Source organism: Pseudomonas sp. PvP100, from assembly GCF_017833055.1.
GTDB classification, from domain to species: domain Bacteria; phylum Pseudomonadota; class Gammaproteobacteria; order Pseudomonadales; family Pseudomonadaceae; genus Aquipseudomonas; species Aquipseudomonas syringae.
The window spans coordinates 3,925,001-4,039,493 of the sequence record NZ_JAFIBO010000001.1 but is presented as its reverse complement, the minus strand read 5'-3'; the positions used below and the strand labels follow the sequence as shown (position 1 = coordinate 4,039,493).

General features: G+C 58.5%; 106 protein-coding genes, 1 tRNA gene and 1 pseudogene (2 of these 108 cut by a window edge). 59 read left to right on the top strand and 49 right to left on the bottom strand.

The window, feature by feature from the left end; translation table 11 throughout:
* The 9 genes from bioF to JOE39_RS17320 all read left to right on the top strand — a co-directional run.
* Positions 1-662, top strand: partial view of an 8-amino-7-oxononanoate synthase gene (gene bioF, locus JOE39_RS17360; RefSeq protein WP_210078542.1) — the 3' portion only. 529 nt of this gene lie to the left of the window's left edge; only the last 662 of its 1,191 coding nucleotides appear in the window; the start codon falls outside the window, past its left edge; it ends in the stop codon at positions 660-662.
* Complete coding sequence (locus JOE39_RS17355; protein WP_210078543.1) at positions 655-1,386, top strand: alpha/beta fold hydrolase; 732 nt, start codon at positions 655-657, stop codon at positions 1,384-1,386. The genes bioF and JOE39_RS17355 overlap by 8 nt, the downstream gene beginning before the upstream one ends.
* The gene (gene bioC, locus JOE39_RS17350) at positions 1,379-2,188 is read left to right on the top strand and encodes a malonyl-ACP O-methyltransferase BioC (RefSeq protein WP_210078544.1); all 810 of its coding nucleotides are present in this window, start codon (positions 1,379-1,381) and stop codon (positions 2,186-2,188) included. Before JOE39_RS17355 ends, bioC begins: the two co-directional genes overlap by 8 nt.
* A gap of 25 nt (positions 2,189-2,213) precedes the next feature.
* Positions 2,214-2,894, top strand: a complete 681-nt coding sequence (gene bioD / locus JOE39_RS17345; protein WP_003341245.1) for a dethiobiotin synthase — start codon at positions 2,214-2,216, stop codon at positions 2,892-2,894.
* A 152-nt stretch (positions 2,895-3,046) separates the two neighbouring features.
* Positions 3,047-3,343, top strand: a complete 297-nt coding sequence (locus tag JOE39_RS17340) for a hypothetical protein (protein WP_003316196.1) — start codon at positions 3,047-3,049, stop codon at positions 3,341-3,343.
* 332 nt (positions 3,344-3,675) lie between these two features.
* A complete protein-coding gene (locus JOE39_RS17335) occupies positions 3,676-5,481 on the top strand; it encodes a phenylacyl-CoA dehydrogenase (RefSeq protein ID WP_046266863.1) in 1,806 nt (601 codons plus the stop codon).
* Between the two features lie 584 nt (positions 5,482-6,065).
* The gene (locus tag JOE39_RS17330) at positions 6,066-7,364 is read left to right on the top strand and encodes a GGDEF domain-containing protein (RefSeq protein WP_003422647.1); all 1,299 of its coding nucleotides are present in this window, start codon (positions 6,066-6,068) and stop codon (positions 7,362-7,364) included.
* A 169-nt stretch (positions 7,365-7,533) separates the two neighbouring features.
* Positions 7,534-9,312, top strand: coding sequence for an acyl-CoA dehydrogenase C-terminal domain-containing protein (locus JOE39_RS17325; RefSeq protein WP_004415706.1), 1,779 nt, complete (start codon positions 7,534-7,536; stop codon positions 9,310-9,312).
* A 403-nt stretch (positions 9,313-9,715) separates the two neighbouring features.
* Positions 9,716-9,877 carry a YqaE/Pmp3 family membrane protein gene (locus tag JOE39_RS17320; RefSeq protein WP_002555565.1) on the top strand — a complete coding sequence of 54 codons (162 nt, stop codon included), beginning with the start codon at positions 9,716-9,718 and terminating at the stop codon, positions 9,875-9,877.
* 55 nt (positions 9,878-9,932) lie between these two features.
* Here the strand turns inward: JOE39_RS17320 and JOE39_RS17315 are convergent, their stop codons facing one another.
* The 11 genes from JOE39_RS17315 to JOE39_RS17265 all read right to left on the bottom strand — a co-directional run bounded on the left by JOE39_RS17315 (position 9,933) and on the right by JOE39_RS17265 (position 22,561).
* Positions 9,933-11,759: a S9 family peptidase gene (locus JOE39_RS17315; protein ID WP_046266862.1), complete on the bottom strand. Its 1,827-nt coding sequence runs from the start codon at positions 11,757-11,759 to the stop codon at positions 9,933-9,935.
* A complete protein-coding gene (gene pqqE, locus JOE39_RS17310; protein ID WP_003393569.1) occupies positions 11,722-12,891 on the bottom strand; it encodes a pyrroloquinoline quinone biosynthesis protein PqqE in 1,170 nt (389 codons plus the stop codon). The genes JOE39_RS17315 and pqqE overlap by 38 nt, the downstream gene beginning before the upstream one ends.
* On the bottom strand, positions 12,884-13,168 hold the full coding sequence (pqqD, locus tag JOE39_RS17305; protein WP_003393568.1) for a pyrroloquinoline quinone biosynthesis peptide chaperone PqqD: 285 nt from the start codon (positions 13,166-13,168) through the stop codon (positions 12,884-12,886). Before pqqD ends, pqqE begins: the two co-directional genes overlap by 8 nt.
* The gene (gene pqqC / locus JOE39_RS17300; RefSeq protein WP_003402120.1) at positions 13,165-13,920 is read right to left on the bottom strand and encodes a pyrroloquinoline-quinone synthase PqqC; all 756 of its coding nucleotides are present in this window, start codon (positions 13,918-13,920) and stop codon (positions 13,165-13,167) included. Before pqqC ends, pqqD begins: the two co-directional genes overlap by 4 nt.
* Positions 13,921-13,928: 8 nt before the next feature.
* Positions 13,929-14,840 carry a pyrroloquinoline quinone biosynthesis protein PqqB gene (gene pqqB, locus JOE39_RS17295; protein ID WP_003316206.1) on the bottom strand — a complete coding sequence of 304 codons (912 nt, stop codon included), beginning with the start codon at positions 14,838-14,840 and terminating at the stop codon, positions 13,929-13,931.
* 88 nt (positions 14,841-14,928) lie between these two features.
* Entirely contained in the window at positions 14,929-15,003 is a 75-nt protein-coding gene (pqqA, locus tag JOE39_RS17290) for a pyrroloquinoline quinone precursor peptide PqqA (protein ID WP_003422658.1), read from the bottom strand.
* 135 nt (positions 15,004-15,138) lie between these two features.
* Complete coding sequence (gene pqqF, locus JOE39_RS17285; protein WP_057444936.1) at positions 15,139-17,427, bottom strand: pyrroloquinoline quinone biosynthesis protein PqqF; 2,289 nt, start codon at positions 17,425-17,427, stop codon at positions 15,139-15,141.
* A gap of 935 nt (positions 17,428-18,362) precedes the next feature.
* The gene (locus JOE39_RS17280) at positions 18,363-19,157 is read right to left on the bottom strand and encodes a carbon-nitrogen hydrolase family protein (RefSeq protein WP_074909515.1); all 795 of its coding nucleotides are present in this window, start codon (positions 19,155-19,157) and stop codon (positions 18,363-18,365) included.
* A gap of 15 nt (positions 19,158-19,172) precedes the next feature.
* Positions 19,173-20,852 (bottom strand): NAD(P)/FAD-dependent oxidoreductase, encoded by a 1,680-nt coding sequence (locus JOE39_RS17275; RefSeq protein ID WP_209995550.1) that lies wholly within the window; start codon positions 20,850-20,852, stop codon positions 19,173-19,175.
* A 151-nt stretch (positions 20,853-21,003) separates the two neighbouring features.
* On the bottom strand, positions 21,004-21,465 hold the full coding sequence (locus JOE39_RS17270) for an Lrp/AsnC family transcriptional regulator (protein ID WP_003395085.1): 462 nt from the start codon (positions 21,463-21,465) through the stop codon (positions 21,004-21,006).
* A 10-nt stretch (positions 21,466-21,475) separates the two neighbouring features.
* The gene (locus JOE39_RS17265; RefSeq protein WP_003422666.1) at positions 21,476-22,561 is read right to left on the bottom strand and encodes an FUSC family protein; all 1,086 of its coding nucleotides are present in this window, start codon (positions 22,559-22,561) and stop codon (positions 21,476-21,478) included.
* Positions 22,562-22,871: 310 nt separating this feature from the next.
* Between JOE39_RS17265 and JOE39_RS17260 the strand changes: the two genes are divergently transcribed.
* Both JOE39_RS17260 and JOE39_RS17255 read left to right on the top strand, forming a co-directional pair.
* Complete coding sequence (locus tag JOE39_RS17260; RefSeq protein WP_003316216.1) at positions 22,872-23,195, top strand: helix-turn-helix transcriptional regulator; 324 nt, start codon at positions 22,872-22,874, stop codon at positions 23,193-23,195.
* On the top strand, positions 23,195-24,421 hold the full coding sequence (locus JOE39_RS17255) for a type II toxin-antitoxin system HipA family toxin (protein WP_161421595.1): 1,227 nt from the start codon (positions 23,195-23,197) through the stop codon (positions 24,419-24,421). The genes JOE39_RS17260 and JOE39_RS17255 overlap by 1 nt, the downstream gene beginning before the upstream one ends.
* A gap of 24 nt (positions 24,422-24,445) precedes the next feature.
* Here the strand turns inward: JOE39_RS17255 and JOE39_RS17250 are convergent, their stop codons facing one another.
* Entirely contained in the window at positions 24,446-25,576 is a 1,131-nt protein-coding gene (locus JOE39_RS17250) for a Fic family protein (protein ID WP_161421597.1), read from the bottom strand.
* Between the two features lie 545 nt (positions 25,577-26,121).
* On the opposite strand from JOE39_RS17250, the gene JOE39_RS17245 reads away from it, so the two are divergent.
* Positions 26,122-30,162, top strand: a complete 4,041-nt coding sequence (locus JOE39_RS17245; protein ID WP_209995553.1) for a Pls/PosA family non-ribosomal peptide synthetase — start codon at positions 26,122-26,124, stop codon at positions 30,160-30,162.
* On the top strand, positions 30,159-30,791 hold the full coding sequence (locus JOE39_RS17240; protein ID WP_210078545.1) for a 4'-phosphopantetheinyl transferase superfamily protein: 633 nt from the start codon (positions 30,159-30,161) through the stop codon (positions 30,789-30,791). Before JOE39_RS17245 ends, JOE39_RS17240 begins: the two co-directional genes overlap by 4 nt.
* Before the next feature lie 147 nt (positions 30,792-30,938).
* On the opposite strand, the gene JOE39_RS17235 is transcribed toward JOE39_RS17240, so the two are convergent.
* The gene (locus JOE39_RS17235) at positions 30,939-31,754 is read right to left on the bottom strand and encodes a formate/nitrite transporter family protein (RefSeq protein WP_016569150.1); all 816 of its coding nucleotides are present in this window, start codon (positions 31,752-31,754) and stop codon (positions 30,939-30,941) included.
* Positions 31,755-32,194: 440 nt separating this feature from the next.
* Between JOE39_RS17235 and msrA the strand changes: the two genes are divergently transcribed.
* Both msrA and JOE39_RS17225 read left to right on the top strand, forming a co-directional pair.
* Positions 32,195-32,701: a peptide-methionine (S)-S-oxide reductase MsrA gene (gene msrA / locus JOE39_RS17230; RefSeq protein WP_099266135.1), complete on the top strand. Its 507-nt coding sequence runs from the start codon at positions 32,195-32,197 to the stop codon at positions 32,699-32,701.
* 154 nt (positions 32,702-32,855) lie between these two features.
* Positions 32,856-33,263: pseudogene (locus JOE39_RS17225) on the top strand (transposase); the annotation flags it as partial.
* 210 nt (positions 33,264-33,473) lie between these two features.
* Here JOE39_RS17225 and JOE39_RS17220 read toward each other — a convergent pair.
* The 10 genes from JOE39_RS17220 to rpsU form a co-directional block, all read right to left on the bottom strand.
* Positions 33,474-34,370, bottom strand: coding sequence for an HNH endonuclease signature motif containing protein (locus tag JOE39_RS17220; RefSeq protein WP_210078546.1), 897 nt, complete (start codon positions 34,368-34,370; stop codon positions 33,474-33,476).
* A complete protein-coding gene (locus JOE39_RS17215; RefSeq protein WP_210078547.1) occupies positions 34,367-35,935 on the bottom strand; it encodes an AAA family ATPase in 1,569 nt (522 codons plus the stop codon). Before JOE39_RS17215 ends, JOE39_RS17220 begins: the two co-directional genes overlap by 4 nt.
* Before the next feature lie 115 nt (positions 35,936-36,050).
* Positions 36,051-37,814, bottom strand: a complete 1,764-nt coding sequence (locus tag JOE39_RS17210) for an ATP-binding protein (RefSeq protein ID WP_210078548.1) — start codon at positions 37,812-37,814, stop codon at positions 36,051-36,053.
* 2 nt (positions 37,815-37,816) lie between these two features.
* On the bottom strand, positions 37,817-38,935 hold the full coding sequence (locus JOE39_RS17205; RefSeq protein WP_245227488.1) for a DUF4297 domain-containing protein: 1,119 nt from the start codon (positions 38,933-38,935) through the stop codon (positions 37,817-37,819).
* Positions 38,936-39,451: 516 nt separating this feature from the next.
* Positions 39,452-39,982, bottom strand: a complete 531-nt coding sequence (locus JOE39_RS17200; RefSeq protein ID WP_198714012.1) for a hypothetical protein — start codon at positions 39,980-39,982, stop codon at positions 39,452-39,454.
* 386 nt (positions 39,983-40,368) lie between these two features.
* A tRNA-Ile gene (locus tag JOE39_RS17195) sits at positions 40,369-40,445 on the bottom strand.
* Positions 40,446-40,460: 15 nt separating this feature from the next.
* Positions 40,461-42,947, bottom strand: a complete 2,487-nt coding sequence (locus tag JOE39_RS17190; RefSeq protein ID WP_210078549.1) for a bifunctional diguanylate cyclase/phosphodiesterase — start codon at positions 42,945-42,947, stop codon at positions 40,461-40,463.
* A gap of 269 nt (positions 42,948-43,216) precedes the next feature.
* Positions 43,217-45,067 carry an RNA polymerase sigma factor RpoD gene (gene rpoD / locus JOE39_RS17185; protein WP_003316235.1) on the bottom strand — a complete coding sequence of 617 codons (1,851 nt, stop codon included), beginning with the start codon at positions 45,065-45,067 and terminating at the stop codon, positions 43,217-43,219.
* 67 nt (positions 45,068-45,134) lie between these two features.
* Complete coding sequence (gene dnaG, locus JOE39_RS17180; RefSeq protein ID WP_003411786.1) at positions 45,135-47,090, bottom strand: DNA primase; 1,956 nt, start codon at positions 47,088-47,090, stop codon at positions 45,135-45,137.
* Between the two features lie 479 nt (positions 47,091-47,569).
* Positions 47,570-47,785, bottom strand: a complete 216-nt coding sequence (gene rpsU / locus JOE39_RS17175) for a 30S ribosomal protein S21 (RefSeq protein WP_002551877.1) — start codon at positions 47,783-47,785, stop codon at positions 47,570-47,572.
* Between the two features lie 198 nt (positions 47,786-47,983).
* Here rpsU and tsaD point away from each other — a divergent pair, with 198 nt between their 5' ends.
* A complete protein-coding gene (gene tsaD / locus JOE39_RS17170; RefSeq protein ID WP_024665384.1) occupies positions 47,984-49,009 on the top strand; it encodes a tRNA (adenosine(37)-N6)-threonylcarbamoyltransferase complex transferase subunit TsaD in 1,026 nt (341 codons plus the stop codon).
* A 23-nt stretch (positions 49,010-49,032) separates the two neighbouring features.
* Here tsaD and plsY read toward each other — a convergent pair whose 3' ends face one another.
* Positions 49,033-49,602 (bottom strand): glycerol-3-phosphate 1-O-acyltransferase PlsY, encoded by a 570-nt coding sequence (gene plsY, locus JOE39_RS17165; RefSeq protein WP_003394968.1) that lies wholly within the window; start codon positions 49,600-49,602, stop codon positions 49,033-49,035.
* 74 nt (positions 49,603-49,676) lie between these two features.
* On the opposite strand from plsY, the gene folB reads away from it, so the two are divergent.
* Positions 49,677-50,030: a dihydroneopterin aldolase gene (gene folB / locus JOE39_RS17160; RefSeq protein WP_003316242.1), complete on the top strand. Its 354-nt coding sequence runs from the start codon at positions 49,677-49,679 to the stop codon at positions 50,028-50,030.
* On the top strand, positions 50,021-50,545 hold the full coding sequence (folK, locus tag JOE39_RS17155) for a 2-amino-4-hydroxy-6-hydroxymethyldihydropteridine diphosphokinase (RefSeq protein ID WP_209995584.1): 525 nt from the start codon (positions 50,021-50,023) through the stop codon (positions 50,543-50,545). Before folB ends, folK begins: the two co-directional genes overlap by 10 nt.
* A gap of 119 nt (positions 50,546-50,664) precedes the next feature.
* Here folK and JOE39_RS17150 read toward each other — a convergent pair whose 3' ends face one another.
* The 11 genes from JOE39_RS17150 to JOE39_RS17100 form a co-directional block, all read right to left on the bottom strand.
* Positions 50,665-51,894 carry a multifunctional CCA addition/repair protein gene (locus JOE39_RS17150; RefSeq protein WP_024683319.1) on the bottom strand — a complete coding sequence of 410 codons (1,230 nt, stop codon included), beginning with the start codon at positions 51,892-51,894 and terminating at the stop codon, positions 50,665-50,667.
* Between the two features lie 97 nt (positions 51,895-51,991).
* The gene (locus JOE39_RS17145) at positions 51,992-53,554 is read right to left on the bottom strand and encodes a SpoVR family protein (RefSeq protein ID WP_003419771.1); all 1,563 of its coding nucleotides are present in this window, start codon (positions 53,552-53,554) and stop codon (positions 51,992-51,994) included.
* The gene (locus tag JOE39_RS17140; protein ID WP_003316246.1) at positions 53,551-54,822 is read right to left on the bottom strand and encodes a YeaH/YhbH family protein; all 1,272 of its coding nucleotides are present in this window, start codon (positions 54,820-54,822) and stop codon (positions 53,551-53,553) included. The genes JOE39_RS17145 and JOE39_RS17140 overlap by 4 nt, the downstream gene beginning before the upstream one ends.
* A gap of 121 nt (positions 54,823-54,943) precedes the next feature.
* A complete protein-coding gene (locus tag JOE39_RS17135) occupies positions 54,944-56,866 on the bottom strand; it encodes a PrkA family serine protein kinase (protein ID WP_003341169.1) in 1,923 nt (640 codons plus the stop codon).
* A gap of 284 nt (positions 56,867-57,150) precedes the next feature.
* A complete protein-coding gene (gene glpE, locus JOE39_RS17130) occupies positions 57,151-57,471 on the bottom strand; it encodes a thiosulfate sulfurtransferase GlpE (protein ID WP_003341167.1) in 321 nt (106 codons plus the stop codon).
* A gap of 23 nt (positions 57,472-57,494) precedes the next feature.
* Positions 57,495-58,370, bottom strand: coding sequence for a symmetrical bis(5'-nucleosyl)-tetraphosphatase (locus JOE39_RS17125; RefSeq protein ID WP_057445874.1), 876 nt, complete (start codon positions 58,368-58,370; stop codon positions 57,495-57,497).
* Positions 58,370-58,750: a Co2+/Mg2+ efflux protein ApaG gene (gene apaG / locus JOE39_RS17120; protein WP_003316251.1), complete on the bottom strand. Its 381-nt coding sequence runs from the start codon at positions 58,748-58,750 to the stop codon at positions 58,370-58,372. Before apaG ends, JOE39_RS17125 begins: the two co-directional genes overlap by 1 nt.
* A gap of 116 nt (positions 58,751-58,866) precedes the next feature.
* Complete coding sequence (gene rsmA / locus JOE39_RS17115) at positions 58,867-59,673, bottom strand: 16S rRNA (adenine(1518)-N(6)/adenine(1519)-N(6))-dimethyltransferase RsmA (RefSeq protein ID WP_209995586.1); 807 nt, start codon at positions 59,671-59,673, stop codon at positions 58,867-58,869.
* Complete coding sequence (pdxA, locus tag JOE39_RS17110; RefSeq protein ID WP_209995588.1) at positions 59,670-60,659, bottom strand: 4-hydroxythreonine-4-phosphate dehydrogenase PdxA; 990 nt, start codon at positions 60,657-60,659, stop codon at positions 59,670-59,672. Before pdxA ends, rsmA begins: the two co-directional genes overlap by 4 nt.
* Positions 60,656-61,978 carry a peptidylprolyl isomerase gene (locus tag JOE39_RS17105; RefSeq protein WP_003341160.1) on the bottom strand — a complete coding sequence of 441 codons (1,323 nt, stop codon included), beginning with the start codon at positions 61,976-61,978 and terminating at the stop codon, positions 60,656-60,658. Before JOE39_RS17105 ends, pdxA begins: the two co-directional genes overlap by 4 nt.
* Entirely contained in the window at positions 61,959-64,739 is a 2,781-nt protein-coding gene (locus JOE39_RS17100; RefSeq protein WP_032662888.1) for an LPS-assembly protein LptD, read from the bottom strand. The genes JOE39_RS17105 and JOE39_RS17100 overlap by 20 nt, the downstream gene beginning before the upstream one ends.
* A 129-nt stretch (positions 64,740-64,868) precedes the next feature.
* Here JOE39_RS17100 and JOE39_RS17095 point away from each other — a divergent pair, with 129 nt between their 5' ends.
* From JOE39_RS17095 to JOE39_RS17085, 3 genes are all read left to right on the top strand, one after another.
* A complete protein-coding gene (locus JOE39_RS17095) occupies positions 64,869-65,891 on the top strand; it encodes a phosphotransferase (protein WP_003394946.1) in 1,023 nt (340 codons plus the stop codon).
* A 101-nt stretch (positions 65,892-65,992) separates the two neighbouring features.
* A complete protein-coding gene (gene murU / locus JOE39_RS17090; RefSeq protein WP_003394944.1) occupies positions 65,993-66,664 on the top strand; it encodes an N-acetylmuramate alpha-1-phosphate uridylyltransferase MurU in 672 nt (223 codons plus the stop codon).
* On the top strand, positions 66,665-67,435 hold the full coding sequence (locus tag JOE39_RS17085; RefSeq protein ID WP_003394942.1) for a TerB family tellurite resistance protein: 771 nt from the start codon (positions 66,665-66,667) through the stop codon (positions 67,433-67,435).
* A 21-nt stretch (positions 67,436-67,456) separates the two neighbouring features.
* Here JOE39_RS17085 and JOE39_RS17080 read toward each other — a convergent pair whose 3' ends face one another.
* A complete protein-coding gene (locus tag JOE39_RS17080) occupies positions 67,457-68,461 on the bottom strand; it encodes an alpha/beta hydrolase family protein (protein ID WP_074909568.1) in 1,005 nt (334 codons plus the stop codon).
* A gap of 114 nt (positions 68,462-68,575) precedes the next feature.
* On the opposite strand from JOE39_RS17080, the gene JOE39_RS17075 reads away from it, so the two are divergent.
* Together JOE39_RS17075 and JOE39_RS17070 are read left to right on the top strand one after the other, a co-directional pair.
* The gene (locus tag JOE39_RS17075; RefSeq protein WP_209995591.1) at positions 68,576-70,588 is read left to right on the top strand and encodes a transporter substrate-binding domain-containing protein; all 2,013 of its coding nucleotides are present in this window, start codon (positions 68,576-68,578) and stop codon (positions 70,586-70,588) included.
* Positions 70,585-71,214: a response regulator transcription factor gene (locus JOE39_RS17070; RefSeq protein ID WP_003341145.1), complete on the top strand. Its 630-nt coding sequence runs from the start codon at positions 70,585-70,587 to the stop codon at positions 71,212-71,214. The genes JOE39_RS17075 and JOE39_RS17070 overlap by 4 nt, the downstream gene beginning before the upstream one ends.
* Before the next feature lie 150 nt (positions 71,215-71,364).
* Here the strand turns inward: JOE39_RS17070 and JOE39_RS17065 are convergent, their stop codons facing one another.
* Entirely contained in the window at positions 71,365-72,312 is a 948-nt protein-coding gene (locus JOE39_RS17065) for an IS110 family transposase (RefSeq protein ID WP_209995143.1), read from the bottom strand.
* 542 nt (positions 72,313-72,854) lie between these two features.
* Here JOE39_RS17065 and JOE39_RS17060 point away from each other — a divergent pair.
* The 7 genes from JOE39_RS17060 to trpE all read left to right on the top strand — a co-directional run bounded on the left by JOE39_RS17060 (position 72,855) and on the right by trpE (position 80,499).
* Complete coding sequence (locus JOE39_RS17060) at positions 72,855-73,979, top strand: ABC transporter ATP-binding protein (RefSeq protein ID WP_003394921.1); 1,125 nt, start codon at positions 72,855-72,857, stop codon at positions 73,977-73,979.
* A gap of 82 nt (positions 73,980-74,061) precedes the next feature.
* Positions 74,062-75,096, top strand: a complete 1,035-nt coding sequence (locus tag JOE39_RS17055) for an ABC transporter substrate-binding protein (RefSeq protein WP_003394920.1) — start codon at positions 74,062-74,064, stop codon at positions 75,094-75,096.
* 77 nt (positions 75,097-75,173) lie between these two features.
* A complete protein-coding gene (locus JOE39_RS17050) occupies positions 75,174-76,421 on the top strand; it encodes an ABC transporter permease (protein ID WP_210078550.1) in 1,248 nt (415 codons plus the stop codon).
* Positions 76,422-76,432: 11 nt separating this feature from the next.
* On the top strand, positions 76,433-77,254 hold the full coding sequence (locus JOE39_RS17045) for an ABC transporter permease (protein ID WP_003394916.1): 822 nt from the start codon (positions 76,433-76,435) through the stop codon (positions 77,252-77,254).
* Between the two features lie 203 nt (positions 77,255-77,457).
* Entirely contained in the window at positions 77,458-78,132 is a 675-nt protein-coding gene (gene rpe, locus JOE39_RS17040) for a ribulose-phosphate 3-epimerase (RefSeq protein WP_003394912.1), read from the top strand.
* On the top strand, positions 78,129-78,947 hold the full coding sequence (locus JOE39_RS17035) for a phosphoglycolate phosphatase (protein WP_209995593.1): 819 nt from the start codon (positions 78,129-78,131) through the stop codon (positions 78,945-78,947). The genes rpe and JOE39_RS17035 overlap by 4 nt, the downstream gene beginning before the upstream one ends.
* 70 nt (positions 78,948-79,017) lie before the next feature.
* Positions 79,018-80,499 carry an anthranilate synthase component I gene (gene trpE / locus JOE39_RS17030; protein ID WP_003422740.1) on the top strand — a complete coding sequence of 494 codons (1,482 nt, stop codon included), beginning with the start codon at positions 79,018-79,020 and terminating at the stop codon, positions 80,497-80,499.
* 71 nt (positions 80,500-80,570) lie between these two features.
* On the opposite strand, the gene estP is transcribed toward trpE, so the two are convergent.
* The 4 genes from estP to JOE39_RS17010 all read right to left on the bottom strand — a co-directional run bounded on the left by estP (position 80,571) and on the right by JOE39_RS17010 (position 83,975).
* Positions 80,571-82,493 (bottom strand): esterase EstP, encoded by a 1,923-nt coding sequence (estP, locus tag JOE39_RS17025; RefSeq protein WP_210078551.1) that lies wholly within the window; start codon positions 82,491-82,493, stop codon positions 80,571-80,573.
* Between the two features lie 105 nt (positions 82,494-82,598).
* Entirely contained in the window at positions 82,599-82,841 is a 243-nt protein-coding gene (locus JOE39_RS17020) for a pyocin activator PrtN family protein (RefSeq protein ID WP_003316268.1), read from the bottom strand.
* Between the two features lie 121 nt (positions 82,842-82,962).
* Positions 82,963-83,211, bottom strand: coding sequence for a DUF1654 domain-containing protein (locus tag JOE39_RS17015; RefSeq protein ID WP_002551908.1), 249 nt, complete (start codon positions 83,209-83,211; stop codon positions 82,963-82,965).
* Between the two features lie 152 nt (positions 83,212-83,363).
* Positions 83,364-83,975 (bottom strand): LexA family transcriptional regulator, encoded by a 612-nt coding sequence (locus tag JOE39_RS17010; RefSeq protein ID WP_024639984.1) that lies wholly within the window; start codon positions 83,973-83,975, stop codon positions 83,364-83,366.
* Between the two features lie 189 nt (positions 83,976-84,164).
* Between JOE39_RS17010 and JOE39_RS17005 the strand changes: the two genes are divergently transcribed.
* From JOE39_RS17005 to JOE39_RS16890, 24 genes are all read left to right on the top strand, one after another.
* The gene (locus JOE39_RS17005) at positions 84,165-84,608 is read left to right on the top strand and encodes a hypothetical protein (protein WP_003341119.1); all 444 of its coding nucleotides are present in this window, start codon (positions 84,165-84,167) and stop codon (positions 84,606-84,608) included.
* Positions 84,609-84,967: 359 nt separating this feature from the next.
* Positions 84,968-85,357: a hypothetical protein gene (locus tag JOE39_RS17000; protein ID WP_003411734.1), complete on the top strand. Its 390-nt coding sequence runs from the start codon at positions 84,968-84,970 to the stop codon at positions 85,355-85,357.
* Positions 85,338-85,676 (top strand): hypothetical protein, encoded by a 339-nt coding sequence (locus tag JOE39_RS16995; protein WP_003394900.1) that lies wholly within the window; start codon positions 85,338-85,340, stop codon positions 85,674-85,676. Before JOE39_RS17000 ends, JOE39_RS16995 begins: the two co-directional genes overlap by 20 nt.
* Before the next feature lie 46 nt (positions 85,677-85,722).
* Positions 85,723-86,313 (top strand): hypothetical protein, encoded by a 591-nt coding sequence (locus tag JOE39_RS16990; RefSeq protein WP_003316276.1) that lies wholly within the window; start codon positions 85,723-85,725, stop codon positions 86,311-86,313.
* A complete protein-coding gene (locus JOE39_RS16985) occupies positions 86,310-86,498 on the top strand; it encodes a DUF2635 domain-containing protein (protein WP_003394899.1) in 189 nt (62 codons plus the stop codon). The genes JOE39_RS16990 and JOE39_RS16985 overlap by 4 nt, the downstream gene beginning before the upstream one ends.
* A gap of 18 nt (positions 86,499-86,516) precedes the next feature.
* A complete protein-coding gene (locus JOE39_RS16980; protein WP_003422754.1) occupies positions 86,517-88,013 on the top strand; it encodes a phage tail sheath subtilisin-like domain-containing protein in 1,497 nt (498 codons plus the stop codon).
* 60 nt (positions 88,014-88,073) lie between these two features.
* On the top strand, positions 88,074-88,421 hold the full coding sequence (locus JOE39_RS16975) for a phage tail tube protein (RefSeq protein ID WP_003316279.1): 348 nt from the start codon (positions 88,074-88,076) through the stop codon (positions 88,419-88,421).
* Positions 88,418-88,714 (top strand): phage tail assembly protein, encoded by a 297-nt coding sequence (locus JOE39_RS16970; protein WP_003316280.1) that lies wholly within the window; start codon positions 88,418-88,420, stop codon positions 88,712-88,714. The genes JOE39_RS16975 and JOE39_RS16970 overlap by 4 nt, the downstream gene beginning before the upstream one ends.
* Positions 88,639-88,845 carry a hypothetical protein gene (locus tag JOE39_RS16965; RefSeq protein WP_103689574.1) on the top strand — a complete coding sequence of 69 codons (207 nt, stop codon included), beginning with the start codon at positions 88,639-88,641 and terminating at the stop codon, positions 88,843-88,845. Before JOE39_RS16970 ends, JOE39_RS16965 begins: the two co-directional genes overlap by 76 nt.
* Positions 88,845-91,004: a phage tail tape measure protein gene (locus JOE39_RS16960; RefSeq protein ID WP_210078552.1), complete on the top strand. Its 2,160-nt coding sequence runs from the start codon at positions 88,845-88,847 to the stop codon at positions 91,002-91,004. Before JOE39_RS16965 ends, JOE39_RS16960 begins: the two co-directional genes overlap by 1 nt.
* Positions 91,001-92,425 carry a DNA circularization N-terminal domain-containing protein gene (locus tag JOE39_RS16955; protein ID WP_032662872.1) on the top strand — a complete coding sequence of 475 codons (1,425 nt, stop codon included), beginning with the start codon at positions 91,001-91,003 and terminating at the stop codon, positions 92,423-92,425. The genes JOE39_RS16960 and JOE39_RS16955 overlap by 4 nt, the downstream gene beginning before the upstream one ends.
* A gap of 3 nt (positions 92,426-92,428) precedes the next feature.
* Positions 92,429-93,556 (top strand): phage baseplate assembly protein, encoded by a 1,128-nt coding sequence (locus JOE39_RS16950; RefSeq protein ID WP_003394890.1) that lies wholly within the window; start codon positions 92,429-92,431, stop codon positions 93,554-93,556.
* Positions 93,553-94,065: a phage baseplate assembly protein V gene (locus JOE39_RS16945; protein ID WP_003341098.1), complete on the top strand. Its 513-nt coding sequence runs from the start codon at positions 93,553-93,555 to the stop codon at positions 94,063-94,065. Before JOE39_RS16950 ends, JOE39_RS16945 begins: the two co-directional genes overlap by 4 nt.
* Entirely contained in the window at positions 94,062-94,460 is a 399-nt protein-coding gene (locus JOE39_RS16940) for a phage GP46 family protein (protein WP_003394886.1), read from the top strand. Before JOE39_RS16945 ends, JOE39_RS16940 begins: the two co-directional genes overlap by 4 nt.
* A complete protein-coding gene (locus tag JOE39_RS16935; RefSeq protein WP_003372716.1) occupies positions 94,450-95,490 on the top strand; it encodes a baseplate J/gp47 family protein in 1,041 nt (346 codons plus the stop codon). Before JOE39_RS16940 ends, JOE39_RS16935 begins: the two co-directional genes overlap by 11 nt.
* Complete coding sequence (locus tag JOE39_RS16930; RefSeq protein WP_003394883.1) at positions 95,478-96,077, top strand: putative phage tail protein; 600 nt, start codon at positions 95,478-95,480, stop codon at positions 96,075-96,077. Before JOE39_RS16935 ends, JOE39_RS16930 begins: the two co-directional genes overlap by 13 nt.
* A gap of 10 nt (positions 96,078-96,087) precedes the next feature.
* Complete coding sequence (locus JOE39_RS16925; protein ID WP_003394881.1) at positions 96,088-97,620, top strand: hypothetical protein; 1,533 nt, start codon at positions 96,088-96,090, stop codon at positions 97,618-97,620.
* Positions 97,621-97,630: 10 nt separating this feature from the next.
* Entirely contained in the window at positions 97,631-98,176 is a 546-nt protein-coding gene (locus tag JOE39_RS16920) for a hypothetical protein (RefSeq protein ID WP_003394879.1), read from the top strand.
* A 111-nt stretch (positions 98,177-98,287) separates the two neighbouring features.
* Positions 98,288-98,833 (top strand): glycoside hydrolase family 19 protein, encoded by a 546-nt coding sequence (locus JOE39_RS16915; RefSeq protein ID WP_016569118.1) that lies wholly within the window; start codon positions 98,288-98,290, stop codon positions 98,831-98,833.
* Positions 98,830-99,342 (top strand): lysis system i-spanin subunit Rz, encoded by a 513-nt coding sequence (locus JOE39_RS16910; RefSeq protein WP_024665293.1) that lies wholly within the window; start codon positions 98,830-98,832, stop codon positions 99,340-99,342. Before JOE39_RS16915 ends, JOE39_RS16910 begins: the two co-directional genes overlap by 4 nt.
* A 412-nt stretch (positions 99,343-99,754) precedes the next feature.
* Positions 99,755-100,354: an aminodeoxychorismate/anthranilate synthase component II gene (locus tag JOE39_RS16905; RefSeq protein WP_003394873.1), complete on the top strand. Its 600-nt coding sequence runs from the start codon at positions 99,755-99,757 to the stop codon at positions 100,352-100,354.
* 21 nt (positions 100,355-100,375) lie between these two features.
* Entirely contained in the window at positions 100,376-101,425 is a 1,050-nt protein-coding gene (gene trpD / locus JOE39_RS16900; protein WP_024665292.1) for an anthranilate phosphoribosyltransferase, read from the top strand.
* Positions 101,422-102,258 carry an indole-3-glycerol phosphate synthase TrpC gene (gene trpC / locus JOE39_RS16895; RefSeq protein WP_003316298.1) on the top strand — a complete coding sequence of 279 codons (837 nt, stop codon included), beginning with the start codon at positions 101,422-101,424 and terminating at the stop codon, positions 102,256-102,258. Before trpD ends, trpC begins: the two co-directional genes overlap by 4 nt.
* Before the next feature lie 34 nt (positions 102,259-102,292).
* A complete protein-coding gene (locus JOE39_RS16890) occupies positions 102,293-102,988 on the top strand; it encodes a lipoate--protein ligase family protein (RefSeq protein WP_010419633.1) in 696 nt (231 codons plus the stop codon).
* 11 nt (positions 102,989-102,999) lie between these two features.
* Here JOE39_RS16890 and crp read toward each other — a convergent pair whose 3' ends face one another.
* Positions 103,000-103,644: a cAMP-activated global transcriptional regulator CRP gene (crp, locus tag JOE39_RS16885; RefSeq protein WP_003316301.1), complete on the bottom strand. Its 645-nt coding sequence runs from the start codon at positions 103,642-103,644 to the stop codon at positions 103,000-103,002.
* A 202-nt stretch (positions 103,645-103,846) separates the two neighbouring features.
* On the opposite strand from crp, the gene JOE39_RS16880 reads away from it, so the two are divergent.
* Positions 103,847-104,269, top strand: coding sequence for an OsmC family protein (locus tag JOE39_RS16880; protein ID WP_003372688.1), 423 nt, complete (start codon positions 103,847-103,849; stop codon positions 104,267-104,269).
* 242 nt (positions 104,270-104,511) lie between these two features.
* Positions 104,512-105,306, top strand: coding sequence for an adenosylmethionine decarboxylase (gene speD / locus JOE39_RS16875; RefSeq protein ID WP_003316303.1), 795 nt, complete (start codon positions 104,512-104,514; stop codon positions 105,304-105,306).
* Between the two features lie 69 nt (positions 105,307-105,375).
* Here the strand turns inward: speD and coq7 are convergent, their stop codons facing one another.
* From coq7 to hemJ, 5 genes are all read right to left on the bottom strand, one after another.
* Positions 105,376-106,023, bottom strand: a complete 648-nt coding sequence (gene coq7, locus JOE39_RS16870; protein ID WP_210078553.1) for a 2-polyprenyl-3-methyl-6-methoxy-1,4-benzoquinone monooxygenase — start codon at positions 106,021-106,023, stop codon at positions 105,376-105,378.
* Positions 106,024-106,144: 121 nt separating this feature from the next.
* Positions 106,145-106,483: a histidine triad nucleotide-binding protein gene (locus JOE39_RS16865; protein ID WP_003316306.1), complete on the bottom strand. Its 339-nt coding sequence runs from the start codon at positions 106,481-106,483 to the stop codon at positions 106,145-106,147.
* Between the two features lie 103 nt (positions 106,484-106,586).
* Complete coding sequence (locus tag JOE39_RS16860) at positions 106,587-107,363, bottom strand: SDR family oxidoreductase (protein WP_003341077.1); 777 nt, start codon at positions 107,361-107,363, stop codon at positions 106,587-106,589.
* A gap of 56 nt (positions 107,364-107,419) precedes the next feature.
* Positions 107,420-108,334, bottom strand: coding sequence for a DUF805 domain-containing protein (locus JOE39_RS16855; RefSeq protein WP_210078554.1), 915 nt, complete (start codon positions 108,332-108,334; stop codon positions 107,420-107,422).
* A 98-nt stretch (positions 108,335-108,432) separates the two neighbouring features.
* Complete coding sequence (gene hemJ / locus JOE39_RS16850; protein ID WP_003316309.1) at positions 108,433-108,861, bottom strand: protoporphyrinogen oxidase HemJ; 429 nt, start codon at positions 108,859-108,861, stop codon at positions 108,433-108,435.
* 133 nt (positions 108,862-108,994) lie between these two features.
* On the opposite strand from hemJ, the gene argC reads away from it, so the two are divergent.
* Together argC and erpA are read left to right on the top strand one after the other, a co-directional pair.
* Positions 108,995-110,029, top strand: a complete 1,035-nt coding sequence (gene argC / locus JOE39_RS16845; protein WP_003394860.1) for an N-acetyl-gamma-glutamyl-phosphate reductase — start codon at positions 108,995-108,997, stop codon at positions 110,027-110,029.
* A gap of 215 nt (positions 110,030-110,244) precedes the next feature.
* Positions 110,245-110,595 carry an iron-sulfur cluster insertion protein ErpA gene (gene erpA, locus JOE39_RS16840; RefSeq protein WP_002551953.1) on the top strand — a complete coding sequence of 117 codons (351 nt, stop codon included), beginning with the start codon at positions 110,245-110,247 and terminating at the stop codon, positions 110,593-110,595.
* A 61-nt stretch (positions 110,596-110,656) separates the two neighbouring features.
* Here erpA and JOE39_RS16835 read toward each other — a convergent pair whose 3' ends face one another.
* Entirely contained in the window at positions 110,657-111,751 is a 1,095-nt protein-coding gene (locus JOE39_RS16835) for an anhydro-N-acetylmuramic acid kinase (protein WP_017279833.1), read from the bottom strand.
* Positions 111,752-111,754: 3 nt separating this feature from the next.
* Positions 111,755-113,182, bottom strand: coding sequence for a peptidoglycan DD-metalloendopeptidase family protein (locus JOE39_RS16830; protein ID WP_024664336.1), 1,428 nt, complete (start codon positions 113,180-113,182; stop codon positions 111,755-111,757).
* A 201-nt stretch (positions 113,183-113,383) separates the two neighbouring features.
* Between JOE39_RS16830 and tyrS the strand changes: the two genes are divergently transcribed.
* Positions 113,384-114,493 carry the 5' portion of a tyrosine--tRNA ligase gene (tyrS, locus tag JOE39_RS16825; RefSeq protein WP_003316314.1) on the top strand. The gene runs 102 nt beyond the window's last position, so only the first 1,110 of its 1,212 coding nucleotides appear in the window; the start codon lies at positions 113,384-113,386; the stop codon falls past the right edge of the window.

The window sequence follows — 114,493 nt, the reverse complement described above, 5'->3', positions numbered from 1 at the left end:
TGGACGGCGACATCGCCGATCTGCCCGCGCTGGCCCGGGCGACCAGGGCCAAAGGGGCCTGGCTGATGGTGGATGATGCCCACGGCTTCGGCCCTTTGGGTGCCAACGGCGCCGGTATCATCGAGCATTTTGGCCTGAGCATGGATGACGTGCCCGTGCTGGTCGGCACCCTGGGCAAGTCGTTCGGCACTTCCGGGGCGTTCGTGGCCGGCAGTGAAGAACTGATCGAAACCCTGATCCAGTTCGCTCGGCCTTACATTTACACCACCAGCCAGCCGCCCGCACTGGCCTGCGCCACCTTGAAAAGCCTGCAGCTGCTGCGTACCGAGCATTGGCGTCGCGAGCATCTGACGCGGCTGATTCAGCAGTTTCGGCGCGGTGCCGAGCAGATCGGGCTGCAACTGATGGACAGCTTTACCCCGATCCAGCCGATCATGATCGGTGATGCCAGTCGGGCCTTGCGCCTCTCGCAATTGCTCCGTGAGCGCGGCCTGCTGGTCACCGCCATTCGCCCGCCCACCGTGCCTGCTGGCAGCGCGCGACTTCGTGTGACGTTGTCTGCCGCGCACAGCGAAGCCGACGTGCAGCTATTATTGAACACTCTGGAGCAGTGCTACCCGCTGCTGGATGCCAGCCACTCCTCGGAGCCTGTTCATGCGTGATCGTCTGATTCTGTTGCCAGGCTGGGGCCTTGGCGTTTCGCCGCTGGAGCCGCTTGCCGCTGCGTTGCGCGGGCTGGATGAGCACCTGCGGGTTGAAGTCGAGCCATTGCCGGATATCGACAGCTGCGATTTGCCAGACTGGCTCGACGAGCTGGACACCAACCTGCCAGACGACGCCTGGCTGGGCGGCTGGTCGTTGGGTGGCATGCTCGCGGCTGAACTGGCAGCGCGTCGCGGCGACCGTTGCTGCGGGTTGCTGACGCTGGCCAGCAACGCCTGCTTCGTCACCCAAGGGGCGTGGCCGAATGCGATGCGCGCGCAGGATTTCGAGGCGTTTCTGGCTGGCTGTGCCGATGACCCGGACCTGACCCTCAAGCGCTTCAGCCTGTTATGCACGCAAGGCGCAGAGGACCCGCGCGGTCTGGCGCGGCTGCTCAAGGCCGGCGCACCGCACCTGTCGAAAACGGCGTTGATCGACGGCCTGAAAATACTCCGGCAACTCGACACCCGCAGTGCGCTGCAAACCTATCGTGGCCCGCAACTGCACCTGTTCGCCGGGCTGGATGCCTTCGTGCCCGCCGAGGCCGCAGGTGATCTGCTGGCCTTGTTGCCGGATGTCGAAGTGGGTTTGATCGAGCAGGCCAGTCATGCATTCCTGCTGGAAAACCCTCATGGGGTAGCGGCCGCGATCCACGCCTTTCTGCACGAGCTGGGCGATGACTGATCTTTCAATCCCCAAACCACCTTCTGTTTTGCCTGACAAACGTCAGGTCGCCGCGTCGTTTTCCCGCGCGGCAGGCAGCTATGACAGCGTTGCCGAACTGCAGCGCAACGTCGGTAATGAGCTGCTGGCGCGTTTGCCTGCGCAATGCAAGCCGTCCCGCTGGCTGGATCTGGGCAGCGGCACCGGCTATTTCAGCCGGGCGCTGGCGCAGACGTTCACTGGCAGCGAAGGTATTGCACTGGATATCGCCGAAGGCATGTTGCGTCATGCCCGACCCTTGGGTGGCGCACAGCACTTCATTGCGGGTGACGCCGAGCACCTGCCGCTGCGTGACCAGAGCTGCGGGCTGATTTTCTCCAGCCTCGCGGTGCAGTGGTGCGCCGATTTCGCCTCCGTGCTCAGTGAAGTTCAGCGCGTATTGCAGCCAGGCGGCGTATTCGCCTTTGCCAGCCTTTGTGTCGGCACGTTGTACGAGCTGCGCGACAGTTGGCAGGCCGTGGACGGCCGGGTGCATGTGAACCGTTTTCGTCATGAGGATGACTATCGCCAGCTGTGCGCGGCGAGCGGTCTGCAAGTACGCAGCCTCGATGTTCGTCCGCAGGTTCTGCATTACCCGGATGTGCGCAGCCTGACGCACGAGTTGAAGGCGCTCGGTGCGCACAATCTCAACCCCGGACGGCCCAATGGCCTGACCGGGCGCGAGCGGATCATGGGCATGGTTAAGGCCTATGAAGGCTTCCGCCAGGACGCCGGACTGCCCGCCACCTATCAAGTGCTGTACGCGGTGCTTGAAAAAAACTGATGGACTGACAGGAAAGACTGCTGAGATGACTGCCGCCTACTTCATCACCGGAACCGATACCGACGCTGGCAAGACCACGGTGGCTGCCGGTTTGCTGCATGCCGCCCGTTCGTCCGGCCTGAGCACGGCGGCCGGCAAGCCCGTTGCGTCCGGTTGTTTTGTCACGCCACACGGGCTGCGCAACCCGGATGCCCTGGCGTTGCTGGCCGAGTGTTCTGTCGAGCTGGATTACGCTGAAGTCAATCCGCTGGCCTTCGAGCCGGCCATCGCTCCGCACTTGGCAGCACGCGAAGCTGGCGTCGCGTTGACGGTCGACTCGGTGCTGCAACCCATGCGGCATATGCTCGCCAGACAGGCCGACTTCACCCTGATCGAAGGGGCGGGCGGTTGGCGCGTGCCGCTGTCCGGACAGAGCACGCTGTCCGATCTGGCCATTGCTCTGGATCTGCCGGTGATTCTGGTGGTGGGCGTGCGCTTGGGCTGTATCAATCATGCGGTGCTGACTGCTGAAGCCATTGCCCGTGACGGTTTACGCCTGGCAGGCTGGGTGGCCAACATCGTGGATGCCGACACCTCGCGGCTTGAAGAAAACCTCGCCACGCTGGTGGAGCGTCTGCCTGCACCTTGTCTTGGGCAGGTGCCGCGCTTGAACGAGGCAAGTGCCGAAAATGTGGCGCAGTATCTCGATTTAAAAGTATTGAGCTGACAGCGCCGCTATGTCGCTGACCGGTAAGACAGTTTCGGATTTTCAAGAGTCAGTCTATCGTGCGGCCTAGTGCCATTAGTCTGTTTGTCGAGTATTTCCGGGCAAATGCTGCTTCAATGGGCGTGTTCGTTTTTTGAACTGAGGATCGGCTTATGCAAATCACCATGAACAACACCCTCTACCCAGGCCTTAGCGCAATGCAGGTCGGGCAAAGTCGTGTGGATCAGGCGGCCACCCAGATTGCCAGCTCCAATATCGAAGTGTCGGGCAGAAGCCAGTCTTCTGACTTTCAGCTCGAGAACCTGCGCTCTGTTGATCGCAGCCAGCGTTCCGACTTGCCGTCCAACATCGTCGAACTCGAGGCTGGAAAGGATCAGTTTGCAGCCGGACTGGCTGCGCAGAAAGCCAGCAATGAAATGCTCGGCACGCTGATCGATACCTACGCCTGATTTTCGAGTCAATTCCCGCCGTGCCATCCGCGCACGGCGTTGCTTCCTGAATTTCTCCGCATCATTGTCCTGTATCTCACCTGCACCCGCTTTCGCCCTCCACTAGACTTTTGCTTACGCTTCGCTCGCCCCGCACGACGTACGCCTGCGTGGCTTATGCATGGGCCGTGGACGAATGGTGCGTGCTTCGCTATTGACAAGGTTTGGGCGTAAACGTATGTTTCAAACACCTGTTTGACCGCGAGGCATACGAGATTGTCTGGCGCTTGAGGGTATCTCTCCAGCGACCGCCCGGTCATTCGTTCCAGGATTCATCAGCAGAGGTTATCGCTATGCCTGACTACAAGGCCCCCTTGCGTGATATTCGTTTTGTTCGTGATGAACTGCTCGGCTATGAAGCGCACTATCAGAGTCTGCCAGCCTGTCATGACGCCACTCCGGACATGGTCGACGCCATTCTGGAAGAGGGTGCCAAGTTCTGTGAGCAGGTGCTGGCTCCACTGAACCGCGTGGGCGATACCGAGGGTTGCACCTGGAGCGAGTCGGGCGTGAAGACGCCGACCGGCTTCAAACAGGCTTACAAACAGTTTGTCGAAGGCGGCTGGCCGAGTCTGGCACATGACGTCGCGCACGGCGGTCAGGGGCTGCCCGAGTCGCTGGGCCTGGCGGTCAGCGAGATGGTCGGCGAAGCCAACTGGTCGTGGGGCATGTACCCGGGCCTGTCGCACGGTGCGATGAACACGATCTCCGAGCACGGCACGCCCGAGCAGCAGGACGCGTACCTGACCAAGCTGGTATCCGGCGAATGGACCGGCACCATGTGCCTGACCGAGTCGCATTGCGGCACCGACCTGGGCATGCTGCGTACCCGCGCAGAGCCTCAGGCTGACGGGACCTATAAGGTTACCGGCACCAAGATCTTCATTTCTGCTGGCGAACACGACATGGCCGATAACATCGTCCACATCGTGCTGGCCCGCCTGCCGGACGCACCGGCTGGCACCAAAGGGATTTCGCTGTTCATCGTGCCCAAGTTCCTCTCGGCTGCCGATGGCGGCATCGGTGAGCGTAACGCGGTGAATTGTGGCTCCATCGAGCACAAGATGGGCATTCACGGCAATGCCACCTGTGTGATGAACTTCGACGGCGCTACCGGCTACCTGATCGGCCCGGCCAACAAGGGCCTGAACTGCATGTTCACGTTCATGAACACCGCGCGTCTGGGCACGGCACTGCAAGGTCTGGCGCACGCCGAAGTCGCCTTTCAGGGTGGTCTGCAATATGCCCGTGACCGTCTGCAAATGCGTTCGCTGACCGGTCCCAAGGCACCGGAAAAAGCCGCTGACCCGATCATCGTTCACCCTGATGTGCGTCGCATGCTGCTGACCATGAAGGCGTTCGCCGAAGGCACGCGTGCCATGGTGTACTTCACGGCCAAACAGGTCGACATCGTCAAGTACAGCGAAGACCCGGAGCAAAAGAAAGCCGCTGACGCATTGCTGGCGTTCATGACCCCGATCGCCAAGGCGTTCATGACGGAAGTGGGTTTCGAAGCTGCCAACCACGGCGTGCAGGTTTACGGCGGCCACGGCTTCATTGCCGAGTGGGGCATGGAGCAGAACGTTCGCGACAGCCGGATTTCGATGCTGTACGAAGGCACCACCGGTATTCAGGCGCTCGACCTGCTGGGCCGCAAGGTGCTGATGACCCAAGGCGAAGCGCTCAAGGGCTTCACCAAGATCGTGCACAAGTTCTGCCAGAGCAACGAAGGCAACGAAGTTGTGCAGGAGTTTGTGACGCCACTGGCTGCGCTGAACAAGGAGTGGGGCGACCTGACCCTAAAAGTGGGCATGGCGGCGATGAAGGATCGCGAAGAAGTGGGTGCTGCATCGGTGGATTACATCATGTTCTCCGGCTATGCCTGCCTGGCGTATTTCTGGGCCGACATGGCGCGTGTTGCGGCCGAGAAACTGGCGGCCGGTGCGTCGGACGAGGCGTTCTATCGCGCCAAGATCCAGACCGCGCGTTTTTACTTCCAGCGCATCCTGCCGCGTACTCGTACTCACGTGGCGACCATTCTGTCGGGTGCTGCCAACCTGATGGACATGAAAGAAGAAGACTTCGGCCTGGCTTACTAAGCTTCGCTGGCGTCATGAAAACCGCCTGATCGCTGATCAGGCGGTTTTTTTATGGGTGCGTTTTAGCGCATGGCTGTATTCGAATTCCCGGCGAGACCTGAGAAGGCGCTCAGGCCCCGTGCATAGTCACGATGTTCTCCAGGACACCTCTCGTTCCTCACGCACGCGTGGGAATGCAGTTCGTGACGCTCTGCGTCACACAGGGGTTTTCTTTGTCAGGTGGATTTGGGTTCGACTCAGGTCACCTTTTCGCCCCTCGGCGAGTCACTTTGATGGGGCCAAAGTGACCAAAGCCCCTGTCACTTACGTCGCGATCTGCGTCGTCAGTAACATCGCGATAAAAAAGCGCTTTTATGTGCAGTGATGACAGGCAAAGCATGACGTTGCGCTGCAGCACGACGCGGAGCGTTGCCCAATGCATGCCAACGCATGGGCGCTAGACGCCCGCAATAAACATTTCCCACTTCCTGCCGTTACAGAAATTAAGTTGTTTGTTGATCCTGCCGATGCATTGTTTGCTGGGGAGGGGCACAATGCCATCAGCCCAGCCAGTCATCCAGATGCCGGGTAGGAGATAACCCCTTTTGTTGCGTCCATCAGCTGCACGCTTGAGTCATTTTCTGCCTTCACTGGGTTTGCTGGTGGCGGGGCTCGCGGCTGCGTACGTAAAGGACCTGAACGTCTTCTTCACTTCGTTGTTCAATGTGCTTCCGACCCTGGTTCTGCTGTTGGGCGGGGCGTACTGCTTTGTTTATCGACGTCAGCGCGAGCTGTTTCTGATGCTCACGGTGTATATCGCCTACTACCTGCTGGACACTCAGACCGATTACTACCGTGACCATGGCAAGGTCCGCGAAGATGCGGCGGTGATCTTTCACTTGGTCTGCCTGCTGCTGCCGGTGCTGTTCGGGCTGTATGCGGCATGGGAGGAACGAACCCATCTGTTCCAGGACATGGTCGCGCGGCTCGCGGTGCTTGTAGCGCTGGGAGGTGTGGCGGTGGGACTGGAGCAAAGTTATCCGGTCGAGCTGCAAGTCTGGCTGGCGGACATCCGCTGGCCTGCCCTGCATGGCGCATGGATGAGCCTGATTCAGTTGTCTTATGCGATGTTTCTGGTGTCCTTCGCGGTGCTGATCTGGCAATACCTGGAAAAACCGCGACCGCTGCATGCGGCCCAGATTGTCGGCCTGCTGGGTTTGTTCTGGGCATTGCCGAAAACCTTTATCCTGCCGTTCACGCTGAACATCCTCTGCAGTCAGGTGATGCTGATGATTGCCGCTGCGGTCGCTCACGAGGCCTATCAGATGGCCTTCCGTGACGAGCTAACCGGGTTACCTGGGCGTCGGGCGCTCAATGAGCGCATGCAGCGTCTGGGTCGCAACTATGTGCTGGCGATGAGTGACGTGGATCACTTCAAGAAATTCAACGATACCCACGGCCACGATGTGGGCGATCAGGTGCTGCGTCTGGTGGCCAGCAAGCTGTCGAAAATCACCAATGGTGGCGGCAAGGCCTATCGCTACGGTGGTGAGGAGTTCGCCATCGTTTTCGCTGCCAAGAGTATCGATGAGTGCATGCCGCACCTGGAAGCTATCCGCGAGACCATCGCCAGCTACGAGATTCAGCTGCGCAACAAGAACGATCGTCCCCAGGACGATCAGCAAGGCCGGCAGCGTCGCAGTGGCGCGCAGGCAGGCAGCGTGTCGGTGACGGTGAGTATCGGCGTTGCCGAACGCCAGCCGGAGCATCGCACGCCTGAAGAAGTGCTCAAGAGCGCCGACCAGGCGCTGTATGCGGCCAAGGGTGCCGGGCGCAATTGTGTGGTGGCTTATGGGCAGTTGAACCGACGCGGCGCTGTGCGCACAACTGAAGCCGCAACCTGATCAAACCCTGGCACTTCCCGTGACCTGTTATGACTATTCAGTCATGACACGACCCTATGTCTCTGAAATGTTGTTCGGTTAGACTCGTGGAACTCGACTGCTGATCTGCGTCGCTGGATGTATCGATCGGCTTCCCAAAGCATTTCGATCCGTGTTCACGAGGTTTGCCATGGCTGACTATAAAGCGCCACTGCGCGATATGCGCTTCGTCCTCAATGAAGTCTTCGAGGTGTCCAAGCTCTGGGCTCAACTGCCCGAGCTGGCCGAAACCGTCGACGCTGAAACGGTCGAAGCCATTCTCGAAGAAGCCGGTAAAGTGACCAGCAAGACCATTGCGCCGCTGAGCCGCAACGGTGACGAGGAGGGCTGCCACTGGAAGGACACCGTCGTCACCACTCCTGCAGGTTTTCCCGAGGCCTATAAGATCTACGCAGAAGGCGGCTGGGTCGGTGTGGGCGGTAACCCCGAATTTGGCGGCATGGGCATGCCCAAGGTGGTGTCGGCTCAGGTCGAAGAGATGCTCAACTCTGCCAGCCTGGCGTTCGGTCTGTACGCGATGCTCACCTCCGGCGCCTGCGTGTCGATAGACACCCACGCGACCGAAGCGCTCAAGACCAAATTTCTGCCCAATATGTATTCAGGCGTCTGGGCCGGGTCGATGTGCCTTACCGAGGCTCACGCCGGTACGGATCTGGGCATCATTCGCACTCGCGCCGAACCCCAGGCGGACGGCGCTTACCAGATCACCGGCAGCAAGATTTTCATCACCGGTGGCGAACACGACCTGACCGAAAACATCATCCATCTGGTGCTGGCCAAGTTGCCGGATGCACCGCCCGGCCCGAAAGGCATCTCGTTGTTTCTGGTGCCCAAGTTCATGGTCGGTGACGACGGCAGCGTCGGCGAGCGCAACGCCGTCAGTTGTGGCTCGATCGAGCACAAGATGGGCATCCAGGCGTCTGCAACGTGCGTGATGAACTTCGATGCCGCCACCGGTTACCTGATCGGTGAGCCGAACAAGGGCCTGGCGGCGATGTTCACGATGATGAACTACGAGCGCCTCGGCGTGGGTATCCAAGGGCTTGCGTCTGGCGTGCGTTCTTATCAGGCCGCCGTTGAGTATGCGCAGGACCGTCTGCAGAGTCGTGCCCCGACCGGTGCGCAGAACAAGGACAAAGCCGCTGACCCGATCATCGTCCACCCTGACGTGCGTCGCATGCTGTTGACCATGAAAGCCTTCAACGAAGGCGGCCGGGCGTTTTCCAGCTACGTCGCTCTGCAACTGGATATTGCCAAGTTCAGCGAAGACGATACCGCGCGCAAGCGTGCCGATGATCTGGCGGCGCTGCTGACACCGGTCTCCAAGGCGTTCCTGAGTGATATCGGTCTGGAAACCACCATCCATGGCCAGCAGGTATTCGGCGGCCATGGCTACATCCGCGAGTGGGGCCAGGAACAACTGGTGCGTGACGTGCGTATCACGCAGATCTACGAAGGCACCAACGGCATTCAGGCGCTGGACCTGGTCGGGCGCAAGATCGTCGGTTCGAATGGCGCGCTCTATCAGTTGTTCTCCGATGAAGTCCGCCAGTTCATCAACGGCTCAAGCAACGCGCTCAGCGAGTTCACTCAGCCGCTGAGCAAAGCCTTGAACATGCTCGATGAACTGACCGGCTGGGTGCTGGATCGGTCGCGCAACAACCCCAATGAAATTGGCGCAGCCTCTGTGGAGTACCTGCATCTGTTCGGTTACACGGCGTATGCCTACATGTGGGCCATGATGGCCAAGGCAGCACTGGGTAAAGAGCAGCAGGAGGAGTTCTACGCAAGCAAACTGGGGACCGCACGCTTCTACTTCGCACGTCTGCTGCCGCGTATTCACTCGCTGGATGCCTCGGTGCGCGCGGGCAGCGAGTCGTTGTACCTGTTGAAGGCGTCACAATTCTGACCCTGAAAAGTCTTGTAAGCATTTGCTTACACTACGTGACGCCAATTGGCCTCTTCCCAAGAAAGGGATCCAAAGTTAATCTTTGTTCATGGACGTAGCGCAGGAAGCGCAACAAGACATAACAGGGACACGTAGGGAAGCCTGCCAGGATGGCGGGGTGAAAGGGAAATCAGGGAAACAGTCTGGAAAGCCCCGCTTCGGCGGGGTTTTCTTTGTTTGCGTTTTGACAATTCTGTTTTCTTTCCGCTCGCAGCACACGCTGCTGTGCCCGTGTTGCAATGCTTGTCCTGAGCCCCTCCCGCTAAAGAATAATGGCGCGGTGCCAGAGCCGGTTGAACCCTCACCGCCGGCCAGGGTCGATTAGCTGTATGGCCAATCAGAGCCAATCAATCAGGAGCTTTTCATGGACATCATTCGTATCATTTTCGCCATTCTGCTGCCTCCGGTAGGCGTGTTCATGCAAGTAGGCTTTGCTGGCGCTTTTTGGTTGAATATCCTGCTGACCCTGCTGGGTTATATCCCGGGCATCATCCACGCGATTTACATCATCGTTTCGCGTAAGTAATACCTCGTCGCACTCGCTGATCGTTCCCTGATGCGGGAACGATCACACGGCCTGATCAGGCATCCAGCACATCCCGATAGAAACGCCATTCCTTCTCCAGCGCATCTGCCAGGTTATTTGCCTTGCGGAACCCATGATGCTCGTCCGCATAAAAGTGCGCTTCGGTCTTGATACCGTTGTCCTGCAAGGCCTTGAGCATGGACCGGGTCTGTTCGGGAACCACCACGGCATCCAGTTCGCCCTGAAAGAAAATGACCGGCACGCTGATGCTGTCGGCGTGCAGCAGGGGTGTACGAGCCTGATAGCGCTCTATGTCCTTGTCGGGATCGCCGATCAGCCAGTCCAGATAATCACCTTCGAACTTATGCGTCGCCCTGGCCAGTGCCACCGGGTCGCTGACCCCGTACAGACTGGCACCTGCGCGGAATACGTCGTGGAAGGCCAGCGCGCAGAGCGTGGTGTAGCCACCTGCACTGCCGCCGCGAATAAAAGCCTGTCGTTCGTCAATCAGGCCGCGCTCGGCCAGATGCTTCACGACTGCACAGGCGTCTTCGACATCCGCCACGCCCCAGGTGAGGTGCAGGCCTTGCCGGTACACGCGACCGTAGCCGCTGCTGCCGCGATAATTGAGGTCTGCGACGGCGAAGCCTCGGTGTGTCCAGTACTGAATGCGCGGGTCCAGCACCGGGTAGCAGGCAGAGGTCGGGCCACCATGGATGAACACCACCAGCGGCGGTTTTTCTGCGCCGGTCATGGCCGGATAGAAGTAGCCATAAGCCTCGGCCCCGCCACTGGGGTAACGCAACGTCTGAGGACGGCTGATCTGGTCGGCCGGCAGCGGCGACCCGCCTCCGGCAAGTACGTGAACACTGGCGTCGTGGCGAGAAATGGCCAGTACCGCAGAGGTGCTTATGGCCGAGGCCGCAATGCAATAGACGAACTCTTCGTCAATGGCGAGGCTGCGAAAGCGACTGTAGCCTGCGCTGAAATCCTCGACGCTGCCGTCGGCCTGGCACAGCCCCAGAACACTTGAACCTTCTGCAAACCAGCTCGCCAGGTAACCATCGTTGATCGGCAGCCAGGTGCAGCTGCCCATTTGCCAAGGCGCTGACGCATGATCCGCCGGACGGGCGGGAAGCGGCGCAAACCCGGAAGGCGATTCGCCCCACGGCTGCCAGTAACCTGCACGATCAGTCAGGCAATACAGACGCCCATGGGCATCGAAGCGCGGTTGTTGCAGAGACTCTTGCGCACCATCGCCTGCGATGCACTGCGCAGTGGCCCAACTGCCGTCGTCCTGTTTCGTTGCACACATCAAGCGAGTGCTGGTCCACGGCTGATGCGGGCGCTGCCATTCGATCCAGGCCAGGCGTCCGCCGTCGGCACTGACAATCGGCGATGAGTAGAAATCAGCGCCTTCGGCCAGCAACTGGCGCTTGCCGTCAGTCAGCTCGATAGCCACCAGTCGATGCGTGTTGCGGTCCTCTTCAACGGCCAGAATCTGGCCGCCGCTGAAGAACACGCCGCCGTAGCGCTTGTCGCCCTCGGTCAGCGCCACCGGCTCGCTGGCGTCCAGTGCCTGTCGATACAGTTGCTGATCGCGCTCGTTGACGAAGACTACGGCGTCGTCGGCGAGGCAGAATGAACCACCGCCATACTCATACACCCGGCTGCGTACGCTGAAGCCTTGTGGCGTCAGGCAGCGCTTGCTGTTGGCGTACCAGTGCCAGATGCGGCTGGCGCCGTCTTCGGGGCGGTATTCGTTCCAGAACAGGCCCGCCGAGCTGACATCCAGTTCGGCGAAGTCAACGCCTGCCGCGACCGCTTGCGCAGCGCTCAGGCGTTCAGGAGGATTTTGCGATGAGTCGTGAGTTTCGGTCATTGCGAAAGGCCAGCTCTTCAATGGTTTGAGTAGCGGTTTCGGACTCGTCACGAGCCTGAGTGATGATCCCGTGGTGATAGGATTTGCTGCACACCGGGTCGGCATTGGCGGCGTCGCCGGTCAGCATGAAGGCCTGGCAGCGACAGCCACCGAAATCCTTTTCCTTCTCGTCACACGAACGGCACGGCTCGGGCATCCAGTCGTAACCGCGAAAGCGATTGAAGCCGAACGAGTCATACCAGATGTGCTGCATGCTGTGATCGCGCACATTGGGGAACTGGATCGGCATCTGCCGCGCACCGTGGCAGGGCAGCGCCGTGCCATCCGGTGTCACGGTCAGGAAGATATTGCCCCAGCCGTTCATACAGGCTTTGGGACGCTCTTCGTAATAATCAGGAGTGACGAAAATCAGTTTGCATGGGTGATTTTCTGCCTCCAGCCGGGCGCGGTATTCGTTGGTGACGGCTTCGGCGCGGACCAGTTGATCTTTGGTCGGCAGCAGGCCGAGGCGGTTCAGGTGCGCCCAGCCATAGAACTGACAGGTCGCCAGTTCGACGAAGTCCGCTTCCAGCGCGAGACACAGCTCGATGATCTTGTCGATGCGATCAATGTTGTGCCGGTGGGTGACGAAGTTCAGCACCATCGGGTAGCCGTGCTTTTTAACCGCCTTGGCCATCTCCAGCTTCTGCGCGAAGGCTTTTTTCGAGCCGGCGAGCATGTTGTTGACCTGCTCGTCGCTGGCCTGAAAGCTGATCTGGATGTGGTCCAGGCCTGCTTCCTTGAAGGCGATGATCTTCTCTTCGGTGAGGCCGATGCCCGAGGTTATCAGGTTGGTGTAGAAGCCCAGACGCCGCGCCTCGGCGATCAGTTCGGCGAGGTCCTGGCGCACCAGCGGCTCGCCGCCGGAAAAGCCGATCTGCGCCGCACCCATTTCCCGCGCTTCCTGCATGACCTTGAACCACTGCTCGGTGCTCAGCTCCTGGCCCTGTTTGGCAAAATCCAGGGGGTTTGAGCAATACGGGCACTGCAGCGGGCAGCGATAGGTCAGCTCGGCGAGCAGCCACAGTGGCAGGCCGACCTCGGGAGTGGGCGGTATGTACGGGGTGTTGGTGACGGGTGCTATGTCAGACAAGATCGATCCAGTTTTTCTTTTTGGCGCCTTCCATGAACTCGTCGACGTCCATGCCCAGTTCGGGAACATTGGGGAACTGCTGATGAAGCTCATCAATGACGGCGGCGATGGTGCGCTTGCCATCGATCAGCCCGCCGATCAGGGCCGCGCTTTCATTCAGTTTGATCATGCCCTCAGGGTAAAGCACCACATGCGCCTTTTGCGCAGGCTCGTACTGGAAGCGATAGCCCTGATGCCATTTGGGTGTCAACGCTCGGAACTGCGGATCGTGCTTCATAGCGTAATCCCCTTATGCCAGACCCTTTGGTCTGTGACGCTGTGATACGGCGGGCGGTTCAGCTCATAGGCCATGGACATCGCATCGAGCATGCTCCACAGGATATCGAGTTTGAACTGCAGGATTTCCAGCATACGCTGCTGACCTTCGTACGTAGTGTAGTGCTGTAACGTGATGGCGAGGCCGTGCTCTACATCGCGTCGGGCCTGACCCAGGCGAGTGCGGAAATATTCGTAGCCGGCCGGATCGATCCACGGGTAGTGCTGCGGCCAGCTGTCCAGACGCGACTGGTGGATCTGCGGTGCGAACAGTTCGGTCAACGAGCTGCTGGCGGCTTCCTGCCAATTGGCGCGGCGGGCGAAGTTCACGTACGCGTCGACGGCAAACCGCACGCCTGGCAGCACCAGTTCCTGCGAGCGCAGCTGGTCCGGGTCCAGTCCCACGGCCTGGCCCAGGCGCAGCCAGGCTTCGATGCCGCCGTCTTCGCCGGGCGCACCGTCATGATCGAGCAGGCGCTGAATCCACTCGCGACGGATCTCGCGATCCGGGCAGTTGGCCAGAATCGCCGCGTCCTTGAGTGGAATGTTCACTTGATAGTAGAAACGGTTGGCGACCCAGCCCTGAATCTGCTCGCGGGTCGCTCGGCCCTCGTACATCGCCACATGGAACGGGTGATAGATGTGGTAATAGGCACCCTTGGCGCGCAAGGCCTGTTCGAATTCGGCGGGGGACAGCGCAGTCGCTTCGCTCATGTCAGCTCCTAAAGCTCGATGCTCATGCCATCGAAGGCCACTTCGACGTTGCGACGAACCAGCTCCGCACGTTCCGGGGAGTCTTCGTCGAGAATCGGGTTGGTGTTATTGATGTGGATAAGCACCTTGCGCTGCTCGGGGAAGCCTTCGAGGACTTCCAGCATGCCGCCGGGGCCGTTCTGTGCCAGATGGCCCATCTCCCGGCCGGTGCGCGTGCCCACGCCACGGCGCTGCATTTCGTCGTCGTCCCACATGGTGCCGTCGACCAGCAGGCAGTCGGCGTCACGCATCTTCTCGGCCAGTGCTTCATCGACCTTGCCCAGGCCTGGGGCATAGAACAGCTTGCCGCCAGTGCGGGTGTCTTCGACCAGCAGGCCGATGTTGTCGCCCGGGTGCGGGTCGAAACGGTGTGGCGAGTAGGGCGGGGCGGCGCTGCGCAGCGGGAAGGGCGTAAAGCGCAGGTTCGGGCAGGCCGGAATCACGAAGCTGCCCTGCAACTCGATGCGGTTCCAGGTCAGGCCGCCGTTCCAGTGCTTGAGCATTTCGAACAGCGGGAAGCCGGTGCTCAGGTCCTCATGAACCATGTCGGTACACCACACCTGATGCGGGCAGCCTTCACGCAGGCTGAGCAGGCCGGTGGTGTGGTCGATCTGGCTGTCCATCAACACGATCGCGCTGATGCCGGTGTCACGCAATGTGCGCCCGGGCTGCATCGGCGCAAAGCCCTGCAATTGCGCGCGAATATCCGGTGAGGCGTTGCACAGCACCCAGTTGATACCGTCGTCGGACAGCGCAATGGACGACTGGGTCCGCGCATGGGCACGCAGGCTGCCGTCGCGAAAACCTGCGCAATTGACGCAGTTGCAGTTCCACTGGGGGAATCCACCGCCAGCAGCAGAACCTAGAATCTGGATGTACATGACAGCTCCCGGGACACGCTCTGAAATAAAAAACAGCCATAACCATAAAAAAAGCCCCGGCGAACCGAGGCTTCACAGCGCACTGAAATCAACGGCTTGCGAAGTACATGGTGACTTCAAAACCGATACGCAGATCAGTGTAAGCAGGTTTAGTCCACGACATAAAAATCTCCTCGGATAAGTGCAGCGTTGGGTGACTACATCTTAGTGCATCGCTGGAGGCATACGTTCAGATGCTTAGGGAGCTATGTTACTCAATTTCACAATTGGACAGGTTCGGAATCTGCAGAAAAGACCATTACTGTTCAGGTAAGGATTGCGGAACGGCCGCGCTGGCAGGGCGATTGGCCACGATCAGCCAGCCCCCTGTGGCGCTGATCAACTGATCCGCAGAGGCCAGCAACGAGTGTGTATCCAGATTTGACAGAGCCCCCTGCAAGGTCTGCGCATGGTCACCCCGGTGCCCGGCAAGTTGAGCCTGCCACTGCAGGTCGGCACGCTGTTGCTGCGGCAGGCTCGACGGCTCGAACTGCGCTGCAAGGGCGTTTGCCTGTTCAGGCAAATCTGCGTCGCGCACCAGTTGCGGCAGTTTGCCGATAAAGGCCCCGATGTGCGCAAACAGCTGTTGGGCACTGCTGGTGGGTGATTGCACGCCGAACAGCAAGCCGGTCCGTCCGTCGATCTGCCTGAGGCCACTGAACACCGCGTAGCCCAATTGCAGTTCGACCCGCAGCCGCTGATAGAACGGCGCTTGGGCCAGGTGCGCGAGCAGACGCCAGGCGGCTTCATCTTCGATGGAAGTCGTGGGCGCGGGGCAGAACACCAGCACGGCGTCTTCCGAGGAGGACGATACTTGCGTCGCCCAGTGCTTGCCAGCGCGAATGGTCGGCAGATCGGGCGGGGAGGTTTGCCGAACGCCGGGTGCCGCATTCAACACCGCGTCCAGCATTGACTGGCGGGCCGGGTCGAAGCCGCTGGTTAAACTGCTCCAGCGCGAAGCCGCCCATACGTCAGGAAGGTCGCTTATGGCCACCTCCGGGTCACTGCGCAGGTAGTGATCGGCAAGCTGCTTGAGCAACTGACGAATCGGGATCAATACCGGTTCGTCGTGTTCCAGCGTGTGTGCATCGGGGTGCTGCAAGCGCTGCAGGCTTTGTTGCAGGACCGCCACCATCGGTTCGCGCAAGCCGTTCAATTGAAGCTGCCAATAAGGGCCGTACGCAGTGAAGGTCAGGGTTACCCCGGCCTGACGTGCGTCTTCGACCAGTGGCTTGAGCGCGGCATCGAGTCTCCGCCAGAAAGCGGGTTGCGGGGACGGCAGTTGCCAGCGCAGGTACAGCGCGGCTTCAGCGGGGTCGTCCGCTGCCGTACCAAGAAACGGATTCGGCGCTGGCAGGTGCCAAGTGACCGGCTCTGGATCGAGGTTATCCACATCAGCGGTGAGCTTCGACAGTAATGCGCTTAAGGCTTTTTGGCCTTGCTCGCTCAACTGCGCGGGCGTTTGGCGACAGTGGTGGTTTGCCAGAGCCAATGCTCCGCACATCTGCAGACGGCGTTGTTCGAGACGGTGGTATTCCTCGATTCGCGTTGGCCAGTGAGCCTTGAAGAAACCGAGCCAGCTGAAAAGCAGGCTGCTGATAGGGGTCGCGTTCGCCAGGTCGCCCGTAAACTCGATATCCAGCAAAAGCTGCCCGCCGAACTGGTAAAGCGGCGCGGCGTGCAGTGAAGTGCCAAGCCCCTTGCGGACCAACTCGGCAACCAGTCCGCCAGGCTGCGCTGCATTGAGCCAGTGACAGAAGAAGGCCACCGCTTCGTCAGCCTTGTCCGGCAAGTCCTCAACAGCAAACAGCAGATGGTTTTGCTCGCCAGCCTGTCGAGGACTGGCCATCAATGCTGGAGGCGGGCGCTGTTTGAGCTTCATCCCGCTGGCGAAAACTGTGCCGTGGTTTGTCGCCAGCGCCTGTAATTCAGCGATCGGCAGCGGGCCAGTCAGGCACAGGGTCATCTGTCCGGCTTGATAGAAGCCTCGATAAAAGTCTTTCAACGCTTGCTGAAAAGCCGGGTTGGGCACTGGCAGGCTATAGCGATTGCCGGCGTGAAAGCCGCGCAGCGGATGCTGTGGGTTGATCGCTGTCAGTAGGCGCGCCTGATCGCGGGATGCGCTATCGCCGAGCCAGGCGATGAATTCGGCGTGCAGCACTTCGCGTTCGCGCAATTGATCTGCGATGTCCATGCGCGGCTTGGCAAGCATGTCGCACAGGCGCTCCAGCCCTTGGGCGAAGGCGGCTTGCGGCAGTTCGAAGAAGAAGTCAGTGGTGCGCTCGCGGGTGCTGGCATTGACCTGCCCGCCATGACGCTGCACAAAGGTCATCAAGTTGTCCCCGGCCGGGAAGCGTTCGGTGCCGAGGAAAAACAGATGCTCCAGAAAATGCGCCAACCCTGGCCAAGCCCGAGGCGCATCGTGACTGCCGGCTGCCACGCGCAACGAGGCCGCACAGCGCTTGAGCCGTGGCTCGTGACACAGCACCACATTCAGACCGTTGGCCAGCGTGAGGCGTTGAGTGTCAGTGGCGTGTGCGGCAGGCATGAGGGGCGTCCGGAAAGCTGTGCGAGGCGAGGCGTCATGCTAGCGGATTAGCTGACCTGATCGCGAGCCTGCTGCTCAAAGCTGCGAAATAGAGGACGCAAAGGGGCCGCCAAGCTTCCCGACAATGCATCGCTTGAAAGACCGTCTTCGCGAACAAGTTCGCCCCTACCCCTCGGGCAGAAGGCTGTTTTTGATTCTGCCCAACGGGCGTAGGAGCGGACTTGTCCGCGAAGGGGCCGTCAAGCTTTCCGAAAATGCATCGCTTGAAAGACCGTCTTCGCGAACACGTTCGCTCCTACCCCTCGGGCAGAAGGCTGTTTTTGATTCTGGCCAACGGGCGTAGGAGCGGACTTGTCCGCGAAGGGGCCGTTAAGGTTTCCAAAAATGTATCGCCTGAGCGAGCGTCTTCGCGAACACGTTCGCTCCTACTCCTCGGGCAGGAGGCCGTTTTTGATTCTGCCCAACGGGCGTAGGAGCGGACTTGCCCGCGAAGGGGTCGCCAAGCCTTCCGAACATGCATCGCCTGAGCGAGCGTCTTCGCGAACAAGTTCGCTCCTACCTCTCGGGCAGGAGGCCGTTTTGATTCTGCCCAACGGGCGTAGGAGCGGACTTGTCCGCGAAGGGGCCGTTAAGCTTTCCGAAAATGCATCGCTTGAAAGACCGTCTTCGCGAACAAGTTCGCTCCTACCCCTCGGGCAGGAGGCTGTTTTTGATTCTGCCCAACGGGCGTAGGAGCGGACTTTTCCGCGAAGGGGCCGTTAAGGTTTCCAAAAATGTATCGCCTGAGCGAGCGTCTTCGCGAACACGTTCGCTACGGGCTCCGGCCAGAATCAAAAGCGGGCTTGTGTATGACGATGGTCGCGGAGCGTGGGCACGATAGTTATAGGATTATTCCGCACGCTCTGGTGTGGGAATGATCCATCCGGCTGATCTGATCAAGTCAGCGACGTATAAAGCGCCGGGCGGCGATCCATGAAGTAGTCGTTCGCGGTTCTGGCCTGGGCCAGCAGTGACTTGTCCAGCGTGCCGACCAGCAGCGCTTCGTCCTGACCTGCCAGCAATGGACGGCTGCCGTCCGGCGCGCAGAGGCTGCTGAGCCCGCAGTAACAAATCGCGCCTTCGCTGCCGCAGTAGTTGGCATACACCACGTAGCAGTGATTCTCGAAGGCCCGCGCCCGAACCGTCACGTCGCAGACGAAATCGTAAGGCAGCATGTTTGCGGTGGGGACCAGAATCAACTCGGCCCCTGCCAGGGCCAGCCGACGGGTGTTTTCAGGGAATTCCACGTCGTAGCAAATCAGCAGGCCCAAGCGCCAGCCATTCAATTCGACCACCGGGTAATGATCGTCGCCTGCGGCGAACATCGACTTGTCCAGATCGCTGAACAGATGTGTCTTGCGGTAGTTGCACAGGCGTGTGCCCTGGCTGTCGATCAACTGTACAGCGTTGTAGATCTGCCGATCGGCAGCACGTTCCGGATAGCCGTAGAGGATCGCAATGCCGCTGGCCTGTGCGATGGTGGCAATGCGCGTCGCTGCCGGACCGTCCTGCGTCTGCGCCAGCTCACCGACAGCCTGAGCGCCGATGTTGTAGCCGCTGAGGAACATTTCCGGACAGATCAGCAGCTGTGCCCCTTGCTCGGCGGCGGCCTGAGCCTGCTGTTCCAGGCGAGTCAGGTTGCCGCTGACATCCAGCGGCAATGGCGGGCATTGATACAGCGCAACGCGCATGGGGTTTTCCTTATGTCAGTCGCCCAGTGCAATCGGGCCGATTTCGTGGAACACATCACCGGGGCCGGGGTTCTCGGCGTGAGTCTTGCCGCCGAAGTGGTTCATGATCCCCCACACGGCGTTCAGTGAAGTCTGCACAGCGCCTTCGACCCACGCCGGTGTCCAGGACACATCGTCGCCGGCGATGAACATGCCGCGCTGTTCGCTGGGCATATCTTGCTGCATGAAGTGCGCGTACATGCGCTGGTTATAGCGGTAATGGCCCGGCAATGCACCCTTGAACGCACCCAGGAAGTGCGGATCGGCTTCCCATGACACGGTAATCGGATCACCGATGATCCGCGCTGCGATGTCCACTTTAGGGTAGATCTTCTTCAAGGCGTCCAGCGCCAGCTTCACCCGCTTCTCGATGGGCTGCGGGAGCATCTTCAGAGCATCGCTCATCCACGAATAGGACAGGCAGATCACGCCGGGTTTGTCGTCGCCGTTATCGAACAGGTAAGTGCCACGGGTCAGCCGGTCGGTGAGGGTCATGCTCATCAGGTCGCGACCGGTTTCCGGGTCTTTGTCCTTCCAGAACGGGCGGTCGACCATCACGAAGGTCTTTGACGACTGCATGTAGCGGGTGCGGTCCAGGGCCATCCACATTTTCTGCGAAAACAGCGACTCTTCGCACTCGATCTGCGTGGTCAGCAGCCAGCTCTGGCAGGTGGTCAGCACGGCAGCGTACTGCCGGGTGTCGCCCCAATTGTCAGTCACCGCAAAACTGCCATCCTCGGCGCGTGCAATGCGCTTCACGCCGGGACGTGGTGCGCCGCGGTGCAACGACGACAGGCTGGTGCCCTTGGGCCAGTGCGCGCAATGCTCGGGTACATGGCTCCACAAGCCAACCGGCACTTGCTGCACGCCGCCGACGATCAGATGCTGGTGCTCATCGCAGTTGGTCATCACCACGCGGAAGATTTCCAGCATCGAGTTGGGGAAGTCCGAGTCCCAGCCGCCCGTGCCGAAGCCCACCTGGCCAAACACTTCGCGGTGAAAGAAAGACAGGCTGGCGAAGGCCTTGGAGGTCGCGACAAAGTCATAGAACGTGCGGTCGTCCCATAACGGCACCAGCTTGTTCCACAGTTCTTTGAGGCGCGGCACATCGCGATCGCGGATGGCCTGCTGGATGTCCCCGAACTGCGAGCCGCTTTCCAGTGCGTCGGCCCAGGCGTCGGCGACCTCCTGAAACAGCGCCGGCAGGTCCGAGAGCATTTGTGCGTAGTAGGTGGTGCCTTCCAGGTCGATAACCGTGCTGCCGGACGCCGCAGTCAGCGGGTTGGGGAAGGGCCTGGACTCAAGGCCCAGCTTGTCGACGTAATGGAAGAACGCTGTCGAGGACACCGGAAAGCGCATGCCGCCCAGTTCGGCAACGATGCCTTTGGCGCCTTCGAACTCCTGCGAGCGCAGGCGGCCACCCATTTTCGAGGCTTCGTACACCACCGGCTTGAGGCCCATCTTCATCAATTCGTAGGCCGCCACCAGACCGGCTATCCCGGCACCGATAATTGCCACCTCAGCGCCGTGGTTCTCCACAGGGATGCTGCCCAGGCCTTTCGGGTGCTCAATCCAGTCATCGAAGGCGAAGGGGAAATCGGGGCCGAACATGGTGATTGGCTTTTTGCCGTTGGCGGGGTGACGGTTGTTCTTCATGACGGACCTTGATGGGCAACGGCGAAAAACAACAGTCTAGAGAAGGGCGGACACGTTAATAAGACGCAAAGTGTCGTCGATATGCTGTTTGTTTTGGCTAAGTGACGAATATGCTGGTCGGTTTGTATGGTTGATCGATCGAGGCGTTCAGTTACACCGGCTGGCCGCGGTCGATCTTGCTGCTGAGGATGATCGAGGTCGTGGTCTTCTCGACACCATCCACGCTGCCGATCAGGTCCAGTAACTGGTCCAGTTGCTCGGGAGAATCCGTGCGCAGCCAGGCGACATAATCGAACTCGCCACTCACCGCACAGAGTTGCTGAACCTGCGCCATGGCACTGAGGCGCCGCACCACTTCCTTGCCCGAGCGGGGTTGTACGGTGATGCCGACATACGCCTGCAACCCGCCACTGACCACGCGCTGGCCAAGGCGCACGCCGTAACCGGTAATCACTTTGCTGCTTTCCAGGCGCGCGAGCCGCGAGGTGACGGTGGTGCGGGCGATGCCCAGTTGCCTGGCGAGCATGGCGACGCTTTCACGCGCGTTGATTTGCAGCGCGGCAATCAGCTGGCGATCAATTTCATCCAGTACAGGCGGGCGGGTATCGGGCACGGGCGGTTCCTTAAAACTTCCAGCGTTTGGCGGTCTTGGCCAGACGCGCCTGCAGGCCGTCGAGGTTGAGCGCCAACTGCTGAGTCATCAAGTGGTAGCCCTTCAGCTCGGTAGGGATGACGGCCTTCACTGCAGGTGTCGCTGGTGTCTCTGGTGTTTCCGTCGTACGTTCCAGACGCTCGGTGGCCCCGGTTTGCAGGGCGCGCGCCATGCCGATCAGTTGCCGGCGAATCTGGCGGTAGTCAGCGTCCAACGATGCCTTGAGTGTCTCGTCAGCAAGCTGATTCAGGTTCGCCGGGCGAATATTGGCAAGAATCTCCAGGGTGCTCAGGCACATGCGGAAGTGGCCCTGAATGGCGTCCAGCTCGACCATGGACATCTTCACTTCCTTGGACACCGACGGCAGCAGCGAGCGCAATTGCAGCATCGTTCCGTTGAGCCTGGCGGTCAGTTTCAAATGCTCGTCAGCGGTAACCGGCTGGCCCTGCACGATGCGCCCGTAGACCTTGGCGCAGTCACGCAAACCACTGGCCAAATTGTAGCGCCAGGAAAACACCGCATACAGCGGCAGGGCGAAGGAGAACGCCAGGGCCAGCGCGATACCAATCAGGATATCGACGGTACGCCACAGGCCGTCACTGATCGGGTTGTAACCATGACCGGCAACGATGAACAACGTGATCGCCGACAGCAGCGCGGTGTAACCGCCTTTGCCAATGGCGTGATAGGCGAAGAAACCGCACATCACCGACATCATTGCGTAGGTCAGCAACGGCATTTCCAGATAGCCCTGCTGGACCACCACGATCAGACCGAGACCGGCACCGATCAACGTTCCGTAGGCCCGTTCGACCGACTTCTTGCCGATATTGCCGTGATGCTGCAAACCGCCGATCACGATCAGCATGGTCACCGACGCCCACTCGCCATGGGGCAGGTTGAGGCCAGTGGTCAGCAGAATAGTCACCAGCAGGCCCACCGCAATCCGCGCCGCGTGGATCAGCCGCGCATGCCGATAACGGCGATACGGGTCCAGCAAAGGACGCAGAACAGGGCGAAGCCAGGAGGGTATGAAAGCAGAGCGCGAATTCGTCATGCGTTAAGAGACCGCGAGGGTAGGGAAGAGATTCCCTGATTGGATGATGGCAGTCCTCAGTAAGCCACATTTTGATGGGGTATGGGTGGGGTATGTCGATGATCAGTGACGTGGCATTGCGCACTTAAGGTGTAGGAATGAAGCGCCGAGGGCAGTGATCACGATTTTTATGTGTAATTAAGATGTCACTTAATGACACTTTATGAGGGTTAATGTGTTCTTTCGTGATCTATTATTTTCGGGTCCACGTAGCTATCCGTGTTACTTTGTTTTTTCTCGAACTCCTGCGCCTGCCCGCTGGTAACTGCTCATGAAGGCTTTTTTCCCCGTTCAGTGCACCGACACGCTTTTGCGCATTGCCCTGCTGGTAAAGCAGACCAGGTTGCAGCAAGGCATCCGCCAGGTCGATCTTGCCGAAAGGCTGGGCATCTCGCTTCGTACGTTTCGACGTATCGAGGCAGGGAATGCCGAAGGCGTATCGCTGCGTGACTTCATGCTGGTGGTCTGGGGGCTGGGGGTGTCGGAGCGATTGTTTCAAGGGCTTAGGGATGACGAGTCGTTCAGTGTCGAGCAGCTTGAAGCTGCCGACCGAAAGCGTGTCCGCCTGCCTCGACACAAGCCGGAGGACTTCTGATGGCCCAGGCTTATATCTACATGGAATGCCCTGTCAGCGGAGAGAGACTGACGCTGGGCAAGCTGACGATTCAGGCTGGCGTCGGGACATTCCAATATGCACCGGATGCGGTGCAGGAAAACATCTGGGTGCCGGATCCTTTCAGGTATCCACTGTCCACGCGATCCTACACCGTGACTAAAAATGGTGGCGTCCCGGGTTTTATCGATGATGCCATGCCCGATGGTTGGGGAGAGCGGTTGCTGCATCGGGTTGAAAAAGGCCCGTTGGACTCGATACAGCTGCTGCTCAAGTCGCCCAACAGCGACAGAGCGGGCAATATCATGGCCGGCCTGTCGCGTGTCGCGCAGGACGGGCTGGGCCAGACGCCTCCCAAAGCCTTTCGTGCCAAAGGGCTCGATCATTTCATCGATGCCTGTGAAGCGATCTATGACAGCCAGCTCAGCGCCGAGCAGCTGGAGGTTCTGAAGGTAAGGGATCAGCGATCTTCCGCTGGTGGCGCACGCCCCAAGCGAACTTATCTGGGCGACAGAAAACTGATTCTGGCCAAGCCTCGCGACAAATTCGATCACTATGACCTGCCCTCCGTTGAGCACGCCTGCATGACCTTCGCAGGGCTTAAAGGGTTGCAGGCGGCCAACACCTCTCTGTATCGCGGCGAGCGGATCAATACACTGTTGGTCGAGCGTTTCGACCGCGCTTTTGATGAGCAAACCCATCGCTTCCGCCGACTGCCGATGCTCAGCGGCTTGACCTTGCTGGACGCCGAGTGGAAGGCCCGTACGCACCCCGACTGGCAATATGCGGCACTCGCCGATGAGCTGTATCGTCGTGGTGCGCCTGACGTTGATCGGCAGGCGCTGTATCGGCGCATGGCCTACAACGTGCTGGTCGGCAATGCCGATGACCATCCCCGTAACCACGCAGTCATCTGGAAAGAAGGTGGCTGGAGGTTATCGCCGATGTACGACGTACTGCCCATTCTGGACGAAGGGCCTGCTCAGGCACTTGCCATGTCAGTCGGCATCGAAGGGTCGCGTCTCAACCGAGGCAATCTGCTCAGTCAGCACGCTCACTTTGCCTTGAGCAAGGAACAAGCCGAGGCGGCGCTGGACGAGGTGGCCGGTTGGGAAGCCGAACTGCATGATTACTACAGCCAGTTTCTGTCCGGTGCGGAACTGGATGCTACAGTCGATGCGACCAGTGGCGCACGTCTGAAGCGCTAGCAGCTCCTTCTGCTGTGTAGGGTTCTACGGCAAGGGCAGATTGATCTGGTAGCGAGTGCTGCGGCCTCCACCGGGTAGGCGAACCAGGCAGTTTTTGGCAAGCAGATCACTTAAGTGGCGGGTAGCGGTGGCCTTCGAGACCTTCGCCACTGCCTGATACTGCGCTGCGCTCAGACCGTTCTCAAAGCCACGCTCGCCGCCATCCAGTAGCCGATTCAGCACCTTGACCTGTTCGACGCTCAGGTCGTTGTCGCGATGTAATAGCCAAAATCGCGTTTTGCCCAGTACTCGTTCTATATGAACCAAGGCGTTTTCAATGCTTTTCAACAATGTGCGCAGGAACCATTCCAGCCACTCGGTGATATCGGTCGTGCTTTTCTGACTGGTCTCCAGAACGTGGTAATAGCCGGCGCGGTCAGCAAGGATGCTGGCGGACATGGCAAACAGTCGTATGGCTTGCTGATCGCCCTGAGTCAGCGCCAGGTCTGTAATGGCCCGAGTCAGGCGACCATTGCCGTCGTCAAACGGATGCAGGGTTACAAACCAGAAATGCGCGATACCTGCCCGCACGAATGGATCGAGCGTCGGATCACTTTGACTGCTGGCAAACCAGTCGAGAAAATCTTCCAGCTGTTGCTCAAGTCCAGCCCGCGGTGGCGCTTCAAAATGCACGATGTGTCGATCAAGTCTCCCTGAGACCACCTGCATAGGTTCGTCGCTACGCAATTGACCAACCAGGATGCGAGCAGACACAAAGCTGTCCTCTTCCGGGAACAGCCAGCGATGCCAGGTACACAGACGTTGCAAGTCAAGTGGCTGATCATGACCACGTGTGGCGTCCAGCATCAGCTCGGCCAACCCCTCGCTGCGAGGGCTATGCTTGCCGTTATCGGCGATCCCCAGGCGGCGTGCCAGCGACGACCTGACAGAATCTGCATTCAGTCGCTCGCCTTCGATGGCGGACGAAGTGACGATATTCTGCAGCAGGGCATTCAAGCCCTCGCACATTTGCGCATCGCCACCCACTGCACCGCTCATACCCAGCAAGCGACCTTGAGCCTTGGCGCACGCTCGTATCAACGGTGCAAGGCGTTCTTCGCGCCAATGGAAGCGCGGCCAGTTCGGCTGTTGCCAGATCCAGAGATGTTCGGACATCGTATCCGCCTATGCAGTGAGCCGAATAAAAAGTTAATCGGCTCATGAAGTGAGCCGATTGTGGTGATTATTCGGCTCACCGTCCAGATGTGCTTATCGAGGCGGCACGGATTACGTGAGAGCTCATCACGGTCTGTGAGTCATTGAACCCGAAGTGTGAGGCGTCTGCTGTAACTCGCGCAGCAATGTGGCGGGTGACTCTCACACCGCATCCTGCTAGATCAACTGTATAGCCCCGGACCAGGGCGCTGTTCAACGACCTCTGCTTTTGCTCATTGAGTTGCAAGTCCGACACATGAACACCTGGTGGGCAATCCGCCACCTTCGTTTTGTTGTTCAAGATTCGTACAGCCAGCCTTTGCCATATTCGCCTTGCCAGCCTGTTCTCTTGCCTCGGTGAGAGCTGCAGCGCTCCAGCCAAGATGTATCAAAACGGACATATTCCGGACACGCAACGACCACAGAATTCGCGCCAATCGCTGACGGACCGGCTCATAACCAGAAAATCTCAGGCACCTCCTTCAGACGAGCTAATACCTGCTGCCATGAATAACCTGAACCTGTCGACGCTAGGCCAGAACGAACAATCGCTGGACGTGATTTACGGTCCTATTCAACCTGAGCTGCTACGTGAGGAAGTGCTGGCCGATCTGCTCGAAGCCAGTGCCCGGCGCAATCCGCAGCATGTGGCATTGATCTTCGGCGAGCGTCAGATCAGTTATGGCGAGCTGGACCGGCAGGCCGATCAGGTGGCTTCTGCGCTGATCGATGCGGGTGTTCGGCCGGGGCACATTGTCGGTCTATGGTTGCCACGCGGCATCGAGCTGCTGGTCATGCAGGCCGGCATCGCCAAGGCGGGCGCTGCCTGGCTGCCCTTGGATCAGGACACGCCGGTGGAGCGCCTGCAGATTTGCCTGGAGGACGCCAGCGCAGTCGGGCTGGTTTCCTGTGATGCGTTGATGCCGGTGTTGGCCGATACCGGCTTGAAGGTGTGGACTGCCGAACACCTGCTGACGCCGACCGACGCAGCGTTGGTGCGCCGCAATGGTGTGCTTCCCGAACATCCAGCCTATGTGATCTATACCTCCGGCTCTACGGGCAAGCCCAAGGGCATTCTGATTTCCCAGCGCAGCATCTGCCATTTTCTGCGCAGCGAGAACGCGATACTCGGCATTCGGGCCAGCGACCGGGTTTACCAGGGCTTTTCCGTGGCCTTCGACATGTCCTTCGAAGAAATCTGGATTGCCTATCTGGTGGGCGCGACGCTGTGGATAGGCCCGAAGGAAACCAGCGGTGACCCCGAAACCCTGCCGCGCTTGCTGAATGAGCAGCGCATCAGCGTCTTGCATGCGGTGCCCACTTTGCTGGCGCTGTTCAGCGAAGACGTTCCCGGCTTGCGCTTGATCAACCTGGGCGGCGAGATGTGCCCTGAGTCGCTGGTAGATCGCTGGGCAACGCCGAACCGGCAGATGTTCAACACCTACGGCCCTACCGAAGCCACTGTATCGGCCAGCCTGGCGCGTCTTTCGCGTGGTCGCCCGGTGTCGATTGGCAAACCGTTACCCAATTACGGGCTGTTGGTCATCGCCAACGATTCTGCGGTCGGGAGCACCCTGGCGCCCAGCCTGCTGCCGCGTGGTGAGGTCGGTGAGCTGTGCATTATCGGCCCCGGCCTGGCCGAGGGGTATCTTGGCCGACCGGACCTGACCCAGGAAAAATTCCTGCCGAACCCATGGTCCACCGGCTATCACGATGCGCGTCTGTACCGAACCGGCGACCTTGCCCGGATCGACGACGAAGGGCAGGTGCAGTGCCTCGGGCGGGCCGACGATCAGGTAAAAATTCGCGGCTTTCGCGTCGAACTGGGCGAGATTGAATCGCTGTTGGCGCAACAGCCTGGCGTGGGCACCGTTGCCGTCCTGTTGCGCAACGAGGCGGGCGTTGATCAGCTGATTGCCTATCTGGTGAGCGACACTTCTGCGCCTTCCGCATTCACAAGTCAGTTGCGCAAAACCCTGCAGGCACAGTTGCCGCCGTACATGGTCCCGGGACACTTCGAACTGCTCGACAGCATGCCGCGCCTCACGTCCGGCAAAATCGATCGCAAAACGCTCAAGGCCCGGCCGTTGACGGTGGATGCCAAGGCCGCCAGCGCAGACTCCGATGTGGCGCAAACCGAAGGTGAGATCGCACTGTTTGCCGCGCTGAGCACGCTCTTCCCCGGCATGCCGATCCGCCGCGATGCGGACTTTTTTACCGATCTGGGTGGGCATTCCTTCTTTGCCGCGCGTCTGGCCTCGGCGCTGCGGGCCAACCCGCGTTTCGCCCAAGTCACGGTGCGCGACATTTACCAGCATCGGCGTATCGGGGCGATTGCCAAAGTGCTGGACCAGGCGCCACAAGAGGTGGACGCGCCGGTGGACTGGACGCCTCCGTCAGCCTGGCGTCGCTGGCGCTGCGGCGTGGCCCAGGCGCTGGCATTGCCGGTCATGGTCAGCCTGCGCATGACCCAGTGGCTCGCACCGTTCTTTACCTATCACCTGCTCACCGGCTCGCCCGACGACTCTGTCGCGCTGGCCACTCTGGCGTCGATCTCGGTGTTTCTGATTGCCACCGTTCTGCAGTTTTTCATCGCGCTGGCAGCCAAGTGGCTGATCGTCGGCCGCCTTAAGCCTGGGATCTATCCGCTGTGGGGCGTTACCTACTTTCGCTGGTGGGCCGCAGACCGCATGGTCGAGTCGGCGCCGACTTATCTGCTGAGCGGCTCTTCACTTTATCCTCTGTGGCTGCGCGCACTGGGCGCGAAAATCGGGCAGGACGTGATTATCGGCGGGGCTACAGTACGGGCTCATGACCTGCTGGAAATCGGTGACGGGGTCAGCGTCGGCAACGGTGTCAGCTTCGAAAATGCGCGGGTTGAACGGGGCCAGTTGCATTTGGGGCGTATCGCCTTGCAGGACAATGCCTGTGTCGGCTCTTACGTGATCATGGAAGGCAATACGGCTGTAGGCCCGTGGGGGCATCTGGAAGCCCAATCGGCCATGGCCGATGGTCGGGAAGTTCCCGCTGGACGCATCTGGCAGGGCTCGCCAGCGCGTGATGTCGGCGCGTTCGATACGCTCGGTCAACCTGCGCGGCCTGTGACCAGCCCTGCGCGTTTGCGGGCAGAAAAACTGTTCTTCGCCTTCGGCGTACTGCTGATCGCGACGCTGTTCTTCATCCCGGTCTTCCCGACCTTTTTCCTGATCGACTGGTTCGACACGCAGCATGTCTTGCCATGGTTCGAGGGCAGCGGGCCACTGGGACAACTGGCGCGCTATTTCCTGCTCGCGTTCCCGGCCAGTGCGGTGCTGATTGTCGCGACTGTTCTGGCGTCTGCGGCATTGCGCTGGATCGTTTTCCCGCGCCTCAAACCGGGCCGTTATGAGGTGCACAGCAATACCTACTGCGCCAAATGGCTGATCAGCCAGATTCAGGAAGCGAGCCTCAACGTGCTGTCCGGCATCTACGCCACGGTGTATTCGCCCTTCTGGTATCGGCTGTTGGGCGCGAAAGTAGGGCGTGATGCCGAGATCTCCAGTGCGCAGGGCGTCATCCCGGACATGCTGACCCTGGGCGATGAAACCTTTATCGCCGATGCGGTGATGCTCGGTGATGAGCGCATCGACGGCGGCTGGATGACCATGCAGCCCACGGTCGTGTCCCATCGCAGCTTTGTCGGCAACGGCGGATACATCGCGGACGGCACGGTACTGCCGGAAAACGTCCTGATCGGCGTCCATTCCTGCGCACCGCACAACAGCAAAATAGTCGACGGCGACACCTGGCTGGGCTCCCCACCGATCCACCTGCCGGCCCGCGAGCAGGTCAGTGGCGCTCCCGAATCGCTGACCTTCAAACCTTCACCACTGCGACGCCTGGCCCGCGGCCTTGTCGAAGGCGTGCGCATCGTCACCCCGCACGCGGTGGTGATCGCCGTCGGCTACACGGTGATGCTTGACCTGATGCCTCTCGCTGACGACAAGCGCTGGGGCGCGGTGCTGGCCTACCTTGCAGTGATCGGCGTGGCGTACAGCGTGGGTAACTTTCTGCTGATTGCGGCCCTGAAATGGCTGGTGATGGGCCGCTATCGCAAACGCGCTGACCCGATGTGGACGCCCTTCGTATGGCTTTCGGAGGGCATCACCAGTCTGTACGAAGGCATGGCCGCGCCAAACTTCATGCGCTACTTGCGCGGCACGCCGTGGTTGCCGCTGGCGTTCAATGTGCTCGGCTGCAAGATTGGTCGCGGGGTTTACATGGACACGACCGACATCACTGAATTCGACTGCGTCAGCATCGGCGCAGACAGCGAATTGAACGCTGGCGCCTGCCCGCAGACCCACCTGTTTGAAGACCGAGTCATGAAGATCGACCACGTCAGCATCGGCGAACGCGTGTACATGGGCCCACGCAGCGCCGTGCTGTACAGCGCCGTCGTAGGCAACGATGCGCACCTTGGCGCACTGACCCTGGTCATGAAGGGCGAACACATCCCTGCCGGCAGCCGCTGGGCCGGTTGTCCCGCGTCACCTGACAGGGCATGAAGTGCGGGGCGAGCTGGGCATTCGATGAAGATGGCCGGCTTGCCCCGCCAAAGCCTTTCCCTCGGCAGAATGTATTGCTGGTCAGCTGCGTTACCAGGCCGGGCTGTGCAAGGGATGAAGCCAGAAACCGCATTCGGACTTGCGTGCGTACCGCCGTGGAACAGTGGCTCGAATTGCCATCGGGCGCGATCACGTTCATCAGCGCCCCTGGTGTCGCGCCGCGATTGCTTATCGACGGGCTGCCGGTGCCCGGGTTTTCCATCAGCCACGAAACCGGATGCTCGCTGGCTGCCATCAATCTCCAAGGCGCAGTGGGCGTGGACTTGATGCAGGTTCAGACGGTGCCGGACTGGCATGCTGTCGCGCAGGATTATCTGGGGGCTGAGGTTGCTACCGGCCTGTCAGGCTTGCCCGAGTCGATTCGCACTATGGCGTTTGCCAAGGCATGGTGCAGGCGCGAAGCGTTTTTGAAGTTGCACGGCTTGGCGCTTGAGGAATGGACGGCAGTGGGCGGGTTGCAGGGTGTGGGGGTCGAGGTTGAATTGGGGGAGGGGATGGTGGGGGTGGTGGCGTTGAGTCAGGTTTTGATGGACTACATGAATCAGGCTGAGCGGCACACGGCACCTTGATTGATCTCGTCCTCTGAGCTCAAGCAGTGTTCTCCGCTATTGGGGTTTGCGGCCTGTTGAGCCGCATCGACACTCACCCCCGCAGAGCTTTTCGCTCTGCGGTCATCATCTCTTATCACCGCAACGTCTGTATCGCGTTGGACCGGATTATTCCGGCGTTTGCGCACCGCTGGTCCTGGACATTTCAACAGGCTTGGTCGCCGCGTTGAAGAAAGCCAGGTGATAGGCCAGGCCGACGAACACCGCGCCGCCCACCGCGTTACCCAAAAATACCGGAACGAAGTTGTCGCCGAACTGCGCCCAGCTCAAGGCGCCGGCAAAGATCGCTGCAGGAATGACGAACATGTTGGCGACGATGTGCTGAAAGCCGATCGCGACGAATGCCATCACCGGAAACCACATGCCGACCACTTTACCGATCACATCCTTGCTCGCGTAGCTGAGCCACACCGCCAGGCACACCAGCCAATTGCAGCCAATACCCGAGATGAAAGCCTGTTCGAAGCTGGCCCCCACCTTGGCATTGGCGATGGCCACAGTCTTGGCCATGAAGGCGCCTTCAGTCAGCCCCACCACATGGCCGAAACAATAGGCGACGAACAGCGCGCCGATCAGGTTGGCCAGCGTCACCAGCACCCAGTTGCGCACCAACTGACCCAGACCGATACGCCCGGCGAACAGCGCCATGGGCAGGCTCATCATGTTGCCAGTCAGCAACTCACCGCCAGCCAGCACCACCAGAATCAGCCCGACCGGAAACACCACAGCGCCAAGCAGATTGCCCAGCGACGCCCACTCGTGAGGGATCATGGTGCTGACATGAATATCGAGAAGAAACCCGAGGGCAATGAACGCCCCCGCCAGAAAGCCCAGGATCATCAACGACGGCAGGCCCAGGTGGGCCTTCTTGACGCCGCTTTCGACGGCAATTTCAGCGATTTGCTGCGGGGTGTTCAAAGACATGGTGGGCTCGTGCGTGGTCGTGGGCTGAGCGGGGGGATTAAAAGCTCAAGCGGTGCGCGCATCTGTCGCACCGGGAAACAACGTTACGGAATGTTTCGGAGGATGGCTAATCGGATGTTTTGATCGGGTGATTGAGAGGGTCGATGAGTGGGCAGGTTTGCGCGGGGTTGGGCTTATAGTTGTTTGGTTGGCAGGTTTGTAGTGGGTCGACTAAACCCGATCACTGAGTTGTCAGCGACCGAGCCACCTTGGAAACGCTGACTCAAGCGCTCAAGCCAGCGGATTCTGACGCAACTGCAGGCAACGGAGCAAGGCGCCAAGGCTTCTGTAGGACGTTTACTCGTTTCGCAACATGATCCTGTTTTTTACTGCATCCGGCTTGGTATTGCCCGGCATCACCCCATAACTATCCCTGTCTCCATAAACCGCAAGGACAGACCATGACCAACCCAACCGAAACCGCCATCCTTGCCGGCGGCTGCTTCTGGGGCATGCAAGATTTGTTGCGACGCTACCCCGGCGTGCTGCATACGCGAGTCGGCTACACCGGTGGCGAAGTACCGAACGCCACCTACCGCAACCACGGCAACCATGCCGAAGCGATTGAGATCGTGTTTGACCCGGCGGTAATCAGCTACCGGCAGATTCTTGAGTTCTTTTTCCAGATCCATGACCCGAGCACGCCTAACCGGCAGGGCAATGACCTTGGGCCAAGCTATCGTTCGGCGATTTACTACCTGAGCGAACAGCAACGGGATATTGCCGAGGATACCGCGGCTGACGTGGACGCCTCCAAGCTGTGGCCGGGGCGTGTGGTCACGCAAATCGAGCCCGCGAGTGAGTTCTGGGAGGCGGAGCCGGAGCATCAGGATTATCTGGAGCGGATACCGAACGGTTATACCTGCCACTTCATCCGGCCGAACTGGAAGTTGCCGAAGCGGGCTTGAACCTGAATCGCACCGGGAAAGGCCGCGATAGGGGGAGAGCGCAAAAGCTGACCTGCCCCTGTCATGCAGGCGACTGTAGCAGTGGTAATCAGACACTTTTATCTGGCGATATTCTCGCCTGAATGAGTGTCTGGAATCACTAGATCACTACAGTCAAGATTTAAGTCTCAAGGTGATGAGTGAGCTGAAGGCCAGGGTGGAGAAAGCGCTTCCGTACATGACCACGCAGAATGCACTGGGCAAGGCTGTGAACTACCTGGCAAACAACTGGAGCAAACGGGAACGGTACGTCGAGCAAGGCTACCTGCCGATCGACAACAATACCGCCGAGCGCGCGATCCGGCCTTTCGTCATCGGAAGGAAGAACTGGTTGTTCAGCGATACGCCCAAAGGCGCGACGGCCAGTGCTCAACTTTACATTTTGGTCGAGACCGCCAAAGCCAACAGCCAAGAGCCTTATGCGTGGCTGTGCCACGCACTGGAGCGTCTGCCAAAGGCATCCTCGGTTGAAGATTACGAAGCCCTGTTGCCGTGGAACTGCAAGCCTGGACTACACAGCTAAACGAAGCGCCCACTTTTGACTAGGTGGGGTTTATAGAGCGCTTACCGATGATCGGTGTCACACTAGAGAGCTTAATCATTCCGGAGGTTGGCAGCGAACATCGCCTACGCGCGGATGATCCGGCATCCACGCAAGCTCAGGTCGATCCCGTTTCGTACCGCGGATTTTCTCAAAAAACCATGAGCAGCCTAATTCGCTCAGTTGTGCTCGCTACTGGTTGAGAACTGGAATTTTTGATACTCGAGCATCCACCAATACAAGCATAAGAGCTTGATAAAATCCACGTTGCCAGTGATTTGGAAACTGAGCTTGAGAAATACCCGGCTCGAAAATAGTCTCACGAATCAGTTCATTACTGAGGCCGATACGCCTTAGAGAGTCAACTTGAGCCATCACGGTCCCCAACAATTGTGCGGCCTTAACTCCATAGCGATGGGCCAAATTAAAATCCAAGAAATGCTTAGCAACACGAAGTTTATCAGTATCGTTCCATTCAGCAGGGGGATTAACACGATAAATGAATTTCCCAGGCTCGCCATTTACTTCTTCTTCGTACGAGGCGACAATCCATTGGTCGAGAAAAAATCTATCATTATCTAAATATGGCTGAATTATTTGACTATACGCTTGATCTGCAAATGCAGAAGATTTTCCATCCATATTGCAATCGCGACATGATGGAACTAAATTTACGGGCAGAATTGAAAATTGAGGGAAATGAGCTTTTGGTAAAAAATGATCCAGGTTTCTTGGGGTTCCTATTCCACCACAGAATGGGCAGCTCTCCATCGCCGCATTTAAGATTTTGTTGTAGACCTCTCTGGCAGGCTTTTCCTCTGGAACGAAGTAAGTTTCGTAGAGTTTGATGAGATCTGATTTCATTAACCTATTCAAAACCAATGGATTCTGAGTTGCACTACAGTCAATAGGTTGGAGAAGGTAAAGCGAGCCACCACGAGAGCTTGCCGAATATTGCTCACCTACATCTACCAGATTTTTTTTATCCGCTTCGACGTTGCTTTTCAGAGCATTATTACCAGTTATGCCTAATAAGCAGGCATCAATCACATGCTCTAAAGTATAATTGGGTTCAGCAAGCCGTATCATTTTTCTAAACCTCTATCTCGCGTCGCGATGAGAACGCGTAGAATTGCTTTGCCCTCGAAGCCAAGCTGTCCGTGGTAACTCTTAACTATTTCATCGTAAGTTCCTCCCAATGTTACAGACTTTGCTAGTAGGTCATGAAACCCTGATTGGGCTACCTCTAAGTTAAAAACTTCGGCTGTTAACACTCCAACATTTTCCGCAAATGTTTCGATTTTTGGACGGCTTGTGATTACGTCCTTACCTATTCTATGAATTATCCAACCACAACTTTTTGGGACTTCCTGAAGCACAACCGGAGAATGAGTGGCTATGAGGGCTATGCCATTTTGATCATGCAGAAGGTCGGAAAGTGAGCGTACAAAGGCAGCTAGCAATGGAGGGTGCAAGTGACTTTCCGGCTCATCTAGCAGCACCAGCGTTTTCTCCTCAACTGTAGCCACCAATCTTGTAATAGTCAGTAGAACCACTGAGTGGCCAGAACTCATCTTGGACAGGTATGGGAGCGCTTTTTCCAAATATGTTTGCTTAAATTTTTCAGAATCCGACTGCTCTGAAACGGGCATATTTGATCGGACACCTAGGTAAACTGAGGCTAGTTGCTCTAAGTTCATGAAAGCGAAGTTTTCATCAGATCCCAGTTTCTGTATTGCGCTCAGCCATCTAGCAGTTTTTGCCGGATGTTGAAAACATGAGATTAGCGCCTTTACACAATCTACCCTCAACTCCGGAACCGTCCTAAGCCTTCCTCGTTCTTTAGCGTCCTTCAATCCTATATAAAAGTAGCACGTACCTTTTGCCGGATCCGGTTGTTCGCTTGGTGGGTCAAAAGGGTCAAATGCGCTGAACGAAACAGATACCAGGCTACTAAAGTAGTCGGACTCTATTGGTTCTCCCCGTTGTCCACGAAAACCACCAATTGAAGATTTACCTGTGATGGCATCAATCATCCCATTAAGAAGAGTCGTTTTTCCAACACCATTTCGGCCAATTACGGCATGAATGTTAGTACTTGGTTTGGAGTCTACGGTAACCTTGACGTCTATTGATATTGGTCCGTGCTCATCAGTTTCTGGTCTAGCATAAACAAAGCTGTAGTCGGTTAGCTCTGCTTTGCCGATCAATACACGTGCGAATTGTCCTTTCACCACCGATAGACTAAAGTTTCTCAGCAAGGAGGTGCTGAACACGCTTTCATCGCTGATATGCTCGATTATTTCCGGTGAGAAAACAATATCTCTAAGCGACTTCAATAACTCTGAGCGAATTGGCTCTTCTACTTTTCTCATTTTTTTGTAGAATTCGACGCTTTGACCTAATGAAAAGAAATCCTCTGGCAAACTTTCAAAAATCTCCGGAAGCTTTGTGTAAGTAGCTAAGGTGACTGTCTGGCCGGTGAAGCCTATTTTCGTTCGGCCAATGTCATGAAGCACTCCATTCCCATCATGAATACTCATTGAAAACATGGTTACGAACGAATAATCGTTCCAGTTATCCCTAGTTAAATAAACTGTGTTTTGACCCAATGCCGGCTTAGGTGTTCCTACTGGCAGAACAATAAATTTCATATGTTATTCCGTGTGTTATCACGCGCAAGGTAATTCTCGTCAAGACGCTTCAGCAAACGGAGGTCTGTAGTCAGAGTAAGTATTTTTCTCACAGTTAGGTTTTTACCTTTCTTATTTAAATTGCCGTTATTTCGACGGTGCTCAGGTGGATCTCTTGATATTCGTCGAGGTTCTGAGAAAGGAAACTGCGTTCTGATCGTCCTCCGCCTATGTGAAAAATCTTTGTATCGTTCGGGAAGTAATTGTCTTTAATTTCACTGACTTTAAACTTTTCTATCGGTTTTGCGGTCTCATTGGTGATAGTTTCATCCTTGATGTGCTCAGATATCGAAATGAAAGCTTGGGTATCCTTAGGTAAATTACTGCCAACGAATGATAGGATAGTATCCAAGCTGGTTTCGTCAATATCCTCTTTGAGAATCGCGTCTAGCAAAAACGGGAGCCTATGAACCGATTTTGATTTTTCGATTAAAGAGTTTAATGCAAAGTGATACGCCATGACCGTCTTGTGAAGTTCAACGCCTTGCCGGGGGAAGGAACTGATTTTATACAACTCTAAATACCTAGCGTCGGTCAGTGGTTTGAGTTCCAATAACGACATATAGCTCGAGAAAATCTTTTTAAACTCAGCTTCTTTATTGGCTCGCTTGGATATGGTTTCCTTTTCTGTTGTCATAGAGTCAAGAGCCGTCTTTATGTTCTCCAACTCAACTTCTGCGTTCTCAATATCGGCTTGCATTTTTCTGTATAGCGTAGCGTTAGCTTTGTTAGATATCCATTGGTTAAAAGTAACGCCATCCACGGCCCTGTCTACTAGAGCGCTGTAGTCGTTAGATATTTCGTACCTTATTGCCTTAATTTTTTTATTGGATGTATGGATTTCTGATTTCTTATCTGATAGCTGCTCGGTGATGTGTGATTCAAGCTTGACAGTATCATTATATTTTTGATAGTAACTGTATAAGCCTTCCAGTGAGTATGTAAGCACTTGGGTACATGCCGGGCAACGATCCACATCGTTATAGTTTTGCTTCTTGATATTGCTCTTTGTTCTTTTTAGGATCTTGTGGTGATTTTGTAGTAGAGAAAGTTTGTTGCATAAGCTTATGTATTTGTTCCTTTCTTCTTCTAATAATCTAGTTTTTTTGACATAATTCTCTATGTACTTTTCGGCCTGATCTCCAAACTCTTCGTCGACTAATTTTGCGAATTGGAATTCCGCCTTTTTTCCGTATCGTCTGAGATTGCTGACGTCAGCTGATAATCGTTCCTTTCGCTGTAACAGCTGTCTATGTTCTACACGATCGAAGCTGTTGCTTACACCCAGATAGTAGTCTAAGTAGTCATCTTTAAATCCCTTGTAATATTGTAGATTTGAAAATGACTCTCGCAAATAAACCCAGCCTACAGACTGCGAAATATAGTATGGTAGAAACATGCTTTCGAGAGGTGCGGGCTTAAGCTCACCTTTTTGCTCAAGCTGTAGGGTAAATCCGACCAGGTTTCGTAAGTATTCCTTCAATACGACGTGCTCAGCACTATTGTCAGCATTGATACCATGAAAAGGAACCACTTTTCCAGTCGGCTCCTTAACGTAGATTGATCTTTGCGTTCTTACTATAGAGTATTTTTCTTCATTTCCGTCGACTGTTTTAGAGAAGTCAACTCTGAATGTTGGATGATAGCTTAGGATTTCACCCAGGCTCTCTTTGATATCGTTAATTCCAAAAGTATATAATAAGCTCTGTATTAGTGAGCTTTTTCCCGATGTGTTTCGTCCGCTAATTATATTTGCGCCCGGCGAGAACTCGTCGCAGAAGCAAAGACCATGTGATTCGGAGCTAACAAATAACAGGTCGAACGTCAGGGTTACATTCATTTTCATGTCTCGCTGTAATACTGCACAAATGCACATAGAGCAGCAAAGAATATTTCTACGCTCTTCAGGTTTATATTGTGTTTATCTTTGATGTTGTTAACGTATTCCTGAAACATGTCGTCATAAGTGTAAAAGCTTGAAGTGTAATTATTTTCTTTAATAAAGTTTTTTATTATTTGGTGTTCATTGTTGCTCATGTCTTTTAGTAGTTCAAAGGTATCTTTGATACGGCTCTCGTGGCTGTTTTGAATGTGTATGGGTATCTGAAATTTCCGAGATAATTCTACTGAATAAGTTCGCCAGAGTTCGAATGTTTTTTGCTCTGTTTGGATAACATTAATCGCTTTTTTTATCTCGTTACCCTCAATTCTTTTGGTTTTGTCGAGTAAGCTAACAATTTTGCCTTGGTTGTATACAGCTTCGACATCTCTAAATAGACTTAGAAGCAGTTCGATCGCTGCTGAATGGTCTGAGATGTGAGGGAATTTTCTGCACATCAAACCGACTAAAGAATCTTTTTGAGAGTTTTTGTTGCGGGGGAAATCCACCCATTCGATTTGCAAATTAGAAAGTTCAGTCTCGTGATATGTGGTTGATTCTTTGAGGCAATGCTCACGCACTTTTTCTTTTATTTTGTTTTTTATGTCTTCAGGGATGTCATTGTAATGACTCTTGCAATTTTGCTCGTTAAGAAAATGGGTTATATCTTCTTTTCCATTTGCCTTTTCTATTTTTTTTGGTGAATAACTTAACTTGATATCGGTATTTGATATGAAGGTTAAGCTATGCACGTAGTCTTTGCACTTTGTTGCTGGGTCGTTTTTTAAGTTATTGCCAACCCCAAGCATCTTTGCTATGACTTCGGCAAATCGCGCATCGATCGTCCATACGCTGCCTGAAAGTTTTTTTGCTTGATATGAGTGAATTACTTCAATATTGCTTAGGCAATTCGATCTGTAGCAAAATAGAAAGTCATCATGATGTTCTACGCATAGGAAAAACTCTCGACTGCTGATTCGGGCGTAATCATTTAGCAATAAGTACAGTGCGCAATTACGTTGAAACTCGAAGCCTAGCAGAGCGTCTATGCCTGAGTTAGCTGCTTTTTTCTTGTTGGTCAAGGTCTCACCTTTAAAGCCAGAAGCATTTAAATTTACTCTGGCTCTGTGCGTTAATACATAATGCCCTGATATGCCTTTGCATCCGACTTGACGGCGTATGTGAGCAGCACATTGCTGGATTTCGGCATTGCCACTTTTGCGTCAAAAAAGCCAATGCCTTGGGTAACGTTAGCGGCATTTCAGTTCTGAAAGTGCGGCCACGTATGAGGGTGATCACCGAGGGCAGATGCTTCGAGTTGGCTCTGAGGTTGATTTTCAAGGCCGTGAGGTGTCTGTAGCTCTTCCGAAGCGTGTTCAGGAGTCTGAGTGTGCTCGTATAGAGCTTCTGCGTGCGCTGCGCCTGGGCAGTAACAAGGATGAAGTCCATTTCTCTACCATTCAGAGAATCCTACATACTCGAATAGTACCGAAATTTAGCGTAATGGCACGATAAGATTGCAGGCTCGCGTTTCTGGCCTTGACGAACTACATCCTCGGCTTACCTTCCGGATCAGTTACGCCCCAACGGCCAAACACCTATGCGAGCTCAGCGGCCTGCTCCGACTTGAGTATCGTCTGGTGCAGATGGTTGATGTGCTCGACCGCCTTGTGACCCTGCGCCAGGTGGGGCACGATGATTTCGCTTGTCTTGGTAAAGCGATGGCCAACGCGCACGGTGTACGCTCGGAAGACCCAACTGAAGAAACCCGTGTAATACATGGCGTCTTCAATATCGCGCCACTTCACGCCGCGAACCCCTTTGCTCCAGGGCAAAATGCCCCTGTACAGCCAAACACCCACGTCATCCGTGTAAACCCTAACGCTTTTAAGAAAGAGGATGTTGTAGATGCACACCGAAAGGGACACGACCAGAATAAATACGCTGGCCGTCATACCCAGCCGAAAGGCTGCGTCCGATTGAGCGTTGTGGGCGGTCCACTGGCCGATGGCTATCGACACGACGATGAAGAAAATGATTGTCATCACTGTGTTGGCATAGGCCAGCCAAGACAATCGGAACACTGCGTGTGTTGATTCGACACTGGTGGGACTTTCGAATCCATTCATATCTTTTATCTCCTTGTGACATCTTGCTAATCAGACCCTGCAGCGGTGGGCCTTACCTTGTGGGCGACTATCCTAGCGCGTTTCTGGTGGCGTAATGAAGCGGTACAAGCGGCTCTGCGCCGAGAAAAGCTTCATTAGCGTGGCCGCTGATGCGATTTTGACTCATGCTGACGGAAGTCATTGACCTACCCAAGCACTCAGCGAACGAAGCCTTTGCGCAGGATTTCAAATGCCGCTTACAGGTCAGTCAAAATCAGAAGCCGGTGTCAAATTCGCATCCTAGGCGGCTGGCGAACCAGCACTGTTTCCTAAATTGCACCCTTGGAATGTCTCTGAAGCGGTCCGCCCAAAAACAAAAAAGCCGCGCAATGCGCGGCTTTCAAAGGTGGTGGGCCCACACGGACTCGAACCGTGGACCAAAGGATTATGAGTCCTCTGCTCTAACCAACTGAGCTATGGGCCCTCAGTAGGTCGCGGATTATAACGGCGGTTTCGCGGCTGTGCTATCCGAAAAGTCCGAAAGATTCATAAGAAGAAATCTCTCGCGGAATTCTTCGGCGTCGAGGGGCAGGCTGACGATGTAGCCCTGGATCTGTTCGCAGCCTTCGCTGGTCAGAAATTGCTGCTGCTCGCTGTTCTCCACGCCCTCGGCGATCACGGTCAGTTGCAGGCTGCGCCCAAGGGCGATGATGGCGCGGACGATGGCGGCGTCGTGGGTGTCTTCCGGCAGGCCGCGGACGAAGGACTGGTCGATCTTGAGGATGTCCAGTGGCAGGCGTTTGAGGTAGCTCAGTGAGGAGTAGCCGGTGCCGAAGTCGTCGATCGCCAGTTGCACACCGAGTGTCTTCAATTGGTGCAGCACGGCCAGCGCTTCCTGGGTCTGGCTCATGATGAAGTTCTCGGTGATCTCCAGTTGCAGGCAGCCGGGTTCCAGGCCGTTATCCGTGAGCAGTTGTTCGATGCGTTCGAGCAGGTTGGTCTGGCGCAGTTGCGCGCCTGCCAGGTTCACCGAGAGCGGGCCGAACGGCTGACAGGTCTTGCGCCATACGCCCATCTGGCGGCAGGCCTGCTCCAGCACCCAGTCGCCAATCTGCAGGATCATGCCGTTTTCTTCAGCCAGGGGAATGAAGTGCTCGGGCGGCACTTCGCCAAAGGTTGGGTGGTTCCAGCGGATCAGGGCTTCTGCGCCTGCCATTGTGTGGGTCAGCAGGTCGATTTTGGGCTGGTAGGCCAGTGTCAGTTGATTGCGCTCCAGAGCTCTTCTCAGTTCCTGCTCGAGGGCGATGCGCTCGCTGGCCTGCTCACTGAGGTCGCAGGTATAGCTTTCGACCCTGTTGCGGCCTTTTGCCTTGGAACGGTACATCGCCGCGTCGGCATTTTTGACCAGCGTGGCTACGTCGGTGCCGTCGGTGGGGAACACGCAGCTGCCAATGCTGGGACTGATGTAGAGCTCATGTTCGCCAGCCTCGAAGGGCGTGTTGAAGCAGGCCAGTAATTTATTGGCGATGGCCTGCGCATCGCTGGCTTGCAGCAGGCCGGGCAGCAGAACGATGAACTCGTCGCCGCCCAAGCGTGCGACGGTGTCGATGTCGCGCAGGGTCTCCTTGAGGCGGTGTGCGATGCCTTTGAGCAGCAGGTCGCCGACCGGGTGGCCCAGGCTGTCATTGATGTGCTTGAAGCGATCCAGATCGAGGAACAGAACTGCGCCGAGACTGCCGGATTCTTCGCTGTGCAGCAGGGCGGCCTGAAGCCTGCTCTCGAATAGTATTCGGTTGGGCAGGCCGGTGAGCGGGTCATGGTGGGCCTGATAGTCGAGGCGCGCCTGGGCGTGTTTGAGGCTGGAGATGTCGGCGAAGACGGCGACGAAGTGGGTCAGGAGGTCGTCTTTGTTGCGCACGGCACTGATGGTCAGCCAGCTCGGGTAGAGCTCGCCGTTCTTGCGGCGGTTGCTGATTTCGCCCTGCCAGTGGCCCTCGGCTGTGAGTTGGTGCCACATCGCGGCATAGAACGCGCTGTCATGTTGGCCAGAGGCAAGCAGGCGAGGGGTCTGGCCGATGGCTTCACTTTCGCTGTAGCCAGTGATTTCCGTGAACGCGCGGTTGACGGCGCTGATGCTCTGGTCGGTATTGGTGATGAGCACACCTTCGGCAGTGCTCTCGAAAACAGTCGCCGCCAGATGCAGTTTCTCCTGCATTTGCCTGCTTTCGGTGATATCGCGTGTGATCGTCAGCAGACAGTCTTCGCCGGCGATGATGAGGGGTTGAGAGGACAGTTCGCACAGTCGAATATCGCCATTGTTGTGACGAATGCGGACCCGCATGTCTTTGACGAAGCCATGCTTTTTCATGCGTTCGATGAGCCTTGAGCGCTCGCTCAGGTCAACCCAGATGCCCAGGTCAAATGTCGAGTGGTCAAGGCAGTACTTTTCGCTGTACCCGGTCTGACGGCAAAACCCTTCGTTGACCTCCAGCAGCATGCCGTCCTGTTGCCGGGTAATCGCCATCCCGTCAGGCGAGGCATGAAAGGCTTTGGCGAACTTCTCTTCGGAAAGCTGCAGTTGTTGGCGGGCCAGTTTGAGCTGGGTGATGTCACGCACTATCACCAGCACGGCAGGTATCGGGCTATGCTCGAACGGTTGGGCGGACATGAGCCCTGAAAAGGTTTCGCCGTTTTTGCGCCGAAAGGGTATCTCCAGATTATGGATATCGTCGGTCTGCAATTGCAGCAAGACTTTTGGGCCGATGCCTGGCACTGCCCACAGATTCAGTTCTGTCGGTGTCTTGCCAATCACTTCATCAAGGGGGAGGCCGGTTCGCTCTACGAACGCCTCGTTGGCGTCCATGATGTGCCCGTCAGCAAGGCTGACGATAAGCATGGCATCCGGACATTGAGCGAAGATCGAGGCGAATTTTCCCTCGGACAGGCACGACGCTTCCCGGTGACTGTTGTTGATTACTCCACGCATATGCGGCTTACGTCCGTGTCTGACTATCGCTGGTGATGGTGTGGCGTAACCTTGTAACTTCAATGATCCAAGGCTTGGTTCGAAGAGCGCTGGTGTCTGGTGTGATACATAGTTGTAGGTCAATTCTTCAGGAGCTGCAATTAGACTGATGTCTGACCTCTTCTTGATTGGGTCAATTGACAACTGAGCCTGCAAACTTTGAATTTTCTTTTGCCCCGGAAACGCAAAACCCCCGGCATGCCGGGGGTTTTGTTGACTCGCTGGTGCGATTACTCGTCGAGGAACGAGCGCAGGTGCTCGCTTCTTGTCGGGTGACGCAGCTTGCGCAGTGCCTTGGCTTCGATCTGACGAATCCGCTCGCGGGTTACGTCAAACTGCTTACCAACCTCTTCAAGCGTGTGGTCGGTATTCATGTCGATGCCGAAACGCATGCGCAGAACCTTGGCTTCACGGGCAGTAAGGCCCGACAGCACTTCGCGTGTCGCTTCCTTCAGGCTTTCAACAGTGGCGACATCGATTGGCGACTGCATGGTCGAGTCTTCGATGAAGTCACCCAGGTGCGAATCTTCGTCGTCACCGATCGGGGTTTCCATGGAGATCGGCTCTTTTGCGATCTTCAATACCTTGCGGATTTTATCCTCAGGCATTTCCATGCGTTCGCCCAGCTCTTCCGGGGTCGGTTCGCGACCCATTTCCTGCAACATCTGCCGGGAAATGCGGTTGAGCTTGTTGATCGTCTCGATCATGTGCACCGGAATACGAATGGTGCGTGCCTGGTCGGCAATCGAGCGAGTGATTGCCTGACGGATCCACCAGGTGGCATAGGTCGAGAACTTGTAGCCACGACGGTATTCGAACTTGTCCACAGCCTTCATCAAACCGATGTTGCCTTCCTGGATCAAATCGAGGAATTGCAGGCCACGGTTGGTGTACTTCTTGGCGATGGAGATCACCAGACGCAAGTTCGCTTCAACCATCTCTTTCTTCGCGCGGCGGGCCTTGGCCTCACCGATCGACATGCGACGGTTGATGTCCTTGATCTCGGCGATTTTCAGGCCGGTCTCTTCTTCCAGTGCGGACAGCTTCTGCTGGCAACGCTGGATGTCAGGCTGCAGGCGACCGATGGCTTCGGCGTATTTGCTCTTGCCCTTGGCCAGTGCGTCAGTCCAGCTTTCGTCAACTTCGTTGCCCGGGAACTGGCGCAAGAAGTCGGCGCGCGGCATACGTGCATCACGTACACACAGCTGCATGATGGCGCGTTCCTGAGCACGAAGACGCTCAAGAGCACCGCGTACACGCTCTACCAGACCTTCAAACTGTTTTGGAACCAGTTTGATCGGCATGAACAGTTCGGCCAGCGCAACCATTTCGGCAATGGCGTGCTTGTCGTCGCGACCAAATTTCTTCAGGGCCTTGCGGGTGATTTCCATTTGATCGGAAACCGCACCGAAGCGCTGCTGGGCGATGACCGGATCAGGACCGCTCTCGACTTCGTCTTCTTCGTCGCTGGCGTCTGCCGACTCTTCCTCGTCGTCATCGGCCCCTTCTGCCTTCGCGGCTTTGGGGTCGACAGGCGGCGGGACTTCGGCAGGCGGCGCAATGCCGTCGTCCGGGTCGATATAGCCGCTCAGGACATCGGAAAGGCGACCGCCTTCACTGGTGACGCGTGTGTATTCGGAGAGAATGTGGTCAACCGTGCCTGGGAAGTGCGCAATTGCGCCCATCACTTCACGGATGCCTTCTTCGATACGTTTGGCGATTTCGATTTCGCCTTCACGGGTCAGAAGTTCAACGGTACCCATTTCCCGCATGTACATACGAACAGGATCGGTGGTACGCCCGATGTCGGTCTCGACCGCTGCCAACGCTGCAGCCGCTTCTTCTGCGGCTGCCTCGTCGGTATCGGCGTCGGCCAGCATCAAGGCGTCCGCATCCGGAGCACTCTCGTGTACCGGGATCCCCATGTCGTTGATCATGCGGATGATGTCTTCCACCTGCTCGGGATCTGAAATATCCTCGGGCAAGTGGTCGTTGACCTCTGCGTAAGTCAGATACTTCTGCTCACGACCCAGGGTGATCAACTCTTTGATACGAGATTGCTGTTGCGCTTTTCCGGACATAACACCCTATCCACTGAAGGTCTTGGCGGGCAAAAAACAAGCCGAGGATTATACCCGAGCTATGACCTCACGCGCCAGTTGAGGTCGGGGTTTGTGCGGGAACATTGCGATTTAGCAGTTCCCTAAGCTGAATTTTCTCTTCTGCGCTCAACTCGGTCTGCCGAGCCTTGCTGATCAGATGTTCCAGACTGCGCTCGCGTTGGCGAGCGGATAAGCTAGTTATAGTGTCGAAAAACTGTTGTTCAAGGTTATCGGCCTCAATCAGCCATTCCTTTTCTGCCAGGGCACGCAGCAAGCGGCCCTGTTCAGTACCGTGCCATCGCGCTATCAACTGTAACGACCGAAGGTTTGGATTCTTTTGCCGAGCCTCGATAAGAGCGACCAGCAGTTGTGCGTTGGATTGGTCTTCTGCAGCGAAATGGCTGGCATTTTCGACCTTTTCCGCCAATTCGGGGTGATGCAGCAGGGTTCTCAGTGCGGCCTGCATGGGCGGCTCGACGGCGGTGGGTACGCGCGGCGTTCGAGGTTCGAAGTCCTGGCGCTTGCCTTTTTTGCCCCAGGATTTGTTGTCCCATTTTTTTTGATTCGGACCGCCGGTTTTCTTCTGCGTCCATTCCTGCTGAGGCTCATAACCGCCTTGTGGCTGGTAATCGGCAAAATCAGGCATGGCGTCGTAGTCGACATACGGGTCGTAACTCGGTGGCGCCTCTGCCGGCGCGCTCTGCACCAACTGGCTGACGGCTTCGCCGGTCAGTCCGGTAATTTCGGTCAGGCGCTGACGCATCAGAATACGCAGGTTCGCGCCGGGTACCTTGTCGATCAATGGCGCCGCGAGGGTGGCCATGTGCGCCTTGCCCTCCAGCGAGCGCGGATCGGACTCTTTGGTCAGTTGCTCGAAAAAATAATCGGCCAGCGGCTGCGCGTGCTGATTGATGCGTGCCTTGAACGCGTCGGTGCCTTCGGAGCGCACCAGCGTGTCCGGGTCTTCGCCTTCGGGAAGAAACAGAAAGCGCGCCCGGCGTCCGTCCTGCAGGTTCGACAGGGTCGCTTCCAGCGCACGCCATGCAGCGTTGCGTCCGGCCTGATCGCCGTCGAAGCAGAACAGTACGTTAGGCACGACCCTGAACAGGCGCTTCAAATGCTCTTCGCTGGTTGCAGTACCCAGCGTGGCCACGGCATTGCGCAACCCTTGCTGGGCCAGGGCGATGACGTCCATGTAGCCTTCAACGACGATGATTTCATCGAGGTTGCGATTGAATTTGCGCGCCTCGAACAGCCCGTACAGCTCCTGGCCCTTGTGGAAAACCGGTGTTTCCGGGGAGTTCAGATACTTGGGTTTATCATCGCCCAGTACGCGGCCGCCAAAGGCGATGACGCGCCCGCGTGAGTCACGGATCGGAAACATCACCCGGTCGCGGAAGCGGTCGTAGCGTTTGCCGGTTTCGGCGTTCTCGATCAGCAGGCCGGCATCGATCATCACCTTTTGCTGCAATGAGTCGCTGCTCAGGTGCTTGTACAGGTTGTCCCATCCGGGAGGGGCGAAGCCCAGGCCAAAGTCCCTGGCAATTTCGCCGGACAGCCCGCGGCCCTTGAGGTAGTCCACCGCAGCCTTGCGTGACGGGTGGCTTTTCAGGGCCTGGCGGTAGAACTCGGCGGCGGCGGTCAGCAGCGGGTAGAGCGGGGAATCGGTCGGTTGTCGGGGCTTCTGGCCTTTTACGCTCTGTTCGCGAGGCACTTCCATGCCGGCGGCCTTGGCCAGGTCTTCGACGGCCTGGGGGAAGTCCAGGTTGTCGTGGTCCATGATGAAGCCGAGCGCGTTGCCACCTGCGCCGCAGCCGAAGCAGTAATAGAACTGCTTGTCCGGGCTGACGCTGAAAGAGGGTGTTTTCTCTTTGTGGAACGGGCAGCACGCGGTGTAATTCTTCCCGGCTTTCTTGAGCTGCACGCGCGAACTGACAACATCGACAATATCGGTGCGGTTCAGAAGGTCGTCGATAAAGCTCTGGGGAATCAGCCCGGCCATGGCGTTCTCATCATTCAAGCGTGGTGCAAAAGTATCGGATGACTCTACGAGCGTTCCGTCAGCCTGTCAGCCGTCTTTTTGAAGACGTCGGCAATAAACGGGCACGTCTTTGCATCCGAAGGACGGTGTTGGCCTGAAAGGAATAGATCTGATCCCGCGAGTGGATCAGAAAGGCCACAAGCTTTTTTGCCCACGGTGAGTGGTCAGAGCCTGAGGACACGGAAGACGCTGCCTTGGCTGAGCTTCTTGCGAAGTCATCAAGGCATACTCGTCTTGTCATCGGTCGATGTGCTGCCCGAGTGGGTATGACCGATGTAGCCTGTGAACAGGCCGGGACGTGCTTGACTGAATATCCGAGTCGCATGTGCGGCCTGGACAGGGTCAATCAATAAAGCAAACGCAAAACAGCGAAGCTGTAACTGCCGACAGCCCGGCTGGTTGGCCGGGCAAGGCAGAAGCTTGCGACGAAGGTCTGTAAATTAATACAGACGAACGGCGCGGCGCTGTTCGCGCTGGACTTTCTTGGCGTGGCGTTTGACAGCAGCTGCTGCCTTGCGCTTACGCTCCGAAGTCGGCTTCTCGTAAAATTCGCGGCTACGAACTTCAGCCAGAACACCGGCTTTTTCGCAGGAGCGCTTGAAACGACGCAGAGCTACGTCGAAGGGTTCGTTCTCTTTAACTTTGACGGCTGGCATCCAGAGCTACCTTCATTCATTACCGGGGTCAACGCTCAGTGCAAACACTGCACAAAAGTACGTCGGTTTTTAAGGGTTGCGGATGTTAACCCCTCATTGAGAGGAATGCAAAGCCTCTGATCGAAAACCGCTGGTCGGCACCTCGGTCGGCGACTATTATGCGCGCCTTCAAATCTGCCCCCTACAAGGCGCAACCCCATGCTAGTACTGGGATTAGAAACCTCCTGCGACGAAACCGGCGTCGCGTTATACGACAGCGAACGCGGTTTGCTTGCGGACGCATTATTCAGCCAGATCGACCTGCATCGTGCCTATGGCGGTGTGGTACCGGAGCTGGCTTCGCGCGATCACGTCAAGCGCATGCTGCCCCTGATTCGCCAGACACTGGCCGAGGCGGACTGCGTGGCCACTGATATCGACGCCATTGCCTATACGGCCGGCCCTGGGCTGGTCGGCGCCTTGCTGGTCGGCGCTTCGTGCGCTCAGGCACTGGCGTTCGCCTGGGATATCCCGGCGCTGGGCGTGCATCACATGGAAGGTCATCTGCTGGCCCCTATGCTGGAAGAAAACCCGCCACAGTTCCCGTTCGTCGCCTTGCTGGTGTCCGGCGGTCATACGCAGTTGGTGCGCGTCGACGGCATCGGTCAGTACGAGCTGCTGGGCGAGACGCTGGATGATGCCGCAGGCGAGGCGTTCGACAAGACCGCCAAGATGATGGGCATGCAGTACCCCGGCGGTCCGGAGATTTCAAAGGCGGCCATGCAGGGCGTGGCAGGGCGTTTTGTCTTCCCTCGGCCGATGACTGATCGTCCCGGTCTGGAATTCAGCTTCAGCGGCCTGAAAACCTCTGCGCTCAATACCTGGCAGCAATGCCGGAGCGCTGGAGACGACAGTGAGCAAACCCGCTGCGACATCGCTCTGGCCTTCCAGCAAGCGGTAGTAGAGACTTTGACCATCAAGTGCAAGCGTGCGCTCAAGCAGACCGGTCTCAAGAGCCTGGTGATTGCCGGTGGCGTCAGCGCCAACAAGGCGCTGCGCGCTTCGCTGGAAAGCATGCTTGGCGACTTGCGCGGCCATGTCTATTACGCACGGCCCGAGTTTTGTACCGATAACGGCGCCATGATCGCTTTTGCCGGGTGCCAGCGTTTGCAGGTCGGGCAGAAGGAAGATTTGAGCATCAGCGTGCAGGCGCGCTGGCCCATGGAGCAGTTGTCGGGGCTGTGACGGCAGACGAGGCGGGTTACGCCTCAGAAATGTCGTTCGCGCCCGGCGAGCAGGTCGCGTAGATTGCCGCGATGGCGCCAGACGATGAGCAGGGTCAACACGCTCATCGGCAGCAAAGCATGAGGCTCCTGCCACGCCAGCAATGGCAGGGTCAGGGGTGTGGCAATCAGGGCTGCAAGCGAGCTGGTGCGGGTCAGGTACAGCGTCAGCAGCCAGGCGACTATCGCCAGGGCAGCGGCGGGCGGATACAGGCCCAGCAGCACACCGGCGGCGGTCGCTACGCCTTTGCCACCGCGGAAGCGGAAGTACAGCGGGAACAGATGGCCCAGCACTGCGCAGACGCCGATCCAGCCCTGTTGTGCGATGTCCATGCCCAAGGCGCTGGCGATCAGGATCGGCACCAGGCCTTTGCAGAGGTCGCCGAGCAGGGTCAGGATGGCGAGTTTTTTCCCGGCCAGACGCAGCATGTTGGTCGCGCCGGCATTGCCGGAGCCACTGGCGCGCGGGTCCGGCCTGCCGCTCAGGCGGCTGAGCAGGATGGCGAAGGACAGCGAGCCAAGCAGGTAGGCGAAGGTGGCCAGTAACCAAAACATGCGAACCATTCCGGGCGAGGATGCCCTGATTCTAACGGCGCATCGCGCCCTTGTCGTGCAGTGGAGAGTAGTGCTTGGACAGAGTTTTCATCGAGGGCCTTGAGGTCGATACGGTCATTGGCGCCTATGACTGGGAGCGCGGCATTCGTCAGTGCCTGCGTCTGGACCTCAGCTTTGCCTGGGACAATCGCCCCGCAGCCGCAGGGGACGATCTGAGCAAGGCCCTCGACTACGCCAGTGTCTCGACACGTATTCAGGCGTTCGCCGAGCAGGCACAGTTCCAGTTGGTGGAGACCTTCGCCGAGCGACTGGCCGAAGTGCTGATGGGTGAATTCAATATTCCCTGGCTGCGCCTGAAACTGACCAAGCCCGGTGCTGTAGCGGCCGCAGCCGGTGTGGGCGTGGAGATCGAGCGCGGATGTCGCTGACGCGGATTTTCCTCGGCCTGGGGAGCAACATCGAGCGTGAGCGCCATCTGGTTGCGGGGCTCGATGCGCTGGATGGCTTCCTGACCGACCTGAGCTGTTCGCCGGTTTTTGAAAGCCATGCCGTGGGTATCAAGAGCGGGCCATTCTTCAATCTCGTGGTGTCGGCACTGACCGATCTGCCCTTGATGGAGCTGGATCGTCGCCTGAAATTCATCGAAGCGGACAATGGCCGTTATGCCCCGGATCGCAAAGGGTTGCCGCTGGATATCGATGTGCTGCTGTACGGCGAACAGGTCGGTAATTTCGACGGGCTGATCTTGCCGAGGGCAGAAATTCTGAAGAATGCCTTCGTACTGCGTCCATTGGCGTTGATTGCCTCTGAACGTCTGCATCCCGGTGTGGGGATTTCTTTCAGCAAACTCTGGGCTGATGCGCAGATCGATCAGCAGCTTTGGCCGGTGGCGTTCCAGTGGCGCGGGTTGGCACTGACGCCTGAGGATTTGCTGCGTAGCTGAGCCTGTCCGCGCCTTCCAGCTCTGACGCTTCTCGTGCCAAAGCTGAAGATCGGACGCAGAGCGTCCAGGGCTGCGCTACCACGCGGAGCGCGGGAGCGATAACCGTGCACGAGAGGCTGTCAGGCGAGGTGCTCGACCTTGTAGGTTTTCAGTGCCTTCAAGCGCTCGTTCTTCAGTGCGTCACCCAGTTCCTTGCCTTTCAGGCCCTGTTCCAGCAACGGCTGTACTGATACCGCGCGTGCGACCTCGGCGGCGCCGCGCAGGTAGTCGGCCTGTGGATAACTGCGTTGCTCGAAGCCGTGACGCCCCTTGGCGTCCATCTCGCATGCGGCAATGAACTCTTCAAAGCGCTGCGGGCGGCGGTAGACGTCGAAGCTTTGCAACAGCTCCAGCAGGGTCGAGGGTTTCAGCTCCAGCGCACGGTGGCCATGAGTGTGGTACTGGCCGACCAGCAGCGCCAGTTCCTGGCAGTCCCGTGGTACACGAAAACGCTCGTTGACCGCTTTTATCAGGCGCAGGCCGGTGTGTTCATGGGCGATGTGCCTTGGCCATTCGGCTTCCGGCGTCAGCCCTTTGCCGAGGTCGTGCAGCAGGCAGGCCCAGCGCACTGTCAGCGGGTGTTTGTGGCGTGCGGATTGCTCAAGGACGCTGAGCACGTGGACGCCAGTGTCTATTTCCGGATGATGCGCCGCCGGCTGCGGTACACCAAACAACGCTTCGACTTCGGGCATCAGCTCTTTGAGCGCGCCGCAGTCGTGCAGTACCTGGATGAACACCTGAGGCTGTTCTTCCATGAGTGCGCGAGAGATTTCCTTCCAGCTTCGCTCGGCAGTCAGCGCCTTGAGTTCGCCCGATTCACTGAGCTGTCGCATCAATCCCAGGGTCTCGGGCGCGATGGTAAAACCGTAACCGGCGTAGCGCGCTGCGAATCGGGCCACACGCAAGACTCTGAGGGGATCTTCGGCGAATGCGGGTGAAACGTGACGTAATATCCGCGCTTCCAGATCCTTCTGGCCGTTGTAGGGATCGGTTAAATTACCGTCCTTGTCTTCAGCCATGGCATTGATCGTCAGGTCGCGCCGAATTAAGTCCTGCTCGAGCGTTACCTCGGGGCTGGCGTGGAAAACAAAGCCCCCATAGCCCACACCGCTCTTGCGCTCGGTGCGCGCCAGCGCGTATTCCTCATTGGTCAGCGGATGCAGAAACACCGGGAAATCTGTACCGACCGGGCGATAGCCCTTGATCAGCATGTCCTCGGTGCTTGCGCCGACTACCACCCAGTCGATGTCCGTGACAGGTTGACCCAGAAGACGGTCGCGTACAGCACCGCCCACTTTATAAATCTGCATAAAAAGCCTCCGTAAGCGCGACAGGATAAACCTTGTGTCGTACTTATGGAGGCTAAAGCTGTATGAGCAAGCGTTTAACGCGCTAGTGCCCTAGCGCTTAAAGGTGGACGACCGCCATATCAAGCCGGGGATACTCACTGTCGGCATGCTCGCCTTTCGGTGGTACGTGATGAGTCTTGACCACCTGATCGCCCTGCAAGGTTTCCAGGTGGATGTCAAAGCCCCACAGCCGGTGCAGGTGTTTGAGCACCTCGTCTGTCGAGTCACCAAGCGGTTTGCGATTGTGCTGTTGATGGCGCAAGGTCAGCGAGCGGTCGCCTCGGCGGTCGATGCTGTAGATCTGCACATTGGGCTCCCGATTGCCCAGGTTGTACTGTGCAGCGAGTATTTCGCGGATGGTCCGATAGCCGTTTTCATCATGAATGGCGGGCACCAGCAGGTCGTCCTTCTGGTCGTCGTCCATGATGCTGAACAGCTTCAGGTCGCGAATCACCTTGGGCGACAGGTACTGGAGAATGAAGCTCTCGTCCTTGAAGCTGGTCATCGCGAACTTGATCGCCGTCAGCCAGTCGCTGCCGGCAATTTCCGGAAACCATTGGCGATCCTCATCGGTAGGGTGTTCGCACATCCGCCGGATGTCCTGATACATGGCAAAGCCCAGCGCATAGGGATTGATGCCGCTGTAGTAGGGGCTGTCAAAACCGGGCTGGAAAATAACGCTGGTGTGCGACTGCAGGAACTCCATCATAAAGCCGTCGGTGACCAGCCCTTCGTCGTACAGGTCATTCATCAGCGTGTAGTGCCAGAACGTCGCCCAGCCTTCGTTCATCACTTGGGTTTGGCGCTGTGGATAGAAATACTGCGCGATCTTGCGCACGATGCGCACCACTTCGCGCTGCCATGGTTCCAGCAGCGGGGCGTGTTTCTCTATGAAGTAGAGAATGTTTTCCTGCGGCTCGGCCGGAAAGCGCGCGTTGTCTTCCTTGCTGCTCTTGTCGGCACTTTTCGGGATGGTGCGCCAAAGATCGTTGATCTGTCGCTGAAGGTGCTCCTCCCGGTCCTTCTGCCGACGCCGCTCTTCTTCGGCTGAAATCGGGTAGGGGCGCTTGTAGCGGTCCACACCGTAGTTCATCAGCGCATGGCAGGAGTCGAGCAAGTCCTCCACAGCATCGATGCCATGGCGCTCCTCGCATTGCATGATGTACTGCTTGGCGAACACCAGGTAATCAATGATCGAACTGGCATCGGTCCAGGTGCGGAACAGGTAGTTGCCCTTGAAGAAGCTGTTATGGCCATAGCACGCATGGGCCACCACCAGCGCCTGCATGCAGATGGTGTTTTCTTCCATCAGGTAGGCAATACACGGGTCGGAGTTGATGACGATCTCGTAGGCCAGGCCCATCTGGCCGCGAGAATAGGATTTTTCCGTGCTGAGGAAGTGTTTGCCGTAGGACCAATGGTGATAGCCCAGCGGCATGCCCACCGAGGCATAGGCGTCCATCATCTGCTCGGCCGTGATCACTTCGATCTGGTTGGGATAGGTGTCCAGCGCGTACCGCTCGGCAATTCTGCCGATTTCGCGGTCGTAGGCGCGGATCAGTTCGAATGTCCACTCTGACCCCGTGGAAAGGGGTTGGCGCTTCTGCTCTCTGGCGGTCATGACACTAACCTTCGCTGAAAGAGTTCGCGGAATACCGGATAGATATCACCGGCAGAGACCAGCTGTTGCTGGGCAAACGTGTCGGCAAAATCTTCACCGATGCGTTCGTATTCGTACCACAAGGCCTGGTGCTCACGCGGCGTGATTTCCACGTACGTGTAGTACTGCACGAAAGGCATGATCTGTTTGGTGAGGATTTCCCGGCAAATGGGCGAATCGTCGTTCCAGTTGTCGCCATCGGACGCCTGTGCCGCGTAGATATTCCAGTCGCTGCTCGGGTAGCGTGCGGCCATGATTTCCTGCATCAGTTTCAAGGCGCTGGAAACGATGGTGCCGCCGGTTTCCCGGGAATAGAAAAACTCTTCCTCGTCCACTTCGCGGGCGCTGGTGTGGTGACGAATGAAGACCACGTCGATCTTGTCGTAGTTACGCTTGAGAAACAGGTACAGCAGGATGAAGAAGCGCTTGGCGATGTCCTTGGTCGCCTGGGTCATGGAGCCGGAGACGTCCATCAGGCAAAACATGACCGCTTTTGAGCTGGGGTTGGGTTGCTTGACCAGCAGGTTGTACTTGAGGTCGAAGGTATCGAGATAGGGCACACGACGAATGCGAGCCTTCAGTCGGTCGATTTCTACTTCCAGTTCCTGAAGGTCGCCGAAGTTATCCGGCTCTTCGCGCTTCATGCGCTCAAACTCGGCGGTCGCTTCCCTGAGTTTCGCTCGACTGCTACCGGACAGTGCGATGCGGCGTGCATGCGCCGAACGCAGTGTGCGGATGATGTTGATCCGTGACGGGTTGCCTTCGTTGCTGATCCCGGCGCGCACGGTCTTGAAGGTGTCGGTGCCGGTCAGGTTGCGCTTGACCAGGTTCGGCAGCTCCAGGTCTTCGAACATGAACTCAAGAAACTCTTCCTGGGTAATCTGAAACGAAAACTCATCCATCCCTTCGCCGGAATTGCCCGCCTTACCGGGGCCTTTACCGCCAGCGCCACCTTGAGGGCGGGCGATGTGCTCACCGGTGGTGAATTCCTTGTTGCCAGGATGAACAACGGTCTGCTTGCCGCCGCGACCGTGGTGCAGGACCGGTTCGTCGATGTCACGCCCGGGAATGCTGATCTGTTCGCCGTGTTCCATGTCAGTGATGGAGCGCCGGCTGACCGCTTCCTCCACTGCCTTCTTGATGTGGTCACGGTAACGCCGCAGAAACCGCTGGCGGTTTACCGTGCTCTTGTTCTTGCCGTTGAGACGTCGGTCGATCACATAGCTCATAGGCTCCTCCGGGGAGCTTCAAGTTGTAAGCCTCCAGCTGCAAGCGAGCAAACGATCAATCCCGAGACCGGGTGTTGATCGCTTGTCGCCTGCAGCTGATAGCTTGAAGCTTGCAGCTGCTTTACTGCGATTTCCGCACGCGCAGATACCATTCGGAAAGCAAACGTACCTGCTTGTCCGTGTAGCCCCTCTCGACCATTCGTGTCACGAAGTCGTTGTGCTTCTGCTGATCTTCTTTGCTGGCCTTGGCATTGAAGCTGATGACCGGCAGGAGGTCCTCGGTGTTGGAGAACATTTTCTTCTCGATCACCACCCGCAGCTTCTCGTAGCTGAGCCAGGTCGGGTTCTTGCCATTGTTGTTGGCGCGGGCACGCAGTACGAAGTTGACGATTTCGTTGCGGAAATCTTTCGGGTTGCTGATGCCAGCCGGTTTCTCGATCTTTTCCAGCTCCTCGTTCAAGGCCACGCGGTTGAGGATCTCGCCGGTTTCCGGATCACGGTATTCCTGATCCTGAATCCAGAAGTCCGCATACAGCACGTAGCGATCGAAAATGTTCTGACCGTACTCGCTGTAGGATTCCAGGTACGCCGTCTGGATTTCCTTGCCGATGAACTCGATATAGCGCGGTGCCAGGTATTCCTTGATAAAGCGCAGATAGCGCTCGCGCGTTTCAGCAGGGAACTGCTCCTGTTCGATCTGCTGCTCCAGTACGTAGAGCAAATGCACCGGGTTGGCGGCGATTTCATGCGGATCGAAGTTGAACACCTTGGACAGAATCTTGAACGCGAAGCGGGTAGACAGACCATTCATGCCTTCGTCGACGCCCGCACTGTCGCGGTACTCCTGGATCGACTTGGCTTTAGGGTCGGTGTCTTTCAGGTTCTCGCCGTCATACACGCGCATCTTGGAGTAGATGTTGGAGTTGTCCGGCTCTTTGAGGCGCGACAGCGTGGTGAACTGCGCGAGCATTTTCAGGGTGTCCGGCGCGCAGTGCGCCTTGGACAGCGAGCTGTTGAACAGCAACTTGTCGTAGATCTTGATCTCGTCGCTGACACGCAGGCAGTACGGCACCTTCACGATGTAGATACGGTCGATGAAGGCTTCGTTGTTCTTGTTGTTGCGGAAGCTGTGCCACTCCGATTCGTTGGAGTGCGCCAGCAAAATACCGGTGAACGGGATCGCGCCCAGCCCTTCGGTACTGTTGTAGTTGCCTTCCTGGGTTGCGGTGAGCAGCGGGTGAAGGACCTTGATCGGGGCCTTGAACATCTCGACGAATTCCATCAGGCCCTGGTTGGCCCGGCACAGCGCGCCCGAGTAGCTGTAGGCATCGGCATCGTTCTGCGGGAATTCTTCCAGTTTGCGGATATCCACCTTGCCGACCAGCGCAGAGATGTCCTGGTTGTTTTCGTCGCCGGGTTCGGTTTTCGCCACGGCAATCTGGTTGAGAATCGAAGGGTAGAGCTTCACCACCTTGAACTGGCTGATGTCGCCACCGAACTCGGCCAGGCGTTTGGTCGCCCAGGGCGACATGATGGTGCTCAGGTAGCGTCGCGGAATCCCGAAGTCTTCTTCGAGAATCGCGCCGTCCTCCGTAGCGTTGAACAGGCCCAAGGGCGACTCGAAGACAGGCGAGCCCTTGATGGCGTAGAACGGGACTTTTTCGATCAGTTGCTTGAGTTTTTCCGCCAGGGACGATTTACCGCCACCCACCGGGCCGAGCAGATACAGGATTTGCTTTTTCTCTTCCAGGCCTTGGGCGGCATGGCGGAAATACGAAACGATCTGGTCGATGCATTCTTCCATTCCGTGGAAGTCGGCAAAGGCCGGATAGCGGCGTATGACCTTGTTAGAGAAAATGCGCGACAGCCTGGAGTTGGCGGAGGTATCCACCAGTTCAGGCTCGCCGATGGCCAGCAGAAGACGTTCTGCGGCAGAGGCATAGGCGCTGCGATCCTGTTTGCAGAGCTCCAGATACTCCTGTAGCGAGAGCTCTTCTTGCCGCGTGCTTTCGAAGCGTTGTTGGAAGTGGCTGAATATACTCATGACGTCACCTCGCTCGATACGTGGAGCCGGCGGCGGATCGTCAGTCGATGCTGGCAGCGACCTAATTACGGCCGCTGTTTCCCCCCAGAACACCCTAAAAGTAACTACCGATGACCCACGCGCCGGTGTACCGGCTCTCCCCTGAATACGGATGGCCTAGGCTAAGGATAGTTCGGATTCGGAAAGATAAAGAAGGGATGCGCGAGAAGACGGGCTGACCGTTCGTCAGATGGCTCGCGAGCCCGCGTAGAACGCGGGATCAGCTGTCATAAAAATATTTTCTATCAGCCTTGCACGGTTTCTTGCGGGTAAGTGGCGCGCCACAGCTCGAAACCGCCGTCCACGCTGTACACATCGGAGAAACCCTGGCCGACCAGATAGGCTGCAGCGCTCTGGCTGGAGTTGCCGTGGTAGCAGACGACCACCAGCGGCTTGTCCAGATCGGCTTCGCGGATGAAGTCAGCGATCGAGTGGTTGTCCAGATGCACGGAATCGGGAATGTGATTGCTCTCGAAAGCCTGTGGGTCCCGAACATCGACCAGCACGGCGCCTTGCTCGCGCAGAGCCTGGGCCTGTTCAGGTGGGATACGTTTGAATTCAGTCATTGCCTGGGCTCCTGAGCCTGAGGTTACGGAAGGGGAGTAGCGCCGGGTTGCACGCGGGTAACAAGCCCGTCGGCGGCATTGCCGATAGCATCGCAATTGCACTGATGACGTTCAAGCGTATCGACATTGAGCAGCGTCATCGAGCCGCCCCAGACACATCCGCTGTCGAGGGCGAAGACGTCAGGTTCGTCGCAGCGACCTTCAAGCGCAGCCCAGTGGCCGAAAATGATTTTCACGTCGCGGGTCTTGCGGCTCTGGTGGCTGAACCAGGGCGCGTAGCCAGGTATCGCGGTGCCGACCCCTTCCTTGCTCTTCAGATCGAGTTTGCCGTCGCTGGTGCAGAAGCGCATGCGGGTGAAGTAGTTGGTGATGACCCGCAGACGCGTCACGCCTTGCAGGTCGTTGTCCCACTTGGCCGGTTCATTGCCGTACATGCCGTCGAGAAAGGCGCCGTACAACGTGTCGTCCTGCAGCGCGTGCTCGACTTCGGCAGCGTGCTTCAAGGCCTTTTTCAGCGTCCATTGTGGCGCGATACCGGCATGCACCATGGCGACGTTGCGTTCTGCGTCGTAATGCATGAGCTTCTGCCGACGCACCCAGCCAAGCAGGTCGTCACGATCAGGCGCTTCAAGGATTTCAAGCAGCGTGTCGCCTTTCTTCAGCAGCTCTTTTTTACGGGCCACTGCCAGCAGGTGCAGGTCATGATTGCCGAGCACGCACACCAGCGATTCGCGAATGTTGTACAGATAGCGAAGCGTTTCCAGCGATTGCGGGCCACGGTTGACCAGGTCACCCACCAGCCAGAGGCGATCCTGCTCCGGGTTGAAGTGCACGTGCTCGAGCAGGCATTGCAGAGGTTCAAGGCAGCCTTGCAGATCACCGACCGCGTACACCGCCATCAGTGCAGCGAGCCCGGAACGGCCAGACGGAAAGGCTCGATAACGGCATCGAAGCGTTTGCCGTCTTCGGCCAGCATCTGGTAAGTGCCCTGCATATTGCCGACCTTGGTGGTCATGACCGTACCACTGCTGTAGGTATGGCTTTGGCCGACCTTGATCAGTGGCTGCTGGCCGACCACGCCTTCACCACGTACTTCCTCGACATTGCCATCACCGTCGGTAATGACCCAGTGCCGCGACAGCAGCCGGGCAGGGAGCTCGCCATTGTTGTGCACGGTAATGGTGTAGGCGAAAGCGAAGCGGTTCTGCTCGGGTTGCGACTGCTCCGAGAGGAAGCGTGTGACGACGCTGACGTCGACTTTGTAACGAGAATCGGGCATGCAATAGGCCTTGAAATCCATAGCTGCGAAAAAAGGGCGTGTGCGGCAGGTAGATCAGTCTAGGACAAGTAAGCGGAAAATGAAGACTGAGCCTGCCGTTTACTTGTCCTCAGGGTTCACTCTGTCACAACTTTTTCGCTAAGAGTGTCTGCCAGACGAACGAATGCAGCCAGATCGAGCTGCTCGGGACGCAAGCTGCCGTCTACTCCGGAAGCGGTGATCTCATCGCTGGTCAACAGCAGCTTGAGGGTGTTGCGCAGGGTCTTGCGACGCTGGTTGAACGCTTCACGCACGATGCGCTCCAGCACACGGTGATCCTTGGCAGGGTGCGGCAGTGTTTCGTAAGGGACGAGGCGCACAATGGCCGAGTCCACTTTCGGCGGCGGGTTGAATGCACCCGGTCCGACGTTGAACAGGTGTTCGACGCGGCAATGGTACTGGACCATGATCGACAGACGGCCCCAGTCACCACCGCCGGGTCCGGCAGCCATGCGCTCGACCACTTCCTTTTGCAGCATGAAGTGCATGTCGCGGATCAGGCTGGCGTTCTGCAGCAGGTGAAAAATCAGCGGTGTCGAGATGTTGTACGGCAGGTTGCCCACCACCCGCAGGCTGCGCGGTTCGGCGCCGAGGGTGTTGAAGTCGAATTTCAGCGCATCGCCCTGATGCAGGTTGAAGTTCGGCTTGCTGGCGAACTGACCGTTCAGGATCGGGATCAGGTCCTTGTCCAGCTCGACCACGTCCAGCTGAGCGCCGCTGTCGAGCAGGCCCTCGGTCAGTGCACCCTGGCCCGGCCCGATTTCCAGCAGCCGGTCTTCAGGTTTGGCACGGATGGCACGCAGGATCTTGTCGATAACGCCTGAATCGTGCAGGAAGTTCTGCCCGAAGCGCTTGCGCGCCCGGTGTTGGTATTGCTCGGTCATGAATGGGTCTCGGCCATCTGGTAGGCGGTTTGCAGTGCGACGTGCAGGCTGCCGGTGTCGATGTTCGCAGTGCCGGCCAGGTCCAGCGCCGTGCCGTGATCGACAGAGGTGCGGATGATTGGCAGGCCGAGCGTCACATTGACCGCTGCGCCGAAACCTTTGTATTTCAGCACGGGCAGGCCCTGATCGTGGTACATCGCCAGCACTGCGTCGCAGTGCTCCAGATATTTGGGGGTAAACAGAGTGTCTGCAGGCAGCGGGCCGCGCAAGTCCAGGCCTTCGCTGCGCAGGCGCTCCAGAGCAGGTTCGATGATGTCGATTTCCTCACGACCCAGATGCCCGCTTTCGCCGGCATGAGGGTTGAGGCCGCAGACCAGAATGCGTGGATGGGCAATGCCGAATTTGTTGACCAGGTCGGCGTGCAGGATGCGTGTCACGCGCTCCAGACGATCCGCTGTGATGGCGTCGGCCACATCGCGCAACGGCAGGTGAGTGGTCACCAGTGCTACGCGCAGGTCGCCGGTTGCCAGCATCATCACCACCTGTTCGGTGTGAGTCAGTTCAGCGAAAAATTCGGTGTGTCCGGAAAACGCGATACCGCCGTCGTTGATCACGCCTTTGTGCACCGGGGCGGTGATCATGCCGCTGAACAGTCCGTCCAGGCAGCCCTGGCCCGCGCGAGTCAGGGTTTCCAGAACAAATGCAGCATTGGCTTTGTTCAGCACGCCGGTTTCCACCGGAGCGGCCAGTGGCGTATCCCAGACGTACAGACTGCCGGCAGGCGCAGGCAGGTCGGGAAACGCGTCGGGCGTGACCTTTATCAGACTGACCGACACACCCAGTTGCGCGGCCCGCTCAAGGAGCAGGTCGCGGCTGGTGATGGCAATCAGGGGGTATGGCTGAGGCTGCGTGGCGAGCAGCAGGCAAAGGTCAGGACCTATGCCGGCCGGCTCGCCGGGTGTCAGTGCGAAACGCTTGGGTTTCACTGTGCAGCCTGGGTCGCGCCAGGGAGTTTGATTTCAACGTAGGCTTCGTCGCGGATCTGACGCAGCCAGGTTTGCAGCTCTTCGTCGTACTTGCGGTTGCGCAATACGTTCAGCGCCTGCTGTTCCCGAGCCTGATCGGTAGCGTCCTTGGAGCGACGACCGAGCACTTCTAGGACATGCCAGCCGTACTGGGTCTGGAACGGTTTGGACAAGACGCCTTGTGGCGTTTCGCTCATCACCTGACGGAATTCCGGAACCAGAGAGTTGGGATCAACCCAGTTCAGATCGCCGCCATTGAGTGCAGAGCCCGGATCTTCCGAGAAGCTTTTCGCCAGCTCGGCGAAATCTTCGCCGTTTTGGATGCGGTCGTAGATCTTCTCTGCAAGACGCTTGGTCTCTGCCTCGTTACGAATTTCGCTTGGCTTGATCAGGATATGACGCACATGCACTTCATCACGCATTTGCGCCTCACCCTGGCCGCCGCGCTTTTCCAGCAGCTTGAGGATGATGAAACCGCCCGGCGTACGCGCAGGAGGCGTCACGTCACCGACAGGCATCGAGCTGAGCATGTCACCGAACGGCGGTGGCAATTGCGCAGCCTTGCGCCAGCCCATGTCGCCGCCTTCCAGTGCGTTTTCGCTGGACGAGGAGGTGGCTGCGAGACGGGTGAAGTCAGCGCCTTTCTTCAGCTGGTCGTAGATACCCTTGGCCTTGACCGCAGCAGCCTGGATGGCGTCCGAGGAAGCGCTGTCAGGTGTGGCGATCAGAATGTTGGCCAGGTGAAACTCTTCAGACAACTGAGCCTTGCCCATATCCGAGGCGAGGAAGTTCTTCACTTCCTGCTGGGACACCTGGATACGTTCGGCCACCCGGCGCTGACGCACGCGGCTGATGATCATTTCCCGGCGCACCTGTTCGCGCGCGTCGTTATAGGACAGGCCGTCATGCGCCAGCGCGGCGCGGAACTGCTCCACGCTCATGTTGTTGCGCTGGGCAATGGTGCCGATGGCCTGGTTCAGCTCTTCGTCGGAGACACGAATGCCAGAGCGTTCGCCCATCTGCAACTGCAGGTTTTCCAGGATCAGACGATCCAGAACCTGTGGTTGCAGGGCTTCTGCAGGCGGTACACCAGAGCCGCGCTTGGCAATGGTCTGCTGAACTTCACGTACACGCTGGTCCATCTGGCTTTTCATGATCACATCGTTGTCGACGATAGCCACGACACTGTCCAGAGGTTGAACCGCAGCATGCACTGCACCGCTCAGGAGTAACGCGCCCAGCATCAGCGGGCGCAGACAATCAGAAAGCTTGGTCTTCACGTTCACGATAACCTTGAATGCCTTTGTCGAGGAAGCTGTCTACCTTGGCGCCAGTTACACCGCCGAGCCCCTTCAACACGATTTGTAGGAATATGCCGCGGTCGCCTTTCTCGTTCTGAGGTGCTGCCTGGCTGAACTCGTCGTAGTCGATCCAGTAGCGATTGACCAGACGCATTTTCCAGCAGCAGTTGTCGTACTCGAACCCGCCGAAAGCTTCGATGGTGCGTTCACGGTTGTAGTCATACTGCCAACGGCTGATCAGGCTCCACTGCGGCACGATCGGCCAGATGACCGAGAAATCGTGCTGCTGAATCTTGTAGTAGTCCTTCACGTAGTTTGGCGAACCCGGGGTGCCGTAGTCACCACCACCCACGACCCAACGGCCGGTGCTTTCGTCGTAACGAATCTGGTCGTTGCGATAGCGATAGCCGAGGTTGACGATCTTGTTCGGATTGTCTTCAGGCTGGTAGTGGAACATAGCGCTGCCCGAACGGGTGCTTCGGCTGTCCGGATCCCAGTTGAAATCGGAATTGAAGCGCCAGTCGCGGTTGAAGCGGTATTCGTATTCCAGTGCATAAGGCGAGACTTTGGAGCGCGCATCGTCACGGTCAGCGAACGCGACACCAGGGAGTTGCACTTTACGGTCTTCGAAATACAGTGCCTGACCAATGCTGAAGCGTTGACGTTCGAAGCCGTTGTCTTCGATCCAGCGGTTGGTGACGCCCAGCGACAGTTTGTTCTCGTCGCCGATGCGGTCGGAACCGGTGAAGCGGTTGTCACGGAACAGCGAGGAGAAGTTGAACGTGCTTTCGCTGGTGTCGAATACCGGGATGTCGGTCTGGTCTTTCTCGGGAACATAGAGATAGAACAGGCGCGGCTCCAGGGTCTGGCGGTAATCCTTGCCGAACCAGTTGGTATTGCGGTCGAAGTACAGGCCGCTGTCGACGCTGAAGATCGGTACGCTGCGGCTTTGGCTGCTGCTGTACTCTTCGCCGGCCAGCAGGGTGTTTTTGCCCTGACTGTCCAGATCCAGATCGTATTGCGTGTAGACGTACTTCAGCTTCGGCGTCAGGAAGCCATAGGTCCAGTTCATCGGCAGGCTGACGGACGGAGCCAGGTTCAGGCGATCGCCGTTGGCGCGAGCCAGGCCGGAGATGTTGTTGTCCAGACGTGTCTCGGAGTTGCCATCTTCATCGATGAACGCGCCGCTGCGCAGGTCACGCTCGAAGCGCACCGCTTCAGTCTGATAATCGAACTTCAGACCGCCGGGGTTGTAGGGCAACGTACCGTTGAGCGTCAGCTGAGGCAGACGGTTGTACGGCGTAACGTTGGCAACCGTCGCCAGCTTGTAGGCCTGAGCATTGAGCACTGCCGCGAAGCTGTCGCCACGGTAGGTCAGGGAGCCCTGCTGGTTGAGATAGTCAGTCCGTTTGACGCCGATCTGATCGGTTTCCAGATCCTGGAAGTAGTAAGGATCGCTGATGTCGGTGTAATCGACCTGGGTCAGCCAGCGCGTATCAAGCCCGCCCTTGTGCTGCCAGTTGATCATCCAGCGGGTCTTGTCGTAGTCCGACTGCTGTTTGCGGTCGTCATTCTCGTCGTTCAGGTACGCGCCGCCGAACTGACCTTCGCTGCCCTTGGTCAGGTAGCGGAACTCGCCTTCCATCAGCAAGCCACGATCAGCCATGTAACGCGGGTACAACGTGGCGTCGTAGTTCGGCGCCAGGTTGAAGTAGTACGGGGTGACCAGTGTGAAGCCGTTGTCGCCGCCTGCTGCAATGGTCGGCGGCAGGAAACCGGACTGGCGACGGTCGTCGATCGGGAAGTAGATATACGGCGTGTACAGAACCGGTATGTCCTTGACCCGCAGGGTAACGTTCGTCGCTGTACCAAAGCCGGTGGCCGGGTTCAGCGTGATGTTGTTGCCCTTGAGCGTCCAGGCGTTGCTGTTCGGCTCGCACGTCGTGTAGGTACCGTCCTTGAGCCGGATGATCGCGTTCTCTGCACGCTTGGCGTACAGGGCGTTACCGCGAATGTTCGACTTGTGCAGGACGTACTCGGCGTTGTCGACACGGGCTTCGCCGGTATCGAGTTGCAGTTCGGCCTTGTCACCAACGATCAGCGCACCGTTGTCGCGCAGACGGACATCGCCGTTCAGCTCGCCACGGTTCTCGGCCTGATGCAGTGCAGCCTCCTGGGCCTGCACCTGCATGCTGCCCTGACGCATCACGACATCACCCGCCAGCGTGGCGACCTGCGCTTCCTGTTCGTAACGCGAAGCCTTGGCTCCCACGAACATTGGCGCGTCTTTCATCGGCGTCTTGTCGTCCATGCCAGGACGGATCGGCTCGACGTAGGCACCCGAGCAATACGGGCCGGTCTCGGCCAGTTGCGCTGCGGTAAGCTTTTCGCGAGGAACCCAATCGAGGTGGCTGTAGTCAGCACTACGCGACTTCAGACCTTTGCCCTTGGCTTCAGTGACCAGTTGCGTACCCGCAGACTGTTCACCCGAAGAGGTGCCTTGTGAGGTGACCGTGCCGTTGGAACTGACCGACGTCGTGTCATGCACGGGGCGCGGAGGCAGATCCACTGCAGCAGCATTGGATTTCGGCGCACAGTTCCAGGCACCCGAAGCAGAGACTGAGCAGTCATACTGTTCCGCGGCGACCACGAACTGAGTGGCCAGAGGTTGCATCGCCAGCAGACTGCCGGTTACGAGCAACGGAAATTTTTTACGAAACGCGGGGGATTTCAATGCCATCTTATTAGTCCGGGCTTCCTGCGCGCCATCTGCCCGCGGGGGGGCCGCACGCCTCTCGATGGGCTGAAAAAGATTCCGGATAATAAAGCATGACCCGCTTGACGGCTAGCGCCGTCGGAGACCCTTGTAATGTCAGATCAAGATATACGCCTGCAATCCCTGAAAGTTTGGCTCGATGAGCAGTTGCCGGCGCTGTTTTCGGCGCACGGTTGGGGCGCCGTGCCCCCGGCTACATTGACTGCGGCCAGCAGTGACGCAAGTTTTCGCCGTTATTTTCGCTGGGAGGGTGCGGACCGAACTTTTATTGTCATGGACGCCCCTCCACCGCAGGAAAACTGCAAACCGTTCGTGGATATCGCTCATTTATTGGAAAAGTCGGGCATTAATGTTCCAAAAATTTATGCCGAAGACCTGACACAAGGCTTTTTGCTGCTCAACGATCTGGGCCGTCAGACTTATCTGGATGTCATTGACGCCGATAATGCCGATGCCTTGTTCGCTGATGCTATCCAGGCGTTGCTGGCCTACCAGCAACTGCCTATGGACGCGCCATTGCCCAGCTATGACGTCGCGTTGCTGCGCCGTGAGCTGGAGCTGTTTCCAGAGTGGTACGTGAAGCGGCACTTGGGTGTCGAGATGGACGAGGCGCAGTTGAGCGACTGGCAGCAGGTCAGCGAGCTGTTGATCAACAGCGCCCTGGCACAGCCCAAAGTACTGGTGCATCGCGACTATATGCCGCGAAACCTGATGATCAGCGAGCCTAACCCGGGCGTGCTGGATTTTCAGGATGCGGTCTATGGCCCGGTCACCTATGACGTGACGTGCCTGTTCAAGGACGCATTCCTGAGCTGGCCGCAGGAACGTGTCAGTGACTGGCTGCGCACCTACTGGGATCAGGCGCGGGCTATCGGCATCCCGGTACAGGAAGATTTTGCCGCATTCGAGCGCGCCAGTGATCTGATGGGCGTACAGCGACATTTGAAGGTGATCGGCATTTTTGCCCGCATTTGCCACCGGGATGGAAAACCTCGCTACCTGGAAGACGTTCCGCGCTTTTTCGCTTATATAGAAGCGGTGTTGTCACGTCGCCCAGAACTGGCGCAGCTCGGGCAATTGCTTACCAGTCTGCAGCCGGTAGACGCCGCTGTCTGAAATGACAGAGACGGCCCACGTCATAGACAGCCCGTTTATACAGGGCCGCTTTGAAACATGGCCATTTTGGAAAAGATCTTGATTGTGTCGAAGAGGACTGCATGAAAGCGATGATTCTCGCCGCCGGTAAAGGCGAGCGAATGCGCCCGTTGACCCTGCATACGCCCAAACCGCTGGTACGTGTCGGCGATGTACCGTTGATCGAATACCACCTGAACGCCTTGCGCGATGCAGGGTTTCACCAGTTGGTCATCAATCATGCGTGGCTGGGCCAGCAGATCGAGGATTACCTGGGCGACGGTCAGCGTTTCGACCTGAGCATTCGTTACTCCCCCGAAGGCCTGCCGCTGGAAACCGGCGGTGGCATTCAGCGCGCATTGCCGTTGCTTGGCCTTGAGCCCTTCGTGGTGATCAACGGGGATATCTGGACCGATTACGACTTCAGCGCATTGCGTGTGCCGCTTGCGGGCCTCGCTCACCTGGTCTTGGTCGATAACCCCGCGCATCACCCGACGGGTGACTTCTCGCTGGTCGATGGTCAGGTGCGCGACGACGATTCGGCGGGTCAACGCCTGACGTACAGCGGTATCGCCATCCTTCATCCACAGCTGTTTGCCAATTGCGAGCCCGGCGCGTTCAAGCTTGCGCCGCTGTTGCGCGAGGCGATGCATAACGGGCTGGTCACGGGCGAGCACTACAGAGGGCGCTGGGTCGATGTCGGTACCCACGAGCGCCTGGCTGAAGCCGAGCAGATGCTTGTGGAGACTCGCTGAATGCTTTGGCCCGGCACACTGATCGGCGCTGGAGTCGGTTACGCAATTGCCAGTATTCCAGGCGCAATGCTCGGTGCTCTGTTGGGGCAGGCGCTGGACCGGCGCCTGAAACTGCAGAGTTGGGCGCATCTGCGTGAGCGCCTGGGTGGACGTGCAACGGTCCACAAGGACGATCTGCTGTTTGTGTTGCTGGGCCGTCTGGCCAAAAGTGACGGACGGGTTCTGGCCAGCCATATCCATCAGGCACGTACCGAGATGCGCCGTTTGAATCTGAACGAGGCGGATCAGTTGCGCGCCATAAACGCCTTCAAACGCGGCCGCGACGGCACCGATGGCCTGCGCAGTTATCTGCGTGACCTGCAAGGCCAGCCTGATATTGCCGAAGATATGTTGCGCGCCTGCTGGCGGATGGCGTGGGCGGACGGCAAGGCTTCTCGGGTCGAGCGCGAGCTGATCGGGGTGTGGGGCATGTGGCTTGGCTGGACAGGTCCACAGATCGAGGCGCTGGCTGCTGACCACGACCCCATGAAGCGCTCGCCGATCAGCAGCAGCGGCGGCGACTACAAAAGTGCGATGACGCTGCTGGGGATAAAGTCGGACACCGATCCTTTGAGCATCAAGCGTGCCTACCGGCGCCTGCTCAGCCGGCATCACCCTGACAAGATTGCCGGCTCGGGCGCCAATCCACAGCAAGTGCGGGTGGCGACCGAGAGGACCAGTGAGTTGCACAATGCCTATCGGGTGGTGAAAGCCCGACGCGGGTTCAACTGAGCCTGCTGGTGCGTCTGGCGCTTACTTTTCCTCTTTGGCGTCTATCCAGCCGCGAACACGGCGGAATAGCTGCTCTTGTTCGGCATCTCCGCCACCGGCGATGTTGATCAGAGCAATCTGTGTAAATCCCGGCCCCTTGGTGCGTTTACTGGCCTGCAGACGGGCCTTTGCAGCCTCGTCAGGCGAGTTTTTGTAGATGAAATCGACGGCTTTTACTTTCAGCTGAGGCACCATGTCCAGCAGCGAAGGCTTGGCATTCAGGGGTTCGCGCGCCGCCAGCATCACCAGTTTCTGCACCACAGGCGACGTCCGTTCATTGAGGAACCTGGCCGCCCAGTACGCGCCGCTGCTGTGGCCGATCAACACGATGCTGCGTGCCTTGTTCTGCTGCGCAAAGCTGATCGCGCTTTCGATCCGCGCGAAGATGCGCTCGGCCTGAGCCTTGTCGAGTTCTTCGTCGGCAGCAGCCTTGGCTGTTTCAGCCGCAGCCAGCGCCTCGGCTTCTGCGGACGGGTCTTTTGCTGTCGCGTTGGCGTCCTTGGAGGTTTCCTTCGGTGCCTCAGTGGCTTTAGCGGCGTTTGCATCTGCCGAGGCAGCATCGGGCTCGCGCGCGCCCGGCGTGTTGTCGAGCGGGTCCGGCATGGTGATGCTCAGGCTCGACCAGCCCACATCCGGAAACTTGCGTCGCAGCGGGCCGACAGCGTCGGGCCAGTCCGGTGACTCGGCTTCGCCAGGCACAATGATGACCGCGCCTTCAGGGGCCTCAGTGTTGGCGGGTTTCCAGAGCGCGAGAAAGCTGTCATCTCCGGCCTGAAGTTGCTGCTGGTCTTCGCGCGGCAATTGGCGTTCCAGCGCTATTGCGTCTTCCTGCGAGCGGCTGAGCAGCGGGGCTCTTTCGACGGGCGCTTGCGCAGCAGCGTCCTTGGCCGGGTCAGGGGTCGGGTCCGCTGCGAGGGCAGGCAAGGCGCAAGGCAGTATCAATGACAGAAACAATGCAGGAAACGTTGCGCGAAAGGTGTAGGACATCGGATATTCCAAGCCAGAAACTATCCCGGCAGCCTAATGGGTTGATCGGCTTTTGTCAGGCCTGAGCCTGCGCGGCACACGGCCGTGATACGTACACACGAGAGCGACATACTGATGATTCGTCTTCTGCGCACCGGTTTTATCGGCTGCCTGGCCTTGCTCTTGATGGCTCAGATGGCGAATACGCAGGCTGACGAACCTGAAACACCTGCCGTTGCGCACTTGAGTTCAGCACAGCGCAACTGGCTCGACCAGCATGGCCCGTTGCGCGTAGGGCTGGTGTTGCGTGCGCCTTACGCGCAGTTCGATCAACGCTTGCAGCAGTTGTCCGGCGCCAACGTCGACCTGATGAATGCGCTGGCTGCGACGCTGCCGGTCGAGTTGCTGTGGCGGAATTTTCCTGACCAGAGCGCGCTGGAGAACGCGCTGGCCAAGGGTGAAATCGACGTTGCGCCCGGCTTGATGCAAACACCCGCAGGCCTGCGTCTGTGGTTGTTTTCCGACCCGTATCTACGTGTTTCGCAGCTGTTGATCGGCGAACGTGATGGCAGCACTGCCGTGGACCTGGAGAAACTCGACAGCCTTTCGCGCGTCGCGGTACGCATGCCGAGCACCACGGCCGACTACCTGCGTAGCAACTTTGCGCACCTCAACCTGCAAGGGGTACCGCTGGAGCGCCAGGCCTTGCAGCTGTTGCTCAGTCAGCAGGCACGTTATGCCGTGGTGGACGAAGCGCAACTCAGTCGTTTGCTGCGCGAGCCGGGGTTCGCCGGGCTGGCGGTGGTGGGGGATATCGGGCTGCCGCAATTGTTGCGGGTGGCTTCACGTCGCGACATGCCGGAGCTGGCAGCCATCGTCAGCGAAGCCTTGCGAGCGATCCCTGCCAAGGAGCTGGAGCAACTGCATGCGCGCTGGATGCCGCTGACCCCTTCACATTTCATCGAGTCGACCAAACTCTGGAAGAACCTGTGCATTCTGCTGCTGGTGATGTTGCTGGCGTGTTTCGCCATCGTGATCTGGCAACGTCGCCAGCAGCAGGCGCTGGAGCAGGAGCTGCTGGCTGCGCGTGAAGAACTCGCCCGCCGTGTCGAAGAGGAGGAGGCGCTGCGTCTGGCGCAGTTTTCCATTGATCAAAGCACCGTCGGCATCCTCTGGGTCAACTGGGACAGCCGGGTGCGTTACGCCAACCGGGCGGCGGAATCCATGCTGGGCTATGCGTCGGGGCAGGTGGTCGAGCGCCCGCTGATCGATTTCGAGCCCGGTCTGCACATGGATCGCTGGCTTAACCTGTGGAAGAACGCGCGCTCCAGCGAAGACAGCCCGCAAGTGTTCGAGACCCATTGCCTGCGCGCCGATGGCAGCCTGCTGCCTGTCGATGTCTCGTTGAGCTTCCTGCGCTTTCGCGATGCCGAATACCTGGTGGTGTTCCTCACTGACGTCAGCGAGCGCCGCCGCGCACATGAGCAGTTACGTGACTTGTCAGCGCATCTGGAAAGCGTGCGTGAAGAAGAGAAGGCGCATATTGCCCGCGAGGTTCACGACGAGCTGGGTCAGATGCTGACGGTATTGAAGCTCGAGACGTCCATGTGCGAGCTGGCCTATGCCGACCTCGACCCTGGCCTGAGCGAGCGGCTGGAGAGCATGAAGCGTCTGATCGCTCAGTTGTTTCAACTGGTGCGCGATGTTGCCACGGCCTTGCGGCCACCGATTCTCGACGCTGGTATCGCTTCGGCCATCGAATGGCAGGCGCGCCGTTTCGAGGCGCGTACGCAGATCCCGTGTCTGGTGCAGGTGCCGGACAATCTCCCGACGCTCAGCGATGCCAGGGCCACAGGCATGTTCCGGATCCTTCAGGAGGCGCTGACCAATGTGATGCGCCATGCCCAGGCACACACGGTAGAGATCAGCCTGACGCTGCAGGACGGCATGATGTGCATGAGCATCGCCGATGACGGGCAGGGCTTTGTCATCGAGTCGGGCAGGGCGGTTTCGTTCGGTCTGGTCGGGATGCGCGAGCGGGTGCTGATGCTCGGCGGCCGACTTGAGCTGGACAGCGAGGTGGGTGAGGGCACAACCTTGCGCGCCTATATCCCGCTGGACACCCTCGCACAGGAGCGAAAACAGTGATTCGTGTTTTGGTAGCCGAAGACCACACCATCGTGCGTGAAGGGATCAAGCAATTGATTGGCCTGGCCAGGGATCTGCAAGTGGTGGGCGAGGCCAGCAATGGCGAACAGTTGCTCGAAACCCTGCGTCATGTGGCCTGCGAAGTAGTGCTGCTGGATATCTCCATGCCCGGCGTCAATGGCCTTGAGGCGATACCGAGGATTCTCGCATTGACCAACCCGCCGGCCATTCTGGTGCTGTCGATGCACAATGAGGCGCAGATGGCTGCGCGTGCATTGAAGGTCGGCGCGGCAGGTTATGCCACCAAGGACAGCGACCCGGCGCTGCTGCTCACGGCCATTCGCCGGGTGGCGGCCGGCGGGCGTTATATCGATCCGGATCTGGCCGACCGTATGGTCTTTGAAGTCGGCCTCACCGACAGCCGGCCTTTGCACTCGTTATTGTCGGAGCGCGAGTTTTCGGTATTCGAGCGCCTCGCTCAAGGCGCCAACGTCAACGACATCGCTCAGCAATTGGCCTTGAGCAGCAAGACCATCAGCACCCACAAGGCCCGGCTGATGCAAAAAATGAAACTCAACTCGCTGGCCGATCTGGTCAAGTACGCGATGGAGCACAAGCTGCTCTGAGTCTGAAAACGACACCCGACACCCCGCGCCCCTTTGCGACGCAGAGCGTCGAGACCTGCATTCCCACGCTGGAGCGCTCATCGTTGTACACAAGTCTGATTTGGATTCTGGCCGAAGGCCGTAGGAGATTCTATGGTTTTGGCAAAGCCCTCAAGCCACTTTTGTTTGATATTCGCTCTGGTTCTTTAACAGAGCGAAGACTACTCGAGCCAACTTTCGGGAGAGCATGACCAGCGCTTGAGTTGTACTAAAGCCACGCTTTCTCTGCTCTTCATAAAAAGGCTTCCAGGCCGGCGTACGGCTCCCGGACATAGCCGCGTTGTGCAGCAACCGTCGGGCTTCTGGATCGCCGCGTTTGGTCAATCGACGAGGTCCATCACTTTGCCCTGATTTGGATACTTTCAGGTCCAGCCCAAGAAACGCGATAAAGGCGTTCGCTCCGCTGAACTCGCCTCGCTGAAAAGAAGTGACCAAGCGAGCTGCAGTCAGAAAGCCGATCCCTTCTACTTTCATACAGCGGTTGACCTGCCTCATCAGCCCGGCTTCCTGCAGTACATCGCGAATCTTCTTTTCAACGAGCGCCTCAAATCGTTTCATCGAGTTGACCTGATTGGCGAACGCTGTTCTCAGAAAAGGCTCGTTGGTCCAGCTTTGTACCAGGCCAGTACGAGCCTGAACCAAGGCTGCACGACGTCGGAACAGGCTCAGAAGCTGCCGATAAAGCGGGCTCGCAGGTATCCAGGGCCGCAACTCATCAAGCTCGTTTTTCAGGTATCGGGCCAACAAACGAGCATCTTGGGCATCGGTTTTGGCGCGTATGTTGACGCCTTTACGGTAATGACTGAGCTGATAGCCATCCACCATATAAACGTCACAGCCTGCTTCGTGGGCCGCATCCGCGAACAGGACGTGATAGACGTTAGTGGCTTCGATGGCGATGGCGCAGCTGCTCGCCAAGGCCTTCAGCCATTGGGTGATGGCGACTTTGGTATTGGGGATTGCCTCAAGTCGATCATATTGATCGTGGTAGATCACCAGCTCATTCTTGGCGACATCTACACCGATGATCGGTTTTTCCAGAGTAACCCGCATTGCCATAACGCCTCCTCGGGGATAAGGTTTACAGACTTGAAGGGGCCACCCAGAGGCGCAGGCTTGTTTCTATCGTAGGTTGTGAGCCTTAAGCATTCTTTATCGGCGCTTGGGTGAAAGGAGGAGGGGTGAAATCTCCTACGGGTCTGTACTGCGCGAACAGTCAGAAGCGAACTAAGTCCCTCCTCCTCCCTTCAAGTCTTACCATACAAGCGAACTTGTTCGCGAGAGGGCCGGTATGATCGCCGAAAATGAATCGTCTGAAAAACTGTCTTCGCGAACAAGTTCGCTCCTACGCCCTTCGGGCCGAAGCCTTGAAGCCCTTTATCCTGCGCGTTCTAGGACTTGTGTATAACGATGAGTGCTCCACGTGAGTGCGCCGTCGAGAAGGATGCCTGAACCGACATATCCAATCGCGCCATCTCTGTAGGGCAATCCCTACCCTGGCCTTCCAGCCGGCCTAGGCGATTCTCTCCCGGCCCCCGATTTGCGGGGGCTTCGGGCTGCTCTAGGCTTGAGCCCACGCAGACAAAACAAGGGTGTGGGTAATGAGCGACGTCGATACAAGCGCTGGAGCAAATGATGTTCTGGTCAGCTTTCGTGGTGTGCAGAAGAGCTACGACGGCGAAGCACTGATCGTCAAAGACCTCAACCTGGACATTCGCAAGGGCGAGTTCCTGACCCTGCTCGGTCCTTCCGGCTCTGGCAAGACCACCAGCCTGATGATGCTGGCCGGTTTCGAGACCCCGACGGCCGGTGAAATCCTCCTCGGTGGCCGCGCCATCAATAACGTGCCGCCGCACAAACGCGACATCGGCATGGTGTTCCAGAACTACGCCTTGTTTCCGCACATGACCGTGGCCGAGAACCTGGCGTTCCCGTTATCGGTGCGTGGCATGAGCAAGACCGACGTCGGCGAGAAGGTCAAAAAGGCACTGGGCATGGTTCAGCTCGACACCTTTGCGCATCGCTACCCGGCGCAGCTGTCCGGTGGCCAGCAGCAGCGCGTGGCGCTGGCACGCGCGCTGGTCTTCGAACCCCAACTGGTGTTGATGGATGAGCCGCTCGGCGCCCTCGACAAGCAGCTGCGCGAACACATGCAGATGGAGATCAAGCACCTGCACCAGCGCCTGGGCGTAACCGTGGTCTATGTGACCCACGACCAGGGCGAAGCCCTGACCATGTCCGACCGGGTTGCCGTCTTCCATCAGGGTGAAATCCAGCAGATCGCACCGCCCCGCAGCCTGTACGAAGAGCCGAAGAACACCTTCGTCGCCAACTTCATCGGCGAGAACAACCGCCTCAATGGACGTCTGGTCAGTCAGGACGGCGATCGCTGTGTGGTCGAACTCGAGCGTGGCGAGAAAGTCCACGCGCTGGCGATCAACGTCGGCCAGCCTGGCGGTCCGGTGACCCTGTCCATCCGTCCCGAACGCATCAACCTCAATGGCCGCAGCGAGAGCTGCGCCAACCGTTTTTCCGGTCGTGTGGCCGAGTTCATCTATCTGGGCGACCACGTTCGCGTGCGTCTGGAAGTGGCCGGCAAGAACGACTTCTTCGTCAAACAGCCGATTGCCGAACTGGACCCCGGCCTGAGCGTGGGCGACGTGGTGCCCATCGGCTGGCAAGTCGAGCACGTCCGGGCGCTCGACCCCATGCAGCAAGTGCATTGATCTACCGACAAAAGCAATAACAGAGGCGACCTGATCGCCCATCCCAATCGCTTACCAACACTGCTCGTGGAGAAAAGAACACATGTTGAAATCTTTGAAGTTCACCGCCATCACGTTGGGCATGATGTGCGCGGCGCAAGCCATGGCAGCCACCGACCTGACCGTCATCTCCTTTGGCGGTGCCAACAAGGCCGCTCAGGAAAAAGCCTTCTACGCGCCTTGGGAAAAGGCTGGCAACGGCAAGATCATCGCCGGTGAGTACAACGGGGAAATGGCCAAGGTCAAAACCATGGTCGACACCAAGAGCGTTTCCTGGGACTTGGTAGAAGTCGAATCGCCGGAACTGGCGCGTGGTTGCGACGAAGATATGTTCGAAGAGCTGGACCCGAAACAGCTGGGCAATGCCGCTGACTTCGTGCCTGGCGCCATCACCACCTGCGGTGCCGGTTTCTTCGTCTGGTCCACCGTGCTGGCGTACAACGCTGACAAGGTCAGCACTGCACCCAGCGGCTGGGCCGATTTCTGGGACACCAAGAAATTCCCGGGCAAGCGCGGCCTGCGCAAAGGCGCCAAGTACACCCTGGAATTCGCCCTGATGGCCGACGGCGTTGCGCCGAAAGACGTCTACAAGGTATTGGCCAGCAAAGACGGCCAGGACCGCGCGTTCAAAAAGCTGGATGAGCTCAAGCCGAACATTCAGTGGTGGGAAGCCGGCGCTCAGCCGCCGCAGTACCTCGCGTCCGGTGACGTGGTGATGAGCTCGGCCTACAACGGCCGGATCGCCGCCGTGCAGAAGGAAAGCAACCTCAAGGTCGTCTGGACCGGTGGCGTGTATGACTTCGATGCCTGGGCCATCCCGAAGGGTTCGAAAAACGCCGATGCCGCGAAGAAGTTCATCGCCTACATGCTGAGCCCCGAGCAGCAGAAGACCTACTCGCAGAATATCGCCTACGGCCCGGCCAACACCCAGGCGGTCAAGCTGCTGGACAAGGAAACCCTGCAGAACATGCCGACCACGCCTGAGAACATCAAGGATCAGGTGCAGATGGACGTGGCGTTCTGGACCGACAACGGCGAATCCCTCGAGCAGCGTTTCACTGCCTGGGCTGCCAAGTAATCCGTTTGCGTTGAGTCAGAACCGGGCGCTCCCTGAAGCGGGGAGCGCCCCCTCGTTAAAAGATTCCGGAGTTCGCTATGGTCATCGCCGTGCCCTTGACTGAAGGCGCCAGCCCCAACTTGAAGCAACGTCTCGCTCGCGCCGAGCGGGTCAACCGCTGGAAGGCCCAGGCATTGATCGCTCCGTTGGTGATTTTCCTGCTGTTGGTGTTTCTGGTGCCCATCGCTGCGCTGCTGTACAAGAGCGTCGGCAACCCCGAAGTCGTGACTGCGCTGCCAACCACCGTGGTCGAAGTGCAGAAGTGGGATGGTAAAGGGCTGCCGCCCGAGTCGGTCTACAAGGCAATGAGCCTGGACCTGGCCGAAACGCGCAAGAATTCCACGCTGGGCGATCTGTCCAAGCGTCTGAACATCGAACTGGCCGGATACCGCAGTCTGCTGAGCAAAACAGCACGCGCGCTGCCGTTCAAGACCGAGCCTGCCTCTTATAAAGAAGCGCTCGAAGCGCTGGACGAGCGTTGGGGCGACCCGGCCTATTGGCAGGCGGTGCGTCGCAATACCAGCAGCATCACCCCGTATTACCTGCTGGCGGCGGTCGACCATCGCATCGACGACCTCGGCGAAATCGCCCCGGCGACCCCGGACCAGGCGATCTATCTGGACATCTTCGCCCGCACGTTCTGGATGGGCCTGGTGATTACCGCGATCTGTCTGGTGCTGGCTTATCCGCTGGCCTACCTGCTGGCCAGCCTGCCTGCGCGGCAGAGCAACCTGCTGATGATTCTGGTGTTGCTGCCGTTCTGGACCTCGATTCTGGTGCGCGTGGCTGCCTGGATCGTGTTGTTGCAGTCCAGCGGGCTGATCAACAGTGCGTTGCTGGCGATGGGCATCATCGACAAGCCGCTGGAACTGGTCTTCAACCGCGTCGGCGTGTACATCTCGATGGTGCACATCATGCTGCCGTTCATGATCCTGCCGATCTACAGCGTGATGAAGAACATTTCCCCGACCTATATGCGCGCTGCGATTTCGCTGGGCTGCCACCCGTTTGCGAGCTTCTGGCGCGTGTACTTCCCGCAGACTTATGCCGGGATCGGGGCAGGCTGTCTGCTGGTGTTCATTCTGTCGATCGGCTACTACATCACCCCGGCGTTGCTGGGCAGCCCGAACGACCAGATGGTCAGCTATTTCGTCGCGTTCTACACCAACACCAGTATCAACTGGGGCATGGCCACCGCGCTCGGCGGGCTGCTGCTGTTGGCGACCATCGTGCTGTACCTGATTTATAGCTGGCTGGTCGCCGCCAGCCGCCTGCGTCTGAGCTGAGGAGCGTGACCATGCTGAACCCTTACACATCGCCGATCGAGCGCCTCTGGTATTACGCCTTGCGCATCATCTGCACCCTGGTGCTGCTGTTTCTCGTGCTCCCGGTACTGGTCATCGTGCCGCTGTCATTCAACTCCGGCAGCTTTCTGGTCTATCCGCTGCAAGGCTTCTCGTTGCAGTGGTATCAGGACTTCTTCAACTCCGCCGAGTGGATGCGCGCGCTGAAGAACAGCATGATCGTCGCCCCGGCCGCGACCCTGCTGGCGATGGGTTTCGGCACGCTGGCAGCGATCGGCCTGACCCGCGGCAACTTCCCCGGCAAGGCGCTGGTCATGGCCCTGGTGATTTCGCCGATGGTGGTGCCGGTGGTGATCGTCGGTGTCGCCAGCTACCTGTTCTTCGCGCCGCTGGGACTGGGCAATAGTTACACCTCGCTGATTCTGGTCCATGCGGTGCTGGGCGTGCCGTTCGTGATCATCACCGTGTCGGCGACGTTGCAGGGCTTCAATCACAACCTGGTGCGTGCGGCCGCCAGCCTCGGCGCATCGCCACTGACCGCGTTCCGGCGCGTGACCCTGCCACTGATTGCGCCAGGGGTGATTTCCGGCGCGCTGTTCGCCTTCGCGACCTCGTTCGACGAAGTGGTGGTCACGCTGTTCCTCGCCGGACCGGAACAGGCGACCTTGCCTCGGCAGATGTTCAGCGGTATCCGCGAAAACCTCAGCCCGACCATCGCCGCCGCTGCGACCCTGCTGATCGGCTTTTCGGTGGTCTTGCTGCTGGTGCTGGAGTGGCTGAGGGGGCGCAGCGAAAAACTCAGAACGGCGCAGTGACTGCAAGCTGCAAGCTGCAAGCTACAAGCTACAAGCTACAAGCTACAAGCTAAAAGCAGAAGCAAATCAAAATGCTTGAAGCTTGAAGCTTGAAGCTTGAAGCTTGAAGCTTGAAGCTTGAGGCTTGAGGCTCGAAGCTTACCGCTCCGGGCGAAGCTTGGCGTACAATCCGCGCACCGTGATTCTGCTCAAACAGGTGCGTCATGCAGCCCTTCGTTATTGCCCCATCGATTCTTTCCGCTGACTTCGCCCGTCTGGGTGAGGAAGTCGACAACGTGCTGTCCAGCGGCGCCGACTTTGTCCACTTCGATGTCATGGACAATCACTACGTCCCGAACCTGACCATTGGTCCGATGGTGTGCAGCGCGCTGCGCAAATATGGCGTCACTGCGCCGATTGACGTGCACCTGATGGTCAGCCCGGTGGATCGCATCATCGGCGACTTCATCGAGGCCGGTGCCACCTACATCACCTTTCACCCGGAAGCGACCCAGCACATCGACCGTTCGCTGCAGTTGATCCGCGAGGGCGGGTGCAAGGCGGGCCTGGTGTTCAACCCGGCCACGCCGTTGAACCTGCTCGAATACGTCATGGACAAGGTCGACATGATCCTGCTCATGAGCGTCAACCCAGGTTTTGGCGGGCAGAAGTTCATCCCCGGTACGCTCAACAAGCTGCGTGAAGCGCGCGCCCTGATCGATGCTTCCGGACGCGACATCCGCCTGGAAATCGACGGCGGCGTGAACGTCAATAATATCCGCGAAATCGCAGCGGCAGGTGCTGATACCTTCGTTGCCGGTTCAGCCATTTTCAATGCGCCGGACTACCGCGAAGTGATCGACAAGATGCGCACAGAACTGGCGTCATCCCGCGCATGAGCGGCTTCGAGCGGCTGTTTGCAGGCAAACTTCCCAAGCTGATCATGTTCGACCTGGACGGCACTCTGGTGGACTCGGTGCCCGATCTGGCCGTGGCGGTGGACACCATGCTCGCCGAGCTGGGGCGTCCGATCGCCGGGCTGGAATCGGTGCGGTCCTGGGTGGGCAACGGTGCTCCGGTGCTGGTACGCCGCGCGCTGGCCAACGACCTCGACCACAGCGGGGTCGATGACGCGCTGGCCGAGCAGGGCCTGGAAATCTTCATGCGCGCTTATGCGCAAAAGCATGAGTTCACCGTGGTCTATCCCGGCGTGCGTGAAACCCTCAAGTGGCTGCAGAAAATGGGTGTCGAAATGGCCCTCATCACCAACAAGCCGGAGCGCTTCGTCGCGCCGCTGCTGGACGAGATGAAGCTGGGGCGTTTCTTTCGCTGGATCATCGGCGGTGACACCATGCCGCAGAAAAAGCCCGATCCTGCCGCACTGTTTTTCGTGATGAAAATGGCCGGTGCGCCAGCCTCGCAATCGCTGTTCGTCGGCGACTCGCGCACTGACGTGCAGGCGGCCAAGGCTGCCGGTGTGGCCTGCGTCGCGCTGAGCTATGGCTACAACCATGGGCGGCCGATTGCCGAGGAAAACCCGGCGATGGTGATTGATGATCTGCGCAGACTGATTCCCGGTTGCCTGGACATGGACGCTGAGATACTGTTGCCCGACATCAAACGTCCCTCCTCAAGAGAATCCATCGTGGTGGTCACTCGCAAACTCTGGATGAAAGTCATCAAGGCCCTGGCCCGCTGGCGTTGGCGCGCCTGACCTGATTCTGGCCGGCCTGCCGGCACGTTTGCCTACCTGACCGTTTTGTCCTCAAACCACGAGGTTGCTCATGAACCGTGAAGAATTCCTGCGTTTGGCTGCCGAAGGCTACAACCGCATCCCGCTTGCCCGCGAAACCCTGGCCGACTTCGACACGCCGCTGTCGATCTACCTCAAGCTTGCCGATCAGCCCAACTCCTACCTGCTGGAGTCGGTTCAGGGCGGCGAGAAGTGGGGGCGTTATTCGATCATCGGCCTGCCATGCCGCACCGTGATGCGCGTGCATGGCCATCACGTCAGCGTGACCCATGATGGCGTCGAGATCGAAAGCCTGGATGTCGAAGACCCACTGGACTTCGTCGAGACCTTCAAGGCGCGCTACAACGTGCCGACCATTGCCGGGCTGCCACGTTTCAACGGCGGGCTGGTGGGCTACTTTGGCTATGACTGTGTGCGCTATGTCGAGAAGCGTCTGGCCAACTGCCCGAACCCTGACCCGCTGGGCGTGCCGGATATCCTGTTGATGGTGTCTGACGCGGTCGTGGTGTTCGACAACCTGGCGGGCAAGATGCACGCCATCGTGCTGATCGATCCAGCGCAACAGGACGCCTACGCGAGTGGCGTTGCGCAGCTCGATGAGCTGATGCACAAGCTGCGTCAGCCGATCACGCCGCGCCGTGGCCTTGATCTGGACCGGCCGCCGGCGGCCGACCCGGTGTTTCGTTCCAGCTTTACCCAGGACGATTACGAGGCGGCAGTCGATACGATCAAGCAGTACATCCTCGCCGGCGACGTGATGCAGGTTGTACCGTCGCAACGCATGTCCATCGATTTCAGCGCCGCGCCCATCGATCTGTATCGGGCGCTGCGCTGCTTCAACCCGACGCCTTATATGTATTTCTTCAACTTCGGCGACTTCCACGTGGTGGGCAGTTCGCCGGAAGTGCTGGTGCGGGTCGAGGACAATCTGATCACTGTGCGTCCGATCGCCGGTACTCGTCCTCGCGGCGCCACCGAAGAGGCGGATCGCGCGCTGGAAGAAGACCTGCTCTCCGATCACAAGGAAATCGCCGAACACCTGATGCTCATCGACCTTGGCCGCAACGACACCGGTCGGGTGTCGGAGATTGGCACGGTCAAACTGACCGAGAAAATGGTCATCGAGCGTTATTCCAACGTGATGCACATTGTGTCCAACGTTACAGGCCAGTTGAAAAGCGGGTTGACGGCGATGGACGCGCTGCGCGCAATTCTGCCGGCGGGCACTTTGTCCGGTGCGCCGAAGATCCGCGCCATGGAAATCATCGACGAACTGGAACCCGTCAAACGTGGCGTCTACGGCGGCGCGGTGGGGTATATGGCGTGGAACGGCAACATGGACACCGCGATTGCGATCCGCACGGCGGTGATCAAGGACGGTGAGTTGCATGTACAGGCCGGTGGCGGCATTGTCGCCGACTCCGTGCCAGTGCTGGAATGGGAAGAAACCCTGAACAAACGCCGCGCCATGTTCCGCGCCGTAGCCCTGGCCTCGCAAACTGCCGAGGACTGAGCAGGCTGCTGCTCTGCGTCCTCAAGCGGACGCAGAGCATCGCACGATAGTGAGGCTGTCCAGCAGCCTGTCTAGAAACTCAGACTCAACGCAACATTCACCCCTTGCTGGGTCACGTCGTCGTTTTTGCGCCAGTTGTAATTGCCGCGCAGTGTCAGGTCCTGAGTCAGCTTCTGGCTGACACCCAGCGTGGCCCGGTTCAGGTCGCGTTGCGGCGTGTAGCCTTGCAGCGTGAAGCCGACGGACTGGACGCTGTTGAGCGCCATGGTCACGTCCTGCTGATCGGTCTCGAACTCCCTTTCATGGGCAACTTCTCCCCATACCTGCGTGCTCGGTGTCACCTGGAATTTGCCCTGCACACCCACGCCTGCACGCCGCGATTTGCGCGTCTGGTCACTGAAGGTCAGCGCGGTCGATCGATCGCCTTTTTCCGAGTAGCCATCGACATCGATGTGCGCGTAATCGGCGCTGACGAAAGGCGACAGATGCCAGCGGCTGGTCGGGCCCGCGATGTCGAAACCGACTCGGCCACTGACAGCCCACATTTCGCCGTCGGTATCGCCTTTTTCCTGACCTTCGCTGACGCCCAGCGCGAATTTGCGCTCGGCATTTTCGTAGTCCAGCTTGCCGCCCGACACCGACAGATCACCCCACCAGTGGTTGGCCTGATACTGCAGGAACGCAGTGGCGATGTAGCTATTGAGTTTGTAGTCCGAGTCCCGTGGCCCTGCCTCAAGACTCTGGCGATATGCCCCGGCGACAACCCCTGTGCGCCAGTTTTCGGCAAATCGATAGCTGCCGCCGATGGTCAGGTTATAGCCTCTTCCGTCAGCGTCAGCCGAGCTGTCCTGCGCGTCGAAGTCCATTTTCTGACCGCCTGCCGAAAGCATGCTCTGCCACTGCCCGACGCCTTGCCAGTTGCCCCAGTCGCTGAGCCACTGGGCGCGGATTTCGTCCTGATGCATGCGCAGTGTGCCATTGGCCATTTCCGGCAGCAGGGAGATTTCCCAGGGTGCCGAAAGCAGCGAGTAGGCGTAGTCGGCCAGCAACCTCTGTCCGGCTTCGGTCGGGTGCACGCGATCGTTGAAGAACAGCCGGCTCGGATTCGGCGTCGCACTGGACCTGCCGTTGGTGGTGCTTTCCCGGCAGCTGTCGCCGCTGAAACAGGTACTGACCAGATTCTCGTTGGGATCGAACCCGAAGCGTGCCGGTTGAGCGAGGATTTCATTGATCAGCAACGGAACATTCAGCGGAATGATCTGGGCACTGATCTGTGCCAGTCGGCTGACCAGTTGCTGATTGAAGCCCGCGCTGAGTGCGGACGTTGCCGAAGCCAGCGGCGAACCGCTCAAGGCTGGCGTTTTACCGATATCCGGCAGCAACCAGACCATGATGTAGCGCGCACCGGCCTGTTGCAGGGCTTGCGCGCTGTCAGCCAACTGATTGGCAGCTTGCGCGGCGCTGCTGGCACTCAACACACGACCTTGCAGGAAATCGTTGCCGCCCCCGGTCAGGTAATAAAGAGCGTTGGGGTCGGCGCGAAAACTGTTGGCGGGCAAGTAACCGGTCCGGCTGCGTAGCAATGTGCCGGTGTTCGGATCGACGACGGTGGATTGCGAGTTGATCGAGTCAAGAATCTGGTCGGTCCGGTAGCCGCCGACTGCCCAGTTGTTGCCATCGGGTGCGCCCAGTGCAGCATTCACCGGTGACGTCGAGGCCGCCAGATCTCCTGCCGGCACACCGAGCATCCTGCCGATCAGTGTCGACGAGTTCAGATTGAACGCTTCACCGCTGCCGTCCTGATAAGTGGGGCCGACACGATTGGTGAACCTGAGCGTGGAGCCCCTGGGCCCTGCGGTGTCGGGAAACTGCCCGGCATCGGCCAGGCTGTCACCGAACACCACCATGGTTGAATAGGGCGCAGCGGCAGCGGTGCCGCAGGCAAGCGATAACAGGCAGGCCGCGAAGGGCCAGCGCCTTGATGTCTTGGTCATGAAAGGATCCCGATTGTTTTTATTTTGTACCGGAAACGTAGCAAGATTTTTCATGACTGCAAAGTTCGATGAACATTATAGCGCTGCGGCGGTGCTTTTTTGACCTCAGGCGGCCCTGTTGGTCACGATGGCGCTCAGGTAATTGGCCAGGTCGTGCAGATACACGAAGGGGTGGCCCTGACGACTGCCGCCTGTACGGCTGACTTTCAAGTCGATGCGCCCTGCGTTGATCTTGCGCAGCAGATTCCTGTCGTTCGACAGGTGCGAAAAATAACGCTCTCTGACGGCGCTCAGCGAAGGGCACGGCGTGGCGAATTCTTTGCGAAGTTGATCCAGTATTTCGTTCATTCCATGACTCCCTGTGGTTTGCATGTGAGTACTCCCGAGATGGGGTGCAGACAAACAATACGATATGTAGCGCTCCGTGACAATACAGTTTGTATTTTAAATACAATTTGTATCGTCCTTCTCACAGGGAATCGATGTACCAGGACACACGAGCAGTGCCGTTTTCCGGGTTGCGGGTCACGCTGATGCCTTCGGCCTCGCTGATCTGATCCATGATGCGCTCCCAGTGAGCCACCGACTCGCCAGGCTCCCTGATCAGCAGGACCTGATGCTCGATCTGGGCCTTGTCACTGGTGATAGCGTCCTGAATGCGCTGTGCCAAGGCCAGGTAAGCGTCATGTTGCGAGGTGTCGGGGAACTGCTTGAGCATGAGTGAACTCCTTTTTACTGTATGTGCATACAGTAATTGAGGGGTGTTTCTCACGCAAGCTACAAATGTTTCCTACACGGACACATGCCAGGGCTGAAACAAGGCGCATGAAAAAGCCCCGATTATCGGGGCTTGGGCGGGCGTGCCTGGATTCAGAGACGCATCGTCATCTGCCTGATGACACCGATCAGTTTGCACTCCTCGGTCACCGCAAGGGTCGGGTAGGCGGGGTTCAGTGGCTTGAGAAAGTAGCGTCCGGCGTCTTCGACGAGTTTTTTGAACGTGGCCTCGTTGCTTTCCGGCAGTTTGGCGATGACCAGCTTGCCGGCAGTGGGCTCGATTCCGGTGTCGACCAGAATCAACATGCCTTCTGGAATGCTCTGACCTGCGGGCGCGGTCATCGAATCGCCACGGACCACCAGCCAGAAGGCTCTGCCCTTGGCTTTATAGTCGCTGATCTCGAAGGTGTCCGAATAGCCGGCAGGGTAGGGCTCGACGGCTTCACTCCAGCCACCGGCCTCGACCCAGCTGATGACCGGGTAGCGATAGAAACGCGAAGGCTGCACCGTGGGCTCCACGTTGTGCATGCCGGGTTCGCTGGCCGGGATGGAGGTGGTGAGAATCGGCAGGCCGAGCTCGGTCAGAAATCGATTGATGACTTCGATCTTCGGCTCACGCTTGCCATTCAGCCAATGCCCTACCGCGCCGGGCGTTACGCCCATCCGCTCAGCCATCTCTTCCTGGCTGATTTCCTGGGTTTCCATGACCTGTCTTGCGACTTCATACCATTTTCTGTTCATGCGTCGAATCATACAGGCTGTAGGGTGTTGAGCAATATACATAATGTAATGCTCCGTTGTGTCATAAAAATACAAAATGTATTGTAAGGCCTTGGTTCTGTGCAGCGAAAGACGCTGCGCAGCGTTTCGGAAAGGTCCTACAGGAGAGACACGATGATCGAGAAAATAGAAGCCGTGATGCAGCACTGGGGTGAACAGCGCATGCGCATTGGCCTGGGCGGCGGACTGAGCAGCCCGATGGCCGGGATCATGGAATGGGGCGCGTACATTCCGCGTCGCACACCCGGCTCGCGCGCGCTGGTGGGTAATGGCAGCGGTCTGGACTATATAAGCAGCGAAGTAGAGGCGGCCATTGCGCAGCTGTCGCGCAGCCCGGCAAAGAGCCGCGGGCCTGAACTGGCCCAGCTGGCGACATTGCGTTATGTCGAGTCGTTGCCAGTGCGCGAGCAGATGCGCCTGGTAGGCATTAATGAAGGCGCAGATCGCACCTATCGCAACTGGATCAACAAGCTTCACCAGCAAGTGCTGGCGATTCTCGCTGAGCGCAGTGCTTCCAGAAGCAACAACGCGGGCGCCGACAAGGCTGCGCAAGGGTGAATGAAGACACGGTTTCACGCCGTTTATCCGGGTCGATTGCACAGCTGTGGCCGAACTCGTGTTGAACTCCGGTCAAACTCGACCCACCCCGAAACTGCCCCTTCCCAGGCTTTCCGGAGGGGGGTAAAAAGGTCCCACGATATGCGATTTGCGCCTCAGGGCAGCAGCCGGAAACAGGCTGATCAACAGCCACAACCGGTCACTCGCGACCCACCTCAAACCCCGCCTCGGCGGGGTTTGTTTTTTAAGATCCGGTCAACGTCCAGATCAGGTGCCTGCGCAAGCCTGCCCGACGCAGCATTGTTAAATGTGTTCAGCCCGGCCGCCTCAGTGCGGTCTTTTTTATTTCCGGAGTACCCATGGACCCAACCGACCTAGGCCCAGGCACAGCTACCTGGCTGGGCGGCACGGGCACAATTCTGCTTGGCGGCTTTTTATGGCTGCGCAAGTTTCTTTCCAGAGATGCAACAGACCGGGCGATGGACAACGCGGACATCGGCACGGTTCGCCGTCTCAATGAGTTGCTCGACTCCGAGCGCCAGGCGCGCAAGGAAGCTGAAGCGCGGGCTGACCAGTTCGCCAAGGAGCGCAACGAGCTCGCTGCCGCGGTTGGCCGGATGGAAGGCAAGATTGAAGCCCTCACCAGCCACATCGTCCAGCTCACCGACAAGGTCACCACGCAAAGCGCCGAAATCGCCCGGCTTCGATCTCAACTCGGAGGTGCAAACGATGCACAGATGCGCAATTGATTTCATCGCTCGCCATTGGTGGCGGCGCCTGGAAATCTGGCTGATTTCCATGCTGCTGATCGCTGGCTGCCTGATGCTCGGTTTTCAGGCCGGGCAGTGGTCGGCGAATGCCGAGCATACGCAGCAGCTGGCCGAGGTTCGCAATGCCTACGACGCAGCACTGGGCAAGCGCGACCGGCGCCTGGACAGGCTGGCCGAAACCACTACCCAGGTGGCGGACAGGGTCGAGAGTGCTGCATCGATTGCCAATCAGGCCGCTCACGCGGCCAGCCGTGCTGCAGACAAGGCTGATGAGGCGTTGTGCAAAGCTAACCAGTAGGCGTTTCCCACGCCGCAATCAACCTTTAACACACGCGGAACCCCTCATGAAGATAACCCCGATAGTTGCCCATTTGCAGGCGACCTGCCCCAGCTTTGCCGGGCGAATCAGTGCCGGTATCGACTGGGCTGCGGTCGCCCTCGGCGATCAGCTCGCTCACCCGTCGGCGTACGTGATTGCCACTGGCGATCAGTCCACCGCCAACGATTTGCAGAACGTCATCCGCCAGAGCATCACCGACACGATCGATGTCGTGGTGGTGCTCGATGGCGGTGACAAGCGCGGGCAGGAAGCCAGCGAGCAACTGCATGCCCTGCGCGCCGAACTGTGGCGTGCACTGGTGGGCTGGAACCCGGATCACGATTACGACGCGATGCAGTACACCGGTGGCGCGCTGGTGCAGATCAGCGGTGACCGGGTGACCTATCGCTTCGGGTTTGCAGCGCAGTTTCAACTGGGCCGCAACACCTCCGATCAGCCTGCCGAGACCTGGCACGAAGCGTATCTGGATGGTTTGCCCGGGTTTACCGGCGCCACCATTGAGATGGACTGCGTTGACCCCGCAGATCCGAACCTGAAGTCCCCCGGCCCTGATGGCCGTATCGAAGCGAAGTTCACAGCAGAGGTAACCCCATGACTCAACGCATCACTGTAGTACCGGCCGAGGGCCGCACTGTGCCGGATCCGGAGGCGGGCGATTTGCTGCCCGTCGAAGGCCGGCAGGTGACCTTCAACGCCTGGTGGCAGCGTCGTCAGAACGACGGCGACATCACCATTAAAACCGAGCAATCCACCACCACCCATCAAGCCTTCACGGCTTAACCAAGAGGAAGCCAAACAATGGCTATCAGCTTTAACAACATTCCATCCGATGTTCGCGTTCCGCTGTTTTATGCGGAGATGGACAACTCGGCCGCCAACAGCGCGTCGGCCAGCATGCGTCGACTGATCGTTGCGCAGGTCAACGACGATGTGTCCGGCCCCGAACTGGGTTCTCTGGTGCTGGTGCCAAGCGTGGCGCTGGCGAAAAACATCGGCGGTCAGGGCTCCATGCTGGCCTCGATGTATGAAACCTGGCGCAAGGCGGACCCCACCGGCGAAGTCTGGTGCCTGCCGCTGCTCAATACCGAAGGCGCCAAGGCCGGCGCGAAAGTCACCCTCACCGGGGCGGCGACCGAAGCCGGTCTGCTGAACCTGTATGTCGGCGGCATGCGAGTGCAGGCCACTGTCGTTAATGGTGCAACCGCTGCCCAGGCGGCCACGGCACTGTCGGTGAAAATCAATGCCACGCCTGACCTGCCGATCACCGCGGCTGTCGAAGCGGGTGTGCTGACCCTTTCCTGCAAATGGAGCGGGGCGAGCGGCAATGACATCCAGCTGGAATTCAATCGCCAGGGCAAGACCAATGGCGAAGTCATTCCTGCCGGCCTGACGGCGGCAGTCACCGCCATGACTGGTGGCGTGGGTACGCCTGATCAGCTCAAGGCACTGGCTGCGCTGGGCGATGAGCCGTTCGAGTTCATCTGCATGCCCTGGACCGACACCGCCACGCTGGATGCCTGGAAAGCGGCAATGGACGACAGCACCGGTCGCTGGAGCTGGGCGCGTCAGCTGTACGGTCACGTTTACAGCGCCAAGCGCGGCACGGTCGGTACGCTGGTAGCCGCAGGTCAACTGCGCAACGATCAGCACATCACCCTGCAGGGTGTGGAAAACGGTGTTCCGCAACCGGTCTGGCTGCAAGCCGCTGCACTGGCTGCGCGTACGGCGGTGTTCATCTCTGCCGACGCCAGCCGTCCGACTCAGAGCGGCACCATGCCCGGTATTGATCCGGCGCCGGCCAGTCAGCGTTTCACCCTGACCGAGCGTGAGTCGCTGCTGCGTTACGGCATCGCCACGGCGTACTACGAAGGCGGTTACGTGCGCATTCAGCGTTCGATCACCACTTACCAGAAGAACGCTTACGGCCAGGCTGACAACTCGTACCTGGACAGCGAAACCATGCACCAGTCGGCGTTCATCATCCGTCGTCTGCAAGGCATCATCACCAGCAAGTACGGCCGCCACAAGCTGGCCAACGATGGCACGCGCTTCGGTGCCGGCCAGCCGATCATCACGCCGAGCACCATCCGTGGCGAGTTGATTGCGCAATACGCACGTCTTGAAGAAGAGGGTCATGTGGAGAACGCTGAAACGTTCGCCCAGCACCTGATCGTCGAGCGTGACGGCAATGACCCAAGCCGCGTGAACGTGATGTTCCCGCCTGACTACATCAACGGCCTGCGCGTGTTCGCGCTGCTCAACCAGTTCCGCTTGCAGTACGACGAAGCGGCATAAGCCTAACCAACCCTTTCAAGCCCGCCTCGTGCGGGTTTTTTCATTCTGGAGATAAACAACATGGGTCAGAAAGTTGCGGGTACCTGCTACATCAAAGTGGATGGCACCCAATTGACCATCAGCGGCGGCGGCGAAGCGCCTCTGATGAACATCAAGCGCGAGACGGTCGTGCCTGGTTACTACAAGGAAACCGAAAAGGCCGCCTGGTTGAAATTCACCGCCGTGCATACCGCGGATCTGCCGCTCAAGCTGCTCACTACCGGTGTGGATATGACCATCACCTGTGAGTTCAAGAACGGCAAGACCTACGTCCTGTCCGGCGCCTACCTGGTCGATGAGCCGAGCAGCAAGGCTGACGACGGCACCATCGAACTGCAATTCGACGGCAATCAGGGGAGCTGGCAATGAGTGAAGTCATCGACCTGGCCAGCCCGATCGAAGCGCACGGCGAAACCCTTTCGCAACTGACCTTCCGGCGCCCTACGGCGCAGGAAGCGCGGGCCATCAAGGCCCTGCCGTACAGGATCGACAAGAACGAGGAAGTTTCCCTGGATCTGGACGTGGCAGCGAAATACATCGCCGTCTGCGCCGGCATCCCGCCCTCGTCGGTCAATCAGATGGACCTGTGCGACATCAACACGCTGAGCTGGAAGGTTGCGAGTTTTTTCATGGCAGCGGCATCAGCGACCTCGAAGGACTGATCGCCGTCGTTTACGACCTCGCGTACTTCTGGAAGACCGATCCCGAGCTGATGATGTCCAGGGAGCTGGACGTCATCACCGAGTCGATCTTGCAGACGCAACGCATCAACCAGATCCTGCAGGGGGAGTGATGGCAGACACTATCAAGACGCTGATTACCGGCGTCGACAAGCTGTCTCCAACGCTGGCAACCATCCGCAACAACGTTGAAGGCTTCGAGACCAGGCTTAAAGGCTCTGGTCTTGGGAACGTCGAAGTGGGCGAGATGATCAAGGGCAATGCTTTGGCAGAGCCCTTGATTGCCGGAGTAAAGGCAGCGATCGGTTTCGAGACCAGCATGGCCGGCGTGAAACGATCGGTCACCTTTGAAACACCGCAACAGTTCCAGCAGATGAGTTCCGACATTCTGGACCTCAGTGAACGACTGCCGGAAAGCGCCAACGGTATCGCGGCGATTGTCGCCGCGGGTGCCAAGGCCAATGTACCGCGCGAAGAACTGACCGGGTTTGCCAGCGACGCCGTGAAAATGGGCGTCGCATTCGATCAGACAGCGGCCGAGTCGGGCGACATGATGGCCTCGTGGCGGTCATCGTTTCAGATGACTCAGCCGCAGGTCGCGGCGTTGTCCGAGAAGATCAACGTGCTCGGCGGCAACAACCTGGAAAAGAAAATCGCCACCATGGTGACTGCAATGGGCCCGCTCGGGCCGGTGGCGGGGATGGCCTCCGGGCAACTGGCGGCCATGGGTGCGACCCTGGCCAGCGTCGATGTGCCGGCCGATGTGGCCGCCAGCGGCATGAAGCGTTTCATGCAGTCGTTGACCGAAGGGGGCGCGGCGAAAGCCGGGGCGTTCGAGGCGTTGCAGCTCGACGTCAATCAGTTAACCCAAGGCATGCAGAGTGACCCGTCCGGGACCATTGAAAAGGTTCTGACGGCGGTTTCCAGTGTTGATCCCGGCAAACAGTCGGACGTCATCACGCAGCTGTTCGGTGCCGAATCGCTGGGCGCGATCACGCCGCTGCTGGCCCACCTCGATGTGCTCAGGTCCAACCTGGCCAAGGTCGGGGAGGGCGTGCAAAACAGCGGCTCCATCGAGAAGGAGTTCGCAGACAACTCCCAGACCACGGCCACTGCCATCAAAGAGATGACCAACCGTGTCGATCGTCTGGGCATCAATATCGGCAGTATGTTCCTGCCGGCGATGAACGAAGCAATGGCCGTGATCGGGCCGATGATTTCTCAGGTCGCCGCACTGGCGGCCGAACACCCTGGCGTTATCAAGGGTGTGGTGGCCGCTGCGATTGCGTTCGGTATATTGCAAGTTGCGGTCATGACCGCGACGACCGCCATGAGCGTACTTAGCACGGTGATGGGCCTGTCACCGCTGGCCTTGATCGTGCGCGGCCTCGCGCTGGCGGCAGTTTTTCTGATCGCCAACTGGTCGACCGTCGCACCTTATTTCCAGGCGGTCTGGGAGGCGATTCGCGGACCGGTGATGGCGCTGTGGGACGTGCTCAAGGCGGTCTTCGCCTGGACGCCGCTGGGCATGATCGCAGCCAACTGGCAGCCACTGACCGAATTCTTTGCTGCGCTGTGGGACGTGATCAGGGCGCTGGCCACGCCGGTTTTCGATTTTCTGCAAACGCTATTTGCGTGGACGCCGCTGGGCATGGTCGTGGCCAACTGGCAGCCGTTGTCCGAGTACTTGGCCGGGCTATGGGAAACCATCAAGGCCGAGGCGCAGCCGTTTACCGATGTGCTGGCAACGCTGTTCAGTTTTTCGCCGCTGGGCATGGTCATCGAGAACTGGCAGCCGATCAAAACCTGGTTCGCAGGTCTGTGGGCGGACATCAAGCCATTCATCGAGCCGATCATGAGCTGGTTTGGTGGCGACACGAATAAGACCGTCCTGCAGCGGGCGACCGAGAAGGCCAATCAGTTCGCGGAAGAACAGCGGATACGCAACGCAGGGCCAGGCGGCGGGACCGGTGCGTTTCTAGCGGTCGGTGCCGTCGAGAACGTTCGCACGAATCAGCAGTTGCTCAATCAGGCCGCTGGCGTGCCCTCGACCAGCCAATTGCTCGGCGTACCCACGCCGTTGGCGCCCGGCAGCCTGTTGTTGCAACAGGGCGCAGCCGGTGCCGGCCCGCGACTTGAGGGCGAGCTCAACATTCGCTTTGAAAACGCGCCGCCGGGCATGCGCGCCGGACAAGTGCAAACCAACCAGCCGGGTTTGACGATATCGCCAAACGTCGGTTATCGAACCCTCTGCGCAGGAGCCGGATCATGAGTACATGGCGTGACAGCCTGCTGCCAGCGTCTTTCCGGGGCGTCGGTTTTTTCATTGAAAAAGCCGTCGTCCCGGCAGGCCGCAAGGGGCAGTTGCATGAGTTTCCACAACGCGACGAGCCTTATTTCGAGTCGCTGGGCAAACAGTCGAAAGTGCATACGCTGACGGGGTTCATTGTCGGTCCCGACTGCTTCGAACAGCGAGACAGACTGCTACAGGCACTGGAGCAGGAAGGTGCCGGCGAGCTGGTGCATCCCTGGCTGGGTCGCGTGCAGGTCCAGGTCGGCGAATGTGGCGTCACACACAACCTGAGCGAAGGCGGGCTCGTCCGGCTGGACCTGAAATTCTATCCGGCCAACCCGCTCAAGTTTCCCGTGTCGACCCTCAATACGCGACGGCAGTTGCTGGGCGCGTCCGAGAGCCTGCTGGACTCGGCGCTCAGGCGCTACCGCTCGGTGATGGCCACAGTGGACGCGGTGCGTATCAATATTCAGGCGCTGCGCAGCGCCCTGTCGGGCGTATTCGCCACTATTCAACGGCAGTTCACACCGTTCATGACGATCTATTCGGATGTCACTGCGCTGGTGCATTCGCTGGTCAATGCGCCGTTGACGGTCAGCACGCTGTTTACCACGTTCTTCGCCAGTTTCGACGGTGACAGTCGTCGAGCCAGAAGAGCGAACGGCACCAGCAGTATTGGCGGGGCGAGTACCGGAACGAATGCCGGGTCAGGTTCCGGCAGCTCGACAGGGGGCGGTTCAGGCAGCGGTTCCGCGAGTGGCAGTAACGGCACCGCTGCGAGTAGCGCGGCAGCAAGGTCCGGCAGCAATGGCGGCGTGTCCTCTGTTGAAACGGTCGATTACCGGTCGGTGATTTCCGAGGCCACGCAACAGGCGGAAGCGGTGTCCGGCATCAATCTGGTCAGTCAGAGCAGCGGGCTGGACACCGGCGTGACGGCTCAGGCCGCGGCCAATCTGGTTCAGGATGCCTTGTTGGTCAAGGTGGCGAAAATCGTCGCGAGCATGCCGGTTGCGACGACGGTCACGCCGCTCACAGTGGTGCCGTCGCTGGACCAGCAAGTGACGCAAGCGCTGCAGCGCGTCGATGTGCCGGTTGCCGATGATGTGATCGAACTGCGTGACACGCTGAGTTCGGCGATCTGGGAAGCGTCGTTGAAAGCCGACCCCGAACATTACCTGGCGCTCAACACATTGCGTCAGGCCTTGATCAGGCACCTCAACGCGGTGGCGGCTTCCGGCGTACGTCTGGTGGACATGAAGGTCTCCGAGCCTTTGCCCGCGCTGGTGCTGGCCTATCGCCGATTCGGTGACGCCAGCCGGGCGCAGGAAATGGTGCAGCGCAATCGGCTGGCCCACCCGGGTTTCGTGCCGCCCGGCACGCTGAAGATTGCTCAGGAGTGACCCATGATCGACCCTAACGTTGTCACCCTGACCGTTGACCAGCACGACTATGCCGGCTGGAAGTCGGTGGAAATCTCTGCCGGGATCGAGCGTCAGGCGCGCAGCTTTGAAGTGAGCATTACCTGGCAGTGGCCGGGCACTGAAATCTCGCATCCGATCACGCCCGGCGCAGCGTGCGAGGTGCGTATCGGCGGCGAGTTGATTCTGACCGGCTGGGTATTTGCCGCGCCGATCAGCTATGACGGCAAGCAAGTCACACTGAAGATTTCCGGACGCTCGAAAACCGCCGACCTTATCGACTGCTCGGCCATCAACAGGCCGAGTCAGTGGAAGGAGGTGGGGGTGCTGAAGATCGTTGAAGCGCTGGCTGCGCCCTATGGTTTGTCGGTGATCAGCGAAATACCGGAGACCTCGAAGATGGCCGATCACACCATCGAGCCTGCCGAAACCGTGTTCAAGTCCATTGACCGGCTGCTGACCCTGTTCCGGATTTTTTCCACCGATGACGAATACGGCAATGTGGTGCTGGCCAGGCCGGGCAGTCGCGGGCAGAGCGCAGACGCGCTCGAACTCGGCAAGAATGTGTTGAGCGCCGTCATCGCGCGGGACTTTTCCGGGCTTTTTTCCGAGTACCGGGTCATCGGTCAACAAACCGGTAATGACCAGACGTTCGGCAAGGAGTCGTCGGAGGTCTCGGCAGAAGTCACGGATGACCGGCATGACGATCCCGCGCATAAAAAGCGTCTTCGCGTACTGGTCGTTCATGAGGATGCGCCGATCACACCCAAGCTCGCCCTGAGTCGCGCCAATTGGGAGCGCGGTCAGCGGGCCGGCAAGGCGCTGCTCACCACCTACAAGGTCCAGGGCTGGCGGCAGTCCAACGGGGCGCTCTGGCGGCACAACACCATGGTCCGGGTGATCGATCCGGTCATCGGTTTTACGAGCCGCAACATGCTGATTTCAGCCGTGACCTACTCGCTGAGCGACCAAGGCACGATCACCACACTGGTGGTCGGTCCGCCTGAAGGTTTCCAGGCCGAGCCAGGTGACCCCAACAAGCGCAGCAAGGTGCAGGTCAATCAGGACGCTTACTCCTGGCTGCTGCCCATCGACGAGGAAACAACCTCATGAGCTTACTCAATCGCATGCTGGTGCGCGGCACGGTGGTGCTCGCCAGGGCCAGCAGCAAAATGCAGGCGCTGCAAATGCGCCTCACCGCCGGAGAGGTCAAGGACGACATGGAGCACTTCGAACCCTACGGCTTCACCAGCAACCCGCTGGCCGGCGCCGAGGGCATTGCCGCTTTCATTGGTGGCGACCGTTCACATGGTCTGCTGCTGGTGGTGGCCGACCGGCGCTATCGCCTCAAGGGTCTGGAGTCCGGCGAAGTGGCGATCTATACCGACGAGGGCGACAAGATTCACCTCAAGCGCGGCAAGGTCATCGACATTGAAACCGACACCCTGAACATCAAGGCGGCGGTGGCCGTGAACTTCGACACACCGCAGATCACCCAGACCGGAAAGATCGTCTCCCAGGGCGACCAGCTTGCCGCGGGCATCAGCCAGATCAGCCATCTGCACGGCAATGTGCAGGGCGGTAATGGCCAGAGCGGGCCGCCCGTTGGAGGTGCCGGATGATCATTGAAGGTTCTCTGCAGGCGTCCTTGCTGCGCTCGGTGGTCATCAGCCTGTTCACCTGGCGGCGTGCCGAAGCGGACGACCCGTTCGACGATGCCGAGCGCTATGGCTGGTGGGGCGACACCTACCCGGCACAGGCCAATGACCGCATCGGTTCCAGGCTGTGGCTGCTGCGCCGGGTCAGGTTGACTGCCCAGACCCAGCGCGATGCCGAGTTCTATGCCCGCGAAGCGCTCGACTGGCTGATCGAAGATGGCCAGGTCAAGCACATCAACATCCTTACCGAACAGGTTCAGAGCAACCGCCTGAACCTGGGCGTCGAGCTGGTCGTCTCGGACGGTCAGCTCGTGCGTTTCAACCCTTCTGAACAGTGGCAGGTGATTTATGCCGTTTGAAACACCTACGTTACCGGCGCTGATCAACCGAACCCAGGTCGACCTCGCCGACGAAGCGCTGCGTCAGTCCGATGCTCGGGTATTGTCCCGCGCGCACAGCGGCGCGGCCTACGGGCTGTACGGCTATCAGGACTGGATCGCCGACCAGATTCTGCCGGACACCGCCGACGAGGAAACCCTCGAGCGGCAAGCCATCCTGCGCCTGAGGCAGCCGCGCAAAGTGGCACAGGCCGCTACCGGCACGGTGCGCTTCACCGCTGCAGCCGGCGCGGTGCTAGATGCGGACACTGTGCTGCAGTTCAGTGATGGACGCTTCTACCGCGTCACCAAGGGCGTCACCACGGTTGCGGGCAATAACACGACCACGGTCGAAGCGGTGGATGCCGGTGTTCTGGGTAATGCGGATGCCGGTCTGGTGATGACTGCCGTGCAACCGGTCGAAGGTATCGACAGCACCTTCACCGTCATTGCCGACGGACTTTCCGGCGGCATCTCGCAGGAAAGTATCGAGTCGTTGCGTGCGCGTGTCGTGCGCTCCTACCGGGTCATCCCGCATGGCGGCAATCAGGATGATTACGTGACCTGGGCGCTGGAAGTGCCGGGCGTGACGCGCGCCTGGTGTGTGCGCCGGTTCATGGGACCAGGGACGGTGGCGGTGTTCTTCATGCGTGACGACCAGGCCGATCCCATTCCTGACGCCGAGCAGCTGGCTGCGGTCGCTGCGTATATCGAGCCGCTGCGTCCGGTCACTGCAGACGTATACGTGCTGGCGCCGGTGCAGAAACCGGTGGTCTACACCATCCGGCTCACACCGGATACCTCCGCCGTGCGGGCGGCGGTCGAAGCGCAACTGCTGGACCTGCACAACCGTGAGGGCGGACTGGGCGAAACCCTGTTGCTGACGCACATCGCCGAGGCCATCAGCCGCGCGACGGGCGAAACCGATCATGTGCTGGTTTCGCCAGTGGCCAATGTTACTGCCGCGGCCAACCAGCTGCTCACGTTCGGGGGTATTCAATGGTCGTCATAAGAACCGCCGAACACTACGCCGGACAACTGCAGGCGCTGTTGCCACCCGGTCCCGCATGGGATCCGGAGCGGGTGCCGGAATTGCAGCAGGTGATTACCGGCCTGTCCCGCGAGTTCGCACGCATCGATGGCCGCGCGTTCGACCTGCTCAACGAGATGGACCCCGCCACCGTCAGTGAGCTGGTCCCGGACTGGGAGCGGGTGATGAACCTGCCTGACCCGTGCCTGGGGCTTAAACCCTTGTTCGCAGACCGGCGCCTGTCGGTGCGCCAGCGGCTTGTGGCGACAGGAGGGCAGAACGCGGCGTTCTACATCGACATTGCCATCAGCCAGGGCTACCCCGATGCCACCGTGACCGAACACCGAGCGCCCCGTATGGGGCGTTCGCGTTTTGGCCAGGCGCACTTCGGCACCTGGAGCGCGCAATTCATGTGGACCCTGAACACCGGTGGGCGCCAGCGCCTGGGCCGACGCTTCGGGGCCAGCTACTGGGGCGAGCGGTTCGGGGTGAATCCCGGGCTCGCAATCGAATGTTTGATCCGTCGAGCAGCACCGGCGCACAGCGTCGAATTCGTAAACTTCAACTGAGGAACACAATGTGGATTATCCCAAGAGTGTGCCGGGCGTAGGCTTGGCAAGCGGCAAGTTTGTAGATGAAAACCCGGCGACCGGCACCCCTGGTTCGCTGATCCCGGCGCAGTGGGGCAACTCGGTGACGCAGGAGATCTTGAACGTGATCCTGGGGGCTGGTCTTGTACCCAACGAGGAGGATGTCACCCAGTTGCATCGAGCCATTCTTGGCCTGGCAGCATCCGATTACAAAAAATCGGTGCGTTGCGCCACGACAGTCTCCATTGGGCTGAGCGGTTTGCAGACCATTGATGACGTCACACTGGTGGCCGGCGATCGGGTGCTGGTCAAGAATCAGGACACCGCGTCGCAGAACTGGATTTATGTCGCCGCGGCAGGCGCCTGGGCACGTGCGCAGGATGCGAACGAAAGCACCGAATGCACGCCGGGTCATATGGTGCCGGTGCAGGCAGGCACGAAAAACGCGGGCACTGTATGGCAGCTGGTTAATACGACAGTGCCGGTGCTGGGTACAACTGACCTTGCGTTCGAGCGTCTGCTGGGACGCAGTGGTGTGGCCGCGGGTGATTACACTCGGGTCAAGGTCAATAAATATGGGCAGGTGGAGGCGGGGAGTAACCCTACAACACTTAGTGGTAATGGTATTTCGGATGCGTATACCAAGGCTGAGGTGTATGCCAAAAGTGAAGTTGACACGCGCCTGGACAGCAGGGCTTTAGCCGACGCCATCTCTTACGTGGGGATTGCCGGCGGAGTTCTGGGACAGCCCTACATGCGACGTTCTTCTGACTCCGCTACCTGCTGGCTTCAGACTAAATTGCTTTACGCGCCCGTTCAGCAGGGCACTGGCGTAGGGCAGCTCAATAATGTTGTGAAGATTGGTTGGTCGGACAACGGTCTCAAGGCGACCGTTGATGCTACTGATATGGGAACTCTCTGGTACGCCAACAACTTCGATCCAGGTAGCAAAGCCAATTGGGGCAGTACGCTTGCGGCATATGGTATTACCAATGCCTATACAAAAGCTGAAAGTGATGCCCGTGATTTACAGCGGGTTATGGCGGATTCTATTACGTATGTGGGATTTGCCAGTAATGACGTAAATTTTCCATACATGCGCAGAGCATCGGATGGCCAGGTTTATTTCCTACAGCCGCGTCTGGGGTTTCCGCCCATTGAGCAGGGCGGCGGCCCGAACATGTCGACCAACAAAATCCGCCTTGGCTATAACAGTGCCGGCAGCCTTCGCCTTCAAGTAGATGTCACTGACTTCGGCGACCTGACGAATGATTACAACCTGCCTACGAAACTTGCCGGGTTGGGTATGAGTGCAATTGGTTCTTACGCTTTTGCGCGGGTCATTTCTTCTCAGGGCCAAGTCAATCAGGGAGGGATGATAGCGGGTTCCAATCTGATTTATAGCTCCACAAACGGCGGCGATGGTGCTGGTAACAACTCTGGTCTCATTGGCGTAGGCACCTGGCGCGCTCACGGCGCCTTCTCTAGCAGTGAACGCACTCTCTTTCAACGAGTTTCGTAAAGGTAATCATATGAACACAGTATCAAGCGCTCGTAACCCTCGCTGGGCCGATCAGGCCCATACATCCATTGTTCTTTGGGTGATCTTCGAGGAAACCAAGGATTTGTATGGCGAGGTACCTTTTGCTGCCTCCGCCGATGACTCGGAGCCACATGGCGTAGACCTTTTCAATCGCGCAATCGCCGGTGAATTTGGCGAGATTCTTGAGCCGACCGAAGAGATGGTCATGGCACATGTCATGATTCTACGCGGCGGCTATTCGGCCGGGGCTACGGAAAAAATCAACGCATTGGCTAATGAGCTGGACACTTTGCAAGATGCCGTCGCATTGGGTTTGGCTACTGAAGCTCAACTGAAAGCGCTGACTGTGCTGAAAGCCGAGTTAGATGCGTATCGGCTTTATCGGGTGCAACTTGCTCAGCTCGACGCACGCTCAGGCTTTCCGATGTCGTTCGATTGGCCCGTCCCGCCTGCTACGCCATTTGTCGACGTGCAGCCTCCGGAAAAGCTCGCGATTCCAAGGGGCGTAAGTGAAGACGAACTGCCCAAGCCATAACGCCCCGCACTGACGGGGCGTTGTTTTATCCGCCGTTCAACTTGCGTTTACACAGGGGAACTTTATCGACTCAGGGGGCGGGTTAGTCCTGTAACCCCTATAGGAGGACCAATGCCTATCAACCAGCAACAACTATTACAAATCCTCCCCAACGCCGGCCCTAAAGCCGGCGTTTTCGTTCCTGCTCTCAACATCGCCATGGCCCGTTACGCCATCGACACCCGCCTGCGTATCGCCGCGTTCATCGCTCAGATAGGGCATGAGTCCGGGCAGCTTCGTTATGTGCGCGAGCTGGGCAGTGACAGCTACCTGGCGAAGTACGACACGGGGCAATTGGCGCTGCGTCTGGGCAATACGCCAGAGGCAGATGGCGACGGTCAGCTGTATCGGGGCCGTGGGCTGATTCAGGTGACGGGGCGGACCAACTACGAGGCGTGCGGGGAGGCGCTCGGGCTGGACTTGCTTGCCCAGCCGCAACTGCTCGAACAACCCGACCACGCCGCCATGTCGGCGGCGTGGTTCTGGGACCGGGCCAACCTCAACACGCTGGCAGACCAGGGTGATTTTCTGATGATCACCCGCCGTATCAACGGAGGCACCAATGGCCTGGCGGATCGGCAGGCGCTTTACCAGCGGGCATTGGAGGTGCTGCCGTGAAAGTGCTGGATATGCGATGCCTGATCCTCGCATTCGTGCTGGGGTCAGGGCTGGGTACATGGGCCGCCTGGAAATGGCAGGCGGCCCGCTATGGCCTGCAACTGTCCACGCAAGCACTGACGTGGCAGCGCGAGCGCGAGCAGGCGGCGCTGGCGGTCGTCGACTGGCAGAACGCCGAGCAGGCACAACGACGGGCGCTGGAAGTCCGTTTGCACACCAACGATTCAACCATCCACAAGGAGTTGAGCGATGCACAGACTGCTCAGGCTCGTTTGCGTGATCGCCTGGCTACCGCTGATTTGCGCTTGTCAGTCCTCCTCGCCAACAGCCCCGCCAACCGTGATGGCATGCCAGCCGGCACCGATACCGGCGGCGTGGTTCATGGAAGCCCGCGAGGCGAACTTGACCCAGCGGCTGCTGGACGAATTGTCGCCATCACCGACTACGGCGATCAGGGATTGATCGCTTTGAAGGCCTGCCAAGCCTACGTGCGCGAGATTGCGCACTGATGTTCCTCTCGGCTCCCCACCCCCCAGGCCATCGTGCCCCTGCCTCAATCCCGCCTCCACAAGGAGGCGCGGCCCTCTTTTCAGCCTTTAACTGCTTTTCAATCGGCGCGGCCCGGTACATTCATATTGCACCGGCCGATTCGGTACGCTAATGTCCTGAAACGTACCGATGAGACCCCTTCCGTGACGACAGTCAGCAAGCTTTTGATGCGCGTTATCAAGGCTCACGCCCGTTGGCGTTGGCGCGCCTGACTATTTCCTTGCCGGCCCTGCCGGACCCGTACCTGTATGCCTTCGATTTTTTGATGCTTTTCTCCGTCCCCCGGCCTTGTGGCTGACGTGGGGATGCATGAGTGAAGCAGAATCCGGAAGGCCTGAATCAAAGTCAGTAAATCAAAAGGTTGATAGCAAAATGCTGCTGATGATCGATAACTACGATTCGTTTACCTACAACGTCGTGCAGTACCTCGGTGAGCTGGGGGCGGACGTCAAAGTCATTCGCAATGACGAACTGAGCATCGCCGAGATCGAAGCCCTGAACCCGGAGCACATCGTGGTCTCGCCTGGCCCGTGCACGCCCAATGAAGCCGGTGTCTCGCTTGACGTGATCAAGCACTTCGCGGGCAAACTGCCGATTCTGGGCGTGTGCCTGGGGCATCAGTCCATCGGTCAGGCCTTTGGCGGCGACGTGGTTCGTGCGCGTCAGGTCATGCATGGCAAAACCAGTCCGGTCATTCACGAAGACGGCGGGGTGTTCGATGGTTTGAATCATCCGTTGGTGGTCACCCGCTACCACTCGTTGGTGGTCAAACAGGATACGCTGCCCGACTGCCTGGAAGTGACTGCCTGGACTGCGCTGGAAGACGGTTCGGTCGATGAGATCATGGGCCTGCGCCACAAGACACTGAACGTCGAAGGGGTGCAGTTTCACCCCGAGTCGATCCTGACCGAGCAGGGCCACGAGCTGTTCGCCAATTTTCTCAAGCAGAGCGGCGGCCATCGTCAGGGCTAAGGATTCTTTATGAGTACCCCCATGGATATCAAAAGCGCGCTCAATCGCGTGGTCAACCAGCTGGACCTGACCACTGAAGAGATGAGCGATGTGATGCGCGAAATCATGACTGGCCAATGCACTGAAGCGCAGATCGGTGCGTTTCTGATGGGCATGCGCATGAAGAGCGAAACCATCGATGAAATCGTCGGTGCAGTGTCGGTGATGCGCGAGCTGGCCGGCAAGGTCGAACTGAAAACCCTGGATGGTGTGGTCGACATCGTGGGTACGGGCGGCGACGGCGCGAATATCTTCAACGTGTCGACGGCGGCTGCTTTCGTCATTGCCGCCGCAGGTTGCACGGTGGCCAAGCACGGTAATCGTGCTGTCTCGGGCAAAAGCGGCAGTGCTGATCTGCTCGAGGCTGCCGGGGTTTACCTGAACCTCACGCCTGTTCAGGTGGCGCGTTGCATCGACAGCGTGGGCATCGGTTTTATGTTCGCCCAGTCTCATCACACGGCCATGAAGCACACAGCCGGGCCGCGTCGCGAGCTGGGTCTGCGCACACTGTTCAATATGCTTGGCCCGCTGACCAATCCGGCCGGCGTTCGTCATCAGATCGTCGGCGTGTTCAACCAGGCGCTTTGCCGCCCGCTGGCCGAGGTGCTGCTGCGTCTGGGCAGCAAGCATGTGCTGGTGGTCCATTCGCAGGACGGCCTGGACGAATTCAGTCTGGCCGCACCGACCTTCGTCGCCGAGCTGAAAAACGGCGAAGTCACCGAGTACTGGGTACAGCCCGAAGACCTCGGCATCAAAAGCCAGAGCCTCTACGGCCTTGCCGTGGAAAGCCCGGCGGCTTCGCTGGAGCTGATCCGCGATGCGCTGGGACGTCGCAAGACCGAGAACGGTCAGAAAGCTGCGGAGATGATTGTGCTCAATGCCGGCGCCGCGCTTTATGCTGCAGATCACGCCACAAGCCTGAAAGAGGGCGTGGCCCTGGCGCACGATGCGCTGCACACGGGTCTGGCGCGGGAAAAACTGGAAGAGCTGGGTGCCTTCACGGCGGTATTCAAGCAGGAGAACGAAGCATGAGTGTGCCAACCGTACTGGAAAAGATCCTTGCCCGAAAGGCCGAGGAAGTCGCGGCTCGTCGTGCGATTGTGAGCCTGACCGAGCTTGAACAACAGGCAGCCCGGGCGGACGCGCCACGTGGCTTTGCCAACGCATTGATCACTCAGGCCAAGGCAAAGCAGCCCGCCGTCATTGCGGAAATCAAGAAGGCTTCGCCGAGCAAGGGCGTCATCCGCGAACACTTCCTGCCGGGCGAGATCGCCAGAAGTTATCAGGCCGGTGGCGCGACCTGTCTGTCGGTGCTGACCGACGTGGACTTCTTTCAGGGCGCCGATGCCTATCTGCAGGAGGCCCGTGCGGCGTGCAACCTGCCGGTGATCCGCAAGGATTTCATGATCGACCCCTATCAGGTGGTCGAAGCACGTGCTCTGGGCGCTGACTGCATTCTGCTGATCGTGTCGGCACTGGATGACGTGCAACTGGCTGAACTGGCTGCCGTTGCCAAGGGCCTGAAGCTGGATGTGCTGGTCGAGGTGCACGACGGCGACGAGCTGGAGCGCGCACTCAAGACGCTCGATACACCGCTGGTGGGTATCAACAATCGTAACCTTCATACCTTTGAAGTGAGCCTGGAAACCACACTGGACTTGCTGCCGCGTATCCCGCGTGATCGCCTGGTCGTCACCGAAAGCGGCATTCTCAATCGTGCGGATGTCGAGCTGATGGAAATCAGCGATGTCTATTCGTTTCTGGTGGGTGAGGCCTTCATGCGTGCCGAGCACCCTGGCGCCGAGCTGCAGCGGTTGTTCTTCCCTGAGCGCAAGATGGCGGTAAGCACGTCGTCCAGCGACTGAGCGCATTGAGCTGAACACCCTTACGAGGTCCGACGTGCAAGACTCGATCATCGACATTTGTGTCGAACAAGGCCTGCAGGCCGAGCAGGATCTTCTGGCGTCGGTCTGCTCCGGTGCGGCGGATCATGGGCTGTTGTTCTGGCGGCCCAATGATCGCGCGCTGGTGATGCCTCGGCGGATGAGCCGGTTACCGGGTTTTGCCGAGGCCAGCGAGACCCTGTCGGACAATGCATGGCCTGTTCTCTTGCGTGAAACCGGCGGCGAGCCAGTGCCGCAGTCCTCTGCCACGCTGAATATCGCGCTGGTCTACGCGCAATCGCCCACTGACGTTGATCGTGACCGTATAGAAACCGCCTACCTGCGATTGTGTCAGCCGATTCTCGATCTGTTGACCGAGTTGGGCGGGCAGGCTTCGCTGGGTGAGGTGGCTGGCGCATTCTGCGACGGCCGCTTCAACGTCAATCTCGATGGTCGCAAGATGGTTGGAACGGCTCAGCGCTGGCGTCAGAGTCAGGGCGGAACGCGTCCTGTAGTGCTGGCACACGGTGCCTTGCTGCTGGAAAACGAGCGCGTTCAGATGGCGATTGCGGTAAATCGCTTTAATGAGCTGTGCGAGCTTGAGCCGCGTGTTCAGGCCGAAAGCCACATTGCCCTGTATGAAGCGTTTCCTGGCGCTGATGTCCTGGAGCGTCTGGCGCAGACTTACCGGAAGCTGCTCGCTGCGCTCTGAATACCAAGGGCTCAGCGTGTCCCGTAGACCACCATGGTCTTTCCTTTGACGTTGACCAGGCTCTGTTCTTCAAGGGCCTTGAGCACACGTCCAACCATTTCCCTCGAGCAGCCGACGATGCGCCCGATTTCCTGGCGGGTAATCTTGATCTGCATGCCGTCCGGGTGAGTCATTGCATCCGGCTGCTTGCACAGCTCGAGCAACGTGCGAGCCACTCGCCCGGTGACGTCAAGGAACGCCAGATCACCGACCTTGCGCGTTGTGTTGCGCAGACGCTCAGCCATCTGGCTGCAGAGCGCATACAGGATTTCCGGCTCTTGCCTGGTCAGCTCGCGGAACGTGTCATATGAAATCTCGGCCACTTCGCATTCGGTCTTGGCCCGCACCCAGGCGCTGCGTACCGACTCCTTGCCCGGTTGCTCGAACAGGCCCAGTTCGCCGAAGAAATCCCCGCTGTTGAGGTAGGCGACGATCATCTCCCGGCGCTCGTCATCCTCGATCAGGACAGTGACTGAACCCTTGAGGATCAGAAACAACGATGCGGAGCGGTCACCGGCATTGATGATGTTGGTTTTCGCGGGGAGGCGGCGGCGTTCTGCATGGGGCAGCAGCTTGTCCAGACTGTTTGCTTTGGGCGTAAAGGTTATTGCGACCATGCGAGACTTCCGAAATAAGGTGTATGGCCAAATGGCATACCTATAGGTATCGGCTGCGCCTTTATTCTCGCCAGCTTTTCCAGACGTGTAGGAAGCTATTTGCGAACATTCCTACGCATTTCCTACAAAAGGCATTTCTTCCGGGCAGCTTTTGGCCCTGTGCTAAGCTGGCGACCCCTTTTTTTACAGTGGAGTCTTGGCGATGAAGGCACGCATCCAATGGGCTGGCGAAGCCATGTTCCTAGGCGAATCCGGCAGCGGTCATGTGGTGGTAATGGATGGTCCGCCGGAAAGCGGTGGTCGCAATCTGGGCGTACGCCCGATGGAAATGGTCTTGATCGGTCTGGGTGGCTGCAGCAACTTTGACGTTGTGAGCATTTTGAAAAAGTCGCGCCAACCTGTTGAAAGCTGCGAGGCATTTCTCGATGCCGAACGTGCCGATGAAGACCCGAAAGTGTTTACCAAAATCCATCTGCACTTCGTCGTCAAAGGACGAGGATTGAAAGAAGCGCAGGTCAAGCGAGCGATCGAACTGTCTGCAGAGAAATATTGCTCGGCCTCGATCATGCTCGGCAACGCGGGTGTGAAGATCACTCACGATTATGAAATTGTCGAACTGGGCTGAACGCCAGACATCCAACGATCATAAAAACGGCGCACACTCTGGCAGACGGCTTCGGACGTCTGCATAATGCGCCACTTTTTACGGGCGCAGCATGTATTGGTTTTCTGCTGCCGGTCCGAACAGACAACCAAAATCGCCAACGCGAAGAGGTGTTAACCGTCCTACGCAGATGAGCCGGGCTCACCTGACGGGCATGCTTGATCACGCGGCTGGCGCCGCACCCATATAGAGAGTTTTTAACGGTGAAAAGCAAACTCAAGCTCCACGGGTTCAATAACCTGACAAAGACCTTGAGCTTCAACATTTATGACATCTGCTATGCGGAAACCCCGCAGGACCAGCAGGCGTACGTCGAGTACATCAACAGTGTGTACGACGCAGAACGCTTGACGCGGATTCTGACTGATGTTGTCGATATCATTGGTGCCAACATCCTGAACATTGCGCGTCAGGATTACGATCCACAAGGTGCCAGTGTGACCATTCTGATCTCGGAGCAGCCGGTGACGCCTACCGAAAGCCAGATCGAAGAGTCGCCAGGTCCACTGCCGGAAACCATCCTGGCGCACCTGGACAAGAGCCATATCACGGTCCACACCTACCCGGAAATTCATCCGGTTGACGGTATTGCCACGTTCCGCGTGGATATCGATGTGTCGACCTGTGGCGTTATTTCACCGCTCAAGGCGTTGAACTACCTGATCCATAAGTTCGAGTCGGATATCGTGACCGTCGATTATCGCGTGCGCGGCTTTACCCGTGACGTGGAAGGCAAGAAGCACTTCATCGACCACGAGATCAACTCGATCCAGAACTACCTGTCCGAAGACACGCGCAACGGTTACCAGATGACCGACGTGAACGTGTATCAGGAAAACCTGTTCCACACCAAGATGCTGCTCAAGCAGTTCGAACTGGACAACTACCTGTTTGGCGACGCCACCAGCAACTTGTCTCCCGAGCAGCGCGAGCAAGTGACCGCCAAGGTCAAACACGAAATGCTGGAAATCTTCTACGGCCGCAACGTAGCCGTATAAACCCGGATTCCGGACATTAAAAAGGCGCCTGATGCAGGCGCCTTTTTTATGGGCGTTGTATACGCATCGTCAGATGCGATAAGTCGACTTGGTCATGACCTTGGCCAGCACACCCATGCCGAACTTGACCGGTGCCGGAAAGCGAAAACCGCCTGCCTCCAGTGCGGACTCAGCGTGGTGTTCTTCATCGCTGAGCATCTGTTGCAGGATGGCCCGGGACTTACCGTCTTCGGTAGGCAGTTGCTCCAGATGTTCAGCCAGGTGCTTGCAGACCTGATCTTCGGTCGCCGCGACGAAACCCAGGCTGACCCGGTCGCTGATGACGCCGGCTATCGCGCCCATCCCGAAGGACAGGCTGTAGAACAGCGGGTTCAGCACACTGGTATGACTGCCAAGCTGATGGATGCGCTGTTCGCACCAGACCAGATGATCGACTTCTTCTTCAGCCGCATGCTCCATCGCCTTGCGCACCTTGGGCAGCTTTGCCGTCAGCGCCTGGCCCTGATAAAGCGCCTGGGCGCAGACTTCGCCGGTATGGTTGATGCGCATCAGACCCGCGACGTGGCGCGTGTCGACGTCGCTCATCTTGTGTTCAGGCTGAACAACCGCTGGGGAAGGGCGCTGCGAGTGCGCGCTGGACGGCAGCAAGGTGCGCATCGCGCTGTCGGCTTGCAGTAACAGACGGTCGAGGGGGGAGTATTGACGTTCGGTAGCCATGGGCACCTCCGGAAGATCATGCGGGCAGTTTACCCCAATCGGCCGGAGCGGGCAGGGCTTGTGTCATCCGACCAGCGCTGCTCACACGCGCTGGTCGGCCGGGAAGCCCGAAAATGCTGACTCAGCCCGGTGGCCAGTTCATCTGACGCTGACCGAGTACGTGCATGTGAATGTGGTAGACGGTCTGCCCGCCCAGCTCATTGCAGTTCATCACCACGCGGAAGCCTTCTTCGCAGCCCAGTTCGAGGGCCAGGCGCTGCGCCGTGAACAGGATATGTCCGGCCAGGCCTTTGTCTTCCTCGGTCAGATCGTTCAGGGTGCGGATAGGCTTTTTCGGGATAACCAGAAAATGCACGGGTGCCTGTGGGGCGATGTCGTGAAAGGCCAGGACCTGATCATCTTCATAGATGATCTTCGCCGGGATTTCCCGATTGATGATCTTGGTAAACAAAGTGTCCACAGCCGTTTGCTCCTTGTCGGTTGATGGTCGTCACAGGGTATCGCTGTGCTTCAGCGCGTCCGAGTGTACTGAGCGAGACGCGGTTCGCCCAGCCGTTTGTCGGTCAGCGTGGGCAGTATTTCTTGTTGATGTAGCCGCTGATCTGACGAGCCAGCCAGCGTGAAACCAGGCGCGGGCTGAGCGTCCACAACCGGTTACTGAAACCGGGTGTGATCACTGCGCGGTTTTTTGCCAGTGCGCGAACGGTATACAGCGCCACTTCTTCAGGGCTCATCAGGCTATCCACATTGACCTGCAACTGCGCGGTGCGGAAAAAAGCCGTCCTGGTCGGGCCGGGGCACAGCACCGAGACCTTCACCCCGGCCTTCTTCACTTCCTCGCGCAGCCCCTCGGAAAAATGCAGGACATACGCCTTGCTTGCGTAATAAGTGCTCATCCATGGGCCGGGTTGGAACGCCGCCACCGAGGCAATGTTGAGTATCTGGCCGCCGCCCTGAATGGCCATCAGATTGCCGACCGTGTGGCACAGGCGCGTGAGGGCCAGAATGTTCAGATCGATAAGGTCCTGCTCGGCGCTCCAGTCCTGAGCCAGAAAAGGTCCGCAGGTGCCGATGCCCGCAGCGTTGACCAGCAGATCGATCTGGTGGGCACCGTCTTCCAGCTCCAGCAGAAAGCCCGAGAGTCTCAGTGGCTCGCCCAGATCGCAGGCTCGAAACAGCACTTCCACGCCAAAACGCTGAGTCAACTCCAGTGCAATTGTCTCCAGCAGATCGCGCTGGCGGGCGACCAGGATCAGGTTGCGACCGCGACGTGCCAGCGCTTCGGCCATCGCCAGGCCTATGCCGCTGGACGCGCCGGTGATCAGGGCGTAACGGGTCATGCAGTTCTCCATTGAGCGTGTTGCGACCGGCAGTCTGCCGAACCGTGAGCAGTCTATTACTTGTCGCTTTGTTCTTCGGACTCTATGTTGACATCCGCTGGCGCGGTCAAGGCACTGTCACGGCTTTCTTCGTCGTCATAGGGGAGGGATTGCTCGTATTCATCGGTCTGCAATTCCAACTCATCGCGCAGCATGCCTCCGCCGCCAGCGGTGAGCCCGATCACGACTATGGGGATGAGTAACACCCACAGAACGGCCAGACTCTTAACACCTCTGGAATTTGGTGGAGACGGCGGGCCAAAAGCGTTTGGGCCTTTTGTTCCGGGCAGCAGGATCATCAGAAACGGGAAGACGCTGCCTACGAATGGCACCATGGTGAGCAGCAGAAGCCAGCCCGACCAACCCAGATCGTGCAGCCGCTGAACGCCGATCTGCGCTCCGATGACCGCGAACGCGACGAGCACCACTGCCATCAGCAGGCCGCCGGCGACCAGCGAACCGTTCATGACCAGCAGGCACACACCTACCAGCATCAGCGTCGCGGCGCTCAGTACCATGCTCCACGCCAGATAGCGCAAGCGCCCGATACGTCCATTGATACTCAGCACCTTCAGCGTTGAATGACCAGGCTGATCAGCGCCGACCTGTGCCTTGGGCGGTGCGTAGGGCGATATTTCCAGATGCGCGGGTTTAGGGGAGGGCTGGCTGACCACTTCGTCCAGACTCAGGCTGATTTCAATGTCCGGTTCGATACGTGCTTCGACGCCCGCATCGTTCAGCGCCTTCAAGTAGCGTTCCGCATCCTGGTAAGTAATCCCGCGCTTGAGCGCAACGGTTTGACCGCTGAACAGCTTCTGCACTGCAGACGGTTCGCTTTTGAACAGCCCCGCCAGGTTGGCCTTTGCGGTGTCGAGCTCGACGCCTTCACGCACCTGCCCTTCAAACACAATCTTGAAGTGTGAATCGGCCATACGGGGCTTCCTTGTCTTTAAGTGAAAAACAGTGCCGGGGGCCTGCCTGAGACAGAGCGCCCTGTCGCGTTACTGATGAGGCCGGGCGAAGCTTGAAATCAGAAGGGTTTGACGATAACCAGAATGACGATGGCGATCAGGATCAGTACCGGGATTTCATTGAACCAGCGATAAAACACATGGCTGCGGCCATTTTCACCACGGGCAAAGCGTTTCATCTGTGCGCCGCAGACGTGGTGATAGCCGATCAGCAGGACAACCAGTGCGAGCTTGGCGTGCATCCAGCCCTGACTGAAATAACCGCTAGGGTCGAAGCTGATCAGCCAACCGCCGAAGACCAGCGTTGCAATCATTGCCGGGGTCATGATGCCACGGTACAGCTTGCGCTCCATGACGATGAAACGCTCGCGGCTGACCGTGTCCTCACTCATAGAGTGATAGACGAACAGTCTTGGCAGATAGAACAGGGCTGCAAACCAGCAGACCATCGAGATGACATGAAGCGCTTTTATCCATAGATAGAGCATTTTTGATTATTCCCAGGTTCACGGTGGCCGAATAGTAGTGTCTTGTGCGCCCCTACGTCACGTTGTCGGTTGTCGCAGAGGCGATAGGCTCCTATTATCGACCGCTTTCCAGTTGTTTCGTTGAGGGCAGGTTATGGTCAAGGTCGGTATCGTCGGCGGCACGGGTTACACCGGGGTCGAGTTGCTGCGTCTGTTGGCACAGCATCCGCAGGCAGAAGTAGTGGTCATTACCTCGCGCTCGGAGGCCGGCATGCCAGTCGCCGACATGTATCCGAACCTGCGCGGGCACTACGACGGCCTCGCGTTCAGCGTGCCTGACGTGAAAACCCTGGGCGCCTGTGATGTGGTGTTCTTCGCCACGCCCCACGGTGTCGCTCATGCTTTGGCCGGTGAACTGCTCGCGGCAGGCACCAAGGTGATCGACCTGTCTGCCGACTTCCGTCTGCAGGATCCGGTCGAATGGGCCAAGTGGTACGGCCAGCCTCATGGCGCTCCGCAACTGTTGGAGGACGCGGTGTACGGGCTGCCGGAAGTCAACCGCGAGCAGATCAGGAGCGCGCGACTCATCGCCGTACCGGGTTGCTATCCGACCGCTACCCAGTTGGGTTTCCTGCCGCTGCTTGAAGCCGGTATTGCCGATAACACTCGTCTGATTGCCGACTGCAAATCTGGCGTGAGCGGTGCGGGCCGTGGTCTGAATATCGGTTCGCTGTACTCGGAAGCCAATGAAAGCTTCAAGGCCTACGCCGTGAAGGGTCACCGTCACCTGCCTGAAATCACCCAAGGGCTGCGTCGCGCTGCCGGTGGCGACATCGGCCTGACGTTCGTGCCACACCTAGTGCCGATGATTCGCGGCATTCACTCCACGCTCTATGCAACGGTCACTGATCGCTCTGTGGACTTGCAGGCACTGTTCGAGAAGCGCTACGCCGACGAGCCATTCGTGGATGTGATGCCAGCGGGCAGCCATCCCGAAACCCGCAGTGTGCGTGGCGCCAACGTGTGTCGCATCGCGGTGCATCGTCCGCAGGGCGGCGATCTGGTCGTGGTGCTTTCGGTGATCGACAATCTGGTCAAAGGTGCGTCGGGTCAGGCGGTGCAGAACATGAACATCCTGTTTGGCCTTGATGAGCGCGCCGGGTTGTCTCATGCGGGCATGATGCCCTGAGGGAGGCAGCTTTGAGCTTCAAGCGGCAAGCTTCAAGTTGCAAGGCAAAGGCGGGCCGGCCATGCTCTTGCAGCTTGCAGCTTGCAGCTTGCAGCTTGCAGCTTGTAGCTTGTAGCTTGTAGCCGCTCCCGATCAAATAGTTGACCGATTTTCTAGGAGAAGCGGATAATGCCGTCATTACGCATTACGACGGCTAACGCCGGGAGATATCAGACATGAGTGTCGAATCCTTCACGCCTACCGCTTTGGAGTTCACTCCAAATGCAGCGCACAAGGTGAAAACCCTGGTCGACGAAGAGGGCAATGATCGTCTCAAACTGCGTGTATTCGTTACAGGTGGCGGTTGCTCAGGTTTTCAGTACGGTTTTACTTTCGATGAAGATGTGGCAGACGATGACACCATCGTCGAGCGCGAGGGCGTAAGCCTGGTTGTCGATCCAATGAGCTTTCAGTACCTGGCCGGCGCAGAAGTCGATTATCAGGAAGGGCTTGAAGGGTCGCGATTCGTGATCAAGAACCCGAATGCCTCCACAACCTGTGGCTGTGGCTCCTCGTTCTCGATCTGATCGAAGCTTGCTGTAAACAAAAACGCCGCTCATTGAGCGGCGTTTCGCATTACAGCAGGTATCAGGCGGGGTAGATCGCGCCCAGAACGCGTCTGCCCTTGGCGCCGGTTACCGTCGGACGGTTGGCCGGAACGCCTTCGAGGCAGCAATGAGCCAGCCAGGCAAACGCCATCGCTTCAACCCAGTCAGGGTCTACGCCGAACTTCTCGGTACTGCTGACCTCGGTGCCGGGCAACAGCTCTGCAAGACGTTTCATCAGCGCCTTGTTATGCGCGCCGCCACCACAGACCAGAAGCTCCCGGGTAATGGCTTGGGCCGATTGCAGGGATTCGGTGATCGTCAATGCTGTCAGTTCCAGCAGAGTGGCCTGCACGTCCTCTGGAGCCAGTGTTGGCAACTGGAAGAGATGGTGGTGAACCCAACCCAGGTTGAATACTTCCCGGCCTGTACTCTTGGGGCCCTTGGTCAGGAAAAACTGATCGCTGAGCAGTTTCTTGAGTAGCGCCGAATCAACCTTGCCACTCGCCGCCCATGCGCCATCCTTGTCGTAGCTCTCGTGGCGCTGCGACTGTATCCACGCATCGAGCAGGACGTTACCGGGTCCGCAGTCGAAGCCTTCGACCGGGCGATCGGACTCGATCAGGCTCAGGTTGCTGAACCCGCCGATGTTCAATACGGCGCGATGATCCTTGTTGTCGTCGAACAGGGCTTCGTGGAAAGCCGGTACCAGAGGTGCGCCCTGGCCGCCTGCTGCGATATCGCGACGGCGGAAGTCGCTGACCACGGTGATTTCAGTCAGCTCTGCCAGCAGCGCGGGGTTGCCGATCTGAATGCTGTAGCCGCGCGCAGGCTCATGACGAATAGTCTGGCCGTGGCTGCCGATGGCGCGAATCTGAGCGGGCACCATGTTTTGATCTTCCAGCAAGGTCTGCACGCCCTGTGCGACCAGCCTGCACCACTTTTGCTCCGCAATGGCCGCACGCGCAAGCTCATCCGCGCCGCTGGAGCAAAGCCCCAGCAGCTCGGCATACAGGTCTTCGGGCATGGGGATGTAGTGAGTGGCCAGAAGCCTTGATCGGTCATCCTGCTTCAAAAGGGCGATATCAATCCCATCGAGACTGCTGCCAGACATCACACCTATATAGAAGAAGTCCATGGATTACCTTTTATTCGAGGCCAGCGTGGTGGCTTTTTCCTGATCCATGCGCGCCATTAACGGCTGGCTTTGCTGCATGAACCGCTGTTTTTCGGATTTGGCGATCGGGTCCGCCATCGGAAGCTTCTGGCCCAGTGGGTCTACGTGAACGCCATTGACCTGAAACTCGTAGTGCAAGTGCGGGCCTGTGGACAGGCCGGTAGTTCCAATATAGCCGATAACCTGACCTTGCTTGACAGTGCCGCCGGTCTGTATGCCTTTGGCGAAGCCCTGCATGTGGCCATACAGCGTACGGTAAGTGTCGCCGTGCTGAATGATGACGGTATTGCCGTATCCGCCACGGCGGCCGGCGAGCAGGACCTTGCCATCACCGGTTGCCTTGATCGGCGTACCACGTGGCGCTGCGTAATCGACGCCGTTGTGGGCGCGGATCTTGTTGAGAATCGGGTGCTTGCGGCCCATCGAGAACATCGAGCTGATGCGGGCGAAGTCTACCGGGGTACGGATGAACGCCTTGCGCATGCTGTTGCCGTCAGCCGTGTAGTAGTTGGTATTGCCCTGCTTGTTGGTGTAGCGAACGGCGGTGTAGGTCTTGCCCCGGTTAGTGAAGCGGGCGGACAGGATATTCCCTGCGCCTACGCTCTTGCCGTTGACCACTTTCTGCTCGTATACGACATCGAATTCGTCACCCTTGCGGATGTCCTGCGCGAAGTCGATGTCGTAGCCGAAGATATTGGCCATGTCCATCGTCATGCTATGAGTCAGGCCGGCACGCTGCGCGGACTGCGACAGGGAGCTGTTGATCACCCCGTGTACGTAGGCGTTACGCACGTTGGGCTTGCTGATCTCGCGATTGAATGCGTAACCGCCAGTTGCTGTCTTCGACAGGCTGATGGACTCGACTTCGCTGAGCTTGGTATGCAATTGCTTGAGCTGGCCATCCGGCGTCAGCTCGAACTGCAGCGTCTGTCCATTCTGCAGCTTGCTGAACTGCTTGGCTTGCTTGTCGCTGGCCAGTACTTCATGAACGGTAGCAGCTGGCAGCCCGACCTTTTCAAACAGGGTCGACAGCGTGTCGCCCTTGCTGACGGTGACTTCCCTGTGAGCAGGATCCTTCGCAGCGGCTGGCGCGGGTTTCTCTGCCTGAGGCTGTGCACTGGCGGTGTCTTGAGCCTGATCGTCGGCATTGTCGATCTGGGCAAATGGCGATTCGGTGGTTTCAGGTGTGGCTTGAGTGGCTTGTTGAGCGTCTTGATCTTGTACGTCCTGATCCGGTGCCTCCAGATCAAGCGGAATGTTGGTTCGTTTGGCTTCGACTTCGCTGGATGGAAAAACCAGGAGAGCCAGGCTCAACAATGCGGCGATGCCGCTTGCAGCGAGCAGGTGACTCTTCGGATAAAGCGGGGGCGCTTTAGGCGGTGTGTCTTTCATAGGTAATTTGACTTTGAAAAAGGTGAAATGGAAAAGATGAATGACATGATGAAGATGAAATAACTGTATAAAATATAACCAAAACCTGCTCGAAGCAACCCTTCCCGCGTATCGGTCACTGATTCGCAGGCAAACGCTGGGCAAAACTTGTAATTGGGCTCTGATCTTGTAAGGTTGGCTCCCTTTGAATTGGGGACTGAAATGAAGTCGGTTGAAGAGCAGCTGGCGCTGATCAAGCGCGGTGCAGATGAACTCCTGGTCGAGGCCGAGCTGGTCGAGAAGCTGAAGCGTGGCCAGCCACTGCGTATCAAAGCTGGTTTCGATCCGACTGCACCTGATCTGCACCTTGGGCACACCGTGCTTATTAACAAGCTGCGGCAGTTCCAGGATCTGGGGCATCAGATCATCTTCCTGATCGGTGATTTCACCGGCATGATCGGCGACCCGAGCGGTAAAAGCGCCACGCGTCCGCCGCTCACCCGTGAGCAGGTCCTCGACTACGCCGAAACCTACAAGTCTCAGGTCTTCAAGATTCTCGATCCGGCCAAGACCGAAGTTGCATTCAACTCGACCTGGATGGACCAACTGAGTCCGGCTGACTTCATTCGCCTGTCTTCGCAGTACACGGTCGCGCGGATGCTCGAGCGTGACGATTTCGACAAGCGCTATAAAAGCAATCAGTCCATCGCCATTCACGAATTCCTTTATCCGCTGGTGCAGGGCTATGACTCCGTGGCCTTGAAGGCTGACGTCGAGCTGGGTGGCACCGATCAGAAATTCAATCTGCTGATGGGGCGCGAGCTTCAGCGTGCTTATGGGCAGGAGCCGCAGTGCATTCTGACCATGCCTTTGCTGGAAGGCCTGGATGGCGTGAAGAAGATGTCCAAGTCGCTGGGCAACTACGTCGGCATTCAAGAAGCGCCAGGCATTATGTATAGCAAGCTGGTGTCGATTCCTGATTCCCTGATGTGGCGCTACTTCGAGCTGTTGAGCTTCCGCTCGATGGAAGAGATCGACGGCCTGAAGGCTGACTGCGAAGCGGGTGCCAATCCTCGCGACATCAAGATCAAGCTGGCCGAAGAGCTGGTCGCTCGTTTCCATGGCGAGGAGGCTGCTGCCAATGCGCATCGTTCTGCGGGTAACCGTATGAAGGAAGGCGAGCTGCCGGATGATCTGCCGGAGATATCGGTGGCTGCTGCCGAGGACATGCCGATCTCTGCGGTCCTTAATAAAGCAGGCCTGGTAAAGAACGCAGCAGTCGCTCGTGATCTACTGGCTTCGGGTGGTGTGCGTATAGATGGTGAGGTCGTG

Bases quoted from the DNA above. Each gene is read 5' to 3' on its own strand.
- JOE39_RS17355 (WP_210078543.1), top strand. From the start codon at position 655: ATGCGTGATCGTCTGATTCTGTTGCCAGGCTGGGGCCTTGGCGTTTCG.
- bioC (WP_210078544.1), top strand. From the start codon at position 1,379: ATGACTGATCTTTCAATCCCCAAACCACCTTCTGTTTTGCCTGACAAA.
- bioD (WP_003341245.1), top strand. From the start codon at position 2,214: ATGACTGCCGCCTACTTCATCACCGGAACCGATACCGACGCTGGCAAG.
- JOE39_RS17340 (WP_003316196.1), top strand. From the start codon at position 3,047: ATGCAAATCACCATGAACAACACCCTCTACCCAGGCCTTAGCGCAATG.
- JOE39_RS17335 (WP_046266863.1), top strand. From the start codon at position 3,676: ATGCCTGACTACAAGGCCCCCTTGCGTGATATTCGTTTTGTTCGTGAT.
- JOE39_RS17325 (WP_004415706.1), top strand. From the start codon at position 7,534: ATGGCTGACTATAAAGCGCCACTGCGCGATATGCGCTTCGTCCTCAAT.
- JOE39_RS17320 (WP_002555565.1), top strand. From the start codon at position 9,716: ATGGACATCATTCGTATCATTTTCGCCATTCTGCTGCCTCCGGTAGGC.
- JOE39_RS17315 (WP_046266862.1), bottom strand. From the start codon at position 11,759: ATGACCGAAACTCACGACTCATCGCAAAATCCTCCTGAACGCCTGAGC.
- pqqD (WP_003393568.1), bottom strand. From the start codon at position 13,168: ATGAAGCACGATCCGCAGTTCCGAGCGTTGACACCCAAATGGCATCAG.
- pqqC (WP_003402120.1), bottom strand. From the start codon at position 13,920: ATGAGCGAAGCGACTGCGCTGTCCCCCGCCGAATTCGAACAGGCCTTG.
- pqqB (WP_003316206.1), bottom strand. From the start codon at position 14,840: ATGTACATCCAGATTCTAGGTTCTGCTGCTGGCGGTGGATTCCCCCAG.
- pqqF (WP_057444936.1), bottom strand. From the start codon at position 17,427: ATGCCTGCCGCACACGCCACTGACACTCAACGCCTCACGCTGGCCAAC.
- JOE39_RS17280 (WP_074909515.1), bottom strand. From the start codon at position 19,157: ATGCGCGTTGCGCTGTATCAATGCCCGCCATTGCCGCTGGATGTCAGC.
- JOE39_RS17275 (WP_209995550.1), bottom strand. From the start codon at position 20,852: ATGAAGAACAACCGTCACCCCGCCAACGGCAAAAAGCCAATCACCATG.
- JOE39_RS17265 (WP_003422666.1), bottom strand. From the start codon at position 22,561: ATGACGAATTCGCGCTCTGCTTTCATACCCTCCTGGCTTCGCCCTGTT.
- JOE39_RS17260 (WP_003316216.1), top strand. From the start codon at position 22,872: ATGAAGGCTTTTTTCCCCGTTCAGTGCACCGACACGCTTTTGCGCATT.
- JOE39_RS17255 (WP_161421595.1), top strand. From the start codon at position 23,195: ATGGCCCAGGCTTATATCTACATGGAATGCCCTGTCAGCGGAGAGAGA.
- JOE39_RS17250 (WP_161421597.1), bottom strand. From the start codon at position 25,576: ATGTCCGAACATCTCTGGATCTGGCAACAGCCGAACTGGCCGCGCTTC.
- JOE39_RS17245 (WP_209995553.1), top strand. From the start codon at position 26,122: ATGAATAACCTGAACCTGTCGACGCTAGGCCAGAACGAACAATCGCTG.
- JOE39_RS17240 (WP_210078545.1), top strand. From the start codon at position 30,159: ATGAAGTGCGGGGCGAGCTGGGCATTCGATGAAGATGGCCGGCTTGCC.
- JOE39_RS17235 (WP_016569150.1), bottom strand. From the start codon at position 31,754: ATGTCTTTGAACACCCCGCAGCAAATCGCTGAAATTGCCGTCGAAAGC.
- msrA (WP_099266135.1), top strand. From the start codon at position 32,195: ATGACCAACCCAACCGAAACCGCCATCCTTGCCGGCGGCTGCTTCTGG.
- JOE39_RS17220 (WP_210078546.1), bottom strand. From the start codon at position 34,370: ATGATACGGCTTGCTGAACCCAATTATACTTTAGAGCATGTGATTGAT.
- JOE39_RS17215 (WP_210078547.1), bottom strand. From the start codon at position 35,935: ATGAAATTTATTGTTCTGCCAGTAGGAACACCTAAGCCGGCATTGGGT.
- JOE39_RS17210 (WP_210078548.1), bottom strand. From the start codon at position 37,814: ATGAATGTAACCCTGACGTTCGACCTGTTATTTGTTAGCTCCGAATCA.
- JOE39_RS17200 (WP_198714012.1), bottom strand. From the start codon at position 39,982: ATGAATGGATTCGAAAGTCCCACCAGTGTCGAATCAACACACGCAGTG.
- JOE39_RS17190 (WP_210078549.1), bottom strand. From the start codon at position 42,947: ATGCGTGGAGTAATCAACAACAGTCACCGGGAAGCGTCGTGCCTGTCC.
- rpoD (WP_003316235.1), bottom strand. From the start codon at position 45,067: ATGTCCGGAAAAGCGCAACAGCAATCTCGTATCAAAGAGTTGATCACC.
- dnaG (WP_003411786.1), bottom strand. From the start codon at position 47,090: ATGGCCGGGCTGATTCCCCAGAGCTTTATCGACGACCTTCTGAACCGC.
- rpsU (WP_002551877.1), bottom strand. From the start codon at position 47,785: ATGCCAGCCGTCAAAGTTAAAGAGAACGAACCCTTCGACGTAGCTCTG.
- tsaD (WP_024665384.1), top strand. From the start codon at position 47,984: ATGCTAGTACTGGGATTAGAAACCTCCTGCGACGAAACCGGCGTCGCG.
- plsY (WP_003394968.1), bottom strand. From the start codon at position 49,602: ATGTTTTGGTTACTGGCCACCTTCGCCTACCTGCTTGGCTCGCTGTCC.
- folK (WP_209995584.1), top strand. From the start codon at position 50,021: ATGTCGCTGACGCGGATTTTCCTCGGCCTGGGGAGCAACATCGAGCGT.
- JOE39_RS17150 (WP_024683319.1), bottom strand. From the start codon at position 51,894: ATGCAGATTTATAAAGTGGGCGGTGCTGTACGCGACCGTCTTCTGGGT.
- JOE39_RS17145 (WP_003419771.1), bottom strand. From the start codon at position 53,554: ATGACCGCCAGAGAGCAGAAGCGCCAACCCCTTTCCACGGGGTCAGAG.
- JOE39_RS17140 (WP_003316246.1), bottom strand. From the start codon at position 54,822: ATGAGCTATGTGATCGACCGACGTCTCAACGGCAAGAACAAGAGCACG.
- JOE39_RS17135 (WP_003341169.1), bottom strand. From the start codon at position 56,866: ATGAGTATATTCAGCCACTTCCAACAACGCTTCGAAAGCACGCGGCAA.
- glpE (WP_003341167.1), bottom strand. From the start codon at position 57,471: ATGACTGAATTCAAACGTATCCCACCTGAACAGGCCCAGGCTCTGCGC.
- JOE39_RS17125 (WP_057445874.1), bottom strand. From the start codon at position 58,370: ATGGCGGTGTACGCGGTCGGTGATCTGCAAGGCTGCCTTGAACCTCTG.
- apaG (WP_003316251.1), bottom strand. From the start codon at position 58,750: ATGCCCGATTCTCGTTACAAAGTCGACGTCAGCGTCGTCACACGCTTC.
- rsmA (WP_209995586.1), bottom strand. From the start codon at position 59,673: ATGACCGAGCAATACCAACACCGGGCGCGCAAGCGCTTCGGGCAGAAC.
- JOE39_RS17100 (WP_032662888.1), bottom strand. From the start codon at position 64,739: ATGGCATTGAAATCCCCCGCGTTTCGTAAAAAATTTCCGTTGCTCGTA.
- JOE39_RS17095 (WP_003394946.1), top strand. From the start codon at position 64,869: ATGTCAGATCAAGATATACGCCTGCAATCCCTGAAAGTTTGGCTCGAT.
- murU (WP_003394944.1), top strand. From the start codon at position 65,993: ATGAAAGCGATGATTCTCGCCGCCGGTAAAGGCGAGCGAATGCGCCCG.
- JOE39_RS17085 (WP_003394942.1), top strand. From the start codon at position 66,665: ATGCTTTGGCCCGGCACACTGATCGGCGCTGGAGTCGGTTACGCAATT.
- JOE39_RS17080 (WP_074909568.1), bottom strand. From the start codon at position 68,461: ATGTCCTACACCTTTCGCGCAACGTTTCCTGCATTGTTTCTGTCATTG.
- JOE39_RS17075 (WP_209995591.1), top strand. From the start codon at position 68,576: ATGATTCGTCTTCTGCGCACCGGTTTTATCGGCTGCCTGGCCTTGCTC.
- JOE39_RS17065 (WP_209995143.1), bottom strand. From the start codon at position 72,312: ATGGCAATGCGGGTTACTCTGGAAAAACCGATCATCGGTGTAGATGTC.
- JOE39_RS17060 (WP_003394921.1), top strand. From the start codon at position 72,855: ATGAGCGACGTCGATACAAGCGCTGGAGCAAATGATGTTCTGGTCAGC.
- JOE39_RS17055 (WP_003394920.1), top strand. From the start codon at position 74,062: ATGTTGAAATCTTTGAAGTTCACCGCCATCACGTTGGGCATGATGTGC.
- JOE39_RS17050 (WP_210078550.1), top strand. From the start codon at position 75,174: ATGGTCATCGCCGTGCCCTTGACTGAAGGCGCCAGCCCCAACTTGAAG.
- JOE39_RS17045 (WP_003394916.1), top strand. From the start codon at position 76,433: ATGCTGAACCCTTACACATCGCCGATCGAGCGCCTCTGGTATTACGCC.
- rpe (WP_003394912.1), top strand. From the start codon at position 77,458: ATGCAGCCCTTCGTTATTGCCCCATCGATTCTTTCCGCTGACTTCGCC.
- JOE39_RS17035 (WP_209995593.1), top strand. From the start codon at position 78,129: ATGAGCGGCTTCGAGCGGCTGTTTGCAGGCAAACTTCCCAAGCTGATC.
- trpE (WP_003422740.1), top strand. From the start codon at position 79,018: ATGAACCGTGAAGAATTCCTGCGTTTGGCTGCCGAAGGCTACAACCGC.
- estP (WP_210078551.1), bottom strand. From the start codon at position 82,493: ATGACCAAGACATCAAGGCGCTGGCCCTTCGCGGCCTGCCTGTTATCG.
- JOE39_RS17020 (WP_003316268.1), bottom strand. From the start codon at position 82,841: ATGAACGAAATACTGGATCAACTTCGCAAAGAATTCGCCACGCCGTGC.
- JOE39_RS17015 (WP_002551908.1), bottom strand. From the start codon at position 83,211: ATGCTCAAGCAGTTCCCCGACACCTCGCAACATGACGCTTACCTGGCC.
- JOE39_RS17010 (WP_024639984.1), bottom strand. From the start codon at position 83,975: ATGGAAACCCAGGAAATCAGCCAGGAAGAGATGGCTGAGCGGATGGGC.
- JOE39_RS17005 (WP_003341119.1), top strand. From the start codon at position 84,165: ATGATCGAGAAAATAGAAGCCGTGATGCAGCACTGGGGTGAACAGCGC.
- JOE39_RS17000 (WP_003411734.1), top strand. From the start codon at position 84,968: ATGGACCCAACCGACCTAGGCCCAGGCACAGCTACCTGGCTGGGCGGC.
- JOE39_RS16995 (WP_003394900.1), top strand. From the start codon at position 85,338: ATGCACAGATGCGCAATTGATTTCATCGCTCGCCATTGGTGGCGGCGC.
- JOE39_RS16990 (WP_003316276.1), top strand. From the start codon at position 85,723: ATGAAGATAACCCCGATAGTTGCCCATTTGCAGGCGACCTGCCCCAGC.
- JOE39_RS16985 (WP_003394899.1), top strand. From the start codon at position 86,310: ATGACTCAACGCATCACTGTAGTACCGGCCGAGGGCCGCACTGTGCCG.
- JOE39_RS16980 (WP_003422754.1), top strand. From the start codon at position 86,517: ATGGCTATCAGCTTTAACAACATTCCATCCGATGTTCGCGTTCCGCTG.
- JOE39_RS16975 (WP_003316279.1), top strand. From the start codon at position 88,074: ATGGGTCAGAAAGTTGCGGGTACCTGCTACATCAAAGTGGATGGCACC.
- JOE39_RS16970 (WP_003316280.1), top strand. From the start codon at position 88,418: ATGAGTGAAGTCATCGACCTGGCCAGCCCGATCGAAGCGCACGGCGAA.
- JOE39_RS16960 (WP_210078552.1), top strand. From the start codon at position 88,845: ATGGCAGACACTATCAAGACGCTGATTACCGGCGTCGACAAGCTGTCT.
- JOE39_RS16955 (WP_032662872.1), top strand. From the start codon at position 91,001: ATGAGTACATGGCGTGACAGCCTGCTGCCAGCGTCTTTCCGGGGCGTC.
- JOE39_RS16950 (WP_003394890.1), top strand. From the start codon at position 92,429: ATGATCGACCCTAACGTTGTCACCCTGACCGTTGACCAGCACGACTAT.
- JOE39_RS16945 (WP_003341098.1), top strand. From the start codon at position 93,553: ATGAGCTTACTCAATCGCATGCTGGTGCGCGGCACGGTGGTGCTCGCC.
- JOE39_RS16940 (WP_003394886.1), top strand. From the start codon at position 94,062: ATGATCATTGAAGGTTCTCTGCAGGCGTCCTTGCTGCGCTCGGTGGTC.
- JOE39_RS16935 (WP_003372716.1), top strand. From the start codon at position 94,450: ATGCCGTTTGAAACACCTACGTTACCGGCGCTGATCAACCGAACCCAG.
- JOE39_RS16930 (WP_003394883.1), top strand. From the start codon at position 95,478: ATGGTCGTCATAAGAACCGCCGAACACTACGCCGGACAACTGCAGGCG.
- JOE39_RS16920 (WP_003394879.1), top strand. From the start codon at position 97,631: ATGAACACAGTATCAAGCGCTCGTAACCCTCGCTGGGCCGATCAGGCC.
- JOE39_RS16915 (WP_016569118.1), top strand. From the start codon at position 98,288: ATGCCTATCAACCAGCAACAACTATTACAAATCCTCCCCAACGCCGGC.
- JOE39_RS16905 (WP_003394873.1), top strand. From the start codon at position 99,755: ATGCTGCTGATGATCGATAACTACGATTCGTTTACCTACAACGTCGTG.
- trpD (WP_024665292.1), top strand. From the start codon at position 100,376: ATGGATATCAAAAGCGCGCTCAATCGCGTGGTCAACCAGCTGGACCTG.
- trpC (WP_003316298.1), top strand. From the start codon at position 101,422: ATGAGTGTGCCAACCGTACTGGAAAAGATCCTTGCCCGAAAGGCCGAG.
- crp (WP_003316301.1), bottom strand. From the start codon at position 103,644: ATGGTCGCAATAACCTTTACGCCCAAAGCAAACAGTCTGGACAAGCTG.
- JOE39_RS16880 (WP_003372688.1), top strand. From the start codon at position 103,847: ATGAAGGCACGCATCCAATGGGCTGGCGAAGCCATGTTCCTAGGCGAA.
- coq7 (WP_210078553.1), bottom strand. From the start codon at position 106,023: ATGGCTACCGAACGTCAATACTCCCCCCTCGACCGTCTGTTACTGCAA.
- JOE39_RS16860 (WP_003341077.1), bottom strand. From the start codon at position 107,363: ATGACCCGTTACGCCCTGATCACCGGCGCGTCCAGCGGCATAGGCCTG.
- JOE39_RS16855 (WP_210078554.1), bottom strand. From the start codon at position 108,334: ATGGCCGATTCACACTTCAAGATTGTGTTTGAAGGGCAGGTGCGTGAA.
- hemJ (WP_003316309.1), bottom strand. From the start codon at position 108,861: ATGCTCTATCTATGGATAAAAGCGCTTCATGTCATCTCGATGGTCTGC.
- argC (WP_003394860.1), top strand. From the start codon at position 108,995: ATGGTCAAGGTCGGTATCGTCGGCGGCACGGGTTACACCGGGGTCGAG.
- erpA (WP_002551953.1), top strand. From the start codon at position 110,245: ATGAGTGTCGAATCCTTCACGCCTACCGCTTTGGAGTTCACTCCAAAT.
- JOE39_RS16835 (WP_017279833.1), bottom strand. From the start codon at position 111,751: ATGGACTTCTTCTATATAGGTGTGATGTCTGGCAGCAGTCTCGATGGG.
- JOE39_RS16830 (WP_024664336.1), bottom strand. From the start codon at position 113,182: ATGAAAGACACACCGCCTAAAGCGCCCCCGCTTTATCCGAAGAGTCAC.